General features: G+C 62.8%; 103 protein-coding genes and 2 tRNA genes (2 of these 105 cut by a window edge). 70 read left to right on the top strand and 35 right to left on the bottom strand.

Annotation, left to right across the window (positions count from 1 at the left end):
* The 3 genes from H163_RS0102620 to H163_RS0102610 form a co-directional block, all read left to right on the top strand.
* Positions 1–77: the 3' portion of a peptidoglycan-binding protein gene (locus H163_RS0102620; RefSeq protein WP_019962990.1), read on the top strand. The gene continues 4255 nt to the left of window position 1, outside the view; the window shows 77 of its 4332 coding nt (coding positions 4256–4332); its start codon lies off the left edge, out of view; it ends in the stop codon at positions 75–77.
* Between the two features lie 119 nt (positions 78–196).
* Positions 197–1126, top strand: a complete 930-nt coding sequence (locus tag H163_RS0102615; protein ID WP_019962989.1) for a sulfite exporter TauE/SafE family protein — start codon at positions 197–199, stop codon at positions 1124–1126.
* The gene (locus H163_RS0102610) at positions 1126–1911 is read left to right on the top strand and encodes a TIGR02186 family protein (RefSeq protein WP_019962988.1); all 786 of its coding nucleotides are present in this window, start codon (positions 1126–1128) and stop codon (positions 1909–1911) included. The genes H163_RS0102615 and H163_RS0102610 overlap by 1 nt, the downstream gene beginning before the upstream one ends.
* Before the next feature lie 19 nt (positions 1912–1930).
* Here H163_RS0102610 and pdeM read toward each other — a convergent pair whose 3' ends face one another.
* Positions 1931–2662 (bottom strand): ligase-associated DNA damage response endonuclease PdeM, encoded by a 732-nt coding sequence (pdeM, locus tag H163_RS0102605; protein ID WP_026355374.1) that lies wholly within the window; start codon positions 2660–2662, stop codon positions 1931–1933.
* A complete protein-coding gene (locus tag H163_RS0102600; protein WP_425298533.1) occupies positions 2659–5190 on the bottom strand; it encodes a ligase-associated DNA damage response DEXH box helicase in 2532 nt (843 codons plus the stop codon). The genes pdeM and H163_RS0102600 overlap by 4 nt, the downstream gene beginning before the upstream one ends.
* 161 nt (positions 5191–5351) lie before the next feature.
* Here H163_RS0102600 and H163_RS0102595 point away from each other — a divergent pair, with 161 nt between their 5' ends.
* Positions 5352–6392: a ligase-associated DNA damage response exonuclease gene (locus tag H163_RS0102595; RefSeq protein ID WP_019962985.1), complete on the top strand. Its 1041-nt coding sequence runs from the start codon at positions 5352–5354 to the stop codon at positions 6390–6392.
* A 47-nt stretch (positions 6393–6439) separates the two neighbouring features.
* Entirely contained in the window at positions 6440–6862 is a 423-nt protein-coding gene (locus tag H163_RS0102590) for a DUF4440 domain-containing protein (RefSeq protein ID WP_050470907.1), read from the top strand.
* A gap of 87 nt (positions 6863–6949) precedes the next feature.
* Here H163_RS0102590 and H163_RS0102585 read toward each other — a convergent pair whose 3' ends face one another.
* Positions 6950–8986, bottom strand: a complete 2037-nt coding sequence (locus tag H163_RS0102585; protein ID WP_019962983.1) for a DEAD/DEAH box helicase — start codon at positions 8984–8986, stop codon at positions 6950–6952.
* A 403-nt stretch (positions 8987–9389) separates the two neighbouring features.
* On the opposite strand from H163_RS0102585, the gene H163_RS0102580 reads away from it, so the two are divergent.
* From H163_RS0102580 to H163_RS24255, 5 genes are all read left to right on the top strand, one after another.
* Entirely contained in the window at positions 9390–11363 is a 1974-nt protein-coding gene (locus H163_RS0102580; protein WP_160118248.1) for a methyl-accepting chemotaxis protein, read from the top strand.
* Positions 11364–11658: 295 nt separating this feature from the next.
* The gene (locus H163_RS0102575) at positions 11659–13338 is read left to right on the top strand and encodes a methyl-accepting chemotaxis protein (RefSeq protein ID WP_019962981.1); all 1680 of its coding nucleotides are present in this window, start codon (positions 11659–11661) and stop codon (positions 13336–13338) included.
* Positions 13339–13466: 128 nt separating this feature from the next.
* Positions 13467–15113 (top strand): cisplatin damage response ATP-dependent DNA ligase, encoded by a 1647-nt coding sequence (locus H163_RS0102570; RefSeq protein WP_019962980.1) that lies wholly within the window; start codon positions 13467–13469, stop codon positions 15111–15113.
* A 66-nt stretch (positions 15114–15179) separates the two neighbouring features.
* Complete coding sequence (locus tag H163_RS0102565; RefSeq protein ID WP_019962979.1) at positions 15180–15791, top strand: 2-hydroxychromene-2-carboxylate isomerase; 612 nt, start codon at positions 15180–15182, stop codon at positions 15789–15791.
* Between the two features lie 424 nt (positions 15792–16215).
* Positions 16216–16713, top strand: coding sequence for a hypothetical protein (locus tag H163_RS24255; protein WP_147290394.1), 498 nt, complete (start codon positions 16216–16218; stop codon positions 16711–16713).
* A gap of 65 nt (positions 16714–16778) precedes the next feature.
* On the opposite strand, the gene H163_RS0102555 is transcribed toward H163_RS24255, so the two are convergent.
* Positions 16779–17648, bottom strand: a complete 870-nt coding sequence (locus H163_RS0102555; RefSeq protein WP_019962977.1) for a hypothetical protein — start codon at positions 17646–17648, stop codon at positions 16779–16781.
* A gap of 51 nt (positions 17649–17699) precedes the next feature.
* On the bottom strand, positions 17700–18689 hold the full coding sequence (locus H163_RS22055) for an alpha/beta hydrolase (protein ID WP_019962976.1): 990 nt from the start codon (positions 18687–18689) through the stop codon (positions 17700–17702).
* A gap of 396 nt (positions 18690–19085) precedes the next feature.
* Here H163_RS22055 and H163_RS0102545 point away from each other — a divergent pair, with 396 nt between their 5' ends.
* Together H163_RS0102545 and H163_RS22050 are read left to right on the top strand one after the other, a co-directional pair.
* Positions 19086–19751, top strand: a complete 666-nt coding sequence (locus H163_RS0102545; protein ID WP_019962975.1) for a response regulator — start codon at positions 19086–19088, stop codon at positions 19749–19751.
* Between the two features lie 389 nt (positions 19752–20140).
* Positions 20141–22525, top strand: coding sequence for a putative bifunctional diguanylate cyclase/phosphodiesterase (locus H163_RS22050; RefSeq protein ID WP_160118249.1), 2385 nt, complete (start codon positions 20141–20143; stop codon positions 22523–22525).
* Here the strand turns inward: H163_RS22050 and H163_RS0102535 are convergent.
* Positions 22515–26042 (bottom strand): PAS domain-containing hybrid sensor histidine kinase/response regulator, encoded by a 3528-nt coding sequence (locus H163_RS0102535; protein ID WP_019962973.1) that lies wholly within the window; start codon positions 26040–26042, stop codon positions 22515–22517. The genes H163_RS22050 and H163_RS0102535 overlap by 11 nt on opposite strands.
* 220 nt (positions 26043–26262) lie before the next feature.
* Between H163_RS0102535 and mscL the strand changes: the two genes are divergently transcribed.
* The 6 genes from mscL to H163_RS0102505 all read left to right on the top strand — a co-directional run bounded on the left by mscL (position 26263) and on the right by H163_RS0102505 (position 31526).
* Positions 26263–26715 carry a large conductance mechanosensitive channel protein MscL gene (gene mscL / locus H163_RS0102530; protein WP_244296050.1) on the top strand — a complete coding sequence of 151 codons (453 nt, stop codon included), beginning with the start codon at positions 26263–26265 and terminating at the stop codon, positions 26713–26715.
* A gap of 117 nt (positions 26716–26832) precedes the next feature.
* Positions 26833–28056, top strand: a complete 1224-nt coding sequence (locus H163_RS0102525) for a pyridoxal phosphate-dependent aminotransferase (protein ID WP_019962971.1) — start codon at positions 26833–26835, stop codon at positions 28054–28056.
* Positions 28057–28149: 93 nt separating this feature from the next.
* Positions 28150–29322, top strand: a complete 1173-nt coding sequence (locus H163_RS0102520; protein WP_051105301.1) for a two-component system sensor histidine kinase NtrB — start codon at positions 28150–28152, stop codon at positions 29320–29322.
* A 39-nt stretch (positions 29323–29361) separates the two neighbouring features.
* Positions 29362–29958, top strand: a complete 597-nt coding sequence (locus tag H163_RS0102515) for a response regulator transcription factor (RefSeq protein WP_019962969.1) — start codon at positions 29362–29364, stop codon at positions 29956–29958.
* Between the two features lie 153 nt (positions 29959–30111).
* Positions 30112–30456 (top strand): response regulator, encoded by a 345-nt coding sequence (locus H163_RS0102510; RefSeq protein WP_019962968.1) that lies wholly within the window; start codon positions 30112–30114, stop codon positions 30454–30456.
* 353 nt (positions 30457–30809) lie between these two features.
* On the top strand, positions 30810–31526 hold the full coding sequence (locus H163_RS0102505; protein ID WP_115336407.1) for a helix-turn-helix domain-containing protein: 717 nt from the start codon (positions 30810–30812) through the stop codon (positions 31524–31526).
* 150 nt (positions 31527–31676) lie between these two features.
* On the opposite strand, the gene hemN is transcribed toward H163_RS0102505, so the two are convergent.
* Positions 31677–33041, bottom strand: coding sequence for an oxygen-independent coproporphyrinogen III oxidase (hemN, locus tag H163_RS0102495; protein WP_026355371.1), 1365 nt, complete (start codon positions 33039–33041; stop codon positions 31677–31679).
* Between the two features lie 205 nt (positions 33042–33246).
* On the opposite strand from hemN, the gene H163_RS0102490 reads away from it, so the two are divergent.
* From H163_RS0102490 to ccoS, 9 genes are all read left to right on the top strand, one after another.
* Positions 33247–34329 (top strand): AbrB family transcriptional regulator, encoded by a 1083-nt coding sequence (locus tag H163_RS0102490; protein WP_019962964.1) that lies wholly within the window; start codon positions 33247–33249, stop codon positions 34327–34329.
* Between the two features lie 236 nt (positions 34330–34565).
* Positions 34566–36221, top strand: coding sequence for a cytochrome-c oxidase, cbb3-type subunit I (ccoN, locus tag H163_RS0102485; protein WP_019962963.1), 1656 nt, complete (start codon positions 34566–34568; stop codon positions 36219–36221).
* 15 nt (positions 36222–36236) lie between these two features.
* Entirely contained in the window at positions 36237–36971 is a 735-nt protein-coding gene (gene ccoO / locus H163_RS0102480) for a cytochrome-c oxidase, cbb3-type subunit II (protein WP_019962962.1), read from the top strand.
* 10 nt (positions 36972–36981) lie between these two features.
* Positions 36982–37137, top strand: a complete 156-nt coding sequence (locus tag H163_RS0102475; RefSeq protein ID WP_019962961.1) for a cbb3-type cytochrome c oxidase subunit 3 — start codon at positions 36982–36984, stop codon at positions 37135–37137.
* A gap of 3 nt (positions 37138–37140) precedes the next feature.
* Positions 37141–38019, top strand: a complete 879-nt coding sequence (gene ccoP / locus H163_RS0102470; RefSeq protein ID WP_019962960.1) for a cytochrome-c oxidase, cbb3-type subunit III — start codon at positions 37141–37143, stop codon at positions 38017–38019.
* 233 nt (positions 38020–38252) lie between these two features.
* Positions 38253–39710 carry a cytochrome c oxidase accessory protein CcoG gene (ccoG, locus tag H163_RS0102465; RefSeq protein WP_019962959.1) on the top strand — a complete coding sequence of 486 codons (1458 nt, stop codon included), beginning with the start codon at positions 38253–38255 and terminating at the stop codon, positions 39708–39710.
* 9 nt (positions 39711–39719) lie between these two features.
* Positions 39720–40259, top strand: coding sequence for a FixH family protein (locus tag H163_RS0102460; protein ID WP_208975292.1), 540 nt, complete (start codon positions 39720–39722; stop codon positions 40257–40259).
* 72 nt (positions 40260–40331) lie between these two features.
* Positions 40332–42617: a heavy metal translocating P-type ATPase gene (locus H163_RS0102455; RefSeq protein WP_051105300.1), complete on the top strand. Its 2286-nt coding sequence runs from the start codon at positions 40332–40334 to the stop codon at positions 42615–42617.
* Entirely contained in the window at positions 42614–42781 is a 168-nt protein-coding gene (ccoS, locus tag H163_RS0102450) for a cbb3-type cytochrome oxidase assembly protein CcoS (RefSeq protein WP_019962956.1), read from the top strand. Before H163_RS0102455 ends, ccoS begins: the two co-directional genes overlap by 4 nt.
* Positions 42782–42825: 44 nt before the next feature.
* On the opposite strand, the gene H163_RS24250 is transcribed toward ccoS, so the two are convergent.
* Positions 42826–42999, bottom strand: coding sequence for a hypothetical protein (locus H163_RS24250; RefSeq protein WP_019962955.1), 174 nt, complete (start codon positions 42997–42999; stop codon positions 42826–42828).
* Between the two features lie 479 nt (positions 43000–43478).
* Between H163_RS24250 and H163_RS0102440 the strand changes: the two genes are divergently transcribed.
* Positions 43479–44015 carry a response regulator gene (locus H163_RS0102440; protein ID WP_040677779.1) on the top strand — a complete coding sequence of 179 codons (537 nt, stop codon included), beginning with the start codon at positions 43479–43481 and terminating at the stop codon, positions 44013–44015.
* A 44-nt stretch (positions 44016–44059) separates the two neighbouring features.
* On the opposite strand, the gene H163_RS0102435 is transcribed toward H163_RS0102440, so the two are convergent.
* The 4 genes from H163_RS0102435 to H163_RS0102420 all read right to left on the bottom strand — a co-directional run bounded on the left by H163_RS0102435 (position 44060) and on the right by H163_RS0102420 (position 46048).
* On the bottom strand, positions 44060–44272 hold the full coding sequence (locus H163_RS0102435) for a hypothetical protein (RefSeq protein WP_147290395.1): 213 nt from the start codon (positions 44270–44272) through the stop codon (positions 44060–44062).
* 119 nt (positions 44273–44391) lie between these two features.
* The gene (locus tag H163_RS22045) at positions 44392–44880 is read right to left on the bottom strand and encodes a DUF3429 domain-containing protein (protein WP_019962952.1); all 489 of its coding nucleotides are present in this window, start codon (positions 44878–44880) and stop codon (positions 44392–44394) included.
* Positions 44877–45314 carry a thiol-disulfide oxidoreductase DCC family protein gene (locus tag H163_RS22040; RefSeq protein WP_019962951.1) on the bottom strand — a complete coding sequence of 146 codons (438 nt, stop codon included), beginning with the start codon at positions 45312–45314 and terminating at the stop codon, positions 44877–44879. Before H163_RS22040 ends, H163_RS22045 begins: the two co-directional genes overlap by 4 nt.
* Positions 45308–46048 carry an SDR family NAD(P)-dependent oxidoreductase gene (locus H163_RS0102420; RefSeq protein WP_019962950.1) on the bottom strand — a complete coding sequence of 247 codons (741 nt, stop codon included), beginning with the start codon at positions 46046–46048 and terminating at the stop codon, positions 45308–45310. Before H163_RS0102420 ends, H163_RS22040 begins: the two co-directional genes overlap by 7 nt.
* A gap of 236 nt (positions 46049–46284) precedes the next feature.
* Between H163_RS0102420 and H163_RS0102415 the strand changes: the two genes are divergently transcribed.
* A complete protein-coding gene (locus tag H163_RS0102415) occupies positions 46285–48195 on the top strand; it encodes a PhoX family protein (RefSeq protein ID WP_019962949.1) in 1911 nt (636 codons plus the stop codon).
* Between the two features lie 276 nt (positions 48196–48471).
* On the opposite strand, the gene H163_RS0102410 is transcribed toward H163_RS0102415, so the two are convergent.
* From H163_RS0102410 to H163_RS0102400, 3 genes are all read right to left on the bottom strand, one after another.
* Complete coding sequence (locus H163_RS0102410) at positions 48472–49080, bottom strand: NUDIX hydrolase (protein ID WP_051105315.1); 609 nt, start codon at positions 49078–49080, stop codon at positions 48472–48474.
* Positions 49081–49155: 75 nt separating this feature from the next.
* Positions 49156–50481 carry a GH1 family beta-glucosidase gene (locus H163_RS0102405; RefSeq protein WP_019962947.1) on the bottom strand — a complete coding sequence of 442 codons (1326 nt, stop codon included), beginning with the start codon at positions 50479–50481 and terminating at the stop codon, positions 49156–49158.
* A gap of 5 nt (positions 50482–50486) precedes the next feature.
* Positions 50487–51518, bottom strand: a complete 1032-nt coding sequence (locus tag H163_RS0102400) for a LacI family DNA-binding transcriptional regulator (protein ID WP_019962946.1) — start codon at positions 51516–51518, stop codon at positions 50487–50489.
* A 280-nt stretch (positions 51519–51798) separates the two neighbouring features.
* On the opposite strand from H163_RS0102400, the gene H163_RS0102395 reads away from it, so the two are divergent.
* From H163_RS0102395 to H163_RS0102375, 5 genes are all read left to right on the top strand, one after another.
* Complete coding sequence (locus H163_RS0102395) at positions 51799–53157, top strand: ABC transporter substrate-binding protein (protein ID WP_019962945.1); 1359 nt, start codon at positions 51799–51801, stop codon at positions 53155–53157.
* A gap of 134 nt (positions 53158–53291) precedes the next feature.
* Positions 53292–54287, top strand: a complete 996-nt coding sequence (locus H163_RS0102390) for a carbohydrate ABC transporter permease (protein WP_019962944.1) — start codon at positions 53292–53294, stop codon at positions 54285–54287.
* Positions 54287–55414: a carbohydrate ABC transporter permease gene (locus H163_RS0102385; protein WP_019962943.1), complete on the top strand. Its 1128-nt coding sequence runs from the start codon at positions 54287–54289 to the stop codon at positions 55412–55414. The genes H163_RS0102390 and H163_RS0102385 overlap by 1 nt, the downstream gene beginning before the upstream one ends.
* 47 nt (positions 55415–55461) lie before the next feature.
* A complete protein-coding gene (gene bglA, locus H163_RS0102380) occupies positions 55462–57084 on the top strand; it encodes a beta-galactosidase BglA (protein ID WP_019962942.1) in 1623 nt (540 codons plus the stop codon).
* A gap of 22 nt (positions 57085–57106) precedes the next feature.
* Positions 57107–58192: an ABC transporter ATP-binding protein gene (locus H163_RS0102375; RefSeq protein ID WP_019962941.1), complete on the top strand. Its 1086-nt coding sequence runs from the start codon at positions 57107–57109 to the stop codon at positions 58190–58192.
* 9 nt (positions 58193–58201) lie between these two features.
* Here H163_RS0102375 and H163_RS0102370 read toward each other — a convergent pair whose 3' ends face one another.
* From H163_RS0102370 to H163_RS0102345, 6 genes are all read right to left on the bottom strand, one after another.
* On the bottom strand, positions 58202–58849 hold the full coding sequence (locus H163_RS0102370) for a DsbA family protein (RefSeq protein WP_019962940.1): 648 nt from the start codon (positions 58847–58849) through the stop codon (positions 58202–58204).
* A 114-nt stretch (positions 58850–58963) separates the two neighbouring features.
* Entirely contained in the window at positions 58964–60010 is a 1047-nt protein-coding gene (locus tag H163_RS0102365; protein ID WP_026355367.1) for an L-idonate 5-dehydrogenase, read from the bottom strand.
* Positions 60011–60016: 6 nt separating this feature from the next.
* Complete coding sequence (locus tag H163_RS0102360) at positions 60017–61294, bottom strand: TRAP transporter large permease (RefSeq protein ID WP_019962938.1); 1278 nt, start codon at positions 61292–61294, stop codon at positions 60017–60019.
* Complete coding sequence (locus tag H163_RS0102355) at positions 61291–61800, bottom strand: TRAP transporter small permease (protein WP_019962937.1); 510 nt, start codon at positions 61798–61800, stop codon at positions 61291–61293. Before H163_RS0102355 ends, H163_RS0102360 begins: the two co-directional genes overlap by 4 nt.
* Before the next feature lie 62 nt (positions 61801–61862).
* The gene (locus H163_RS0102350; RefSeq protein ID WP_019962936.1) at positions 61863–62840 is read right to left on the bottom strand and encodes a TRAP transporter substrate-binding protein; all 978 of its coding nucleotides are present in this window, start codon (positions 62838–62840) and stop codon (positions 61863–61865) included.
* A 22-nt stretch (positions 62841–62862) separates the two neighbouring features.
* Positions 62863–63582: a GntR family transcriptional regulator gene (locus H163_RS0102345; RefSeq protein ID WP_051105314.1), complete on the bottom strand. Its 720-nt coding sequence runs from the start codon at positions 63580–63582 to the stop codon at positions 62863–62865.
* A gap of 204 nt (positions 63583–63786) precedes the next feature.
* Between H163_RS0102345 and uxuA the strand changes: the two genes are divergently transcribed.
* Both uxuA and H163_RS0102335 read left to right on the top strand, forming a co-directional pair.
* The gene (uxuA, locus tag H163_RS0102340) at positions 63787–65010 is read left to right on the top strand and encodes a mannonate dehydratase (RefSeq protein ID WP_026355365.1); all 1224 of its coding nucleotides are present in this window, start codon (positions 63787–63789) and stop codon (positions 65008–65010) included.
* Positions 65011–65097: 87 nt separating this feature from the next.
* Positions 65098–65535, top strand: coding sequence for a YqaA family protein (locus tag H163_RS0102335; RefSeq protein WP_019962933.1), 438 nt, complete (start codon positions 65098–65100; stop codon positions 65533–65535).
* Here H163_RS0102335 and H163_RS22035 read toward each other — a convergent pair.
* A complete protein-coding gene (locus H163_RS22035) occupies positions 65496–66533 on the bottom strand; it encodes a glycosyltransferase family 2 protein (protein ID WP_244296052.1) in 1038 nt (345 codons plus the stop codon). The genes H163_RS0102335 and H163_RS22035 overlap by 40 nt on opposite strands.
* Positions 66534–66634: 101 nt before the next feature.
* Between H163_RS22035 and H163_RS0102325 the strand changes: the two genes are divergently transcribed.
* On the top strand, positions 66635–67489 hold the full coding sequence (locus H163_RS0102325) for a ChbG/HpnK family deacetylase (RefSeq protein WP_208975290.1): 855 nt from the start codon (positions 66635–66637) through the stop codon (positions 67487–67489).
* Positions 67490–67506: 17 nt separating this feature from the next.
* On the opposite strand, the gene H163_RS23555 is transcribed toward H163_RS0102325, so the two are convergent.
* Entirely contained in the window at positions 67507–68265 is a 759-nt protein-coding gene (locus H163_RS23555; RefSeq protein WP_019962930.1) for a hypothetical protein, read from the bottom strand.
* 170 nt (positions 68266–68435) lie between these two features.
* On the opposite strand from H163_RS23555, the gene H163_RS0102315 reads away from it, so the two are divergent.
* The 6 genes from H163_RS0102315 (at position 68436) to H163_RS0102290 (ending at position 75513) form a co-directional block, all read left to right on the top strand.
* Entirely contained in the window at positions 68436–69377 is a 942-nt protein-coding gene (locus tag H163_RS0102315; protein ID WP_019962929.1) for a LysR family transcriptional regulator, read from the top strand.
* A gap of 131 nt (positions 69378–69508) precedes the next feature.
* Positions 69509–70501: a tripartite tricarboxylate transporter substrate binding protein gene (locus tag H163_RS0102310; RefSeq protein WP_019962928.1), complete on the top strand. Its 993-nt coding sequence runs from the start codon at positions 69509–69511 to the stop codon at positions 70499–70501.
* A gap of 210 nt (positions 70502–70711) precedes the next feature.
* The gene (locus H163_RS0102305; RefSeq protein ID WP_019962927.1) at positions 70712–71215 is read left to right on the top strand and encodes a tripartite tricarboxylate transporter TctB family protein; all 504 of its coding nucleotides are present in this window, start codon (positions 70712–70714) and stop codon (positions 71213–71215) included.
* 13 nt (positions 71216–71228) lie between these two features.
* Complete coding sequence (locus H163_RS0102300) at positions 71229–72722, top strand: tripartite tricarboxylate transporter permease (protein WP_019962926.1); 1494 nt, start codon at positions 71229–71231, stop codon at positions 72720–72722.
* Positions 72723–72728: 6 nt separating this feature from the next.
* Entirely contained in the window at positions 72729–73595 is an 867-nt protein-coding gene (locus H163_RS0102295; RefSeq protein ID WP_019962925.1) for a shikimate dehydrogenase family protein, read from the top strand.
* A 4-nt stretch (positions 73596–73599) separates the two neighbouring features.
* Positions 73600–75513 carry a bifunctional sugar phosphate isomerase/epimerase/4-hydroxyphenylpyruvate dioxygenase family protein gene (locus tag H163_RS0102290; RefSeq protein ID WP_026355363.1) on the top strand — a complete coding sequence of 638 codons (1914 nt, stop codon included), beginning with the start codon at positions 73600–73602 and terminating at the stop codon, positions 75511–75513.
* Between the two features lie 3 nt (positions 75514–75516).
* On the opposite strand, the gene H163_RS0102285 is transcribed toward H163_RS0102290, so the two are convergent.
* Entirely contained in the window at positions 75517–75882 is a 366-nt protein-coding gene (locus H163_RS0102285; RefSeq protein WP_019962923.1) for a type II toxin-antitoxin system RelE/ParE family toxin, read from the bottom strand.
* Positions 75879–76145 carry a type II toxin-antitoxin system ParD family antitoxin gene (locus H163_RS0102280; protein WP_026355362.1) on the bottom strand — a complete coding sequence of 89 codons (267 nt, stop codon included), beginning with the start codon at positions 76143–76145 and terminating at the stop codon, positions 75879–75881. The genes H163_RS0102285 and H163_RS0102280 overlap by 4 nt, the downstream gene beginning before the upstream one ends.
* Before the next feature lie 1080 nt (positions 76146–77225).
* Here H163_RS0102280 and H163_RS24880 point away from each other — a divergent pair.
* Positions 77226–77360 carry a hypothetical protein gene (locus H163_RS24880; protein WP_019962921.1) on the top strand — a complete coding sequence of 45 codons (135 nt, stop codon included), beginning with the start codon at positions 77226–77228 and terminating at the stop codon, positions 77358–77360.
* 111 nt (positions 77361–77471) lie between these two features.
* Here H163_RS24880 and H163_RS22025 read toward each other — a convergent pair whose 3' ends face one another.
* Both H163_RS22025 and H163_RS0102265 read right to left on the bottom strand, forming a co-directional pair.
* Positions 77472–78989, bottom strand: coding sequence for a DUF6538 domain-containing protein (locus tag H163_RS22025; RefSeq protein WP_160118250.1), 1518 nt, complete (start codon positions 78987–78989; stop codon positions 77472–77474).
* A gap of 91 nt (positions 78990–79080) precedes the next feature.
* Positions 79081–79155, bottom strand: a tRNA-Thr gene (locus tag H163_RS0102265).
* A 238-nt stretch (positions 79156–79393) separates the two neighbouring features.
* On the opposite strand from H163_RS0102265, the gene H163_RS0102260 reads away from it, so the two are divergent.
* The 13 genes from H163_RS0102260 (at position 79394) to H163_RS0102200 (ending at position 92292) form a co-directional block, all read left to right on the top strand.
* Positions 79394–79597, top strand: a complete 204-nt coding sequence (locus tag H163_RS0102260; protein WP_026355361.1) for a hypothetical protein — start codon at positions 79394–79396, stop codon at positions 79595–79597.
* 184 nt (positions 79598–79781) lie between these two features.
* On the top strand, positions 79782–81071 hold the full coding sequence (gene murA / locus H163_RS0102255; protein WP_019962918.1) for a UDP-N-acetylglucosamine 1-carboxyvinyltransferase: 1290 nt from the start codon (positions 79782–79784) through the stop codon (positions 81069–81071).
* Positions 81072–81201: 130 nt separating this feature from the next.
* Entirely contained in the window at positions 81202–81642 is a 441-nt protein-coding gene (locus H163_RS0102250) for a DUF2948 family protein (protein ID WP_019962917.1), read from the top strand.
* A gap of 98 nt (positions 81643–81740) precedes the next feature.
* Positions 81741–83045 carry a histidinol dehydrogenase gene (gene hisD, locus H163_RS0102245; protein ID WP_019962916.1) on the top strand — a complete coding sequence of 435 codons (1305 nt, stop codon included), beginning with the start codon at positions 81741–81743 and terminating at the stop codon, positions 83043–83045.
* 60 nt (positions 83046–83105) lie between these two features.
* Positions 83106–83630, top strand: coding sequence for a UPF0262 family protein (locus H163_RS0102240; protein WP_019962915.1), 525 nt, complete (start codon positions 83106–83108; stop codon positions 83628–83630).
* A 5-nt stretch (positions 83631–83635) separates the two neighbouring features.
* Complete coding sequence (locus H163_RS0102235) at positions 83636–84088, top strand: arsenate-mycothiol transferase ArsC (RefSeq protein WP_019962914.1); 453 nt, start codon at positions 83636–83638, stop codon at positions 84086–84088.
* A gap of 188 nt (positions 84089–84276) precedes the next feature.
* Complete coding sequence (gene infA / locus H163_RS0102230) at positions 84277–84495, top strand: translation initiation factor IF-1 (protein WP_019962913.1); 219 nt, start codon at positions 84277–84279, stop codon at positions 84493–84495.
* A gap of 29 nt (positions 84496–84524) precedes the next feature.
* Positions 84525–85166, top strand: coding sequence for a Maf family nucleotide pyrophosphatase (locus tag H163_RS0102225; protein ID WP_019962912.1), 642 nt, complete (start codon positions 84525–84527; stop codon positions 85164–85166).
* Between the two features lie 10 nt (positions 85167–85176).
* Positions 85177–85389 (top strand): DNA gyrase inhibitor YacG, encoded by a 213-nt coding sequence (gene yacG, locus H163_RS0102220; protein ID WP_019962911.1) that lies wholly within the window; start codon positions 85177–85179, stop codon positions 85387–85389.
* A gap of 247 nt (positions 85390–85636) precedes the next feature.
* Positions 85637–87250, top strand: coding sequence for a bifunctional metallophosphatase/5'-nucleotidase (locus H163_RS0102215; RefSeq protein ID WP_019962910.1), 1614 nt, complete (start codon positions 85637–85639; stop codon positions 87248–87250).
* Positions 87251–87574: 324 nt separating this feature from the next.
* Positions 87575–88984, top strand: a complete 1410-nt coding sequence (locus tag H163_RS23550) for a tetratricopeptide repeat protein (protein WP_147290396.1) — start codon at positions 87575–87577, stop codon at positions 88982–88984.
* Between the two features lie 11 nt (positions 88985–88995).
* Entirely contained in the window at positions 88996–91977 is a 2982-nt protein-coding gene (locus H163_RS22015) for a FecR family protein (RefSeq protein WP_019962908.1), read from the top strand.
* Positions 91978–92216: 239 nt separating this feature from the next.
* Positions 92217–92292 (top strand) — tRNA-Phe (locus tag H163_RS0102200).
* Positions 92293–92612: 320 nt separating this feature from the next.
* Here H163_RS0102200 and H163_RS0102195 read toward each other — a convergent pair.
* The 5 genes from H163_RS0102195 to hmgA form a co-directional block, all read right to left on the bottom strand.
* The gene (locus tag H163_RS0102195) at positions 92613–92810 is read right to left on the bottom strand and encodes a DUF2783 domain-containing protein (protein ID WP_019962907.1); all 198 of its coding nucleotides are present in this window, start codon (positions 92808–92810) and stop codon (positions 92613–92615) included.
* 87 nt (positions 92811–92897) lie between these two features.
* Positions 92898–94562: an FAD-dependent oxidoreductase gene (locus H163_RS0102190; protein ID WP_019962906.1), complete on the bottom strand. Its 1665-nt coding sequence runs from the start codon at positions 94560–94562 to the stop codon at positions 92898–92900.
* 53 nt (positions 94563–94615) lie between these two features.
* Positions 94616–95566 (bottom strand): MBL fold metallo-hydrolase, encoded by a 951-nt coding sequence (locus H163_RS0102185; RefSeq protein WP_019962905.1) that lies wholly within the window; start codon positions 95564–95566, stop codon positions 94616–94618.
* 26 nt (positions 95567–95592) lie between these two features.
* A complete protein-coding gene (locus H163_RS0102180; RefSeq protein WP_019962904.1) occupies positions 95593–96603 on the bottom strand; it encodes a fumarylacetoacetate hydrolase family protein in 1011 nt (336 codons plus the stop codon).
* 90 nt (positions 96604–96693) lie between these two features.
* A complete protein-coding gene (gene hmgA, locus H163_RS0102175; RefSeq protein ID WP_026355358.1) occupies positions 96694–98055 on the bottom strand; it encodes a homogentisate 1,2-dioxygenase in 1362 nt (453 codons plus the stop codon).
* Positions 98056–98226: 171 nt separating this feature from the next.
* On the opposite strand from hmgA, the gene H163_RS0102170 reads away from it, so the two are divergent.
* The 8 genes from H163_RS0102170 (at position 98227) to H163_RS0102135 (ending at position 106052) form a co-directional block, all read left to right on the top strand.
* Positions 98227–98706, top strand: coding sequence for a MarR family winged helix-turn-helix transcriptional regulator (locus H163_RS0102170; RefSeq protein WP_019962902.1), 480 nt, complete (start codon positions 98227–98229; stop codon positions 98704–98706).
* Between the two features lie 308 nt (positions 98707–99014).
* Positions 99015–100025, top strand: coding sequence for an ABC transporter substrate-binding protein (locus tag H163_RS0102165; RefSeq protein ID WP_026355357.1), 1011 nt, complete (start codon positions 99015–99017; stop codon positions 100023–100025).
* A gap of 78 nt (positions 100026–100103) precedes the next feature.
* Complete coding sequence (locus tag H163_RS0102160) at positions 100104–100895, top strand: ABC transporter ATP-binding protein (RefSeq protein ID WP_026355356.1); 792 nt, start codon at positions 100104–100106, stop codon at positions 100893–100895.
* A complete protein-coding gene (locus tag H163_RS0102155; protein ID WP_019962899.1) occupies positions 100892–101659 on the top strand; it encodes an ABC transporter permease in 768 nt (255 codons plus the stop codon). The genes H163_RS0102160 and H163_RS0102155 overlap by 4 nt, the downstream gene beginning before the upstream one ends.
* 498 nt (positions 101660–102157) lie before the next feature.
* Positions 102158–103213 (top strand): ABC transporter substrate-binding protein, encoded by a 1056-nt coding sequence (locus H163_RS0102150; RefSeq protein ID WP_051105312.1) that lies wholly within the window; start codon positions 102158–102160, stop codon positions 103211–103213.
* 126 nt (positions 103214–103339) lie between these two features.
* The gene (locus tag H163_RS0102145; protein WP_026355355.1) at positions 103340–104212 is read left to right on the top strand and encodes an ABC transporter permease; all 873 of its coding nucleotides are present in this window, start codon (positions 103340–103342) and stop codon (positions 104210–104212) included.
* The gene (locus H163_RS0102140) at positions 104209–104991 is read left to right on the top strand and encodes an ABC transporter permease (protein WP_019962896.1); all 783 of its coding nucleotides are present in this window, start codon (positions 104209–104211) and stop codon (positions 104989–104991) included. The genes H163_RS0102145 and H163_RS0102140 overlap by 4 nt, the downstream gene beginning before the upstream one ends.
* A complete protein-coding gene (locus H163_RS0102135; RefSeq protein WP_019962895.1) occupies positions 104991–106052 on the top strand; it encodes an ABC transporter ATP-binding protein in 1062 nt (353 codons plus the stop codon). The genes H163_RS0102140 and H163_RS0102135 overlap by 1 nt, the downstream gene beginning before the upstream one ends.
* A gap of 37 nt (positions 106053–106089) precedes the next feature.
* Here the strand turns inward: H163_RS0102135 and H163_RS0102130 are convergent, their stop codons facing one another.
* Positions 106090–106995, bottom strand: a complete 906-nt coding sequence (locus H163_RS0102130) for an alpha/beta hydrolase family protein (RefSeq protein ID WP_019962894.1) — start codon at positions 106993–106995, stop codon at positions 106090–106092.
* A gap of 410 nt (positions 106996–107405) precedes the next feature.
* Here H163_RS0102130 and H163_RS0102125 point away from each other — a divergent pair, with 410 nt between their 5' ends.
* On the top strand, positions 107406–108110 hold the full coding sequence (locus H163_RS0102125) for a ParA family protein (protein WP_019962893.1): 705 nt from the start codon (positions 107406–107408) through the stop codon (positions 108108–108110).
* Positions 108111–108436: 326 nt separating this feature from the next.
* Here H163_RS0102125 and H163_RS0102115 read toward each other — a convergent pair whose 3' ends face one another.
* A complete protein-coding gene (locus tag H163_RS0102115; protein WP_019962891.1) occupies positions 108437–108994 on the bottom strand; it encodes a DUF2585 domain-containing protein in 558 nt (185 codons plus the stop codon).
* Between the two features lie 263 nt (positions 108995–109257).
* On the opposite strand from H163_RS0102115, the gene H163_RS0102110 reads away from it, so the two are divergent.
* The 4 genes from H163_RS0102110 to H163_RS0102095 all read left to right on the top strand — a co-directional run bounded on the left by H163_RS0102110 (position 109258) and on the right by H163_RS0102095 (position 114571).
* Positions 109258–110847: a peptide chain release factor 3 gene (locus H163_RS0102110; protein ID WP_019962890.1), complete on the top strand. Its 1590-nt coding sequence runs from the start codon at positions 109258–109260 to the stop codon at positions 110845–110847.
* A 328-nt stretch (positions 110848–111175) separates the two neighbouring features.
* Positions 111176–112708 carry a methyl-accepting chemotaxis protein gene (locus H163_RS22010; protein WP_051105299.1) on the top strand — a complete coding sequence of 511 codons (1533 nt, stop codon included), beginning with the start codon at positions 111176–111178 and terminating at the stop codon, positions 112706–112708.
* Between the two features lie 118 nt (positions 112709–112826).
* Positions 112827–113870 (top strand): class I SAM-dependent methyltransferase, encoded by a 1044-nt coding sequence (locus tag H163_RS0102100; RefSeq protein ID WP_026355354.1) that lies wholly within the window; start codon positions 112827–112829, stop codon positions 113868–113870.
* Positions 113867–114571, top strand: a complete 705-nt coding sequence (locus H163_RS0102095; protein ID WP_019962887.1) for a pseudouridine synthase — start codon at positions 113867–113869, stop codon at positions 114569–114571. The genes H163_RS0102100 and H163_RS0102095 overlap by 4 nt, the downstream gene beginning before the upstream one ends.
* Before the next feature lie 54 nt (positions 114572–114625).
* On the opposite strand, the gene H163_RS0102090 is transcribed toward H163_RS0102095, so the two are convergent.
* Positions 114626–115343: the 3' portion of an acyl-CoA thioesterase gene (locus H163_RS0102090; RefSeq protein ID WP_019962886.1), read on the bottom strand. 116 nt of this gene lie beyond the right edge of the window; only the last 718 of its 834 coding nucleotides appear in the window; its start codon lies beyond the right edge, outside the window — the gene reads right to left on this strand; its stop codon occupies positions 114626–114628.

The raw sequence follows: 115343 nt of genomic DNA, 5'->3' as shown, positions 1-115343 counted from the left end.
AGCGCAATGCCAACCTTCCGGTAACCGGAACCGTGGATGCTGGTCTGATCAGGGCTCTGCTCGGACGTTCAATCTGAATGTGAGCAGGCTGCTGAAATTCCAAGGTTGACAGGGCTGCAAAAGCAGCCCTTTTAACACGTGTCTTTCCGTTCAGGCGCCGCGCCCCGCGCGGCTTCCGCAAGCCGGTATTGAGCCCGTGCAACTGTATCTGCCCATCGCCGAGATTTCGGTGAACATGTTCATGATCTTCGGTATGGGTGGCGCCGTGGGCTTTCTGTCCGGGCTCTTCGGCATTGGCGGCGGCTTTCTGCTGACGCCGCTTCTCATTTTCTCGGGCATTCCCCCCGCCGTGGCCGTGGCCACCGTCACCACGCAAACCGTGGCCTCGTCGGCCTCCGGCGTGCTGACCTATTGGCGGCGCGGGGCCATCGACATGAAGATGGCCGGCATCCTGCTCACGGCGGGTATCGCCGGTTCGGCTGTGGGCGCCTGGCTCTTCGGCAAGCTGCAGGCCATCGGCCAGCTCGATGTGGTCATTGCCCTGTCCTACGTGACCTTCCTCAGCACCGTTGGCGGCCTGATGCTGGTGGAATCGCTGCGGGCGATCCGCCAGCGCCGGGCGGGCACGCCCCGCGCGGCCCGCAAGCCCGGCCAGCACAACTGGATCCACGGTCTGCCGCTGAAGGTGCGCTTCCGCAAGTCGAAGCTTTATCTCAGCGTCATCCCGATCATCGTGCTTGGTTCCGGCATCGGCTTCATCGGCACGGTGCTGGGCATCGGCGGCGGCTTCCTCATGGTTCCGGCCATGATCTATCTGCTGCGCATGCCGACCAGCATCGTCATCGGCACCTCGCTGATGCAGATCCTGTTCACCATGGCTTTTGCCACGCTGTTCCTGTCCATCAGCACTCAGACGATCGACATCGTGCTGGCCTTGACGCTGATGATCGGCGGCGTCATCGGGGCGCAGTTCGGCGCCCGCATGGGCCAGAAGCTGCGTGGCGACCAGTTGCGCCTTCTCCTGGCACTGCTGGTGCTGGCGGTCGGCGTGCGCTTCGCCGTGGATCTTGTCGTCGTGCCGGACGAGTTCTACTCGGTCGCCGTGCGCAAGGGGGAGGGCCTGTGATGCATTCGCTGCCCCGTCATCTTGCGGCTGTGTTTCTGCTGGCAGGGGCCTTGCTGCCGTCTGCAGCGCGGGCTGAAGGGCTGGTGACGGCCCTGTCCGCAGACACGGTCAGCATCGCCTCGAATTTCACCGGTGCAAAGATTGTCGTCTTTGGCCAGGTGGAACTGCCGCCCGGCGTTTCTGCGCCGGATGCCGGTTACGACCTCGCGGTGGTGCTGAAAGGTCCGCCCGAAAACGTCACAACGCGCCGCAAGGGCCGCTTCCTCGGTGTGCTCTGGGTCAACCGTGACTCGGAAACGTTCTATGGCGTGCCGTCGTTCTATGTCATGTCCTCGACCGGCCCGGCGAGTGAGCTGGGGCCACGGCCGATGCTGGAGGAAAACAGCATCGGGGCAAGCTACGTCAATCTGCCCTTGAGGGCCGATTCCGAGATGCCGCTGGCCGAGAGAGCCCATTTCCGCCACGCTTTTTTGCGGCTGCGCAAGGAGCATGGCACATATGTGGACCAGCCGGGCAAGGTGGAATTTCTGACCCCGACCATGTTCCGCACGACCATTTCACTGCCCGCGACGACGCCCGTCGGCGTCTATACGGTGGATACGTTTCTACTGAAGGGTGGAGAACTGCTGGCGCAGGACCAGAAGGGGCTGACGGTGGCCAAGACCGGCTTCGAGCAGATGACCTTCGATATGGCACATCAGCAGCCTGCGCTTTACGGGCTTGCGGCAATTGCGCTGGCGGTCTTTACCGGCTGGCTTGCCGGCGTCGTCTTCCGCAGGGATTGAGCGTAAGCCGCTGGCGGGATCAGTCTGCGATCAGCTTGGCGGCGGTGAAGGGGTAGAGCCTGTCTGCGCCAAGCAGGAAGGCCGAGAAACGGCGGGGCGGGAAAACGGCGGCAAAAGCCGGATCCATCACATTCAGACCGCCCGTCAGCGCGCCGAAGGCCGGCAGCACGAGCCGTGTGCCGTCTGTCGCAAAGCAGGGGCGGCGGATCGAGCGGCCATAGCGGCGCACCTTGGCCGCCGGATGCAGATGACCGCAGACCTCACCCTTTGCAGCGCCGTTGCCTTCTGAGGGCTCATGCCGGAAGGTGAGGCCGCCCAGCGTCAGTTCATCGACGCATTCCCCGCACAGCCGGACGGGTGCCACAGGATCATGGTTGCCGGTCACCCAGATCCATTCGCGGTTGAGCTGCAGCGTGGCGAGAAAGGCGCGGTACGATGGCGGGAGCCGGTCAGAACCCTCTGCATCATGGAAACTGTCCCCCAGCGCGATGATGCGGGCCGGGTCGAAAGCCTCGATCACGAGTGCCAGGCGTTCCAGCGTGGCCGCCGTGTCATAGGGCGGCAGCAGCACGCCCCGGCGGGCGAGGGAGGAGGCTTTTTCCAGATGCAGATCAGCGACGATGAGGGTGGCTTCGTCTGCCCACCAGGCGACGCCGCTGTCATGCAGACCGAGCTGGGTTCCGGCAACGGCAATATCGTGACACACGGGCGTGGTGCGCCGCATTAGTCCCGGCTGTCTCAGCGCCGTCATGCCATGGCCTCCCCGATCAAATCATCCGCCGCTTCTGCAAGGATGCTTTCCTGAGCCTCGCCATAAATGGGTTCCCTGCCGATTTCCAGCAAAACGGGAACGGCGAGGGGCGAAACTCTTGCGAGATGAGTATGCGTGATTCGACCCTTGATCCTTAAAAGAAGTTCACCAAGCCGGGAGATATCCAGAAGTCCTTCTGCTGCATCGTTCCATGTTGCACGCAGAAGGATGTGGTCCGGCTCGTGCTGGCGCAGCACGTCGTAAATGAGGTCCGACGAAACCGTCACCTGACGGCCGGATTTCTCCAGTCCCGGATGGCGCCGCTCGATCAACCCGGAAATGACGGCGCAGTAGCGGAAGGTGCGCTTCAGAAGGCTGGAGTCCGCCAGCCAGGCATCCAGATCATCGCCCAGAAGATCCTCCTCGAACAGGGCATCGAGGGATAGACGGCCGGTGCGGATGAGAAGATCCGGATCCCCCAGCCCCCAGATCGCCAGCGCATAGTCATTGGCGACAAAGCCCAGCGGCTTGGCGCCCAGCCGCTCCAGCCGCCGGGTCAGCAGCATGCCGAGTGTCTGATGGGCGAGGCGACCCTCGAAGGGATAGCAGACGAGGTAGTGCTTGCCGGCACGCGGGAAGGTTTCCACCAGCAGGCCGCTGCGGCTGGGCAGGAGGGACTTGGCCCGCTGCAGTTCCAGCCAGTCGCGCACCTGATCCGGCAAGGCCGGCCAGTGGTCCGGTTCGGACAAAAGCCGCCGCACGCCATCGGCCAGATAGGTGGAGAGCGGAAACTTGCCGCCCTGATAGGAAGGCACCATCGGCTTTTCGGCCTTGGCCCGCGAGACATAGGCCTCGCTTTCGATGATGCTTTCAAACCGCAGGATCTCGCCTGCAAAGAGAAAGGTATCGCCGGGGGCAAGCTGCTCCAGAAACCATTCCTCGATCTCGCCCAGCACCCTGCCGCCGCGCCCCAGCGGCGTGCGGCGGCCCTGCTCCTTGCCGCGCACCAGCCGCACCTTCAGCATCGGCGCTTCGACAATGGTGCCCACATTCAGCCGGTACTGCTGGGCAATGCGAGGGTGGGTGATGCGCCACAGCCCGTCCGGGCCCTGTTTCAGTTTGGCGTAACGGTCATAGCTTTTCAGCGCATAGCCGCCGGTGGCCACGAAATCGAGCACGCGGGCGAAGGTTTCCCGGTCAAGATGGCGGTAGGTCTGCGTCTCGCGGATTTCGGCGTAGAGCTCATCGGCATCAAAAGGTCCGGCGCAGCCCATGCCGAGAATATGCTGGGCCAGCACATCCAGCGCGCCGCGCCGCAGGGGCGGGGTGTCCTGCCCGCCGCTGGTGGAGGCCTCAAGCGCTGCCCGGCATTCCAGCACCTCGAAACGGTTGGCGGGGACGAGAACGGCACGCGAGGGCTCGTCCATGCGATGATTGGCGCGGCCGATGCGTTGGGCAAGGCGGCTCGCCCCCTTCGGCGCGCCCACGTTGATGACGAGATCGATGTCGCCCCAGTCGATGCCCATGTCGAGGGAGGACGTGGCAACCACGGCGCGGAGCTGACCCGAGGCCATTGCCGCTTCCACCTTGCGCCGCTGGCCCACATCCAGCGAGCCATGGTGCAGGGCGATGGGCAGGGTGTCCTCGTTGATCTTCCAGAGGCCCTGAAACAGGCTTTCGGCCTGCGAGCGGGTGTTGACGAACAGCAGCGTCACCCGGTGCGCCTTGAGAAGCCGGTAGATGTCATCCAGCGCATAGCGCGCCGAATGCCCGGCCCAGGGCACGCGCTCGGACGTATCGAGAATGGTGATATCCGGCGCTGCCCCGCCGGTGACGGTGACAAGCTCGCTCAGGCGGCGGCCATCCGGATCCGTCTGGGCCACAAGATAGGCGCGCAGGTCATCCGGCTCAGCCACCGTTGCCGACAGGCCGACGAGCCGCACATCCGGGGCAATACGGCGCAGGCGGGCAAGCCCAAGCGCCAGCAGGTCGCCGCGCTTGGAGGTGACCAGCGCATGGAGTTCATCCAGAACGATGGTCTTCAGGCCCTTGAACATGCCGGATGCTGCAGGGTCGGACAGCAGCAGGGCGATCTGTTCCGGCGTTGTCAGCAGGATATCGGGCGGCGCCTGCTTCTGCCGCTGGCGCTTGTGGGTGGGGGTGTCGCCGGTGCGCGTCTCGATCCGCACCGGCAGGTCCATCTCCGCCACCGGCGTTTCCAGATTGCGGGCGATATCGACGGCCAGCGCCTTGAGTGGGGAAATGTAGAGCGTATGCACGCCCCGCCGCATCGCCTGAACCGTGCCCGGCTTCGGCCGGCCCCTTTCCGTCAGCTCGACGAGGCTCGGCAGGAAGCCGGCCAGCGTCTTGCCTGCGCCAGTCGGGGCAATGAGCAGCGCGGACTGCCTGCGGCCCAGCACATCCAGCAAGGCAAGCTGATGCTCGCGCGGGCTCCAGCCGCGCGCGGCAAACCAGGCGCGGAACCGTTCGGGCAGAAGCTGATCCTGAGGGGAGGCGGTCATTTGCAAGGGCTGCGCCGGGGCCTGAGGCTGTGAGAGAGGAAAGGCCTGGGGCCATGGCTTCTGATTATAGGTCAGACGGTTGCTGCTCCAAGCTCTTTCGAGACAGGAATAATCCGCATGTTCACCGCCTCTGGCAAATGGCCGCGAAGGCCCTATGCTTCTGCCCCATGTCCATTGCCGCATCCAGCCTTCTGCATCTGACGCCGGAAGGGCTCTTCTGCCCGCTGGCGGACGCCCATGTCGATCCGGTGCGCCCGGTGGCGCGGGCCATCATCACCCATGCTCATGCCGACCATGCCCGGGCCGGACACGGGGCAGTGCTGGCGACACAGGAAACGCTCGACATCATGGCCCTGCGTTATGGCGAGGGCTTTTGCGGCCAGCGGCAGACATTGGCCTATGGTCAGAGGCTTGATCTGGGCGGCGTGACTTTGACGCTGAAGCCTGCCGGGCACGTTCTCGGATCGGCGCAGGTGGTGCTGGAGGCGGGGGGAGCGCGGGCCGTCATTTCCGGCGACTACAAGCGGCAGGCTGATCCCACCTGCGCACCTTTCGAGCTGGTGCCCTGCGATGTCTTCGTGACGGAGGCAACCTTCGGCCTGCCGGTCTTCCGTCATCCCGATGCCGGCGTGGAAATGGCCAAGCTGCTGGCCTCGCTGGCGTTGTTTCCGGAGCGCACGCATCTTGTTGGGGCCTACGCACTGGGCAAGGCGCAGCACGTCATCGCGGAACTGCGCCGCGCCGGATATGACCGGACCATCTATCTCCACGGCGCGCTGGAAAAGATCACGGCCTATTATCAAAGCCGGGGCATTGCGCTGGGGCCGGTTGAGCCGGTCGGGCGGCTTGGCAAGGAGCTTACCGGGGAAATCGTGCTGTGCCCGCCCGGCGAGCTTGCCGGGCGCTGGGCGCGGCGCTTCGGCGATCCGGTGACGGCGGTGGCCTCCGGCTGGATGCGCGTGCGTGCCAGAGCCCGCCAGCGCGGGGCCGAACTGCCGCTGGTCATTTCCGATCACGTGGATTGGCCCGATCTCACCCGCACGGTGCTGGAAACCGGGGCGGCGGAAACCTGGGTCACGCATGGCGCCGAAGAGGCTCTGGTGCACTGGTGTGAAACCGTTGGACGCAAGGCCCGGCCTCTTCATATGATCGGCTACGGGGAAGATGAAACCGAAACCGATTCTGCCCCGGCTGACACTGACACTTAAGCTTGAGGCGCGCCGCAGATCTGCCGCGCCCTTCCGGGAAGACGGCCATGGCGGACAAGAACGAGATCGAAGACACCGCAGAACCTGCCGAGCAGGAGCTGGAAGCAGCCATTGCGGAACTTTTCGAGGATTATCTCGCCGGTTTCAACGATGCCGATGCAGAGGCGCTCATCGACTGCTTCTCCCTGCCGGCGACCATCTGGCAGATGGAAAAGGGCTATGTCTTTGATGACGAGGAGGAGCTGGCGGAGAATATCGACGCCCTGCTGGATGCGCTCGACAAGGAGAATATCTCCTATTCCGAGTTCGACGTGGTTTCTGCCCACATCTCCGGCCCCACGGCGCTGGTCACCCTCGACTGGCGTCAGGAAAGCGCTGATGGCGAGAGCGTCTTCGAATTCACCTGCCACTATCACCTCGTCTCCGATGGCGAGGTCTGGCGCATTGCGATGATCGTCAACGAGCAATAAGCCTGCGGCGGGTTTTGCCTGAAGCAGATAGAAAAAAGGCCCGCGTCCGGGAAAGACGCGGGCCTTTTGATTAACGGATGGCCTGCCTCAGCCGTCCTGCTTCTTCGACTTCTTCTTCACGCCGTCGCCCTTGCGGTGGGCAGCCTTTTTCGGGCCGCCATCCTTGAAGGCCGGCTTGCCCTTGCGCGGGGCGAAGCCTTCACCGGCTGGTGCGCCGCCGAAGCCGCCGCCGTCAGGGCCGCGCTTGCCGCGCTTCGGGCCACGGTCGAGCGGGGCCTCGTCCATCGGGGCAAAGGCCGGATGCGTCGGGCGCGGTTCATCGTCCTCGAAACGCTTGCGGCGCGGAGCCGGGCCGCCACGGCCAGCGGGGGCACCGCCACCGAAGCCACGGCCGGTGTTGCGTTCACGGGCGCGCTCGTAACGGCTCGGGCCGTCCTCGTCATTGCCACGGGAGGACGGGGCAAAGCCGCCGCGCACGTCGGCGGGTTCGATCACCACACCGCGCTCGCCGGAGCCATCGCGGCGGATCACATCGGCATATTTCTCCGCATGGCCGCCCATGATCTCGAAGAGGGTTTCGGTGTTGCCGATCTTGATGGCACCCACTTCCTTCTTCGTCACATGGCCGGCGCGGCAGATCATCGGCAGCAGCCAGCGCGGGTCGGCGCGGTGCTTGTGGCCGAGGGACAGGCGGAACCAGACGCCATCTTCAAACTTGTTGCGGACTTCGAAGCTCTTGCCGCCACCGAAGTCATCACGCGGGCCACGGTCGCCCCTGTCACCACGCTCGCGCGGGCCGCGGGCTTCAAAGCTGTCTTCCGTCAGCTCTTCCGGCGGCGGCAGGCGCAGCTGGTACAGGCGCACGAAGGCCGCCGCGATGCGCTCGGCATCATGCACGGCCAGAAGCTCGCGGGCCGTCTCCAGATCTTCTTCTTCAGCCGGCTCGTTCAGAACCGGATCGGCAAGAAGACGGGCCTTGTCCTGGGCACGGATGGCATTGGCAGAGGGGGCTTCACGCCATTCGGCCTTCACACCGGCCAGCTGCAGCAGGCGCTCTGCTGCGCGGCGGCGCGGGAAGGGCACGACCACAACGCTCGATCCCTTGCGGCCGGCGCGGCCCGTACGGCCAGAGCGGTGCAGCAGGGCGGCCTTGCCGGTCGGCAGGTCGGCGTGAATGACGAGATCAAGGTTGGGCAGGTCGATGCCGCGTGCGGCCACGTCGGTGGCGACGCAGACGCGGGCGCGGCCATCGCGCATGGCCTGCAGCGCGTGGCTGCGCTCGGCCTGGCTTAGCTCGCCCGACAGCGCTACAACCGAGAAGCCCCGGTTGGCAAGGCGCGACGTCAGCCGGTTCACCGCCTCGCGGGTGGCGCAGAACACGATGGCCTTCTGGGCCTCGTGGAAGCGCAGGATGTTGATGATGGCGTTCTCGCGCTCGTTCGGCACGACCGGCATGGCGATATAGTCGATGTCGACATGCTGCTCGCGGCCGCTGATCGTGGTCAGGCGCACGGCATTGCGCTGGAAGCGCTGGGCGAGATCGGCAATCGGTTTCGGCACGGTGGCCGAGAACATCAGCGTGCGGCGGTCTTCCGGAGCGGCGTCCAGAATGAACTCCAGATCCTCGCGGAAGCCGAGGTCCAGCATTTCGTCCGCTTCGTCCAGAACCACGGCGCGGATGCCGGAAAGGTCGAGGGCGCCGCGCTCGATGTGGTCGCGCAGGCGTCCAGGCGTGCCGACGACGATATGGGCGCCGCGTTCGAGAGCCCGGCGCTCGGCGCGCGGGTCCATGCCGCCAACGCAGGACGCGGTCTGGGCGCCGGCCTGTTCATAAAGCCAGGTCAGTTCAGCCTTGACCTGCAGTGCCAGCTCGCGGGTCGGGGCGATGGCAAGGGCCACCGGCGCACCGGCGGGGCCGAGGTGTTCATCGTCTCCAAGCAGCGTCGGAGCAAGGGCGAGGCCGAAGGCAACAGTCTTGCCGGAGCCTGTCTGGGCGGAAACCAGAAGGTCTGCGTCGGCGGGAGCATCGGTCAGGATGGTTTCCTGAACCGGGGTGAGGCTGGAATAGCCCCGTTTTGCCAAAGCGGCGGCCAGCGCCGGTGCAACGGCGTGCGTCTCGATCATGTGTGTCTTTCGTGAAAAGGGGGCGGAGCAGCCTTCATGTGTCCGGCGTGCCCGTCATGTTGGAACCCCCTATACGGCAAAAGTGGCCTGCCGTCCACTGGCTGCGGAAAACCTCTCGCACACGGGCTGCGCGGCAACGCTCGCAGTGCCGGCTGCAGAGTAAGCCAAAACACCTAGATAGCGCTAAATCAGTGTTAGAATACGTGAGGTTAGTGCGCCGTTAACCCCCCCTGTCTACCCACATTTTCTATGTCTCGTAGTTCGAAATTAAGGACGGGGAATTTCGATGCGTAATATACGCCTGCAAATCGCCATGATGGCTGTTGTGCCGTTGCTGGCCGTTGTCCTCTATGCAGGAAATTATCTTTGGGGTGAATTTATCTACCTGCGAAAGATGCAGCAGATGAAACCTCTCGTTGAGGTGTCCGGTCTCATCGAAGCCGTGGTGGACGAGTTGCAGAAGGAGCGTGGCCAGACGGCGGTGATGATTGCCTCCGGCTATGACCAGGCAGCGGCAGCGGCTGTCAGCAAGCAGAGAAGCGCGACGGACACGGACCTGCAGGCGCTGCAAGCTTTCCTGACCGGCTCTGCCGGTTCCGGCGTGGATGCCTCTGCCGGGCTCGGCGCATTGGCAGATCTGCCGCGCAGCGTTGCCAGCCACCGGTCTGCAGTTGATGCCCGTTCGGTCAATGGTGCCGACAACCTCAAGGCCTATACGGGCCTGATCTCCGGGCTGATGGGCACGATTTCTGCCATTGCGCTCGATACGGGCGAGCCGCGTCTTGCAGCGGAGCTTCTGCCGTTCACGTCGCTTATTCAGGCAAAGGAAGCTGGCGGGCTGGAGCGCGCGATCGGTGCGCGCCTGTTCACGGCAGCCGGCAAGGGCGAGGTGACGGACTATGCCGTGTTCCTGTCCTTTGTCGACCGGGTGGCTGCCGGCGAGGCCTATCTTCAGAGCTTTCACATGCTGGCAACGCCAGCACAAGCCGCAGCACTCGACCGGATGATGGCTGGCAGCTCCATCCAGCAGGTCAAGGACTGGCGCAAGGTGCTTTTCACCCTGCCGCAGACCGACAATGGCCAGGGCGTGACGGGACAGCAGTGGTTTGATGCGGCGACGGCCCGGCTGGACATCATCCGCACCGAGACGCTGGACCTGCTGAAGGCGGCTGGCGAGACTGTGGCGGTGATGGAAAGCGAAGCCTATTCCCGTGCGCTGGTTGCCGGGGTCATGTCCGCTGCGGCCATCGCGGTGACGGTGATCATCAGCCTGTTCAATCTGCGTGCGATCCTTGCCAACCTGCGCCAGATCCGTGCGGCTCTGGGCCGGGTGGCGAAGGACGAGACCGACTTCACCATGCCGCTGCTGGAGCGGGGCGACGAAATCGGCGATCTTGCCCGTGCAGGCACCGTGTTCCAGGACAATGCCCGCCGCCGTCAGGCGCTGGAAAAGGAAATGGAGCAGGAGCGTTCGCTCGAAGGCGGCCGCCAGTCGCAGGTCGAGGCCATCATCGACCGTTTCCGCAGCATGATCGATGCCAGCATGCAGGCCGTGGCCGAAAAGACGGAAGCGATGGCCGGCAGTGCCCAGAGGGTGACGGAAGTGTCCGGTCAGGCCTTTGCTGCCGCCGATCAGGCGCGGGCTGCCTCTGCCACGTCCTCACGCAGTGTCCAGACCGTGGCCGCTGCGGCTGAAGAACTCTCAAGCGCCATCTCGGAGATCCTCAACCAGTCCGACCGGTCGTCTGTAGCCATTACCGCAGCCACCGAGGTGGCCCGCGAGACCGATGTGCATGTGTCGAGCCTTGCGGAAGCAACCGACAAGATCGGCGTTGTCGTCGAGATGATCCGTGCCATCGCCGAGCAGACGAACCTTCTCGCCCTCAATGCCACCATCGAGGCGGCGCGTGCCGGAGAAGCGGGCAAGGGCTTTGCCGTTGTGGCTGCCGAGGTAAAGGAACTGTCCAACCAGACGGCCCGGGCGACGGAGGAAATCGCCGCCCAGATCACCTCGGTGCAAGGCATGACCGGCAAGGCGGTGACTTCGATCCAGCGCATCACGGGTTCCATCGCATCCGTGATGGAAATGACGATGGCCATCAAGAACGCGGTTGGTGAACAGAGCGCTGCGACGCGCGAGATCACCCAGAGCATCACCATTGCCGCTGACGGATCGGATCAGGTTGCGGCCAGCGTCGCCAATGTGACCCAGACCGCACATGACACCCGCATCGAGGCGGAGATGGTCGACAGCCTGTCCCGTGATGTGAAGTCCGTCTCCGAGAACCTGTCCAGGGCGGTCGATGCCTTCCTTGCGGATATGGTTCAGGATGTGGAGGCCCGACGCGCCGCATTGCGCCGCCAGATGGCCGGATAACTCTCACCGCAGGATCTTGAACATGAAGGACGCCGGAGGAAACCCGCCGGCGTCCTTTCTACATGTGCCTCCGGCTTTGGCATGCCAGCACCGGCGTTCGAGCCAGAGGCGCGGGATGATTGCCGGGGTGATTTCTTGGAATTGTTATTTGTGACAGGGCGGGCTTGGAGGGGGATGAGTTTCACAAGGCAAATATCGCGGTTTCTCTCATGGCAATTCATTTGGCTGGTTTATTTTACCTGTATTTAACAATGGCAAGGATAACAGGGGAAAATTTTGCATCGTTGAGGATGTCATGCTGAATCGCTTGAAGATTGGTCTGAAAATCTGGCTTCCAATCGGTTGTTTCGCTATCTTTGTTGTGTTTCTGGGTATCTACAATCAGCTGCAGCTTGCAGATACGCTCGAGCGCGAGCGTATTGCCAAAGTGCGGGCTCTGGTTGAGGTTGGCCGGTCTATCGCAGAGGAGAACCACGCCCGTGAAAAGGCCGGTGAGCTGACGCGGGACGAGGCGCAGGCACTGACGCGTGATGCGATCCGCTCGATGATCTTCGAAGGTGGCGCACGTGTCTTTGCGTTCGACAACACCGGCGTTCGCGTCGTGAGCAATTCGAAGGACAAGGAGGGCGGAGAGCCTTCGACCTCCGAGATCACCCGGACGTTCATTGCCAACGCGCAGAAGGGCGGCGGTGTTCAGTACTATTCCGGTGACCGGACCCTGAAGGGCGTTACCACCAAGTTTGTGCCGAAGGCCGGATGGTCCGAAGCCTTCGTGCCTTGGGGCTGGGTGATTGCGTCCGCCGTCTATCTGGATGATGTCCAGGCCGAGTTCTGGTCCAGCACGTTCGAGCTGATCGGCGTTCTGATTGCTGGTGGTCTGGCCGTGACAGGCATCGCCGTGATTTCCATCCGCAACGTCGTGCGGCCCTTGCGCGCTCTGACCGAGGGCATGAAGCAGCTTGCCGCGGGCAACACACAGGTGACCATCGAGGGTGCCGGCCGGGGAGACGAACTGGGAGACATGGCGGCTGCCATGGAAACTTTCGTCCGCAACGAGCGTGAGCGCCGCGAACTTGAACTCGATGTCGTGAGACGCCAGCAGCAGGATGCGGAGCGGGCAGGCAACATTCAGCTGCTGTGCACCGGCTTCAGCAGCAAGATGAGCGCTCTTCTGGACGTGATCGGCCGCTCCGTCGACAGCCTGAAGCAGACATCTGGCGCACTCAGCGGCTCCGCGCTCAAGACATCGGAGCAAAGTGAGACAGTGGCTGTTGCCTCGCGTCAGGCATCGGCGAACACGGAGACCGTGGCTGCGGCTTCGGAGGAACTGGCCGCTTCCGTTGCCGAAATTGCCCGTCAGGTGGCCTCGGCCAATGAGATTGCCGCACATGCTGCCGATCAGGCGGAGCAGACCAATGAGCGCATTCAGGGCTTGTCTGCGGCCGCTGGAAAGATTGGGGAAGTGGTTTCGCTGATCCAGGCCATTGCCGAGCAGACCAACCTTCTGGCGCTCAATGCAACCATCGAGGCTGCCCGCGCCGGAGAGGCGGGCCGGGGCTTTGCCGTGGTTGCGGCAGAGGTCAAGGACCTTGCCACCCAGACCTCACGCGCGACCGAGGAAATCTCGGCCCAGATCGCCAGCATCCAGGGCGAGACAACGCAGGCCGTTGGCGCAATTGCCGCCATTACCACCACTGTTGGCCGCATCAACGAGATCAGCTCGAGCATTGCCGCTTCGGTGGAGCAGCAGGGGGCCGCGACCAACGACATCGCCTCCAACATCCAGCAGGCGGCCAGCGGCACCCAGCAGGTTTCGTCGACCATCTCCGAGGTCTCTGTTGCTGCCACCCAGACCAGCCACATGGCCGGGTCGGTGAGTGATGCTGCCAGCCAGCTGGAACAGGAAGCGCAGAACCTGCGCGATGAAGTCTCGGGCTTCCTTGCGGGGATCAACCGGAACTCTGCCGCCGCCTGAGCGTCAGCCTGCCGGGCCTGAAAATCTCAAGACCGTTTCCTCCCCGCCACTGGTCAGGGGAGGGAACGGTCTTTGTGTTTCCGCCTCCCGTCCATGGACTTGGGGCCCCGGCGCGTTATCATCCGGGTATGCGTGCCTTTTCCCGCCTTCTGGACCGTCTTGCCTTTGAAAGCTCCCGCAATGCCAAGGAGGCGCTGCTGGTGGATTACTTCCGCCGCACGCCGGACCCGGACCGTGGCTATGCCCTCGCGGCGCTGACGGGCACGCTGGAGTTCCGCCACGCCAAGCCTGCAATGCTGCGGGCGCTGGCGGGGGAGCGGACGGACCCGGTGCTTTTCGCGCTGTCCTATGACTTCGTCGGCGATCTGTCCGAGACGGTGGCGCTGATGTGGCCTGCGCCCGACCGGGCCGGCGAGGCTGATGGTGACGGGCCGGGGCTTTCCGCCGTGGTGCAACGGCTTGCTGGCGCTGGCCGCAGCGAGGTGCCGCAGCTGATTGCCGGGTGGCTTGACCTTCTGGATGAGACGAGCCGCTGGGCGCTTTTGAAGCTTGTCACCGGCGGCTTGCGGGTGGGTGTGTCCGCCCGGCTAGCCAAGACTGCACTGGCGCGGCTTGGAACAGTCAGCGTGGACGAGATCGAGGAGGTCTGGAACGCGCAGAAGCCGCCTTATACGGCGCTGCTGTCTTGGGTGGAGGGGCAGGGCGGCAAGCCGGAAGCCTCGGACCCGGCACCTTTCCGGCCGCCAATGCTGGCACACCCGCTGGACGAGGCGCGGGACATGGAGGCGCTGGACCCGGCGGAGTTTCTGGCCGAATGGAAATGGGACGGTATCCGCGTTCAGGCCGCAGCCGGGCGCGATGCGGCGGGCAAGCATGTTGCACGGCTGTACTCCCGCTCCGGCGATGATATTTCCGCAGCCTTTCCAGATGTGCTGGAGAGCCTGACCTTCGAGGGCTGTATCGACGGGGAACTGCTGATCCTGCGCGATGGTGCGGTGCAGCCCTTTTCCGAGCTGCAGAAGCGGCTGAACCGCAAGACGGCCGCGCCAAAGCTGATGCAGCAGCTTCCTGCTGCCATCCGGGCCTATGATCTTCTGATGGACAACGGAGAAGACCTGCGCGCCCTGCCGTTTGAGCAAAGGCGGGCGCGGCTGGTGGCTTTCCTGATCGCGCAAGCCCCGCCGCGCATTGACCTGTCGCCGCTGGTGCCCTTTGCGAATTGGGAGGAACTGGCCCGCTGGCGGGAGGAGCCTTCCGCGCATTTGCCGGAGGCTGATGCAGGCGCCGTGGAAGGGCTGATGCTGAAGCGGCGGCAGTCGCCCTATCTGGCAGGGCGTCTGCGCGGGGAATGGTTCAAGTGGAAGCGCGATCCCTTCAAGGTGGATGCGGTGCTGATGTACGCGCAGCGCGGCCACGGCAAGCGCTCGTCCTATTATTCGGATTACACCTTCGGTGTCTGGCGGGGCGAGGAGCTTGTGCCGGTGGGCAAGGCCTATTCCGGCTTTACCGATGAGGAGCTGCTGGAAATCGACCGCTTCGTCCGCAACAACACCATCAACCGCTTCGGCCCGGTGCGGGAGGTGGCGCATACGCGGGACCTTGGGCTGGTGCTGGAGGTGGCATTCGAGGGGCTGAACCGCTCCGTACGGCACAAATCCGGCCTTGCCATGCGCTTTCCCCGCATCGCCCGCCTGCGCTGGGACAAGCCGCCGCATGAGGCCGACCGGATTGAGACTCTGGAGGCCCTGTTGCCAGCGCCTGTCAGTGTGGCTTGAGTCTCCGGCGCGAAACCGGCAAGGTTCGCCCTGACCGGAAAAGCCGGTTCGACGGGAGACCTGCCAGTGATCGACTATTTTTACACCCACGTTTCGCCCTGGGCCTATCTCGGCCATCAGGCCTTTGTGGATCTTGCGGCAGCACATGGGCAGGAGGTGCGGTTCCGGCCGGTCAATCTGGCAGGGGTCTTCGAGGTATCGGGCGGTCTGCCGCTGGCCAAGCGCCATCCGGTGCGTCAGGCCTACCGTCTTGTCGAGTTGCAGCGCTGGCGGGAAAAGCGCGGCGTGCCGCTGACACTGAAGCCTGCCTTCTTTCCCGCCAATCCCACCCTGGCCGATTGCTGCGCCATTGCCGTTGCCGAAGCGGGTGGCCCGGTGGCGGCCTGTTCGGCGCGGCTGTTCCGCGCCATCTGGGTGGAAGACCTGAACATCGCCGACGAAGCGGTTCTGGCGGGGCTGTTGAGGGAGATGGGCCTTGATGCCGGCGCCTTGCTTGAAGCGGCAGGCAGCGTGGCCATTCAGGAGGCCTATCAGGAGAACCAGCGCCGTGCCATCGAACTGGGCGTTATCGGCTCGCCCTGCTACGTGCTGAAAGGCGAGCCCTTCTGGGGGCAGGACAGGCTGGACCTGCTGGAGGATGCGCTTGTGTCGGGCCGGGATGCCTTCCGGCCGGTCTGAGGCGGGGCAAGGTTCCTGGGCAGAACTGCCGCAGCGGCGTGCTTTTGACATAGTCCCCCGCTAGACTGAAACGTGGATATGGGCTTGCTGCTGGGCAGGGCGAATGGAGAGATGAGCGATGGCTGATCCGGAACTGGCATCATCTGCGCGCCGGCGTGGAGCAACGCTCGCCGTGGCTCTTCTGGCTCTGTCTGGCTTGCTGCATGGACAAGTGGCAGAGGCGAAAAGCGCGGCGCCGCAGGGCGGCCTTGCGGCGGGCCAAGTGGCAGGTCAAGGGGCTCCCGCAAAGACAGTGCCCTCGGGCAAGCCTGCCGCCAAGGCAAAAGCCCAAAGCCAGAGCCAGGTTAAAACCAAGCCCAAGCCTGCTCCCGCCGTTCCCGCAAGCAAGATTGCAGGCAGATCCCAAGCGGACTCACCAGCGAAAGTGCCGGTCAGCCGGCCTGCAACGGCACCTGTCCCGGTGGCGGACCAGCAGGCGGATCAGCAGGCAAATCCGGCGCAGGAGAGCGCACCTTCGGAGGCTCCGGTCGCTGATCCGCAGCGTTATGCGCTCGTGAAAGTGGACGGCAACTACCTGCGGCTGGACAGGGTGGCCGGAACGATCGCCTTCTGCAAACCGGTCAATGGGGTGTGGCGCTGCATGCCCTCTCCGGATGCGGAAGCAGCTTATCTGGGTGAAATAGACCAGCTGCGGCAGGAAAACGCAGCCCTGCGGCAAGAAATTGCGGTTCTCAAGGGTGAGACTGACAGCACCACCCTGGGCCGTCCATCCGCAGAAGCCCCTCGCGGCAACACCCGCCCGGCACCCGAACTGTCGCAAAAGGATGAAGAACAGCTCGACGAAATGCTCTCCTTCACGGAGCAGGCCATGCGCCGGTTCTTCGGTCTGATGCGGGATCTGCAAAAGGAAACGGGGCAGTAGACTGCCTTTCCCTCGCATCTCACGGACGCGCCCCGGGCTCCGGCGGGACAAGCCGTATCCTCTGGTCAGTCTGCCCGCAGACGTGACAGGGCTTCCTGAGTGCCCGCAGGAAGCCCTGCTGGCTCACCGCTCTCCCGGCAGACAGGGCCGAACGCAGTGTCGGTGATGGCGCAAAGACGGCTGGCGCGGCTTTCAAACACGAAGAATCGCGCGCCCAGCATGTTTGCCTGGGTGCCGGTCAAACTCACGGCGATCACGAAGCTTTCGCCTGCCTTGAGCGGACTGACCCAGGACAGTTTCATTTCGAAAAGACGGCGTTCGCTGCCTGTTTCCTGTTGCCAGTCGAGGTTCAGGGGCGTCTGCTGCCAGACATGAGGCAAAGCTTCTCCGATGCACTGGGCGACAAAACCGTCATCTGCCTTGTTGTCCGCCCCAAGATGCCTTGGCAGCACGGTTCCCCGGTAAATGACCGATCCACCGCTCTCAAAAATGCTATCCAGCACTGCCTTGTTGGCCAATGGAGAGGGGGGCAAGGCGCGGGGTGCTGCCGCTTCCGGCATGGCCTGCACCACGTCCTTGAACTTGCTCCGGAACGTGCGGGCGGTACCGGCAGGCGGGGTGTAGCCGTCGATAGCCGTGGCCAGAACCTCTCCTGTCACAGCATTCTTCATCTGGTGAACGATGGTCAGAATATGCGGTCCGTCGAAACAGACGAGAGAGGAAACCACGAGCAGCGTGCCGCAGGGGGCTGGAATGTGGAAGCGGATGTGCCGCACGCGGCGGGCGCCGACCAGAGATTCACTCAGCGCACAGATGAGACGGAACTGCCTGTCCGCCTCTTCGAGCCGTTGGACGCAACCATGTTCGCTCAAAACACCCCGCTCCGTGCAGTCGCTCTGGTTCACATAGGAGAACAGGGTTTCTTCTGTCAGCATCGTTTGGTTGACCTGATGATTTCTGGAGCCGGGAAAATATGTAACTTACTTTCAGGTAATAGTATATCTATTCATAATTACGCTAAGGAAATTATCAATAAGAGATTTGCTCTGGTTCGCTATTTCGAGGGGAAAGCTCTGGAAAACATGGCATCCGCCGGGGAAGACGTCCAGCGTGGCGGAGTTCCCCGACGATATCCATCGGGATGCCTGGAACAACGTATCATCCAGAAGAGGATCGCGGGTTCCCACCACGAAATAGGCGGGCGGCATGCCGCTCAGGTCTGCCATGAGGGGGGAAATGTCCGAAGACTTCGGGTCTTCGCCGTTCTGCAGATACAAACGGACAAACATTTCGATATCGCGCGTGTTCAGGACCAGCTTTTCCGTGCCCCAGGATCGGGCGCTTGGCGTCAGGCCCAGATCGAAACAGCCGGCGATGAAGACGGCGGCGCTGAAAGGTGTCAGGCCGTGCCTGTCCCGCAGGCGCAGCAGGGTGACGGCAGCCAGATTGGCGCCTGCGCTGTCCCCGCCGATGGAAAACCGTTTCAGCCCGAATTCCTGCGCGGCTGGCCCGAGGAGCCAGAGGGCCGCAGCTTCGCAGTCATCCGGCGCGGCAGGATAGGGATGTTCCGGAGCAAGCCGGTAGTCCACGGAAGCAACCAGAAGCCCCGTCCGGTCCGCCATTTCGGCCAGCCGCAGATCCTGCAGGTCCGCCCCGCCGAACGTCCAGCCGCCGCCATGGATATGCAGGAACGCCCCCTCCGGCTGGCCGGTCTGTGGCCGGAAAAGCCGCAGGCGGAGCTTGCCCGCCACCCCGCCACGGGCAGGGCCCCCGATCCAGATATCCTCAGCGCGCGGGCTGCGGACCGGGGCTGGGAAGGGGCCTATGCCTTGCTCCCGCCGGTCGCGGACCACCTGCGGGGGGAAGCTCCACTGGTCCGGCTCGGCAGCCAGCCGTGCGGCCAGAGCTTCATTGAAGGTACGGGTCTCTTCGCTCACGGCTTCGGTCAGAAAAAGGGAATGGTGAAGGCTCAACATCAAGGGCTCTCCGGTTTCAGCGGCTGCGGCAAGGCTAAAGTGTCAGACAGTGCCTGCCAATCGGCTTCAGTCACAGGAGACCCCGGAGACGCTGATCGCAGAGTTTGCCCGCAGAAGCTGCGGCGTGGTGCCGTTTCTCCCGTGTCACTTGCGCGAGATTTCGGGCAAGGCTTGATCTGGTGCAAGGTGACGTGCACTGTGAGGGTGGAGGCTATCGGCCGGGTTGGCCAGCACTGCCCTGCCGCATGGACGGGTCAAGCTGGTGTTTGCGCGTGGTGCACGTCAATGGTGCAAGCACCGCAATGCGCGCGGCCGGACAATGAAACGCGGCGGGGGAGACGTGCAGCGGCTCTGCCTCCGGCAGAAAACGCCGGGTTGGAACATCGGGGGAAAACATTGGCAGACAGCAACGGTTACCATTTCATCATTGCGGATGATCATCCTTTGTTTCGCGGCGCACTGCGCCAGGCGCTTGATCTGCTCTATCCCGGATCGGTCATCGATGAAGCCGGTACGCTCGAGGATGTGACCGCCCGGCTGGAGGATGCCGGCGGCGTGGATCTGGTGCTGCTGGACCTGTCCATGCCCGGCATGCGCGGCTTCTCGGGCCTTATGTTCCTGCGCGCCCAGCACCCTTCGGTCCCGGTGGTGATTGTCTCGGCCAATGAAGAGCCTCAGGCCATTCGCCGGGCCATCGGCTTTGGGGCGTCGGGGTTCATTCCCAAGTCCCACGGCATCGAAGTCATCCGCAATGCGATCGAGCAGGTGATGGCGGGCTCGCTCTGGACGCCGCCGGAGATCGATCTCACCATCGCCGACAAGGATTCTGATGCAGCGCGCCGGCTGGCCAGTCTGACGCCGCAGCAGGTGCGCGTGCTCATGATGCTGTCGGAAGGTCTTCTGAACAAGCAGATTGCCTATGAGCTTTCCGTCTCCGAGGCGACGGTGAAGGCGCATGTGTCCGCCATCTTGCAGAAGCTGGGCGTCGAGAGCCGGACACAGGCGGTGATAGCAGCCTCCAAGATCGAGGCCGGAAGCTGGCAGGCTTCCGAAGCAGGCTAGGGGCAGCGGCCACACAACACGGCATTTCAGCCATACCGCTTCGAAGAACTGCCGGCCGCAGGTCTTGCTGGCGAATTATTCCTTTTCTGTCTCGCAGGGAAATGCAACTCCGGCAGAAGAGGGGAATGTATTTTATCAAGTTGATTAAATTGATCCGCCCGTTTCCTGATGGGCCTGATCGCAAATGCTCTCATTCCTTAATTAAAATCGTGATTTTTACCCACTCTTTACGGAGCTATGGGAGATTACATTCCCCAGTGGCACGTGTGCCCTGTGCGCAAATATTGACCGGATAGTGGATGAGCCAGGCGAAGGCCGAGAAGCAGGTCGCATTCGGAGCAGCAAAATCCGGTGATTCCGGAAGGGCCGCTGCAGGGGAAGACGTGTGCATGAACGGGGAACTCAGCAGCACTGATTTTCTGAGACGCCCGCTTCATCATCTGGCCGAAGCCGCGCGCTTCATCTTCCGCGGATTGCTGGGCCGGGATGAACTGAGTGGCCGGATACGCGCACAGCAGATCACGTCGATTGTCCGTTTCATGCCGTATATCACGGCGTGGAACGTGTTCAGCGCCCTCATCATCGTCAATCTAAACTTCGGCGTGGCGCCTCTTTATCTTCTGCTCGCCTGGTCCGCTGCCATGATGTTTGTCATCGGCCGCGGCGTGGCCGTCTGGCAGAAGAGCCGGAAGCGGGCATTCACGACAGCGTCCTCCAGGGGCATCGTTTCCGCGACCGTGCAGGCTGGCGTGCTTGGCATCCTGTGGTGCCTTGCGCTGTTCATGACCTTTTACTACGGCTCTAACGACTCGCTCATCCTCGTCGCCTGCCTGATCACAGGATTGATCTGTGCGGGTGGCTTTGTGCTGGCGACGGTGCCTTTGGCCGGACTTGCCTGGGTCATGACGATCTGGTGCGGATCGACATTGCTGATCATGCAGATCGGCAATGGACCGATGTTCGAGCTTTCCAGCCTGCTCTCGGCCTATTCCTTCATGGTCGTGATTTGCGTTCTTGCCGTTTCCAGGGTGTTCGTAGCCCGTGTGATGACGGAGCAGGAGCTGGAACACCGGGGACAGGTGATCGGCCTGCTGCTCAATGAGTTTGAGGAAAGTGCCAGCGACTGGCTGTGGGAAACCGACAGCGCCGGCAATCTGAAACGCACATCTGCCCGGTTTTGTGAGGTCTGCGGGCGCGCGCCCGAAGACCTTCAGGGCCGTCCCCTGATCGATGCCTTGCAGACGATGGTGGAGCAGGGCGATGGCTGGGACGCAGTGCGGGAGATGATGGCCGCCTGTCAGCCCTTCCGCGACATGCCCGTGCTGACCATCGTCAACGGCGAGCGCCGCTGGTGGTCTCTCGCCGGCCGTCCCTATTTCGATCCTGCCTGCAAGTTCACCGGCTATCGCGGCGTCGGGTCTGACATCACCGATGCCCGCCGCGCGCATGACCTGGTCAAATATCTCGCCGAGCATGATGCGCTGACGGGGGTGGGCAACCGCAACTGGCTGCTGGCGCGTGCGGGTGAGTGCCTGGAAAACGCACTGGCCGATGGCAGCAATATCAGCCTGCTGATGGTGGATCTCGACAACTTCAAGGCCATCAACGACATGCGCGGTCATCCTGTGGGCGACGAAATCCTCAACATGGTTGCGCAGCGGTTCAGCGAAGTCTGCGCCGGAAGGGCGGACCTTGCCCGCATTGGCGGTGACGAGTTCGCCATTCTGCATGTTGGGCAAAGCCGCCAGAACACCGAGGCGCTGGCGAACGAACTGATCACCAGTCTGAATGCGCCGCTGCTGACCGATAGCGGCAGCTACACTGTGGGTGCAACGATCGGCATCGCCTGCGCACCGCGTCAGGCGGACACCATCGATGATCTGATGCGCTGTGCGGATATTGCCCTCTACAAGGCCAAGCGCAGCGGACGGGGGCAGGCGCTGTATTTCGAAGCCGAGATGGACCGGGAACAGCGTGAGCGGCGCGAGATGGAAGCCGCACTTCGCAGGGCCATCGAGAAAGGCGGCCTCACGCTGGCTTTCCAGCCGATTGTCTCGGCCCAGACCGGACACATCCAGTCCTGCGAGGCACTGCTGCGCTGGAACGATCCGTTCATCGGCCCCGTTTCCCCGGCTGACTTTGTGCCCATTGCCGAGGAGGCAGGGCTTATTGTTCCGATCGGGGAATGGGTGCTGCGTGAGGCCTGCAAACGGGCAGCCGGCAGCCAGCATGAAATATCCGTCGCGGTCAATCTGTCGCCACTGCAGTTCGCGGCAGCGGGCCTTGTTGATGCAGTAAAGTGGGCTCTGGAAGAAACGGGGCTGCCGGCTCAGCGGCTGATCCTGGAAATCACCGAATCCGTGCTGATCCAGGATGCGGGTTCAACTGCGGAGATCCTCGGGCAACTGAAGGCGCTGGGTGTGCGTATCGCTCTGGACGACTTTGGAACCGGATATTCGTCACTGAGCTACCTGCGCCACTATCACTTCGACAAGATCAAGATCGACAAGTCCTTCGTCAGCGAACTGGGCGATGGCGGGGAAAGCATGGCCATCATCTCTGCGGTCATTATCCTGGCGCGCAGCCTGAAGATGGAAGTGACGGCAGAAGGCGTCGAGACCGAAGAGCAGGCCAATCAACTGCGTCTCATGGGCTGCAGCAGCCTGCAGGGCTATTACTTCGGCCGGCCAATGGAGCATTATCCGGAAGCACTCGTGCCCCGCGCTGACTATGGCACGAACCGCTCCGGTTCGAGACGGGTCGTCACTCAGTAACCAGCATTTCTGCCCTGACCCGCGCCAGCTGTGCCCGGAGCGCCGCCGGACGGACGGGCTTGTTCAGCATCCCGATGTCCCGCTCCGCCGCTTCCGCCCGCACGGCGCGGCTGCGGTCGGCGGTGATGAGCAGCGCAGGAATGCTGCGGCCGAATTTCCAGCGCAGCCGCACGGCACATTCGATGCCGTTGCCCTGATCCAGATGATAGTCGACCAGCATGATGTCGGGCGTGCGGCCCAGCTGCGTCACGTGCTGGGCAGCCTCCATGTCGTTGCTGGCGGTCAGAACCTCGCACCCCCAGCTTTCCAGGAGGCGCCTCATGCCGTCCAGAATGTTCGGCTCATTGTCGATGGTCAGCACCAGCATGCCGTCCAGCTGGCTTGTGGTCACGGCAACCGGTTCGCCAGCGCTGGGCAGCACGGGAACAGGGGCTGCTGAGGGAACCTCTACGGCAAAGCATGAACCTTTGCCCATTTTCGAGCGCAGGGTGACCGGGTGATCCAGCACCCGGCTGATCCGCTCCACGATACAGAGCCCGAGCCCAAGCCCCTTGGCCGTGCGGATGCCATCGTCCAGCCGGTGGAACTCCATGAAGATGGCTTTCTGCTTGGAGGCGGGAATGCCGATGCCAGTGTCATGAACTTCGATGACAATGCGTGAGCCATGGCGGCGGCACCCAACAAGGACGCGGCCCGTCAGGGTGTATTTCAGGGCATTCGACACGAGGTTCTGCAGCAAGCGGCGCAGCAGGCGGCGGTCCGAGCGGACGGTGAGTGACGTGGGCATGAAACTCAGCCGGAGGTCTCTTTCGCGCGCCACCGGCTCGAATTCCAGCTGCAAGGCGCGGAAAATCTCATCGAGGCGGAAGGTGCTGTACTCCGGTTTGAGGGCCCCCGTGTCGAGGCGGGAAATATCCAGAATGGCGCCGATGATGTCCTCTACGGATTCGAGCGAGGCTTCGACGTTTCGCACCAGATCCCCTGCCTCCCCTTCGCGGAACCTGTCGACCAGCACGGAGGCGTAAAGGCGGGCGGCGTTCAGCGGCTGCAGGATGTCATGACCGGCGGCGGCCAGAAACCGGGTCTTGCCGATATTGGCCTCTTCGGCGGCATGGGTTGCCTGCACGAGCTGCTGGTTGACGCGGGTCAGTTCCTCGGTGCGCTCCCGCACCCGCCGCTCCAGCGTTTCGTGGGATCTGGACAGGGCCTCCTCGGCCAGCACGCGCTCGGTGATGTCGGTGAAGGTGGTGACGATGCCGCCATCCGGCATGGGGCTGACGCGCACCTCCAGAATGGTGCCGGTGATCGTCAGGCGCTCCTGGAAGGTCTCCTGGCGGATGACCAGCTTGTCGATCCTGTCGGCCACAATGGCATCTGCCGAACTGCCTCTCAATTCGCCCCGCTCGGCATTGAAGCGGATGATGGTGTCGAGCGGGGTGCCCACCTGGCCATATTCGGGGGGAAGGCCAAGCAGGTCGCGGAACTGCCGGTTCCAGCAGATCAGCCGCAGATCCCGGTCGAACACGGCAATACCCTGACGCACCTGATCGAGCGCCGTTTGCAAAAGGTCGCGGTTGTACTGGATGGCCTCGGAAGCATCATCCAGCAGCTTCATGGCGCCCTTGATGGTGGCATCGCGCCGTTTCAGCAACAGCGACAGGACCAGCCTTGCGGAGGCAGCGCCGATGGCCGAGGCCAGAAGCTGCTCCGAATAGCGCAGCACCTGCGCGTCCGCCGGAGCGTTGAGATCCAGCGTCAGGCCGCGTTCACGGGCGTAACGGTGGAAGGAGCGCTCGGAGCGCTCGACCCCCAGATAGCGGGCGACGGTGGCCTTCAGATCACCAATCGTCACATGGGTCCGCCAGAGCCGGAAGGACGGTGTCGAGGCCAGTTCCTGCGGCACGAAGAGATTGGCCTGAAGCCGTTCGGATGGCTCGGGCGCGCGGGTCAGCGAGAAGAGAATGAAACAGGTGAGATTGGCCAGAAGGCTGAAGGCAACCCCGTGCAGGAACGGGTCGGCAGGGCTGTAGAACAGGGATTGCGGCCGCAGCCACTCTATGCCGAAGGGCCCGTCGAAGAGGATCGCTTCGGCAATGAGCCCGGACTGGACAAAGGTCGGCAGCAGCAAGGTGTAGAGCCACAGGCCAAAGCCCGCCACCATGCCGGCAATCGCACCGCGCGCCGTTGCCTTGCGCCAGAAAAGCCCGCCAAAGAAGGCTGGAGCAAACTGGGCAATCGCGGCAAAGGAGAGGAGGCCGATCGAGGAGAGGGCAGCCGTGTCACCTGCGGCTCTGTAATAGGCATAGGCGAGCAGCAGGATAACGAAGATGGAGGCACGGCGCACGCGCAGCAGCATGCGGCTGAGGTCCTTGCCCCGTGCGGAGGCGATATCGTCGCTGCCGCGCTGGCGCAGAATGAGCGGAACCACGATGTCGTTGGAAATCATGATCGCCAGCGCCACCGTGGCGACGATGATCATGGCTGTTGCCGCCGACAGGCCGCCGATGAAGGCAAAGAGGGCGAGAAAACCCTGGTTCGAGGCCATCGGCAGGGCGAGGACGTAGGAATCGGGATTGATGCCGGGATCCAGCGTCAGCATGCCTGCCGCAGCAATCGGCACGACGAAGAGGTTGATGGCGATGAGGTAGAGCGGGAACATCCATGTGGCGAGGCGCAGCTCCGCCTCGGAATTGTTCTCGGTGACCACCACATGGAACTGGCGCGGCAGCAGCAGGGAGGCGATGAGCGACAGGCATGTGATGGCAATCCATTCCGCCGGCTGGAAGGGCTGGGAAAAGACGCTGGCGACCTTGGGGCTTGTGGCGATTGCCGCCACCAGATCCAGCGGCCCGTCATAAAGGGCATAGGTGACCCAGAAGCCAACCGCCAGGAATGCGAAGAGCTTGACCACCGCTTCCAGCGCAATCGCCAGCATCAGCCCTTCCTGATGCTCGGTCGCATCAATGTGCCGGGTGCCGAACAGCCAGGCGAAGACGGCCATGCCGATGGCAATCAGCAGGGTGATGTCGCCGAAGGACGTGAGCAGCGACACCCCGTCCGGCGGGCCGAAGGGGCCGATCATGGTGGTGACCGAAAGGGACAGGGCCTTCAGCTGCAGGGCGATGTAGGGAATGATGCCGATGACGGCGATGACCGTTGCCGTTGCCCCAACCGTCTGGCTCTTGCCGTAACGGGCGGCCATGAAGTCGGCGATCGAGGTGATCCGCTCCGTCTTGGCGACCCGGATGATCCGCCGCAGCAGCGGAAAGCCGAAGGCAAAGAGCAGGATCGGGCCTGTGTAGATCGCAAGAAACTCCAGCCCGTCCCGCGTCGCACCGCCAACCGAGCCATAGAAGGTCCAGGATGTGCAATAGACCGAGAGGGACAGCGCATAGATGAAGGGCCGGCTCTTCACCGCCAGCGGCAGGCGCGAGCGCCGGTCTCCGAAACTGGCGATGGCAAAGAGCAGCAGGATATAGCCCAGTGCGCTTAAGGTGACGATCCAGCCGTCCAGCATCGCAATCCTGTCCGCCCATGCCCGGTTGAACCGGAGCGCTTGTTGCCTCTGGCCGGATGCGCCGGATTTTTGCCGTGCGTCCCCGTCCTCCCGTGCTGATCGGACCATAGGTGCGCCGCCTTGTCCATTCGTCTTGCGGCGGGGGCGTGCCGGTCCGAACCTTCCCTTGCGGACGGAATGTGTTAACACTGTCAGGCAGGCCGGGCGGACGGCCCGCACTATGGGCACCAGATCAAAGGGGGCGGAAATGCTCAAGGAATTCAAGGAATTTGCCGTCAAGGGCAACATGCTCGACATGGCCGTCGGCATTGTCATCGGCGCGGCCTTCAGCGCCATCGTCTCCTCCATGGTGGACGATATCATCATGCCGCCGATCGGCCTGATCCTCGGCAATGTCGACTTTTCCGAGCTGTTTCTCGTCCTGAAGCAGGGTGTGCCCGAGGGCCCCTATCCGACAGTGGATGCCGCGAAGGCGGCGGGGGCTGTGACCTGGAACCTAGGGCTCTTCGTCAATGCCGTGGTCAAGTTCACCATCGTTGCCTTTGCTCTCTTCATTGTGGTGAAGGGCATCAACCGGCTGCGGCGGGAAGAAAAGACCAAGCCTGCAGAACCGGCCAAGCCGCCGCGCCAGGAGCTGCTGCTGGAAGAGATCCGCGACCTTCTGAAGAAGTGAAGTCCTTCACGATGGGGTGGCACCGCCGGGGCTTGCACCCGGCGGCAATCATCGCTTTGAGTGAAGTCAGCTTCACGCAGATTCATGTGCTTTTGCCGGAGAGGATTTGTAAGGTCGATGACCAGACACATCCTTCCGGCGGAGCCTGACGTGACCTTGCACACCCCCAATGATCGTATCCTTGATGCACTCCGGGCGCCTGCCCGCAATGCGCCGGAAAGCGGCATCGTCGAAGTCGTCAATGCAGCGCGCGAGCTGCCGGATGTGATCCCGCTCTGGGTGGGCGAGGGCGACCTGCCGACGCCGGCCTTCATCTGCGAGGCGGCGGAAGCGGCGATGAAGGCGGGCGAGACCTTCTACACCTATCAGCGCGGATTGCCTGAGCTGCGCAAGGCGCTGGCGGATTATCATGGCCGCGTCTTCGGCCGCCCGTTTGATCCGGAGCGCTTCTTCGTCACCGGGTCCGGGATGCAGGCCATCCAGATCGCAGTGCAGATGATCGCCGGGCAGGGGGACGAGGTGCTGGTTCCGGTGCCTGCATGGCCGAACATTGCCGCTTCCGTCGGGCTGATGGGCGGGGTGCCGGTCTCCGTGCCGCTCGATTTCACGCAAGGTGGCTGGTCGCTGGATGTGGCGCGTCTCGAAGCGGCAATCACCCCGCGCACGCGCGCCATCTTCATCAACACGCCGGCAAACCCGACCGGCTGGGTGGCGAGCCGCGAGGATCTGAAGCAGATTCTCGATATTTCCCGCCGCCACGGTATCTGGATTATTGCCGACGAAGTCTATGGCCGTTTCTACTATGGGGCCGGCAATCATGCGCCCTCCTTCCACGAAATTGTGGAAGAGGACGACCGGGTGATCCAGGTGAATACCTTCTCCAAGAACTGGGCCATGACCGGCTGGCGCATCGGCTGGATGTCGGCGCCCAAGGCACTGGGCCAGGTCATTGAAAACATGGTGCAATATTCCACCTCCGGCGTAGCTGCTTTCATGCAGCGCGGGGCGATTGCGGCGCTGTCTCCGCAAGGGGATGCCTTCCTTGAGGAGCAGAAAGCGCGGGCGCTGGCGGGCCGCAAGATCGTCTGCGATGCGCTGGCGGCCATGGATGGCGTGCGCTTCACCGTGCCGGATGGCTCGTTCTACATGTTCTTCGGCATCGAGGGGCACACGGATGCGCGCCAGCTGGCCATGGATCTGGCCCTTCAGGCGCGGGTGGGGCTGGCGCCTGCTTCGGCCTTTGGTGTCACCGGGCAGGGCTTCCTGCGGCTGTGCTTTGCCCGCCGGGCAGACCATGTGGAAGAGGGGATGAGGCGCCTTGCCGCTTGGCTAAAGCGTTGACGCAGCTTCGCAGAATGCGTTACGGATTTCCACGTAAGGACTTGTTACCCAGCGTTGTGCTTGGCCGCGCTCGGGAATTTTGGGCGGCGGGGCATGAACGAGGGACAGGGACATTGTGGTCAGGGCGCGGCTTGGACCGTATCTGACGCACGTCTGGCCAGTGTTCTGGAAACGGCCGTCGACGGCATCATTGTCATCAATGACCGCATGCGGATCCTTGCCTTCAACAAGGCTTGCGAGCGTCTTTTCGGGTATACGGCGGCTGAAGCACTGGGGCAGAACGTTACGTTGATCATGCCGGGCTCTTACGCCCGCGAGCATGACGAGTATGTCGAGCGCTATCTGGAAACCGGCGAGCGGAAGATCATCGGCATCGGCCGTGAAGTGGCTGCGCGCCACAAGGATGGCACCGAGTTTCCGGTGGAGCTGTCGGTCGGAGAGGCGAAGACCCCCGATGGCCGCCAGTTCATCGGCATCCTGCGGGACCTGCGGCACCGCAAGTCCGTGGAGCAGAGCCTTGCGAGGGCGCAGGCACAGCTCGTTCACATGACGCGGATCAGCGCCATTGACGAGATGGGCGCGGCGATTGCCCATGAACTGAACCAGCCGCTGACAGCAATCCTCTTGTATCTTCAGGCCGTTGTCCGCAAGGCGCGCAATGCCGATACGGTCGATGCCCAGTCCCTCGGCGTGATCGAGAAGGCCATGCGCGAGGCTGAGCGTGCAGGCGAAATCATCCAGCGCATGCGCCAGCTGGTGGAAAAGCGCGATCCGGAGCGGGTGCCGACGGATCTGGTCAGTTTCAGCCGGTCCTGTGTGGAGTTGGTTGAGCTGGGATCCGGCGACAGCGGCGTGCGCTTCGAGATGAAGATCCAGCCGCGCCTGCCGAAACTTCCGATCGATCCGGTGCAGATCCGGCAGGTGCTGGTGAACCTGCTGCGCAATGCCCGCGAGGCCGTGCAAGGCTCGCCGGAAAAGACCGTGCGCCTGGAAGTCGAACGGAGTGGAGAGTATATCGAGTTCCGTGTCCGCGACAGCGGACCCGGCGTTCCGTCCGAGGTGGTGCCGGAACTGTTCCGTGCCTTCTCGGGCCACAAACGCAAAGGGCTGGGGCTTGGCCTCGCCATTTCCCGTACAATCGCCCAGAATCATGCGGGTGATCTGAGCCTTGAAAAAGCGGCCGGCGGAGAAGGAGCAACGTTCGTTCTCCGCCTCCCGATTAATTGTAATATTGATCCAGATCGTCACGCTGACGGCAAGTCGTGATATGCCCGTGGGCTGTAGGCAAGAAAGAGGACTTTAGGGATGACCGAAGCCATCTACATCGTTGATGATGATCCCGCCGTGCGCGATGCATTGTCTGTCGTGTTCGAGATGGAGGGCTTTTCGGTTGAAACCTTCGAGGACGGGGACAGCTTCGTCATCGCTGCCAAGGAGCGTATTCCGGCTTGCGTCATTCTCGACGTGCACATGCCGGGGCGCTCCGGCATTGACGTGCTGAAGGCCCTGAGCGCGGAGAGCTATGAAGCGCCGATCTTCATCATCTCCGGTCAGGGCGACATCCCGATGGCTGTCGAGGCCATCCGCAACGGGGCTTTTGACTTCATCGAGAAGCCGTTTGACGCCGACACGGTGGTTGCCCGTGTGCGCGAGGGCATCGAGGCGCAGCAGAACAAGGGCGGGGCTGCCAATGCCGAGACCGGCAGCTTCCCCGGAGCTGAGCTGTTGACCCGGCGCGAGCGCGAGGTCCTGGGGCGGATTACCGCCGGGGCTTCCAACAAGGAAGCTGGCCGGGAACTGGGCATCAGCCCGCGCACGGTCGAAGTGCACCGCGCCCGCATCATGGAAAAACTCGGGGCCAAGAACGCGGCCGATCTCGTCCGCATCGTGCTTGCTCATTGAATCGAATGCGCGTCAGCCGGCACTCCGTGAGCGGGCTGACGCCGCCGATGGCGAAAATTTGATTCAGATCCCCCGTACTAGTGCGTAGATCATATTGGGCAAAAGGGCCGTATAAAGAGGGGAGTGCCAAGTGCACACGCTCTATCGCGGACCATGTACGTGACAGTTCACATTGTCGAAGATGATTTCGGGGTATCGGACGCGCTGTCCATTCTTGTTGAGGGAATGGGCCACGATGCGGTCGTATACCCCGACGCAGAATCCTTCTTTGAAGGAGAGCCACCGGTCTCCGGCGACTTGGTGATTGTCGACCTGGGCCTGCCCGGGGTCAGTGGCGCACAGGTCGTGCGCTGGCTTGGTGAATTCCGTGATCCTCCCAAGGTTATTGTGATTTCCGGACAGCCGGGAAACCGCCTGCGGGAAATGCTGAGCGGCATCAATCCCTTTGCCTTCCTGCGCAAGCCTCTGTCCGAAGAAGAGCTGGCGCCTTATCTTTGAAGGCGGACTTGCCGCCGCAAAAAAAATCCTGCACTTCTTTTGTCTTGTAAAGTGGAACTTTATCATTTTCGCAGTTGTGGTCTGATTGCAGAATTGTTTGCTGTGCCGTGTTGCCGCTCTGAGAGACGGAATACAACTCCCATGCACTACTGAATTCTACGGATGCGTCATACTGCCCTGAGTATAAGGCCTTACGCACTCGACCGGATTCCGCCCTGCAAATCTTCACGATAGCTTCTCACCATCAGCAGCAATACAGGCAGCCCGCCGGACGGGGCAGGTTGCCGGAAACGTGCCGCATGGGGAAATCCGTGCCGTGTTTCTTTGCGGGTTGAAAGCCACAGGAGGGAAACATGGCTTATCTGGAACGCAATCTCACAAGATCACCTATGGCTGGCACTATCGCATCCCGCGTTCCTGCGCCCGAGGTCACCTCTCACTTCGCCAGCTTTGGCGCCAAGAGCGTGAGCTATAAGCCGCATGATGTGATCTATTACCAGGGTGATCCTGCCGACCGCATTTTTGAGGTTGGCCGCGGCACGGTGATGCTGTTCAAGCTGCTGCCCGATGGCCGCCGTCAGGTGGTTGAGGTGCTGCGCGCCGGAGATATCTTCGGCATGCCCGCCGGTGAAGAGCAGGATTGCACCGCTGAAACCCTGACCGATGCCTGCGTCCACACGCTGGACCTGCACCAGATCGAAGTCTCTTCCGACATTCAGCGCCAGCTGACCAAATGCCTGATCACGCAGATGCAGCATCTGCATGAGCACGCGGTTCTGCTTGGCCGCAAGTCGGCAACCGAGCGTGTTGCCAGCTTCCTGATGCATCTGGTGCCGGACCGCGGCGGTAACAACTGCATGGGGCCGGTCGAAGACGGCCTGCCGGACAGCCGTCAGGTCAAGCTGCACATGACCCGCCAGGAAATTGCCGACTACCTTGGTCTGACCATCGAGACGGTCAGCCGTGTAATCTCGGACATGAAGCGCCGCGGCCTCATCACGCTGGAGCGCAACGACGAGATCCGCCTCAACCGCGTTTGCGCTGTCTGCCAGCTCACCGGCAAGCACTGATCAGACAAGCACAAGACCCCATCGATCATTGTAGGCCCTCCAGCCAGTCCGCAAGGACTGGCTGTTGGCGTTTCTGCAGGCCAAAGCGGATGCCATCCTTGCTCCTGCTTTGGCCCAGCCTGCCATCTGGCCGGGCGCCATTTCCAATCCTCACACCGCCATCGAGTGACGCGGCACCACCGCGCTGGGGGCAGCCTTGCCGAAATAGGCATCGAAGGCAGCCGCCGCGATGCGCACATAAGGCCGGCCTTCCGGCGTGATCTTCACCCAGGCGTCCTGGCAGGTCAGCAGGCTGTCGGCGCTGAGCTCCTCCAGCTTTGCGAGGCTTTCGCTGAAGTGGCTGAGGGGCAGGCCATGCCGTTCGGCAATCCGGGCCACGTCCGCGGTGTAGGAGGTCATCAGCTGCTCGATGATATCGGCCCGCGCCCGGTCATCATCGGACAGGGCAAAGCCCTTGTTGACCGGGAGTTGACCGTTTTCCACCATGCGCTGCCATGTGCCCGTGTCGCTGACATTCTGCGCAAAACCGGCAGGCAGGCGGCCGATGGAGGAGACGCCGAGGCCGATCAGCGCTTCACCCTGATCGGTGGTGTAGCCCTGGAAATTACGCTTCAGACGGCCTTCAGCCAGTGCAATGGCCATGCTGTCGTCCGGCCGGGAGAAATGATCGAGGCCGATGGCCACATAGCCCGCATCCATCAGGGCATCGCGCGCCGCATCGGCCATGGCAAGGCGCTCGGCCGGCGCGGGCAGGGTGGTCTCGTCAATGAGCCGCTGGTGCTTCTTCATCCAGGGCACATGGGCATAGCCGAAGAGGGCAATGCGCGACGGCTGCAGCGCGACGGAGCGGGCGACAGTGTCGAGAATCGTGTCGCGCGTCTGCAGCGGCAACCCGTACATCAGGTCGAAATTGAGTGCCTCAAGCCCCGCATCGCGCAGGTGATCGACGGCTGCCCGCAGCACCTCGTAGGACTGCACCCGGCCGATGGCCTTCTGCACATCCGGGTTCAGGTCCTGCACGCCGAGGCTGGCGCGGTTGATGCCCATCACGGCCAGCGTCAGCGCAAGGCGGCGGGTGACATAGCGCGGGTCCAGTTCGATGGCGTGTTCCAGATCCGGTGTCAGATCGAACAGCACCCGGATCAGGCCGGAGAGTTCCAGCAGGCTTGCTTCCGGCAAAAGGCTCGGCGTGCCGCCGCCCCAGTGGATGTGGCGCACACGCCGCTGCGCGCCCAGATGTCCCGCAACCAGCTCGATCTCGGCTTCCAGCGATTTGGCATATTGCTCCAGAGGCGCATCCTTGCGTGTTGCCTTGGTGTGGCAGCCGCAATAGTGGCACAGCTCCCGGCAATAGGGCACATGCAGATAGAGGGACAGGTCCGTCTCTTCAGGCAGGGCCGCCAGCCAGCTGCCGTAAAGGCCGGATGTCACCTCCGCACTGAAGTGCGGTGCGGTCGGGTAGCTTGTGTAGCGCGGCACGTTACGGGCCGCATATCGGGCAAGATGGTCACTCATGGGGACAATCTGGCAGATGTCCGGGAGGGGAACCTTGATCTTCCTCAACGTTCCTGAAGGTGTGTTGCAGCTTCAAGCCATGCGTCATGCGCGCAGGTGCAAGGGTTCAGCCCGGCTGCAAATGCACTGGTTGGCCTGCCGCAGACCGCTATAGTGACGTTGTATCCCCGCTTTCCCTCTGATTTCCTGATCCGCGAACCGCCACATGACATCCAGCCAGATTGATGCCGAACCGACCGATTCCCGCCGGACAGCCTTGGCGCGATTCTGTCTGACGGTTGCCATCGGCGCGGCAGGCGCGGCCGGGTTCAACTGGCTCGGCCTGCCTGCGGCCTGGCTTTCGGGCGCGATGATTGTTGTTGCCGCAGCCACCTTTGCCGGGCTGCGGGCGAAGTTTCCAAACGGCATTCAACCTCCGCTCTACACGCTGCTGGGCATGACCATGGGCAGCGGCGTGACGCCGGAAGTGGTGCACCGCATCGGCGACTGGCCGGTCTCGCTCGCAGGACTTGCCGTGGTCGTGGCGCTTGTCATGGCTGCAACGTTCTTCTTCTTGCGCAATGTCTGTGGCTGGACCCGTGAGGAGGCCTATTTTGCCGCCATCCCCGGTGCCCTGACTTTCGTGATGGCGGTTGCCTCTGACCGCAGGACAGATGTGACGCGTTTCTCGACGGCCCATATCATCCGGCTGTTCTTCCTGGTGGCAGCACTGCCGCTTTTCATTGGACAGGCTGGCGGAGCAGGTATGGGGGGCGGTGCTGCGGCAGTTCCCGTGCCGCTTCAGGACACGGCGTTAGGCCTTGTCATCTGTGCCGCGGCCAGTTTCGCGGCGGTGCGGCTGCGCATTCCGGGCGGCTGGCTGACGGGTGCGTTCTTTGCCAGCGCACTGGCGAGCGGTACGGGCCTTCTCGACACGCACGTGCCGGACTGGGCGCTGATTCCCTGCTTCGTCATTCTGGGCGCTTCCATCGGCATCCGTTTCTGCGAGATTTCCCCGGCCATGCTGCTGCGCCTTCTGGCGGCCTCTGTCGGGGCCTTTGCTGTGGGGCTCACGGTGTCAGTGGTGGGGGCGCTGGCCGTTGCGCTGACGCTGGGCATTCCGGCCGGTCAGGTCCTGCTGGCCTATGCGCCGGGCGGGCTGGAGGTGATGATGCTGCTGGCCTATCTGCTCGACATGGACCCGGCCTTCGTCGCCGCCCATCAGCTGGCCCGCTATATCGCGCTGATCCTGATTCTCCCGCCCGTGACCCTGGCGGTGCTTGGCCGCAGCCCGCGCGGTGGTACCTGAAGCAGGCTTGTGCCTCTTTGGCCGGCATTTGCTGCGTACGGCCGGTGTCTCTACCTGGTCCTAAAGGCCTTTCAGCACTCTCACGGCTTTCCTGCCTGATACCTTTTTGCCAACAAACCGAAGCCTTTCTGCCACGTTGATCTGAATCAACGCGTCTGGACCCATCCCATGCGCAAGGTCGGCCTTGGACTGCTGGCCCTTCCCTCGCCAGCGGCATTCAAGACTGGGGCGGAAGAATGGCACAATCAAAGGCCAAACTCATATCGCTCGAAGAAGGGGGCTTTGCCCTGTTCCTCGTGCTGCTCGCCTTCGCCTGCCTGATCGTGGCAGGGAAGACTTACGACCAGGTGATGGCATTCCATACGGCAATCGGCGCTCTGTTCGCTGCTGCCGGTGCCTTCATCATCTTCAAGAACTACTTCGATGACGGCGGGATCGAGATTCCGCAGGAAATCGGCGGCAAGCCGAACTACAACATGGGGCCGGTCAAGTTCGGCACCGTGGCTGCCATGTTCTGGGGCATCGCCGGTTTCACCGTCGGTCTCATCATCGCGCTTCAGCTGGCCTTTCCGGCGCTGAACTTCGATCTGCCCTGGACCAACTGGGGCCGTCTGCGTCCGCTGCACACCTCTGCGGTGATCTTCGCCTTTGGCGGCAACGTGCTGCTGGCGACATCCATGTATGTGGTGCAGCGCACCTCCCGTGCCCGTATGCCCGGCAAGATTCTGCCCTGGTTCGTCATGTTGGGCTACAACGCCTTCATCGTGATTGCCGGTACGGGCTACCTGCTGGGTGCTACGCAGGGCAAGGAATATGCCGAGCCGGAATGGTACGCCGATCTGTGGCTGACCATCGTCTGGGTGGCCTACCTGTTCCTGTTCCTCGGCACTTTGTGGAAGCGCAAGGAGCCGCATATCTATGTGGCGAACTGGTTCTACCTGGCCTTCATCGTCACTATTGCGATGCTGCATCTCGTCAACAACGCCACCATTCCGGTGTCGGTGTTCGGGACCAAGTCCTACATCGTCTGGTCTGGTGTGCAGGATGCGATGGTGCAGTGGTGGTACGGCCATAACGCGGTGGGCTTCTTCCTGACCGCCGGCTTCCTCGCCATCATGTACTACTTCGTGCCCAAGCGTGCCGAACGGCCGGTCTATAGCTACCGTCTGTCGATCGTGCACTTTTGGGCGCTGATCTTCATCTACATCTGGGCCGGCCCCCACCACCTGCACTACACGGCTCTGCCGCAGTGGGCTTCGACGCTGGGCGCCACCTTCTCCGTGATCCTGTGGATGCCCTCCTGGGGCGGCATGATCAACGGCCTGATGACCCTGTCGGGTGCCTGGGACAAGCTGCGGACCGATCCGGTGCTGCGCATGATGGTCGTGTCGGTTGCCTTCTACGGCATGTCGACCTTTGAAGGCCCGCTCATGAGCATCCGTGCCGTGAACTCGCTGTCGCACTACACTGACTGGACCATTGGCCACGTGCATTCCGGTGCGCTCGGCTGGGTGGGCTACATCTCCTTCGGTGCGCTCTACTGCCTGGTTCCCTGGCTGTGGAAGAAGAAGGGCCTCTACTCGCTCAAGCTGGTGGACTGGCATTTCTGGCTCTCCACCATGGGCATCGTCCTGTACATCTGCGCCATGTGGGTGTCGGGCATCATGCAGGGCCTGATGTGGCGCGCCTATGACAAGATGGGCTTCCTTGAATACTCGTTCATCGAAACCGTCGACGCCATGTTCCCCTATTACGTAATCCGTGCTCTCGGTGGTGCGCTCTTCGTGATCGGCGCCGTGATCATGGCCTTCAACCTCTGGATGACCGTCCGTCACGGCGAGGCCGAAGTGGCCGAAACCGGTACGGCTGGCAATCTGGCTCCGGCCGAATAAGGGGGAGAGCAATCAATGTCTGCCTGGGCAAAACACCAAATCTTCGAGAAGAACTCCATTCTTCTTCTTGTGGGCATCCTCCTGATGGTCTCCATCGGCGGTCTCGTTGAGATTGTCCCGCTCTTCTATCTGAAGAGCACAATCGAGAAGGTGGAAGGGATGCGTCCCTACTCCCCGCTCGAGTTGGCTGGCCGCAACATCTACATCCGTGAAGGGTGCTATCTCTGCCATTCGCAGATGATCCGCCCGATGCGTGATGAGCTGGAGCGTTACGGCAAGTACTCGCTGGCGGCGGAGTCCATGTACGACCATCCGTTCCAGTGGGGCTCCAAGCGCACCGGCCCGGACCTGGCCCGCGTCGGCGGCAAGTACTCCGACGATTGGCACAGGGATCACCTGATCAACCCGCGCTCTGTCGTGCCGGAATCGATCATGCCGGGCTATCCGTTCCTCATGACGGCCAAGCTCGACACCCGAGGGATTGCCGACCACCTGAAGGTGAATGCAATCGTCGGCGTGCCTTACACGGACGAAATGATCGAAAAGGCCGCTGCGGACCTGACCATTCAGGCGAACCCGGATGCTGACGGCGTGGATGAATTCCTGGCCCGTTATCCCAAGGCTGTTGTCCGCGACTTCGACGGCAACCCGAAGGACCTGACGGAAATGGACGCTCTCATCGCCTATCTGCAGATGCTTGGCACGCTCGTGGATTTCACGATCTACGACGACAAGGCGAACTTGCGCTGAGGAGGCTCACATGAACGAGACCTACATGACCCTGGCCAGCTTCGCCCAGACGGGTGGCACGATCTACTTCGTGCTGATGTTTGCAGGTGTGCTCGCCTATGCCCTCTGGCCCCGCAATGCAGAACGCTTTGACGAGGCCTCCAAGATCCCGTTCCGGGAGGACTGACAGATGAGCGACATTCACAAGAAGGAGATCGATGCTGTCTCCGGCGTTGAAACGACAGGCCACGAGTGGGACGGGCTCAAGGAGCTCAACAATCCCCTGCCCAAGTGGTGGCTCTATGTCTTCTACGCCTGCATTGTCTGGGCCATCGGCTACTGGGTGGTCTATCCGTCCTGGCCGCTGCTCAGCAGCTATACGGCAGGTGTTCTCGGCAACAGCCAGCGCGCTGATGCGCTGGCAGCTGTCGAGGCCGGTCAGGCAGCGCGTGCCCAGCTGGGTGCAGGGCTGAATGACGCAAGCCTCGAAGAGATCGCCAGCACGCCGGCCCTGCTCGACTTCGCCATGGCGAATGGCCGGGCGGCTTTTGGCGACAATTGCGCAGCCTGCCACGGCTCTGGCGGTACGGGTGCCATTGGCTACCCGAACCTTCAGGACGATGGCTGGATCTGGGGCGGCACGCTGGACGACATCCACACGACCCTGAAGTACGGCATCCGGTCGGGCCATGACGAGGCCAGATTCGCCGAGATGCCTGCCTTCGGCCGGGATGAGCTGCTCGACAAGACCCAGATCGATCAGGTTGCCAGCTTCGTCGCCTCGCGCGCCGGGCTGGAGCCGGAAGCCGGTGTGGATCTGGCCGCTGGCGAGACCGTCTACCAGGAGAACTGTGCCTCCTGCCATGGCGAGGATCTTGCCGGTATGCGGGAAATGGGCGCTCCAAGCCTGATGTCCGCGAACTATGTGTTCGGCAAGTCGGTCAAGGCGATCAAGGCGCAGGTCAATGCCCCGCGTCATGGCGTGATGCCTGCCTGGGAAGGCCGCCTCGACCCGGCGACCATCAAGTCGCTGGCCGTCTATGTGCACTCCTTCGGGGGTGGTGAGTAGTCTCACCACCCGGCCCGCGCGGCAAGAACCAGAACTGCAGAAAACCGGAGGCCGGACGCGCAAGCGTCCGGCCTTTGACATATTGCCGCATTTGATCAGGCTCAAGGCCCGAAGCGTCTGCGCCGTCTACTGTGCCTTGAAGGTCAGCATGAACCTGGGTCTGCGTTCTCGCGCTGCACCCGGAATCTCCCGGGTGCCGTTGGGGCCGGAAACCGGGGCGAAAGGACGGAAATATGCGTGTCGAGCCAAATGCCGCCGGTGCCGGCGGTGAGCCAGAAGAGTGGTTTGCGTCTGCCCGGAAGATCTATCCGATGGCGGTCAAGGGAACCTTCCGCAAGATCAAGTGGGCGCTGCTTTTCATCACGCTGGGCATCTACTATTTCCTTCCCTTCATCCGCTGGGACCGGGGGCCGAATGCGCCCAGTCAGGCTGTTTTGGTCGATCTTGAAGGCCGGCGGGCCTATTTCTTCTTCATCGAGATCTGGCCGCAGGAGGTCTATTACCTCACCGGTCTGCTGATCATTGCGGCTCTGGCACTGTTTCTGATGAACGCGGTCGCCGGGCGCCTGTGGTGCGGCTATCTTTGCCCGCAGACGGTGTGGACCGACCTTTTCCTCTGGGTCGAGCGCAAGATCGAAGGGGACCGGCGCGAGCGTATTGCACTCGACAAAGCGCCGATGAGCCTGTCGAAATTCGGCAAGCGTGCGGCCAAGCATGTGTCCTGGCTGATGATCGCCTGGTGGACCGGCGGTGCCTGGGTTCTCTATTTCTCCGACGCACCGACGCTGGTCTATGAACTCGCCACCTTCCAGGCACCGCTAAGTGCCTATGTGTGGATCGGCATTCTGACCGCGACCACCTATCTGCTGGCCGGCTTCATGCGCGAGCAGGTCTGCATCTACATGTGCCCCTGGCCACGCATTCAGGCGGCGCTGACGGACGAAAAGGCTCTGAACGTCACCTACCGCTGGGACCGGGGCGAGCCGCGCGGCCCGCTGAAGCGCAACAAGGAACTGGCGGCGCTTGGCCAGCCGGCTGGTGACTGCGTTGACTGTGCCCAGTGCTTCCATGTCTGCCCGACAGGCGTCGACATCCGCAACGGCCTTCAGCTCGACTGCATCCAGTGCGGGTTGTGCATTGATGCCTGCGACGCGGTGATGACCCGCGTCGGCAAGCCCACGGGCCTGATCGGCTATGACACGGACGAGAACATCCAGCGGCGGCTGGAGGGTAAGGACCCGACCTATGATATCGTGCGTCCGCGCACCATCGTCTATGCAGCGGTCATCGCCATCACCGGAGCCATCATGCTCTATGCGTTGCTCGCCCGCGACTTTGCCGGGATCAGCGTGCTGCATGACCGCAACCCGATCTTCGTCCAGCAGAATGACGGCTCGGTGCGCAACGGCTTTACCGTCCGCCTGCTGAACAAGCAGAACCACGAACGCACCTTCATGCTCAACGTTGAAGGCATGCCCGGCGGCACGAGGGTCGAGGCGATCGGCATTGATCACTATGTGGATGGCCGTCCCTTCATCGTTGTCGGCCCGGACCAGAGCCGCGAGATCCGCGTGCTGGTCTATTCCCCGGCCGATGCAAAACTTGCGTCCTCGACACCCGTCATCTTCCGCCTGACGGATACGGTGATGGGCGAGGTTGTCTACACCAGCGATTATTTCAAGGCCCCATAGGAGGATCAGATGACACAGACACTTGCGAGGATGGGCAAGGGTGATGGAACGGCAGGGGCGGCGCGCCGCCCCATGACCGGATGGACGGTTCTGATCTGGCTGACGGGCTTTTTCGGGGTCATCTTTGCGGTCAACGGCATCTTCCTCTGGGTTGCTCTCGGCAGCTTCCCCGGAACGGTCGTCGACAGTTCCTACAAGGCGGGACAGGCCTTCAACAATGAGGTGGCAGCGGCGCGTGAACAGGCGTCGCGCGGCTGGCAGGTCGGCGTGCATCTTGAGCGCAGTATCGAAGGCCGTGCCCAGATCGCCATCAATGCCGAAAAGGCCGACGGCTCGCCGGTTTCCGGTGTGACCTTCGAGGCGAAGCTGATGCACCCGGTGGCGAAGGGGCAGGATCAGACCGTGGACCTGATCGAAGGGGAAAGCGGGCACTACGCGGCCTTGACGCCGGAGCCGCTGGCCGCGGGCAACTGGCACCTGATCATCGAGGCCCACGGGGCCGAGGGCCGGGTGTTCCGGTCCGAGAACAAGCTGTTCCTCAAGGACTGAGTTCGACAAGCGCCATGCGCGGTTCGGGGGGCGAACCGGGCATGGCATTTTCTCCCGCGAGAAGGACGGATCATGACTGTGCATATGCGTGACTGGGACGCATTCGTCACACCCGGAGAAGAGGGCAGGGCCCATATGGACCTGGCCGTCGAGGGCATTACCTGTGCAGCCTGCATGGGCGACATCGAGCGGGGGCTGATGCGCCTGCCGGGCGTCGCCAGGGCGCGCGTCAACCTCACCTCTCACCGGCTCGCCGTGGACTGGGATGCCGCAGCCACCGGGGCGGACAAGATTGTCGCCACGCTGGCGCGCATGGGCTACAAGGCCCACCCGTTCGATCCGGCTTCGGCGCGCAACCTTCAGGACCAGACGGGGCGGGAGCTGATGCGCGCCATTGCCGTCTCCGGCTTTGCAGCGATGAACATCATGCTGCTCTCCGTCTCGGTCTGGTCGGGCAATGTCACGGATATCACCGACGAAACCCGCGACCTGTTTCACTGGATTTCGGCGCTGATCGCCCTTCCGGCGGTTGCCTATGCGGGCCGCCCGTTCTTCAGAAGTGCCTTCAATGCCATCCGCGGCCGCCGCCTCAACATGGATGTGCCGATTTCCATCGGCGTGTGCCTTGCGGTCGGGCTGTCGCTGGTCCAGACCGCGCAAAGCCAGCATCACGCCTATTTCGAATCCGCCACCATGCTTTTGTTCTTCCTGCTGGTCGGCCGCTATCTCGACCACAACATGCGCGGCCGCACCCAGTCGCTGGCGGAGAATATCGCGGCCTTGAAGGGGGAGGTCGCGGCGCGGATCAATCCGGACGGCAGCGTGCGCGAGGTGCCGCTCTCCCGCATTCAACCCGGCGACCTCGTGCTGGTCACCGCTGGTGACCGCATTCCGGTTGACGGGATCATTGAAGAGGGCGTGTCCGAGGTCGATCAGAGCCTTGTGACCGGCGAAACTGCGCTGGAGCCGGTAAGACCCGGGGACCGGGTCTATGCCGGCACCAGCAATGCCGATGGCGTGCTGCATGTGCGCGTGGCGGTTGCCTCCGGTTCCACGGTGCTGGATGAGGTGAACCGTCTGCTGGAAGCGGCCGGACAGGCCAAGTCCTCCTATGTCGTGCTCGCAGACCGGGCCGCCTCCATGTATTCGCCGGTGGTGCATGCGGCGGCAGCGCTGACCTTTGCCGGATGGGCGCTTTATGGCATTGGCTGGCAGCCGGCTCTTGTCATCGCCATTTCGGTTCTCATCATCACCTGCCCCTGCGCGCTTGGCCTTGCCATTCCGGCGGTGCAGGTCGTCGCTTCCGGGCAGTTGTTCAAGGCCGGTGTGCTGATCCGCTCGGGCGACGCCATCGAGCGGCTGGCGGCGGCTGATACCATCGTTTTCGACAAGACTGGCACGCTGACCCTGTCCGAGCCGGAACTGGTGGAAGAGCCGGATCTGTCGGACCGGGATCTTCTGCTCGCCGGGCGTCTGGCGCTGTCCAGCCGTCATCCTTTGGCCCGTGGCCTTGCTCAGGCAACGGCGGCCAGCGAGCCGCTGGCCGGTGTGGCAGAAACAAGCGGGGCAGGTGTCTCCTGCGATCTTGGGGCACGCGAAATCCGGCTTGGCAGCCCCGTCTTCTGCGGTGCGGCAGAGGCAGAAGTGGCGGCGCTGATGCAACGCCATCCCGATGCCTCGCTGCTGGCCTATCGGGTCGGCGAGGGGCCGGTGCGGCTGATCGCCCTGCGGCAGAAGCTCCGGCCTGATGCTCCGGCCGTTGCCGCAAGCCTGAGGGCCATGGGCTATCATCTGGAGATCCTGTCCGGTGACCGTGCGGGCGCCGTGGAGCAGGCCGCGAATGCCCTTGGAATCCGCGAATGGCGGGCCGGGATGACGCCTGCGGGCAAGATTGCCCGGCTGGAGGACCTGAAGCAGGCTGGCCGCACCGTTCTGATGGTCGGTGACGGGCTGAATGACGCTCCCGCTCTGGCCGCAGCGCATGTGTCGCTGTCGCCGGTGACGGCGGTCCACATCAGCCAGGCCGCTGCCGATGCCGTGTTCCTAGGTGATCCGCTGCGCCCCGTGGCCGAAGCGCTGGCCATCTCCCGCAAGGCCAAGGCGGCCATGATCGAGAACCTGTGGATCTCGGTGATCTACAATCTGATCGCTGTTCCGATTGCGGTGGCGGGCTTTGTCACGCCGCTGATTGCGGCAGCCGCCATGTCGGGCTCGTCCCTCATCGTCACGGCCAATGCCCTGCGCCTGCGCCTCGTCAATGCGCGCATGGCACAGGATGCAGTGTCCGGCCCGGCTGGAACCAGCACAGCCGCTGGCCGTAAGCCGGCGATCTCTCTCAAGCCTCGGGGGGCAGAATGACCATCCTGCTGTTTCTCATTCCGGTCGCCCTGTTCCTCGGTGGATTGGGGCTTGTGGGATTCCTGTGGTCGCTGAAAAGCGGCCAGTATGATGATCTCGAAGGCGCCGGCTGGCGTATTCTGGATGATGATGATCTGGAAGATGGCGACGGAAAGAAAGCCTGACCGGCTGCGCGATGCCTAGCCAAAGCGATGCCGGGGCACATGCCTCAGCCGACGAGCGCGGTGATCACCATGCTGGCGGAGACGATCAGCAGAGCCAGACCTGAGAAGAGGAGAATATTCTCGTGAGCAGGGCCTGAGCTGGCACTGAAGGACGGGATCTGCGCAACAGGTTCGTCCCTGCGTGCCTCCCTCTTCTTCTCGATGCGTTCGCTCTGCATGGCTGGCTCCGGAGTGTCAGGATGAAAGGCTATCGTGAAAACCCGCCTTGTCTGACTGTGACGTTTTTATAGCACGGCTCCCTGAAAGGCGCGTTAAGCCATAGCTCCGGATTGAGTTAATGCTTCGCAACTTTACCAAGGTTTAAACCCGGTGATTTGAATCTTATGTCAAATCTGCGGCATCTCCGGTTAAATGCCCTTGGGTAAAAGAAATTTTGCGGCCGCATGACCGGTTGTGCAACGGGCTGAAATTATTGAATTAATGGCTGAAGAGGCTGAAAATCGGCTGATCCTGCCTTGGAAAGGCCCGCTTGCGCAGCCAAACCCTCTCTGTCTGTTAACAGTCGGGCTTGGCAGCCGCGCTCAGAGGTGAAGGGCACGGCTGCGGCCTGAAAACGGACCGGCGGATACTGGCAGAGCTGACTAACTCTCTTTTCATCCTTTGCCCGTAGTCTGATCTGGACGAACGGAGGTTGCCGGTGAGCCTTGACCTTGCCTCGCTGACATTTCTTCTGGTGGAAGACAGCGCCTACATGCGAACGATCCTGCGGACCATGCTGCAGGGCTTTGGTGCACGGCGCATTGTCGAGGCCGAAGATGGTGCGTCGGGCCTTGAGGCCATGGACCGCGCCAATCCCGATATTCTGATTCTCGACTGGGTGATGCCGATCCTCGACGGCGCCGATATGGTGCGTATGATCCGCACCCAGAACAATCCCTTTGCCTATATTCCCATCATCATGGTGACGGGGCACACGGAGCGCAGCCGCATCATCGAAGCGCGGCGTCTGGGCGTGCATGAGCTGTTGTCCAAGCCGATTTCGGCAAAGGCGCTTTATCAGCGGGTGTCCAGCGTGATCATGCAGCCCCGCGATTTTGTGAAAACCCCGAGCTATTTCGGCCCCGCACCGCGCGAGATCCGCAACCGCCAGAAGATCTGGCAGGGCGGACTGCCACAGCCGGGAAATGCCAGCGCCCCCGCGCAGCAATCCGAGGAAACTCAGGCCATCGGCTGAGATCCGCCTGACATCTTAAATCGAGTGAAGGCAAAGAAGCTGTATCAGGCTGCGATCGAGGCGGCGCCGGGATTGGCGGCGTTCTGGTTGACCTGCTGCAGTTTCATTGCGTTGGCAAACTCGGAAAGCTGGTCCAAATCAACGAGATAGTTGTCGAGCAGGAAGCGGACCAGCAGTTCGGTGGGCAAATGTGTATAGCCTTCGACCGCTGCAAAGAAGTCGTCCAAACTCTCAAGGCGTTTGCGCAAGCGAACCATGCCGGTCTCCCCGATATCCACGATTACAGCTTCGGCATTTATGGTTAATGCACAATGAATGACTGAGTCTGGATCATCTGAAAAGAGATCTTTGCAAGGCTTTGGGGTGCGCTACCTGCTTACATGACGGAAGGCGCGGCGGCTCCCAGCAGCATCGAGGCCGCTGCTCCGGCGCTGAGCGGCAGGCGCAGCGCTGGATACCAGAGCGGAAACTTGCCCTCCCTCGATGCGGTCAGATCAAGGGCGAACATGGCGGCAAAGCACGCAGCCAGCAGCAGAAGCCCTGAAGTCTGCGGCAACAGCAAGCCCGCCCAGCCTGCAAGAGAAGGGGCGACAGCGATGGCAAGCCGGGTGAGAAGCTCCCTGTCTTCAAAAGGCCCGTCCTGTCCGGTGGATGCGGCCATGGCCACACCCCAGTGAATGCCCCCCAGTAAGGACAGGATGACCGCGCCATAAGCTGCAAGTGCGAAGGCGGCTTGCGGGCGCAACTCGGGCTGCCCGGCAAAGGTCATCAAGCTGGCGGCCACAAACGGGATCAGCCCGGCAACTCCGAGGGCAAGCGCCGGGCGCGGCACAGTGAGCGGATTGAAGGTGAGGTGCCGTGTCATCTGTCTTGCTCCTGCGGATGAGGGCGGAACACGCGCCTTGCCAGGGCTTGCAGGGCAGGGCGGATGATGAGCGTCAGACGGTAGCCGGACTCCAGGATGGCGCGCGGAACTAGCCGGTCGAGCAGGCGGGCAGCGCAGGCGAAGCGCGGCAGACTGTGCCACAGGCTGAGGAAGGCTGCCGCGCCTGAGCGCAGCTTTCCATCGGCGCCGCGCACATGGAACCGTGCAAGCGCGGCACTGCGCGTGAGCCCGTCCGGCAGGGCTTCCACGGCCTCAGAGGACACATCCACCCAGCATACGCCTTCCGCGCCGGCCTGCCGCCTGTAGACGGCGATCTCGCGCGAGCAGAGCGGGCAGGCGCCGTCATAATAGACTGTGACGGGCGGCATTTCCGGCTGTGGTGCTGCCGGGGGCGTGACGGCGGTGCTCACCATACGATCTCCTTGCCTTCCGCATCATGGAAACTGCCGGTCTGCGCAGCGCTGAGATCATCGATGGTCCGCAGCAGCAGGCGGGCGGCCTCCTGTGGCGGGCGCACAGTGAGGCCGGATCTGGCGAAGGGCTCTGACAGAGGGCTCTCCACGGTGCCCGGATGCAGGGCGATGCAGAGGCTTTCAGGGCGTTTACGGGCCAGTTCGATACTGGCGGAGCGGACAAGCTGGTTGAGTGCGGCCTTTGCAGCACGGTAGCTGTACCAGCCGCCCAGATTGTTGTCGCCGATGCTTCCGACACGGGCAGAGAGCGTAGCAAACACTGCCTTTCCCTCACCAGCCAGCAGTGGCAGGAAGTGCTTCATGAGCAGAGCCGGGCCGATGGTGTTGATGGCAAACACCCGTGCCATGGCGGCCGGATCCATCTGCCGCCAGCTCTTTTCGGGCTGGATATTGCCCTCATGGAGCATGCCGGTCGCATCGAAGACAAGCCGCACGGGAGCGGTTTTCGACGCCTCGCCAATGGCGAGCGCAGCGGCTGCAATGCTTGCCTCATCCGTGAGATCAAAGGGCACGCCGCCGCTGCCAGACCGGGAAAGCCCGATCACCCTGGCGAAACGGCCGCTTGCCTCGATCTGGCGGGCAATCTCTGCCCCTATCGCTCCCGTGCTGCCTGCAACAACTGCGAGGCCACCGGGCGGGAACGAGTTCAGGTCTTGCGCGGCAGGCTCGGTCAACTCGGGTGCTCCAGTCAATTCAACCGCGATTAATACGTTGCAGACGCGCTGCCGGTTCAGATGCACCCGATGATGCCAGTACCTTGTTTCTCCACGGAGATAATCCGCATTTTTACCAAGCCGGATAAGCTGCAACCCTGAGCGCCTGCTACCTTGTCATCTGCCTGTGACAGTGAGCCATTAACCGGTCGGGCGAGGCGATAGACCTCGTAAACAGTTTCGAGAGAGAGCTAGCCATGTCCGACATCAAGAAGAGCGATCTGTCCTGGGACGAATGGGATGAACTGCAGAACCCGCCCCCGGCCGTGACGGATTTTGACCGCGTGGTCGAAAGCGCCCTGTCCCGCCGCGGCTTCCTTGGCGGTGTCCTGGCTTTCGGCTCCGCCGCTGCTGCCATGGGCACCGTTGGCAATCTGATGTCCTCCACCGCTGCACTGGCGCAGGACGCGTCCTCGCGCTTCCAGTTCAAGCCGGTGCCGATCGCCACCGGCCACACCGTTCATGTTCCGGAAGGCTACATCTGGAAGCCGCTGGCCAAGTGGGGCGAGCCGCTGTTCTCGGGCGTGCCGGATCTGGACCCGGAAAAGGCTGTCAGCGTCGAGCATTCGGACAAGGTGTTCGGTGAAAACACCGACGGCATGGAACTCTTCGTCATCGGCGGCCATCAGGTCATTGCCGTGAACCACGAGTATGTGAACCCGGAAATCAACCTGCCGCATGCTCCGGAAGGTGTGCCGCAGAGCGCCGATGACGTGAAGATCCTGCAGCACATGCAGGGCGTCACCGTCATGGAAGTGGCGGAAGGCGAAAACGGCTGGCACATCGTGGTGGACAGCCCGTTCAACCGCCGCATCCATCACAACACCCCGATGAAGCTCTCCGGCCCGGCTGCCGGTTCCGACCTGGTGAAGACCGCTGCCGATCCGTCCGGCACGGAAAGCCTCGGCACCTTCAACAACTGCGGTGCAGGCAAGACCCCTTGGGGCACCTATCTGACCTGCGAAGAAAACTTCAACGGCTACTTCGGCTCCACCAACGCCGAGTTCAAGATGCCCGACGACTACAAGCGTTACGGCATCGCGGCTGAAACCCGCTACGCCTACGAGAAGTTCGACGAGCGCTTTGACGTTTCCAAGCACCCGAACGAGCCGCGCCGCGCTGGCTACGTGGTCGAGATCGATCCGTCGGACGCTTCCTCCACCCCGGTCAAGCGCACCGCTCTTGGCCGTATCAAGCACGAGAACGCAGCCTGCGTGATCGCGCGTGATGGCCGTGTGGTCGTGTACATGGGCGACGATGAGCGTGGCGAGTTCCTTTACAAGTACGTCTCCAACGGCATCTATGTCCCCGGCGGCGACACCTCGAAGCTGCTGGACGAAGGCACGCTTTACGTTGCCAAGTTTGCGGAAGACGGCACCGGAGAGTGGTTGGCTCTGACGCCGGAAACCACCGGCATGAAGATGGACGAGATCTGCGTCTTCACCCGTCAGGCTGCTTCCAAGGTTGGTGCCACCACCATGGACCGCCCGGAGTGGGTTGCCACCAACCCGGTGGCCATCGAAGCCTACTGCGCGCTGACCAACAACAGCCGCCGTGGTGAAGTGAAGGACGGCAAGCTGCGCACCAACGCTGGCGGCGACCCGCTGGAAGTGAACGCTGTCAACCCGCGCGAGAAGAACAACTACGGCCAGATCGTCCGCTGGTTCCCGGCGAACGAAGACCATGCCGACGCGTCCTTCAAGTGGGACCTGTTCTGCATGGCCGGTAACCCGGCTGTCCACAAGGATGCCTATGCCGGCTCCTCGAACATCAACGAAGGCAACATGTTCAACTCGCCGGATGGCATGATGTTCGACACCACGGGCCTGCTCTGGATCCAGACGGACGGTGAAGACAGCAACGAAGGTGACTATGCCGGTCAGGGCAACAACCAGATGCTGGCAGGCGACCCGGTGACGGGCCGCATCGAGCGCTTCCTCACGGCCCCGAAGGGTTCGGAAGTGACCGGCATGACCTGGTCTTCCGACAAGCGCACCCACTTCGTCGGCATCCAGCACCCGGATGCTCCGTTCCCGGACGGCGAAGGCAAGCTGCCGCGCTCGGCCATCGTCGCTATCAAGCACGAAGACAACCGCATCATCGGCTGATCTGCCGTGATCCTCTGAAACACGAAGGGCGCGCCCACCCGGCGCGCCCTTTGGTTTTTGTACCTTCCTCTGGAGCCCGCCGCGATATGGTTCCTCTCCTTCGTCATGCCATGGCTTGACCATGGCATCCACTCCGTGCCCGTGCTGCACGGTCAGCCTCTCTGAAGGCTTGCATGCTTTCGCCGCTTTTGCGTGGGGAGAGACAGGGGCATGGATGCCATGATCAAGTCATGGCATGATGGAGGTGATTTTTAAGGCATTGAAAAATATTGACTTTTAATCCCGAAACACGGTCAGCGCCAGGTGGTAGAGCAGCAGGATTGTCTTGCCGTCGCAGATGCGGCCGTCGCGGACCATGGCAAACGCCTCGTCAAAGGCAAGGTCCAGCACCTCGATGTCCTCGCCTTCCTCTTCAAGGCCGCCGCCGTCGCTCACCCGGTCATCGGGTGAATAGGGAGCGATGAAGAAGGTGAGGTGCTCGGTGACGGAGCCGGGGCTCATGAAGGGCGCAAACAGGCGCTCCACCTTGCCCAGCCGGTAGCCGGTTTCTTCTTCCACCTCGGCGCGGATGCGGGTTTCGGGGTCGAGCTTGTCGAGCAGTCCGGCGGGTGCCTCGATCATCTCCTCCTGCTGCCCGGAAACAAAAGCCGGCAGGCGGAACTGGCGGGTGAGCAGCACGTGGCGGCGCTCCAGGTCATAGGCCAGCAGCACGGCGCCGTGCCCCCGGTCATAGACTTCCCGCGTCTGCTCCTGCCATTGACCATCCGACCGTTGCAGATCAAAGCGGTAGCGGGTCAGCTTGCCCCAGTTGTCGGAAAGCAGCTCGGCTGCGCGGATGCGGACCCGGTCCTGCAGGGTGCGGGCGTGCGTATCGGTCTCTGACATGGGAAAGGCCTTCTTGTTGCAATGCAGCAGGAAGGACTTTCCCATGTCTGTCTGTCAAGGCCAACCCGAGGCCAATCAGCGCGCGATGGCCTTGGCCAGGGCCTTGAAGGAGGCCTTTGGCGTGCGCGTCAGTGTTTCGAAGTCGGTATGGACGATGCCGAAGCGCTTTTCGAAGCCCACAGCCCATTCGTAATTGTCCATGAGTGACCAGAGGAAATAGCCCTTCACAGGCACGCCTGCGTCTGCTGCCCGGCGGACGGCGGCAAGGTGCTGATCAAGGAAGCTGATGCGCCCGTCATCCTGCACTTCGCCGTTGATCAGGTGATCATCATTGGCAAGGCCGTTCTCGGTAACGTAGAGCGGCAGGCCTTTCGTGTATTCCGCGTGGGTGCGCTTGAGGAAGAATTCGAGGCCTTCGGGAAAGATCTCCCAGCCCATCTGCGTCTTAGGCAGAGGGCCTTCCACCTCCTTGTGGGAGGGCCAGGCGCTGTCCGGATCCGGGGCGATGAGCTTGCGGGTGTAGTAATTGAGCCCGCACCAGTCCACCGGCGTGCCGATCACGTCAAAGTCGTTCTCCCAGCCCTTCGGCATATGGGGGCCAAGGCCCTCCAGCACATTGGCCGGATATTCCTTTTGGAAGATGCCGCCAAGGAACCAGCGATTGTAATAGCCGTCGTAGAGCTCTGCCGCCTTGCGGGCTTCCTCGCTGTCATCGGCAGGCGCTGCATATTCGAAATTGCAGACGGCACCGAGGTTTTTCACCCCCAGCGCACGCATGGCCTGAATGGAGCGGCCATGGGCCAGCAGCACATGGTGCATGGCGCGGGCAGTGGCGCGGATATCCCGCACGCCCGGTGCGTGAATGCCGAGGAAATGGGACAGCCAGGTGACGCACCAGGGCTCGTTGACGGGTGCCACCGACCAGACACGGTCGCCGAGACGCTTCATCATGATGGTGGTGTAATCGGCGAACCAGTCCGCAATGTCCCGGTTGCGCCAGCCGCCCAGATCGAGAAGCGCCGAGGGCAGTTCCCAGTGATAGAGGGTGAGGGCAGGCTTGATGCCGCGCTCCAGCAGGCCGTCCACCAGCCGGTCGTAGAAATCGAGCCCTTCCGCATTCACCGCCCCGCGCCCTTCCGGCATGACGCGGGCCCAGGAGGTGGAGAAGCGGTAGACGTCGAAATTGCCTTGTTTCAGCAGGTCCAGGTCCTCGTCCATGCGCAGGATGTGCTCGCAGGCGCGGGCGCCGTTTTCGGCGCGGATGACATTGCCCGGCGTCGCGGCAAAGTCGTCCCACTGGCTGCGGCCCGCCCCGCCAAGGGCGCTGCCCTCGATCTGGTAGCTCGAGGTGGAGGCGCCGAAGAGGAAGTCTCCGGGGAAATCGGCACGGGTGAAGTTCATGGAAATCAGGTCCTGGCTGGCGCCGGTCCGGTGGACTGGCCAATGATGAGATCGCATTCAAGAAGGCGGGTCTGCGGCTCGCTGGCAGGCTCGGCAATCTGCGCCAGCAACATGTCCGCCGCCAGACGTCCGGCCTCACGCACGGAGGAGCGGGTGGCGGTGAAGAGGGGCACTTCCGCGCCGTTCTTAAGGTATCCAAGCTCGTCATCATGGATGATGACGGACACATCTTTGCCCAGCTTCAGGCCGCGTTCCTCGACAGCGCGGCGCACGCCGATGCCGGAGATCATGGAAGACGCAAGGAAGGCGGCCGGTGGTTCGGGCAAGGCGAGCATCGCGGAAGCGGCGGCATAGCCCTGACCTTCGGTCATCTCGGCGCTGAACATCAACTCCGGCGCAGGCTTAAGCCCGCGTGCTTCCAGCGCCTCCAGATAGCCGGAGCGCCGGCGGGCGGCGAAGTCCATGAACTCCAGGCCGTTGACCAGCCCGATGCGGCGGTGGCCGAGATCCAGCAGGAAGTCCGTGGCGCGGCGGAAGGCGCGGCGGTTGTTGATGTCGAGCCAGGCATAGGGAACCGCCGTGCCGCTGGAGCGGCCATGCACCACGAAGGGCAGGCCGATGTCCTGCAGCAGCGGAATGCGCGGATCGGCCATCTTGGGGCCATGGACGATGATGCCGTCCACCGTGCCGCGCGATTTCAGCTCCCGATAGACGCTGGCTTCCTGGTCATCCGGCACGATGGACAGAACCATCTCGTAGCCGGCGCGCGAGTAGCTCTCGCCTGCACCTGCGATGAAGTCCGCGAAGACGGGGTTCACCATCTCGTGCCGGGTGGCGATGGGGATGACGTGGCCGATGGCCATGGCGCGGCCCGTGGCAAGGCGCTGGGCGCGGGCATTGGGCTGATAGTTATGCTGCTTTGCGGCCGCCAGCACCCGCTCACGCGTGGCCTCATTGACCTCCGGATATCCGTTGAGGGCGCGGCTGACCGTTGTGGGCGAAAGCCCCAGCTTCTGGGAAAACTGCTTCAGATTCATCGGGGCACATCGCGGAAAGTCTCGGTCTGATCACTCAAACCGCTTTGAATTTTGCGTGACTTTAGCTGCCTGCGGTGCGTGCGTCAAAGATCTTTGGCCGGGTGTTTTGTTGCAATGCGGTGAGAAAGCTCAGGTTGCATGCGGTGTTGTGGCATGTCTGAAAAACATCCCCGTTGACTCGCATGCGCCGATCAGCGAGTGTGGTCATTCAAAGCGGTTTGAATGACGCTCGGTCCTGTATGTGAAGCGCAGGAACCTGGCGCGGTACTGGGAGGTAGCGATGAAGACAGTTTTGCTCGCCGGCGCGGCCGGGCTGGCACTGATGTGCGGTGCAGCCAATGCGCAGAGCCTGAAGTTCGAGCCGGGCGCCGACAGCCGTTTCAACTGGGCAAGTTATGAGGGCGTGAAGTCCGATGCCCTGAAGGGGCAGTCGATCACGGTGCTTGGCCCCTGGCTTGGGCCGGACAAGGTGCTGGTTGAAAGCGTCTTTGCCTATTTCGAAGCGGCCACGGGGGTGAAGGTCAACTATTCCGGCTCCGACAGCTTCGAGCAGCAGATCGTCATCGATACGGAAGCCGGTTCCCCGCCGGACGTCGCCATCTTCCCGCAGCCGGGTCTTGCACGCGATCTGGCAGCCAAGGGCTTCCTGACGCCGCTGGGCGAAGAGGCCTCCAACTGGCTGCGCGACAACTATGCCGCAGGCCAGTCCTGGGTGGATCTGGCGACTTTCAAGGGCAAGGATGGTCAGGATGCGCTCTACGGCCTGTTCTACAAGGTCGATGTGAAGTCGCTGGTCTGGTACGTGCCGGAGAATTTCGAGGATGCGGGCTATGAAGTGCCCACGACTATGGAAGAGCTGAAGGCGCTGACGGACCAGATCGTCGCGGATGGCGGCACGCCCTGGTGCATCGGTCTTGGCTCGGGGGCAGCCACCGGCTGGCCGGCCACCGACTGGGTGGAAGACATGATGCTGCGCACCCAGTCGCCGGAGGATTACGACGCCTGGACGCGCAACAACCTGAAGTTCGATGATCCCAAGGTCGTGGGTGCCATCGAGGAGTTCGGTCACTTTGCCCGCAATGACAAGTATGTGGCGGGTGGTGCTGCCGGTGTGGCCACCATCGATTTCCGCGACAGCCCGAAGGGCCTCTTTGCCTCGCCGCCGCAGTGCTACATGCACCGTCAGGCATCGTTCATCCCGTCATTCTTCCCGGAAGGCACGGTGATCGGTGAGGATGTGGATTTCTTCTACTTCCCGGCCTATGCGGAGAAGGATCTCGGCCAGCCGGTGCTTGGTGCAGGCACCATGTTCTCCATCACCAAGGACAGCCCGGCCGCCCAGGCGCTGATCGACTTCCTGCAGACGCCGATCGCTCATGAAGTGTGGATGGCGCAGACAGGCTTCCTGACCCCGCACAAGGGCGTCAACACGGAGGTCTATGGCGATCCGACCCTGAAGAAGATGGGTGATATCCTTCTGAACGCCACGACCTTCCGCTTTGACGGATCCGACCTGATGCCGGGGGCCATTGGTGCCGGTGCCTTCTGGACCGGCATGGTGGACTATGTGGCCGGCGGCAAGGACGCGGCCGTGGTCGGTGCGGATATCCAGAAGGCCTGGGACGCGATCAAGAAGTAAGAGAGTGGTTCGCCGCCAGCCGGTTATGCGGCTGGCGGCGGCCTCCATGACAAGAAGCCGGGAAAACCGGTGGCCGTGATCCGGCGGCGGGCGCCTTGAGCGCCGTCAAGGATCAATGCGCACGGGGAGGGGCAATGCTCCAGCAGATCATGATGGCGGGTGCGACGATTGTTGCCGGCGTGTTCGGCTGCGTCGCTTATTTCTACGGCTCCAACCTCATCCTCGACGCGGTGTTTCCGCCGCGCGGGGCCAATGCGGGGCGCAACATCAACCGGGCCGCCCTGATCCGGCCCTGGCTGTTCCTGGCGCCTGCCGTGCTGCTGCTGGGCGTCTATCTGCTTTACCCGGTGTTCGTGTCGGTGTGGCTGTCGCTGCATGACAGCTCGGGCACGCGCTTTGTCGGCCTTGGCAACTACATCTGGCTGATCGAGGATGCGAAGTTCCGCGAGTCCATCCGCAACAACATGCTGTGGCTGCTGTTCGTGCCTGCCGCCTCCACCGCATTCGGCCTGCTGGCGGCGGCTCTGACGGACCGGATCCGCTGGGGCAATCTCGCCAAGTCGCTGATTTTCATGCCCATGGCGATCTCCTTCATCGGCGCCTCGGTGATCTGGAAGTTCATCTATGACTACCGCCCTGCCGGGCAGGAGCAGATCGGCCTTCTCAATGCGGTGGTGGTGTTCTTCGGCGGCGAGCCGCAGACTTGGCTGACCATTGACCTCTGGAACAACCTTTTCCTGATGATCGTGCTGGTCTGGATCCAGACCGGCTTTGCCATGGTCATTCTCTCTGCTGCCCTGCGCGGCATTCCGGAGGAGACCATTGAGGCGGCGATCCTTGATGGTGCCTCGCCGCTGCAGGTGTTCTTCCGCATCAAGGTGCCGCAGATCTGGGGCACCATTGCCGTGGTCTGGACGACGATCACCATCGTGGTGCTGAAGGTCTTCGATATCGTGCTGGCCATGACCAATGGTCAGTCGGGCACGCAGGTGCTTGCAAACCTCATGTTCGACTGGATGTTCCGTGGCAATGACACCGGCCGTGCCTCCACGGTGGCGCTGGTGATCATGCTGCTGGTGACGCCGATCATGATCTGGAATATCCGCAACGCCCGCAAGGAGATGCAGTGATGGATCATATTGCGGGCAAGCGCTCGGGGCTCACCTGGGCCGTCAATCTCTCGGTCATCGCGCTGGTGCTGCTGTGGACGGTTCCGACGATCGGGCTTCTCGTTTCCTCCTTCCGGCAGGCGGACCAGATTGCCGCCACCGGCTGGTGGAGGGCGCTGTTTCCATCGGTTCAGAATTCCATCGTCCGGGCCGGTGATGCCGCCTCCCAGCGGGAGGAGGCGGGGCAGTTCGTCATCGATGGCAATGTCTTTGACACAGGCAGTGGCATCGTGACCGCCTTCGGCACCTCCTCGCGCGAACATGCGGCCCATGAGGCGGGAACCACGGCAAGCCTTGCCGATGGGCAGAGGCTGACGGTGGAAGCCGATGGCGCCTACCGGCTGGAAAGTCCGGCGAAGTTTGAGGGCCGCAGCCCGCGCATCTTCGTGACGGCGGAAACACCGCCGAGCTTCACCATGACCAATTATGAGACGGTGCTGTTTGCCGAAGGTTTGGGCAGGGCGTTTCTCAACACGCTGACGGTGACCATTCCGGCGACCATCATCCCGATCCTGATTGCCGCCTTTGCCGCCTATGCGCTGGCGTGGATGGAGTTTCCGGGCCGGGCACTGCTGATTGCTGCCATCGTCGGCCTTCTGGTGGTGCCGTTGCAGCTGGCGCTGATCCCCCTGCTGCGGCTGCATAATTCGCTGGGTATCGGCAAGGAGTATCTGGGCATCTGGCTGGCGCACACGGGCTTCGGCCTGCCCATGGCGATCTATCTCTTGCGCAACTACATGGTGGGCCTGCCGCGCGAGATCATCGAGAGCGCACGGGTGGATGGGGCGAGTGACTTCCAGATCTTCCTCAAGCTGATCCTGCCGCTCAGCTTCCCGGCGCTGGCTTCCTTCGCCATCTTCCAGTTCCTCTGGACATGGAACGATCTGCTGGTGGCCACCGTGTTCCTGGGCAACAACCAGCAGCAGCTCGTCATGACGGGCGTGCTGCGCGAGCTTCTGGGCTCCAAGGGTGGGGAGTGGGAAATCCTTGCGGCTTCCGCCTTCGTGTCCATTTTCGTGCCGCTGCTGGTGTTCTTTGCGCTGCAGAGATTTCTTGTGCGCGGGCTGCTGGCCGGCTCCGTCAAATAACCTTCCTCCCTCCAAGTCTCAGACGTATCAACGACAGGATTTCGTGAATGACCACCCTCATCAAGGACAAGGACTGGTGGCGCGGCGCGGTGATCTATCAGATCTACCCGCGTAGCTATCAGGACTCCAATGGCGACGGCATCGGTGATCTGGCGGGTATCGTCAGCCGCATTCCGCATATCGCCAGCCTTGGCGCGGATGCCATCTGGATCAGCCCCTTCTTCACGTCGCCGATGAAGGACTTCGGCTATGACGTGTCCGATTACTGCGACGTGGACCCCATGTTCGGCTCGCTGGCCGATTTTGACCGGGTGATCGAAACCGCCCATGCCCATGGCATCAAGGTGCTGATCGACCTCGTGCTGTCCCACACCTCCGACAAGCACCCCTGGTTCGAGGAGAGCCGGCAGAGCCGCAATAATCCGCGTTCGGACTGGTATGTCTGGGCGGACCCCAAGCCGGATGGCACGCCGCCCAACAACTGGCTGTCCATCTTCGGCGGCCCGGCCTGGCACTGGGATGCAAGGCGTGAGCAGTATTACCTGCATAATTTCCTTGTCTCTCAGCCGGACCTGAACTTCCACAATACGGATGTGCAGGATGCCCTGCTGGACGTGGCGCGTTTCTGGCTGAAGCGCGGGGTGGATGGCTTCCGCCTCGACACGATCAACTTCTATTTCTGCGACAGGGAACTGCGTGACAACCCGGCCCTGCCGGTGGAGGAGCGCAACGATCTGACGGCGCCGAAGGTGAACCCCTACAACCACCAGCGCCATGTCTATGACAAGAACCAGCCTGAGAACCTGGAGTTTCTGCGCCGCTTCCGCATGGTGCTGGACGAGTATAACGCGGCCACTGTCGGCGAGATTGGCGACAGCCAGCGCGGGCTGGAGCTTCTGGGGGAATATACCCGGGGCGATGACCTGATGCAGATGTCCTATGCCTTCGAGTTTCTGGCAAACCGCCCGATGACCGCGCCCTATGTGGCAAGCGTCTTTGAGGAGTTTGACCGGGTGGCTTCGGAAGGTTGGGCCTGCTGGGCCTTCTCCAACCACGATGTGGTGCGCCACATCACCCGCTGGCATCTGACGCCCGCTGCCGCGCGCACCTATGCAACGCTGCTCATGTGCCTGCGTGGATCGGTCTGCATCTATCAGGGCGAGGAACTTGGCCTGCCGGAAGCCGAACTTGCCTTCGAGGATCTGCAGGACCCCTATGGCATCGAGTTCTGGCCGAAGTTCAAGGGCCGCGACGGCTGCCGCACGCCGATGGTCTGGAACATCCAGCAGCAGAGCGGCGGCTTTTCGGAAGCCCGGCCCTGGCTGCCGGTGCCCAGCGAGCATTATGGGCTCGCCGTGGATGCGCAGGAGACTGATCCGGCGGCTTTGCTCCACCACTACCGCCGCGCCATTGCCTTCCGTCATGCCCATCCGGCGGTGATGAAGGGCAGTCAGTCGCCGATGACGGTGACGGGGGATGTACTCAGTTTCTCCCGGCAGCTGAATGGCGAGACCATATTCTGCGCCTTCAATCTCTCGGATACGCCAGCCGATATCCGCATCCCTTCACATGAGTGGGAAACGATCGGGCATGAGATCGGCAGTGTTTCGGAGCATGACGGCATCATCGCGCTTGGGCCGTGGGGCGTCAGCCTCATGCGCAGGCGCTGAAGGCAAGGGGAAGGGCCGGCAGATGGCAGATCTGAAGCTTACGGACGTGGCCAAATCCTATGGCGGCGTCAACGTTCTCGGCAACATCAACCTGGACATCAGGAAGGGTGAACTGATCGTCTTCGTCGGCCCCTCCGGCTGCGGCAAGTCAACCCTGCTGCGCATGATTGCCGGGCTTGAGAAGATCTCCGGCGGCACTCTGGAGATTGGCGGCGAGGTGATGAATGACGTCCCACCCGCCCAGCGCGGCATTGCCATGGTGTTCCAGAGCTATGCGCTCTACCCGCACATGACCGTGCGCGACAACATGGCCTTTGCCCTGAAGATTGCCGGGAAGAGCAAGGCAGAGATTGACGCTGCCGTTGACCGTGCTGCCGGTATCCTGCAGCTGACGCCCTATCTCGACCGGTTGCCCAAGGCGCTTTCCGGCGGCCAGCGCCAGCGCGTGGCAATCGGACGGGCGATCGTGCGCGATCCCAAGGTCTATCTCTTCGACGAGCCGCTTTCCAACCTCGATGCGGCGCTGCGGGTGGCTACCCGCATCGAGATTGCCCAGCTCAAGGAGCAGATGCCGGACAGCACCATGATCTATGTGACCCATGATCAGGTGGAAGCCATGACACTCGCCAGCCGCATCGTCGTGCTGGCTGGCGGCGGCATCAGCCAGGTTGGCACACCGATGGAGCTTTATCAGAAGCCGCAGAACGAGTTTGTCGCTCAGTTCATCGGCAGCCCGGCGATGAACCTGCTGCCGGGCGAGATCATCGCCACCGGCGAGATGACCCGGGTGCGGCTGGACAGCGGTCTGGAGGCAGTGGCCGCCATCCCGACCCGTGACGGCGATATGGGCCTCAAGGTCAATCTCGGCGTCCGGCCCGAGGATCTGCGCGAGACGGAGGGAGATCCGCTGTTCACCGGTACGGTGGATATCATTGAGGCGCTGGGCGAGGTGACGCTGCTTTATTTCCAGAAGGATGATGAAGGGCGGCAGGTGGTCGCAAAGCTGCCGGGCATCCGCTCTGGCCTGAGGCATTCCGCCGTACGACTGAGCGCAGCGCCCGAGGCGCTGCATCTCTTCCATGACGGCGTGTCGCTGCTCTACCGCTGACAGAGGCTTTCAGGCAGCCTTGCCGATGGCCTCGATCAGCGCCTCGACCTGCGGCCCGAACAGGGCTTGGGTATCAATGGTGTAGCGCCCGCCCGAGGCTGTGCGCAGCTGCAGGGCAGGCACGCCCTGCGCCCTCATGGCCTGCATCAGGTCCATGCCGTCGTTGATCCACTCCTGCATGGCAGCTTCCAGCGCCGCGTCTGCGGCTGCCAGCCTCTCAGACGCGGCCTGCAATCCCGCGTCATTCAGGATCTCTGCAAGGGCGGCCGGACTGGTGATGTCCTTGCCATCGACATATCGCGCTGCCTGCAGCGCCTTCAGGGCCTTGTGCAACTCATCCGGTTCAGTCAGGCGCACGGCGGTGAGCGCGAGATTTGCAGGGCCGCTGTCGATCCTCTGCGTGCCGCCGAACAGCACGTTCTGCCGGTATACATCGCTGAAGGGCTGGCCGGTCATCGCCGTGATCCGCTCGTCGGCCTTGACGATGTAGGAGGCAAAAGCCGGGTCCATGGGCCGCGCACCTGCTCCGGCAAACAGGCCCACCGGCTGCAGGGTGACCGTGATGCCGGGCTCTGCCGCGAGCCGTGCAAGCCCCGGACCGGCGCCGTAGCACCAGCCGCAGAGCGGATCGAAAAGATAGATGATCTCAGGGTTCACGGCATCGCCTCTGCTGATGAGGCAGGTCTTATGGCATGTTCCCTGGCGAGGAAAAAGAACGCCTGCGTGGATGACGTGTCCACGCAGGCGAGACAATCGGTGCCGGATTGAGCGTCATGCGCCAGCAAACGTAAGGCTGACCTTGATGGCTTGCGAACGGTCTCCGGCAATGCGGAAGGCTTCTTCCGCGTCTTCCAGCGCAAAGCGGTGGCTGATGATGGGCTTCACATTGATCTCGCCGCTGTCGATCAGACGCGCAGCAAGCGCATACTCCTCATGGAAGCGGTGCGTGCCCACGAACTCGATCTCCTTGCCGACGATCAGATTGACCGGGATGGGCAGATCGCCGGTTACGCCCACCTGCACGATACGGCCGCGCGGGCGGACGCATTCTATGGCCGTGCGCAGGGCAGGGGCCGCGGCGGAACATTCGAACACCACGTTGAAGTGACCCTTGTCCGCCTTGAAGGGCTCCAGCGCTGCGGGCTGGGTCATGACGTTGATGGTCTGTGAGGCGCCCAATTGTGCTGCCACAGCCAGCGTTGCGTCCTGCAGATCGGTGACGGTGATGCTGGCAGCACCCGCCCGTTTGGCTGCGGCCAGACAGAGCAGCCCGATAGGGCCTGCGCCGGTGATGAGCACGTGGCGGCCCTCAAGCGGCCCGGCCTGATTGGCAGCATGCAGGCAGACAGCCAGCGGCTCGGCGCAGGCGGCTTCCGCATGGTCTACATGCGCACCGACAGGCTCACACTGGATGGCATCGGTGACCACAAGGTCGCGGAAGCCGCCCTGTTCATGGGGGAAGCGCAAGGCGGAGCCCATGAAGCGCATGGCCAGGCAGTGGGCGAAAAGCCCTTCCGCGCAATATTTGCAGGTGCGGCACGGCCGGCTGGGATTGACGGCAACCTTCTGGCCCAGGTTGAGCGAGGTAACGCCCCCGCCAAGGGCTGCGATGGTTCCGGCAATCTCGTGGCCGAGGACGATCGGTTCGCGGACGCGGATGGGGCCGAAGCCGCCATCCTGAAAGTAGTGCAGATCCGAGCCGCAGATCCCGCCCGCGCCGATGGCGACAAGCACCTCACCGGGGCCGGGCTGCGGCACTTCAGCTGTTTCAATGCGCAGGTCATGCTGGCCGTAAAGGCGGCACACGCGAGTTTCCATGACGGTTCAATCCAGAAGATAGGCGGGCAGCCATGTCGCAAGTCCGGGGATGTAGGACACGAGCAGCAGCACGATGATGTTGGTGATGAGGAAGGGCGTGATGGCCCGGATGACCGGCGAAAGCGGCAGCTTGGCGATGTTGGCGCAGATGAACAGGCACACACCCACGGGAGGCGTGGTGAGGCCGATCATCAGGTTCAGCACCGCAAAGGTGGCGAAATGCAGCGGATCGATGCCGACGCCCTGGGCGAGGGCGAGGAGCGGCACAAAGAGGATGATCAGCGCCGCGATCGTTTCCATGAACATGCCGACAATCAGCAGCACGATGTTGATCAGCAGGATCACGACGAACTTGTTGTCGGTGATGGACAGAACACTCTCGGCAATCATCTGCGGGATGCGCTCGGAAACGAGGATCCAGCCGAAGACATTGGCAAAGCCGACGAGCGCGAGGATGGCCGCCGAGGAAACGGCGCTGTCGATGACAATCTTCGGCACTTCGCGGATGGGCAGTTCCCGGTAGAAGAACGCGCCGACGACGAATGCGTAGATGCTGGCGACAACGGCGGTTTCCGTAGGCGTGGCAAGGCCGGTCAGCAGGCCGCCGACGATGAGGCCCGTCATGGCCAGAGCCCAGAAGGCGCCGAGGAACGCGAGGCAAAGCTCGCGCACGCCCTGCCAGGGCTGGCGCGGAAAGCCTTTGCGCACGGCGATGATATAGGTCGTCACCATCATGGCGAGGCCCATCATGATGCCGGGAATGGCGCCGGCCATGAACATCTTGCCAACGGAAATTCCGGAGAGGGCGCCGACAATGATCATCGGCACGCTGGGCGGAATGATCGGCCCGACGGTGGAAGAGGCTGCCGTGATTGCGGCGGAAAAGTCCGCTGGATAGCCGGCCTTCTTCATGCCGGGGATCATCATGCCGCCGATAGAGGCCGCATCGGCCACGGCCGTTCCGGAAATGCCGCCGAAGAGCATGGACCCAGCGACATTGGCCTGTCCCAGGCCGCCGCGCATCCAGCCCACCAGCGCATTGGCAAAGCGCACGATGCGCCCGGTGATGCCGCCCCGGTTCATCAGGTTGCCGGCCAGGATGAAGCCGGGGATGCACAGGAGAACGAAGACATCGATACCGGCAAACATCTTTTGCGGCATGACGACGAGAGGAATGCCCTTGAACCAGAGGTAGGTCATGGAGGCGAGGCCCAGCGTCACCGCAACGGGGGCGCCGATGATCAGGCCGAGGGCGAAGACGCCGAAGAGAATGGCAAGGCTCACGGGGTTTCTTCTCCGGCTGCCTGCGGCAGGCCGTCACTTTCGCCGGTGGCGATGGACAGGAAGCGCGCAAGGGAAAAAATGCAGAGCGAGACGAGGGCAACCAGCATGCTGGCGTGAATGAAGTCCATCCGCCAGGTCAGGGCGGGGGATGTCTGCAGGGCGCCGATGGAGGTGAAGCGCCAGGCCGGGCCGATCAGGATCAGGCACAGCATCGCCGTCAGCAGGGCCGACAGCGCCCGCAGCAGCTTCGGCCAGGGGGCGGGCAGGCTCTCGCAGACCAGATCCACGTTGACCAGATCACCACTGCGGTAGGCAAGGCCGAGGCCGATGGCGGCAACATAGAGCAGGGCGAAGCGGGTGAGCTCCTCCGTCCAGACGGGTGACGAATGAAAGAGCGTGCGCCCGAGCACCTGAACGAGCACGGCGCCCATCAGGATGAAAAAGGCGGCTCCGGTGGCAAAACGGCTGACCGCTGCCACAAGCGCGAGGGCCTGTCTGAAAATCATGATTGTCTCCCGAAGGAGGCATGCTGCGGCCCGGGCGAGGTGCCGGGGCCGCAGCTGCCTTTTCACTTCATGAGGTCTTCAACGATCGGGCGGATTTCCGGCTTCACATTGGCCAGAACGGCCGGACGTGCCTTTTCGGCAAAGGCGGCAGCATCCACCTCGACAAAGGTCATGCCTGCGGCCTGAAGCTCCTTCACGAGGTTTTCCTCGTCGGCAAGGAACAGCTCACGCTCATAGGCTTGCGCCCGCTTGGCCGCTTCCATGACTGCCGCCTGATCTTCGGCGCTGAGCTGCGACCAGGTCATTTCGGAGATCGTGAGATAGATCCAGGAGCGCACATGCTCGGTCTTGTTCACGAACTTCTGCACTTCGGCAAAGTTGGCCGACTTGATCAGCGCCAGCGGGTTCTCCTGCGCATCGATCACGCCGGACTGCAGCGAGGTGAAGACCTCCGAGAAGGCCATCGGCGTGGGCTGGGCGCCCAGCGTCTTCCAGGTATCGACGAACAGCGGCACGTTCGGCACGCGCATGCGCAGGCCTTTGAGATCATCAGGGGTCTTGATCTCGCGGTTGGCGGTCAGGTTGCGCGGGCCGCGGGCAAAATAGGCGATGGGGCGGATCTGGGCGCGTGCCACGATCTCTGTCTTGATGTCCTCGCCGGTCTTGCCGGAGGCAACCTCGTCCATATGCTCCAGCGACTTGTAGGCGTAAGGCACGGCCAGAAGGGCTGCCATGGGCGCCCAGTTCTGCAGGCTTTCGCCGGTAATCGTCATGTCGGCCGTGCCAAGCTGCATGCCGTTGATCAGGTCGACTTCCTTGCCGAGGGACTCGTTCGGATAGACCTCGACCTCGATACGGCCGTTGGTGAGTGCCTTCAGTTCCTCACCGAACTTCACGGAGGCCTTGTGCCAGGTGTTCTGCTCATTGGCGAGGTGGCCAAGCTTGAGCACGCGCTCTGCGGCAAGGGAAGGGTTGCCAAGGGCAGTCAGGCTGGCAAGCCCGATGGCAGCGGCAAGGGCCTGCCTTGTGAAACGACGCATGTTTTTCCTCCACTTCATGTGATTATGGGGTGACTTGCACCTCTTCCATGTCGAACAGTTCCGGCCGGGCGGCCGCGATGTTCGGCAGGTCCTTCAGGATCTCCCGCAGGTGGGTCCGCATGGCCTCTCCGGCGCCTTGCGGGTTGCGGGTTTCGATCGCATCGACGATGGCCTCATGCTGGGCGATGAGGCGCGAGATCGGAAAATCGGCAAAGCTGAGATAGCGCACCCGGTCCATCTGGGCCTTGACGCTTTCCACCACGTCCCAGGCATAGGTCTTGCCGATCGCCCGGGCCATGGTGTGGTGAAAGGTTTCATCCAGCGCCATGAACACATCCTGCGCATCGGGAGCGACCTCGCGCTGGCGGGCGACCTGGGCGCGCAGGTCCGCGATGATGGCCGGTTCGGGTTCGCTGGCCAGCAGGTGAACCACATTCGCTTCGATGGCTTCCCGCACGAAGCGGATGTCCATCACGCGCTTGATGGAGATCTTGCGCACCAGGGTGCCGCGCTGCGGGCGGACCTCGACAAGGCCTTCCTCTGCGAGCTTGATAAAGGCTTCCCGCACGGGCTGGCGGCTGGAGCCGAAGCTGCGGGCCATCTCCGCCTCGGACAGAAGAGTGCCCGGCGCCAGCTCGCCGCGAATGATGCGCTGGCGCAGGTCACGATGCACCAGCTGGCCGACAGGAACGCCCGGTTCGGATGCGGCAAGTGGTCTGAGCGGCAGAATCTGACCCGTCATGTTCCCGTCCATTTTCCACACTCTCCTCTTGCCAGCATCATTTTCCATACTACCATACAAGTCAATATCAAACTACCATACTAGCCGGCAGGGGCGAGGGCATGCTATGCCTTCCCCCTGAAAGAGGCGGCAAACCGGGGCAACCGGAAGGCCCGAAGGACCGGCCGGGCCAGAAGCGGCGGGCCGGAAACAGGAGTGGAACGCGTGCGGCAGACCTGGCGCTGGTTTGGTCCCAAGGACCTTGTGAGCATTGACGACATGTTGCAGGCAGGGGTGGAGGGCGTGGTCTCCGCGCTTCATCACGTGCCGAGCGGCGCGGTGTGGACGCCTGAGGAAATTGCCCGGCGTCAGCGGGAGATCGCCACGCGCAGCGATGGCAGCCTGTCGGGGATCGCCTGGGAGGTGGTGGAAAGCCTCCCGGTCTCCGAGGACATCAAGAAGCAGAAGGGCAACTGGCGCGAGCACATCGAGAATTACAAGGTCAGCCTGCGCAATCTGGGCGCGGCCGGCATCGAGGTGCTTTGCTACAATTTCATGCCGGTGCTGGACTGGACGCGCACGGATCTGGCCTGGCGGGTGGACCATGGCGGCACCTGCATGCGCTTTGACCATGCGGATTTTGCCGCTTTCGACATCCACATCCTGCAGCGCAAGGGGGCGGCAGAGGACTTCCCGGCAGAGATTGCCGAAGAAGCGGCCCGCCGCCACGCGGGCATGAGCGAGGAGCAGAAGAAGGCGCTGGCCATCAACGTGGCCTTTGGTCTGCCCGGCGCTGCCGAACACATGACGCTGGACGATGTGCGGGCGCATCTGGCCGAATATGGCGCGATCGATGCCGACCAGCTGCGCCGCCATTTCATCGCCTTCCTCGAGGAGGTGATCCCGGTGGCGGAGCAGGAAGGCATCCGCATGTGCTGCCATCCGGATGATCCGCCCTATCCGCTGCTCGGCCTGCCGCGCATCATGTCGACGGAAGCCGACTACGAGGCGATTCTCTCGGCGGTGGACAATCCGTCGAACGGCATCACCCTGTGTTCCGGGTCGCTGGGCGCCCGTTCCGACAATGACCTGCCGGGCATGATGCGCCGCCATGGCGCCAAGGTGCATTTCCTGCATCTGCGCAACGTGAAGCGCGAGACGGATGCGCTCTTCGGCTCCTTCCACGAGGCTGAGCACCTGAAGGGCAATACCGACATGGTGGCGCTGCTGGCCGAGGTGGTGAAGGAAGAGGCGCGCCGCAAGGCAGAAGGCCGCAGCGATGTGTCGATCCCCTTCCGCCCGGATCACGGGCAGGACATTCTCGACGACCTCAAGCGCAAGGCACAGCCCGGCTATCCGGCCATCGGGCGGCTGAAGGGGCTGGCGGAACTGCGCGGCATCGTCACCGCACTGGAGCACGCCGAGCACGGGCTTCTCGCCCGCGCCTGAAACGGATTGTGTGTTTATCCTTGAACATGCGCTGCCGCAGGGCTACCTGCGGCAGCGCATTTGTGTCTGAGGGAGGAACATCAGCGGATGAATGGACTTGGCAGCCTGGCGGGGTTGTTTCTGGCTGCCTTTCTGGCGGCGACGCTGCTGCCTGCCCAGTCCGAAGGGGTGCTGGCCGCGCTGGTGATTGCCGGTGGCTGGCCGCTCTGGCTGCTGGTGGGCGTTGCCACGGCGGGCAATGTGCTGGGCTCGGTGGTCAACTGGCTGCTGGGGCGCGGCATTGCCAGTTTCCGGCACAAGCGCTGGTTCCCGGTCTCTGACAAGGCGCTGGCGCGGGCTGAGGGCTGGTATCACCGCTATGGCCGCTGGAGCCTGCTGTTCGCCTGGCTGCCCGTCATCGGTGATCCGCTGACCGTGATTGCTGGCACATTGCGCGAGCCGCTGGGCATCTTCCTGCTGCTGGTCACCATCGGCAAGGCCGGGCGTTATGTCCTCGTGGCGCTGGCAGCTTCCGGGCTGGCCTGAGTGGCGGAGGACAGGGAACCTGCATCCGCATGGGCCTGCCCCGGCCGGTAGCTGCCGACGAAATACAGCGGGCGCTGTTTCGTTTCGTTGAAGATCCGGCCTACATATTCGCCCAGAATGCCGAGCGAAATCAGCTGCACGCCGCTGAGGAACAAGAGGCCGACCATGAGCGACGCATAGCCCGGCACGTCGATGCCATGAAGCAGCACGTCGGTCACAAGGAACAGGCCGTAAATGATCGCAATGAAAGACACCAGAACACCGGCGATGGAGGCAAGCCGCAGGGGGACGGTGCTGAAGGCTGTCAGTCCGTTCAGAGCAAGCCCAAACAGACGCCGCATGTTCCAGCCGCTTGCCCCGGCGGTGCGCTCGGCCGGCTCGTAAGGGATCTGCTTCTGGCGGAAACCGACCCAGAAATACAGGCCCTTCATGAAGCGTGCACGCTCCGGCATGGATTTCAGCGCATCCAGCGCCGCCCGGTCCAGCAGGCAGAAATCGCCTGCGCCGCGCGGCAGCTTGATGTCGGAAAGCTGGGCGAGAAGCTTGTAGAAGAGCTTGACCCCGGCGCGCTTGGCCAGCCCTTCGGTCGGGCGGACAGCCTGTGTGGCATGGATGATCTGGAAGCCCTCGTCCCAGGCCGCGACAAGCTCGATGATCTTTTCCGGCGGATGCTGAAGATCCGCGTCGATCAGGACGGCTGCATCTCCGCGCGCGTGGTCGATGCCGGCGGTGATGGCAATTTCCTTGCCGAAGTTGCGGGACAGGGCGAGGATGCCGATGCGCGGGTCGGCAGCGGCAAGGCCTGCTGCCACCTCCAGCGTGCGGTCGCGGCTGCCGTCATCCACCAGCAGGATTTCAAAGCTGCGGCCAAGCCCCTCGAGCACCGGGATCAGCCGTGCCATCAGCGGCGCCAGATTGGCAGCTTCATTGTAGCAGGGGATCACCACAGACAGGTTCGGTGTGGGGATGCCCGGATTGGCCATTCTCGGATCTGTCATGAGGCGCGCTTTTGCCTTAAATGTCCCGCAGGATCGATTGAGCAGTAACTAGCCTTAGAGAGCGGGTTTTTCAAACAGTGATGTCCGGGAAAAAACAGGCTGTGCTGAGTGCTGATGACTATGGGCTGACGCCCGGCATCAGCGAGGGCATCCGCCAGCTGCTGCGCCAGCGGCGTTTGACGGCGACGGCAGCCATGACGGTGAGCCCCTTCTGGGCAGAAGAGGGGCGCCAGCTTCTGGCCGGGGCAGAGCAGATCGATGCGGATACCGGTCTGCATCTGACGCTCACCGATCACATCCCTCTGACCCAGATGCCGAAGCTGGCAGAAAGCGGGCATCTGCCGTCGAACGGGCGGCTGATCATCATGGCCCTGCGCGGCCAGCTGAAGGAAGAGGCCGTCCGGCGGGAACTTGCCGGGGAGATCGCCGCCCAGATCGATGCCTTCGTGGCTGTCATGGGCCGGGTGCCGGATTTCATCGATGGCCATCATCATTGCCACCAGCTGCCGGTGATCCGCGATCTTGTGCTGGAGGCTTTCGCAGCCCGCATCGCGCCCCAGGGCGGCTATCTGCGCCTGTGTCAGGAGCCGCTGCCGGCCATCCTGAAACGGGGCAGGGCCGTTCCAAGAGCGGCTGTCATCAGCGCGCTGGGCCAGGGCTTTGCCCGCAAGGTGAAGGCGGCGGGGTTCAAGGCCAATGACAGTTTCCGCGGCGTGCGGGATTTCACGGCGCGGGAGAAGACCGGCGATCTGTTCGGCCGGTTCCTGAGCGGCGAGGGGGAGCGGCCGCTGATCATGTGCCATCCCGGCCTCGTCGACGGGCATCTCATCGGGCTCGATCCGCTGACGGATCTGCGGGAGGTGGAGCTGGAGTATCTCGCCAGCGATGCCTTCGCCGCGCTTCTGGAAGAAAAGAACGTCCAGCTCGTCCGGTTCAGCGGCTTTTCCGTCCGCTGAACCGGAGAGCATCAGGATCAGCCGGTGATGGTCAGGCTGATCTCCAGCCGGTCATCCCAGCGGGCTGTCCAAAGACCGGGAGCAGGGGCGTTCTGCACGCCGCTCATGGAACCGGTGATGATCCAGTCACCCGCCTTGAAGCCGCCGAACCGGTCACCGCCTGCATTGACATAGGCCGTCAGCGAGCCTGCCGGGTCGATGTCGTTGGGGGTGAAGGGCTCGGCCTTGCCTTCGTGCATCAGTTCGAGGCGGGTGACCGGCGAAAGGATGTCGCCGGTAAAGGGCACGGGCGTGCCGAGGACAAGGCCGTCATTGGACAGGCAGTCGGCGATCTTCTCTTCCACTTCCACATCCTTCGCCAGCCACCGCGAGGCGCACAGCTCGAAGGCCAGAGCGTAGTGAGAGACAGCCGCAAGGACTTCGTCACGGGTATAGGGTTCGCCGTCGCGGAAGGGCAGATCCTGGCCAAGCTGCAGGGCGATCTCCGTCTCCAGAGCGTTGACGCGGGCAACGCTGGCGGGGCTCGTGAAGATGCGGCTGCCGTGGATCGGGGCCGTCATTGCGCCCTTCGGGCCGGTTTCGGAGGTTTTCCAGTGGCGGACCGGAGCGTCGCCCAGCAGCGCATGGACGCGGCGCTGGATCTCGTAGCCTTCCAGCATGGATTGCGGGCGGGCTTCTTCCGGCAGTCGCTCCAGCGCGCCGCCCTGGCGGCGGCATTCGGCAAGCATGGCACTGGCCTGGGTCAGGCGGGCTTCAAGGGCGGCATCAAGTTTCATTGTTCCAGGTATCTCCGGTTCGGGGCCGTGAGGTTAATCAGGTTCATGCGGGCTTGAGAAGGTCAATTCTGCCAGGGATCATCGCCCGATACCTTCGCCGCTGTTCCTGAAAGGAGACCTTTCGCCTTTCCCGAAGCTGTGACAGCATCGCGCCCGGGAGATTCTTCAAGATGAAAGAACTGACACTCCGGCAGGTCGAGGTCATCCGCGCCGTGATGATGGCCGGGACGATTGCGGGCGCCGCCAAGCTGCTGAACGTGTCGGCGCCCGGCGTCAGCCGCCTGATCAAATACACCGAGGATTCTCTCGGCGTGCGCCTGTTCGAGCGCAAGGCGGGCCTGTTCGTGCCGGTGCCCGAGGCGCAGAAGGTCTTCGACATGGTGCATCAGGTCTACCGGCAGATGGAGAACCTGAACCAGGCGGTGTCCTCCCTGCACAAGGGTGAGGAATTCACCCTGTCGATTGCCTGCGCCCCCTCGATTGCGCAGTTCATTGCGGCGCGCGCCATCCGCAATGTGCGCCAGCGCTTTCCCGATCTCTTCATCGACCTCAACATCCTCAAGATCGAGGAAACACTTGATTATCTGCTGCTGGAGCGCGGCGAGTTCGTGATCATGAGCTCGGCCATGGACAATCCGGCGGTGGATTGTCAGAAGCTGGTGGAGGGGCGCCTTGTTGCCGTGGTGCCGGAGGGGCACCGGCTGGCGGAAAAGCCTGTTATTTCCGTGCATGACCTGATGGAAGAACCAATCATCGGCATCGATGAAAGTGATCCATACGGGCGCATCCTGTCTCACCCTTACCGGGATGCCGGGCTGGAGCCGCGCTTTTCCATGCGCGGGCGCTTTGCCCAGACCATCGTCAGCCTCGTCCGGCATGGGCTGGGTGTTTCGGTGATCGACGAATTCTCGGTGGCGGAGGTCTACATGCCTGGCCTCGTGCGGCGCCCGCTGAAGGAGCCCGCGTCAATCAACGCCTGGGTGCTGACCAAACATGGACGGCAGCTCTCCAGCTTCGCCGAATTCACCGTCGAGCGTTTCCGCCACGAACTCCAACGCGCCCGCGCCCGCGAGGCTTGGGACCCCGCACCTTCAGCAACGGGAACGGGCTGAGATGCTGGATTAACATCATGTTACTATGACGGCAAAATCGGTATTTGCTGTTATCTCTGACTTCTGGCAATCAAGAGTTCGGGCGGCTCAAAAGGAGAATGGGCCGGGACCGTTCAAATGGGAGGATCTTCATGAAGAAGACGCTTATCGGCGCAGCTCTTGCGCTTGGGCTTGCTGTTGTTCCGGCTCTTGCCGAATATCCGGACAAGGAAATTCAGGGCATCATCCAGTGGGGCGCAGGCGGCTCCACCGACACGGTGATGCGCGCCGTCACCCCGCATGCCGAACAGGCGCTGGGCGGCAAGATCATCATGCAGAACGTCACCGGCGGCGTTGGCGCCCTGGCGCTCAACATGGTCGAGGCCGGTGATGCCGATGGCTACACCATCCTGTTCGGCGCGGAAAACCCGCTGCTCTACAAGGTGATGAAGCTGGGTGAGAAGGACTATTCCGACTTCACCCCGATCAATGTTCTGGCGCGCGGTATCCCGATCCTGGTGGCCCGTCCGGATGCTCCGTTCAACACCTTTCAGGAGATGATCGCCTACATCAACGCCAATCCGAAGGCGGTGAAGTTTGGCTCCACCGGTCCGGGCGGCCTGCCGTCTGTCGTGACCGCGATGATCAACCAGAAGACGCCGATCGACGTGACCTTCGTTCCCTACGACGGTGACGGCCCGGCCCTGACCGCCCTGCAGGGCGGCGCCATCGACGTGATGCCGGCGGTGCTGGGCGCTGCGGTCGAGAACATCAAGGCCGGCACGATGAAGCCGATTGCCCTGTTCGACGTCGAGCCCACCCCGGCCCTGCCGGACGTGCCGACCATCGTGTCCACCAACCCGGAATTTGCCGAACTGCTGCCTTGGGGCCCGTTCTTCGGCATTTTCGTGAAGAAGGGCACCCCGGATGACGTGGTTGCCAAGCTGGTGGCCGCTTATCAGGAGGGCGCCAAGAACGAGGACTTCCTCAAGCTGATGGACAGCCGCGGCTTCAAGATGATGTCCTATTCCGGCGCCGAGGCGGAAGACTTCCTGTCGAAGTGGCAGTCCACCACCAGCTGGCTTGTCTGGGAAGCGGGCCTTGCCAAGGCCTCGCCCGAGGAATTCGGCATTCCCAAGCCCTGATCCTCGCCATAAACCAGAGAACGCCGCCTGATCTTCCGGGGCCTGGCCGCCGACGGTAAAGGGAAAGCACCCTGCCGGGCCCCGGAAAACGCTTCTGAAGCAGCCTGCATCATGCATGATTTCATGTGACGCAGGCTGCCGAAGAGGGGCGGCGTTTTGCATGGGCAGGTGGTAAAACCCTGCCTGCCTGATCCGGCTGCTGGAGGTCACATGGAAAACCCGCAACCCCGCCGCTCCTTTGAACTGGTTTTCAGCTTCTTCATGTTCGGCGCCAGTCTGTTCCTGTTCTACACCGCTTACGGGATTTCCGGCTTTGAGGCCTTGTCCGCACCGGGCGGCGTGCCGATGATGACGACCGGTCTGATGACCGTGACCTCCGGCATGGTGCTGATCCAGACCCTGCGCAAGCCCGCGGAAGGTAACCAGTGGGCCCTGCGGGAGATCCTGCCGCTGCCGGTGGTGCTGATGACCGTGCTGATCACGGCCTATGCCTTCCTGCTGAAGCCGCTTGGCTTCATCCCCACGTCCTTCCTGTTTCTGGTCATCGGCATCCGCATCCTGACCCGCCGCAACTGGGGCTGGACGGTGATGGTCTCGGCCTTCAGCATTCTTCTGATCTGGGTGATCTTCCGGCTGATCTTCTCGGTGCTGATGCCCGCCGGCATCGTGCCGGAGGCGGAAATCCTCGCCTTCTTCCGCAAGCTCATGGCGTAAGGCAGAGACCCTGATGGATATTCTCAACGCTCTTCTCGTGCCGCTGCTGGACATCAAGCTGCTCGCCCTCATCGCGGCAGGCACCATGGCCGGCATCTATATCGGCGCCATTCCCGGCCTGTCGGTGACGATGGCCGTCTCCATTCTCATCTCTTTCACCTTCTCCTGGGATGTGCTGCCCGCCCTGTCGCTGATGATCGGCATCTTCATGGGCGGGGTGTATGGCGGCTCGCGCACGGCGATCCTGCTCAACATCCCCGGCGCGCCTTCGGCCATCGCCACGGCGCTGGACGGCTATCCCATGGCCCAGCGGGGCGAAGCGGGTGAGGCCATTGGCGTCACCACCGTCATGTCCTTCTTCGGCGGCCTGATCGGCATTCTGGTGCTCGCCCTGGCAGCGCCTGCCGTATCCGATTTCGCCATCCGCTTTCAGCCGCGCGACTTCATGCTGCTGGCCATTCTCGGCCTGCTGCTGGTTGGCTCGCTGTCGGGGGAAAGCCTGGTGAAGGGCGTCTTCGCAGGCTCTCTGGGCCTGATGATCGGCTCTGTCGGCCTCGACCCGCTGACCATGGACCAGCGCTTCACGTTTGGCTCCCCGTCGCTGATGGGGGGCATCTCCTTCATTGCCGTGATGATCGGCATGTTCGGCGTGTCCGAAGCCCTGATGCAATTGCACACGATCAAGTCCGAAGCGGTGAAGCAGAAGATCAGCCGCATCGTTCCGCGCTTCAGCACCATCCGCAAGCATCTGCCGCTGTCGCTGCAGACCTCGGCCATCGGTGTCGTTGTCGGTGCGCTGCCCGGCACGGGCGGGGATATTGCCGCGCTGATGGCCTATGACCATGCCAAGCGCGTGACGAAGGATCCGGAAGTACCCTTCGGCAAGGGCGCCATCGAGGGGCTTGTCGCCCCCGAGACGGCGAACAACGCCGCTGTCGGCGGGGCCTTCATCCCGATGATGACGCTCGGCATCCCCGGGGATGCGGTGACGGCCATCATGATCGGCGCGCTGTTCATCCACGGCCTCAACCCCGGGCCGCTGCTGATGGTGCAGCAGCCGCACATGTTCTGGTTCATCGTCAGCGCGCTGATGATCGCCAACTGCTTCATGCTGCTCTTCGGCCTCACCGGCATCCGCCTCTTCGTCAAGGTGGTGGAACTGCCGCGCGGGCTGCTGATCCCGCTGATCCTGCTGCTGTCCATCGTCGGCGCCTATGCGGTGAACAACCGGCTGGGGGATGTCTACTGGATGCTGGGCTTCGGCGTGCTCGGCTATTTCATGCGCCTTTACGGCTATTCCCTTGGGCCCGTCATTCTCGGCGTGATCCTGTCGCGCCTTCTGGATGACAACTGGCGCCGGGCCATCATCTCGGAGCAGGAAAGCCTGCCCATGCTGTTCAAGGGCATTCTCACCAGCCCGCTTTCGGCCACGCTGATGGCCGGTGTGGTGCTGATCCTTCTGTCCAAGACGCCGCTCTGGCGCCGCATTTTCCGCAAGCGAGCCTGACACGCCATGTCCGCATCCTCTCCCGCTGCCGTGCCGCAGACCGGCACCATCCGCCTCGGCCTCATCGGCGACAACATCGCCGCCTCATCCTCTCCCCGCCTGCATGTGCTGGCGGGGCTGCAGAACGGGCGCACGGTGACCTATGACCGGCTGGTGCCACGGGAGATGGGCATGGAATTCGACCCTCTCTTTGCCCATGTGGCGGCAGATGGCTACCGGGGCGTCAACGTCACCTATCCCTACAAGGAGCGGGCGGCGGCCAAGGTTCAGGTCGATGATCCGCTGGTGCGGGCCATCGGGGCGGTCAATACGGTGATCTTCGAGGACGGCAAGGCGCGCGGCTTCAACACCGACTATTCCGGCTTCATCGCCGCCTACCGGGCCTTGCGCGGCGATGCGGCGCCCGGTCCCGTTCTGATGATCGGGGCAGGGGGTGTCGGCAAGGCGGTGGCCTTCGGCCTCATCGCCCTTGGCCTTTCGGAGATCCGCATTGCGGACCGGGATGTGGCCAAGGCCGATGCGCTGGCCGAAGCGCTGAAAGCCGTGCGGCCGGACCTCGTCACCCGCACCGGACCGGAGGCAGCAGAGCTTGCCGCGGGCGCCAGCGGCCTCATCAACTGCACGCCCGTCGGCATGGTCGGCTACGGCGGCACGCCGCTGGAGCGGGCATTCATGACGGGCGCTGCCTGGGTGTTCGATGCGGTCTACACGCCGGTCGATACGCCTTTCCTCAAAGATGCGGAAGCCGAAGGCCTGACCATCATCTCGGGCTATGAGCTATTCTTCGGGCAGGGCGTCGATGCCTGGGCCATCTTCACAGGACTGCCGCTCGATCATGGCCGCCTGCGCCAGGATCTTCTCAAGCCGGAGTGAACCGATGCTGAATTCGATCGCCACCGTTTCCATCTCGGGCAATCTGCCGGTCAAGCTGGAGGCCATCGCCAAGGCAGGCTTCCAGGGGATCGAGATCTTCGAGCAGGATTTCATCGCCTCGGACCTGAGCCCCGCCGATGTGGGCCGCATGGTGCGCGATCACGGGCTGACCATCACCCTGTTTCAGCCCTTCCGCGACTTCGAGGGCCTGCCGGAACCCTACCGCGCCCGCGCCTTTGCCCGTGCGGCGCGCAAGTTCGACCTGATGAACCAGCTGGGCACCGACCTGATGCTGGTCTGTTCCTCCGTGCATCCGGCGGCCATGGGCGGTATCGACCGGATGGCGCAGGACTTCCACGAACTGGGCGAGCTTGCAGCCCGTTTCGGCGTGCGCGCCGGATTCGAGGCGCTGGCCTGGGGGCGGCACGTCAACGACCACCGCGATGCCTGGGAAGTGGTGCGCCGTGCGGACCATCCGCGCATCGGTCTGATCCTCGACAGTTTCCACACGCTCGGGCGTGGCATTTCGCCGGATTCGATCCGCGCCATTCCCGGCGACCGCATCTTCTTCGTGCAGCTGGCCGATGCTCCGGCCATTCCCATGGACCTGCTCTACTGGTCGCGCCACTTCCGCAACATGCCGGGCGAGGGGGATCTGGATGTGACCGGCTTCATGCGGGCGGTGCTCTCCACCGGTTATTCCGGGCCGCTGTCGCTTGAGATCTTCAACGACCAGTTCCGCGCCGGCCTGCCGCGCCTTGTGGCGCTGGACGGCCACCGCAGCCTCATCGACCTGCAGGACCGGGTGCGCCGGGCCGAACCGGCGCTGACCGTCGACCTGCCGCATTTCCCCGCGCCTGCCCCCGTGGAAGGTGTCGAGTTCCTCGAAATTGCCACCTCGGAAGCGGAAGAACCGGCCATCGCCGCCTTCCTGACGGCGGCAGGCTTTGCGCCCGTGGCGCGACACGTCTCCAAGCCGGTGACGCGCTGGAGCCAGGGGGCGGTGAACATCCTCGTCAACACGGCCGTCACCGGCTTTGCCCACACCGCCTATGTCACCCACGGCACCACCGTGTCCGAAATCGCGCTGAAGGTGCCCGATGCCGCCGCTGCCGCCGGGCGGGCGCAGGCGCTGCTGATCCCGGCCCATCAGAGCCATATCTCCGAAGGGGAGCTTGCCATTCCTGCGGTGCGCGGTCATGGCGGAAGCCTGCTGCGCTTTGTCGATGGCGGGGAGATGCTGGGCCGCCTGTGGGATGTGGACTTCCGCCCGCTGCCCGATTCCGGCAAGGCTGGTGCCGGCAAGGCGGATGCCTCCGCAGGCGCCGGGCTGACGCGCATCGACCACATCGCCCAGACCATGGCGCATGACGAGATGCTCAGCTGGTCGCTGTTCTACCACGCCCTGTTCGATGCCCGCCGCGCGCCCATGGTGGATGTGGCCGATCCGGACGGGCTGGTGAAGTCGCAGGCGGTGGAAACCGGCGCGCTGCGCGTCACGCTCAACGGTTCGGAAGCCCGCCACACGCTGGCCGGGCGCTTCGTGAAGGAAAGCTTCGGCTCCTCCGTCCAGCATATCGCCTTTGCCACGGATGACATCTTTGCCACCGCAGCCGCGCTCAGTGCCCGTGGCTTCCCCATCCTGCAGATCGGCGCCAACTACTATGCTGACGTCGAAGCCCGCTTCGGCCTCAATCCGGCATTGGTGGCGCGCATGAAGGCGGCTAACGTGCTCTACGACGAGGATGCAGGCGGCAGCTTCTTCCAGCTTTATTCTCAGACCCGTCCGGAAGGGCTGTTCTTCGAATTCGTCCAGCGCGGCGGCAACTACGCCGGCTACGGCGCCCCCAACGCCCCCTTCCGCATCTCCGCCCAGAAACGGGCGTTGAGGCCAGCGGGTATGCCGCAGGCGGAGTGAGGGTTATGGCTGCTGATCTTGGCGCAGGGCCCTTATGATTTTGTGCCTTGGCTCCATGCTCTCATGCAGCACGCGCAGGATGATGACGCCGCTGCCTCCGTCCGGCAGGAGGCCCTTGATGTAGTAAAGGCAGTGTGCGGCGCCGCCGCGCCTGCCTGCTGCAAGCTCCAAATGAAAAAGCCGGACACCCGCCGCGATCTGTGATCTGTCAAGAGATCCGCCGCGCTCAGGATTTTTTGTGACCAATTCTATGCCACGATCTATAATCCCTGCGTAGACAGAGAGCTGCCTGACGCCGAATGCTTTGATCGTTTCCCTCAGTATGTTGCGAATGTCGCGCTCGGCTGCTGCAGTGAGGGAATGCGTCATTCGCCTTCGAGTTCCTGCCGGATCTCCTGCGCAATCTCCGCCGCAGTCTTCGACGTGGTGCGGCCTGCGCGCATGTCGTCGAGGCCAACGGAAATTTCCCGGCTGAGAAGGGCGAGGCGCTCCTGTTCGGCGGCCTTTTCATGCTGGAGCAAGCGCAGGGCATCGCGGATGACTTCGCTGGAGGTGGCATACTCACCTTGTGCGACTTCATCTTCCACGAAATCCAGCATATCGGCTGGCAAGCTTACGTTCATCGTTGCCATACGGCTTTTCTCCGGTTTCGCGGCTACTATAGCGCGACCAGCAAGTTTTGCCAAAGCTCTGCGATTTAACGGTGAAAAATGGTGCTGCCAGAGAGGATTGAAGACCCGTCCTGTGGTTCTGGTGCATTGAAATGTAATGGGTTTCCGGGGTCGTGTCGATTGCCTTGTGCATGAGTGCCGTGCCGAAGGGGCTGGGGGTCCGGCCTAAAAAATGGGGCGGATATTCGCGCGCCCATATCTCATGATGAATGCGCACCAGTTTCCCCCACGCGCCCGCCATGCAAAGGCACCCACGATCAGGCCGTGGGGGATCAGCTTTGTTTCCCCTGCAAAGCCATGCTGCCGCTGGGGCTGGGCCACCGTTCGGGGCACAAGTCCGGCCAAAAGCCTAGGCTTTCCGCTACCTGATACAGAACATGCAATTCAGGGCAGGGCACGGACAGGCGCCAAGCCGGGCGATAGGTCAGCCGTGCCTTGCTGCCCTTGAAATGGGTCAGCATTACTTACGCATATGCGCACATGCACGCAGTCTGTTTTGTGCCGAATGCCCGTAGATTGATTTTAAGGCCCGTGGAGAGGGTTTTCTGTTTTTCGCTATGCTGGGTCAAATTGTGCGACGAAGCGCTTCTGAGGGCTGTTTCTGTGGATTTTCGCGGGCGGACAGTCTAACGACACCCCTATCCATACGGTAAGCCCAAACACACAGTTATATGGTAGGTAGAGCTATAGGGCTCTGGTTAGGATGGAGCATAGGGTCATAGAGAGCCTATGCCATGGCCTAACGTTCTCCTATGGTCCAGCCTATCGCTGTATGTATGCATGGCCTAATGCAGATACAAGAGCGGGACAGGCTCAATCCATCGGAAGGCTCTTGGCGGGCGAAGGCGGGGGCTCGTCCACCCGGAACGTCTCACATGCCGATATGAGAGCGAGAAATCGCTGAAACCGTAGCTATATCAGATGCTTGTGGAGAATGTTTGCATTTAGGAATGTATTGCCGCTGTCCGGCTATTCCGGTACATTTTGGCTGCTGTAGGTCCTGCATTGTGCGGGCCCCAAGTCATCGAAAGGACCGCCTTCATGCTCATTCGTACCGCCGCTTTTGAACTGGAAATCACGCGCAGTAGCATCTATGCCGAGACGCGCGCCTTCGCCTTCTGGTGGGAATTTGCCGCCCGTCCCATCCTGAGCCGCAAGACCGCGCAGGAGGGCTGACGCTACGCCCAGCGCAAGGCAGGGCTTGAGGAAGACCCCGGCCCTGTTGGCACAAGGCAGAGCGTCCGGACATGGGGTCTTCCCCCAGCGCCCAGCGCGGAAAGCTGGCGGCTAGTCCACGGTGAGCCGGGGAACCTTCAGCAACTCCCGGTGAAGCGTTTCAAGGCTCACATGGCCGTATGCCTCCCCTGCCGTTCGGGGTCTGTGGCCTTGAAGCGCATCAAGATAGCCCGCCTCAATTCCTGCCGTCCGCCCTACAGTCTTGAACCGGTGCCGCCACGCATGGTTCGGCGCAACGTCCGGCATCTGGTCACCAAGCTCCTGAACCAGCCAGCGCCGCAGAGCGTTGCCAGCCCATTGGGCCGGTGGGGTGCCGCTGTCCGCCCGCTTGGGGTCATAGAACAGGGGGCCTTCAGGACAGGCCGCAACGAATGACAGGAACCCCAGTTCAACAAGGTGCGGATGAATGGGCACGTCCCGGTATTCGCCTGTCTTCACGCTCCCGGCTTCAGGTGTGATCCGCAGGAAGGGGATGCCCTCCTGTTCCAGAATGTCTTGCTTGCGTAGCTGGGTGATTTCAGCCACCCGCGCGCCCGTGTAGCACAGGACCCAAGGCACCCAACGCCGTGCCCGCAAGCTGTAGACAGAGCGCCGTTCTCTTGTCCCGCTGCCTGTGGGCTGGTCCGCAGCGTTCGCCAGCTTCAGAATGAGCCGGGCCTCCGCATCGGTATAGCCCTTTGGGCGTGTCTGGGGTCTGGGCGCAACGGGCATCCGCGCATCTGCGGCGGGGTTGTCTGGAATGCGCTCCCGCTCATAGCCCGCCCTGAAGACGGCCTTGATGCACGTCAGATGCTTGCCGTTCACGGTTTTCGTTGTGAGGCCGACCCCGTGAACCAGATGGTCCAGGTACTCCCGAATGATGCCGCGCGAAACCTGCCGGGGGTCATTATGCCCAAGCCACCGCTTGAACTTGTCGATCACTGCCCGATAGTCGCGGGCTGTCTTTGCGTTCCTGCCGTTCGCCAGATGGTCGCGCTTCCATAGGTCAAACAGATCATCCAGCGTTGTGCCGGGCGTTGCGGGCTGCTGTGAGAGCGATACGGCAGGGAAGCGGGACAGATTGCGGTCTGTTGTAAAATCGCCCCGCTGCATTTGATCAACGCGGCGGGCCAGCATGGGGAATGTCCTCTGCTGCAATTCGTCAACGATTGCCTTCTGATTGCCCGTGCTTGCTGCTAGGCCGTGCTCCCGCAGGGTGGCGGCTGCAAGACTGTCCAGCCATTGCCGGTCATTGGCACGGGCGCAAACCCCTTCAAAGAACATCTCCAGTTCGTGCGGGCTCGCTGCTTGCTCTGCTTCGGCGGCAAGGCCCCTGTAGATTTCTCCCGCCAGGGCGGCAATCTGGGCGTAGGGCAGTGCCTCAGGTCCGGCCTGTAGGCTGGCGCGCAGGGTCGTATATTCCCGCTCCACTTCATTGAGCTTTGCAAGGAACCGCTCCCGTGCGGCCTTGGGGTCTTTCGTGCCAAGGGAACAGGATTGCACCTTCTTGCCGACAAGGTGAACTAGGTCCGCAGGAACCCGCACGCGGAACATATAGACCCCGTACTTGTTCTTGCTTGGGTTGGCCATTCGTAGCACCATGTGTGCGACCCTTGTGCATGGGTCGGGTCACTTCAACGGCTTGCTAACACTCAACTATTTGGAAGACAATAGGAAATGATGGTGCTGCCAGAGAGGATTGAACTCTCGACCTCTCCCTTACCAAGGGAGTGCTCTACCACTGAGCTACGGCAGCATCTCCGGGCGGACCCGATGGCCTTTTGTCCGGTGAGCCGGAAGGCCGTTCGTGACCGGCGCGCTGTGGCGCCGCGAACGGGTCGGCTTGTGCCATAGAAGGCTGGACATGGCAAGCGCTTATCGTGCTGATTTTTCTGCGTGCCTGTGGACAGTTTGCCGGGAAGGGAAGGGGGATGCCTTCCGGTGGCGGAAAGCATAAGCTATTCCTTGGAAAATTCGAAACAGCAGGGATGGCGATGACCAGGCAGAACAAGCCGGACGGGCCTAAGCCCGGCTCCCGCGAGGCGCGCCTTGCCGAGGCGCTGCGGCAGAATCTGAAGCGGCGCAAGGCGGCCGACCGTCAGCGCCGCGAGACGGCGGCAGGGCCGCTTGAGGCAGACGACGGTGCTGCTGCGCCCGCCGGGCCGGGCGGGGATGCGGATGCGGTGCCGCAGGCGTGACGGCATAAGATGAGGGTGTGCGGGAGTGGCGGGAAGCTGCGGGCCCCGCATGCTGCAGCAAGGCAGAGGTAATGCAGGCAGGGCAGCGTACTGCGCTGCCTTGCCTCAGCCTTTATCCCGGTGTAGAGCCGGGCCAGTTTTCTATTTGCCGGCAGGCCTGAAACCTGCCCAATCAGGTGATTCCATGGACAGCATCAAGATCATCGGCGGCGCGCAGCTCAATGGCGTCATCCCGATTTCCGGCGCCAAGAATGCGGCCCTGCCGCTGATGATCGCCTCGCTCCTGACAGACGAGACGCTGACGCTGGAAAATGTGCCGCGCCTGCGCGATGTGGCGCAGCTGACGCATATCCTGTCGAACCATGGCGTCGACTATTCGGTCGATGGCAAGCGCACCGGCGTGGACGAGTTGCGCGGCCAGACGCTGCATCTGACGGCGCGCGCCATTGTGGATACGACCGCGCCCTACGAGCTGGTGTCGAAGATGCGCGCCAGCTTCTGGGTCATCGGCCCGCTGGTGGCGCGCATGGGCGTGGCCCGCGTGTCGCTGCCGGGCGGCTGTGCCATCGGCACCCGGCCGGTTGACTTCTTCATCGATGGCCTGAAGCAGCTGGGCGCGGAGATCGAGATCGAAGCGGGCTATGTGGTGGTCAATGCACGCAAGGGGCTGGCCGGCGCGCATATCACCTTCCCGCGCGTATCCGTGGGTGCCACCCACACGCTGATGATGGCGGCGACGCTGGCCAAGGGCGAGACCATTCTGGAAAACGCCGCCCGCGAGCCGGAAGTCGAAGACCTTGCCAATTGCCTGAAGGGCATGGGCGCGAAGATTGAAGGCGCGGGCACTTCCACCATCCGCATCGAGGGCGTGCCGCGCCTCAAGGGCCACCGCCATGCGGTGATCGCCGACCGCATCGAGACCGGCACCTATGCCATGGCCGTGGCGATGACCGGCGGCGATGTCGTGCTGCAGGGTGCAAGGGCCGATCTTCTGGACGAGGCGCTGAACGTGCTGCGCCAGACCGGGGCTGACATTACGCAGGTGGAAGACGGCCTGCGCATCTACCGCAATGGCAACGGCATTGCGCCGGTCGACATCACCACCGAGCCGTTCCCCGGCTTCCCGACCGATCTTCAGGCCCAGTTCATGGCGCTGATGACACGGGCTGGCGGCCAGAGCCGCATCACTGAGACCATCTTCGAGAACCGCTTCATGCATGTGCAGGAGTTGGCCCGCCTTGGTGCCCGCATCCGTATCGACGGCAAGACGGCCATCGTGGACGGCGTGGACAGCCTGCGCGGCGCCCCGGTGATGGCAACGGACCTGCGCGCTTCCGTGTCGCTGGTGATTGCCGGTCTGGTGGCCGAAGGCGAGACGAACGTGAGCCGCGTCTATCACCTTGACCGTGGCTTCGAGCGGCTGGAAGAAAAGCTTGGCCGCTGCGGCGCCATGATCGAGCGTATCTCGGCGTAATTGCTGCGTGCGGCAGGCGTGGTGCACGGCCTGCCGCATTGTCAAACGGTCACGGACGCGCTAGGCAACGGATTGGAATGGCGGGAGTTCTCCCGCCCTGTGCCACAAGCTTCCGGAGACAGAGCCGCCCATGGACCTGCTGAAACTTGCCGCCCTCGATGAGGAAGATCTGGCCGTGGTTTCCGCCCATGTGCAGGACGCGGTGCTGAGCGTTGGCGACATCCGCTACCTGCCGAAGGAGCGCAAGGTGGTTGTGGCCATGAACCGCTTCGTCTGGGACAAGGCGGAAGACCAGCGCTCGCGCACCCATGAAAGGCGCCGTTCGGCGCTGGCTTTTGCCCGGGTGACGGCAATGCGCGCCGCCCATATCCGGCAGGAGGCAAAGGGCGCCATCCTGTCGCTGCTGGCCATCCGCTTCGAGCAGGGCGCGGAAGCCCCTTCCGGCACGGTGCGGCTGGAATTTGCCGGCGGCGGCACGCTGGCACTGGATGTGGAATGCATCGAGGCGCAGCTGACCGATCTTGGCGCTGCCTGGGCCACGCCCAATAAACCGCACCATCAACTCGACTGAGATTTTCCGGCTGGCAGTCACAGATTTGCCAGCGATAAGCGGCGCGGAACCTTGCAAGGTGAGCCGGCGCCGCGAAAAGGCCTTGCAAGGAGACAGACGTGGCAATCCGGCTTTCCACCGCAGATGCAGATTTCGAGACCCGCTTCAAGGACCTGCTGTCCGGCAAGCGCGAGGTGTCCGAGGATGTCGATCAGGTCGTCCGCACCATTCTGGACGATGTGCGCACACGCGGCGATGCAGCCGTGGTGGACTATACCAACCGCTTCGACCGCGTGAGTGTTGGTTCCATCGCCGAACTTCGGGTCACCGCCGAAGAGATCGAGGCTGCGGCCGCTTTCGCTGATCCGGCGACGCTTGATGCGCTGAAACTGGCGCGGGACCGCATCCACTCGCACCACGCCCGCCAGATGCCGAAGGATGACCGCTATACGGATGCGCTCGGCGTCGAGCTTGGCTCGCGCTGGACGGCGGTGGAGGCTGTTGGCCTTTATGTGCCCGGTGGCCTTGCCAGCTATCCCAGCTCCGTTCTCATGAATGCCGTGCCCGCGCTCGTCGCCGGGGTGGAGCGCATTGCCATGGTGGTGCCCGCGCCGGACGGGGTGCTGAACCCGCTGGTGCTGGCGGCAGCCAAGGTAGCCGGGATCACGGAAATCTACCGTATTGGCGGTGCGCAGGCTGTGGCGGCGCTTGCCTATGGCACGGAAAGCATTGCGCCGGTGAGCAAGATCGTCGGACCCGGCAACGCCTTTGTGGCCGCTGCCAAGCGCCGGGTCTTCGGCACGGTGGGCATCGACATGATCGCCGGGCCTTCCGAAGTGCTGGTGGTGGCCGATGCGGACAACAATCCGGACTGGCTGGCAGCAGACCTGCTGGCGCAGGCCGAGCATGATCCGGTGGCCCAGTCGATCCTGATCACCGATGATGCGGCACTGGCCGCAGCCGTGGAAGCGGCGGTGGAGCGCCAGCTGAAGACGCTGCCGCGTGCGGAGGTGGCCTCGGCCAGCTGGCGCGATTTCGGTGCCGTCATCATGGTGAAGGATCTGGAGGAAGCCATTCCGCTGATCAACCGGCTGGCGCCGGAGCATCTGGAGCTGGCGGTGGAAGATCCCGAAGCGCTGCTGGCGCGTGTGCGCAATGCGGGCGCCGTGTTCCTGGGCCGCCACACGCCGGAAGCCATCGGCGATTATGTCGGCGGTTCCAACCATGTTCTGCCGACCGCCCGTTCGGCGCGTTTCTCGTCCGGCCTGTCTGTGCTTGACTTTGTGAAGCGGACGTCGATCCTTAAGTGTGATGCGCAGAGCCTTCGGGCTCTCGGGCCTGCGGCAATTGCCCTGGGCGAGGCGGAAGGCCTCAGCGCACATGCAAGGTCCGTTTCCATCCGCCTCAATCTCGGCGCGGAATAAGGGAGCGGCCGGGGGGGAGGAACGCATATTGAGGGCTCTGACGGGGAAGGTGCGAGCCGTATGACCTTGGTGGAAAGCAGTGCGTCCTCCGGCGCCGGAGAAGGGTCCGGCGAAGATGCTTCAGGACGTCTCATCGATGTCATTCTCGATGAGACGTCCATTGCCCGTGCGGGGCCCGACATCGAGCATGACCGGGCTGTCGCCATCTATGATCTGATCGAGGAAAACAGCTTCTGTCCATCCGGGGTGGCGGGCGGACGTTTCGTGCTGCGCCTGTCTGTCGTGGAAAAGAAGCTGGTGTTCCAGATCACCCGCGAAGGCGGCGAGGATGTGGCCACCCATGTGCTGTCGCTGACGCCGCTGCGCCGCGTGGTGAAGGATTATGACCTGATCTGCGAAAGCTACTATCAGGCGATCCGCCATGCGACGCCCAGCCAGATCGAGGCGATCGACATGGGCCGGCGCGGCGTGCACAACGAGGGGGCAATGGTCCTGAAGGAGCGGCTGGAAGGCAAGGTGGAGATCGATCACCCGACGGCACGCCGCCTCTTCACCCTTGTCTACGCCTTGCACTGGAAAGGCTGAGCACCATGACCGGGCCGGGCTCCCGTCCGACTGCGGTCCTGTTTGCCTGCAGCATGAACGCTGTGCGCTCTCCCATGGCCGCAACGATTGCGCGCAGCCTGTTTCCGGGGCAGATCTATGTGCGCTCGGCCGGTGCGCGCAAGGGCGAGCGTGACCCGTTCGTGGACGCGGTGATGGCCGAAATCGGCATGGACGCCAGCACCCATCAGCCCAAGACGCTGGAGGATCTGGACGAGTCCGGCTTCGACCTTGTCATCACCCTTTCGCCGGAAGCCCATCACAAGGTTCTGGACCTGACCCGCGCCGATGCGGTGGACGTGGAATACTGGCCAACCATGGATCCGACCATCGTTTCTGGCAGCCGCGACCAGATTCTGGACGCCTACCGGGGGGTGCGTGATCAGCTGATGATGAAAATCAAGAAGCGGCTGGGCTGGACGCCGCCACCCAGCGGGTGATAGAGAGAAGCGAAAGAGCTGGGAAACTGCTGCGAAGCGGCCCTTTTCCGCCCTCACGCCTGAACCGGCAAGTCCGCATGACGGCCCGCCCGATGGAAAATCACCGGCGCGGAGATTGCCCTGTTCACTTTTTTGCTTTGATCCTATAGGTTCCGCGCACCTCAGGATCGGTTTAACCGGGATACCATATGGCTAAGGAAGAAGTTCTGGAGTTTCCGGGCGTCGTCACGGAACTGCTGCCCAACGCGACGTTCCGCGTGCGTCTTGAAAATGACCATGAAATCATTGCTCACACTGCAGGGCGTATGCGCAAGAACCGCATCCGTGTTCTGGCAGGCGACCGGGTTCTCGTCGAGATGACCCCGTATGACCTGACCAAGGGCCGCATCACCTACCGCTTCAAGTAAGCCGCAGTCCGGCCGGGAGCGAGACATCCATGAGCGATACTGCAACCGTTCCTCTCGTTCTGGCCTCCGCTTCGCCGCGCCGTCTGGCTCTGCTGCAGCAGGCCGGTATCGAGCCGCAGCATCTCATTCCGGCCGATCTGGACGAGACCCCGCTGCGCGGTGAGACGCCGCGTGCCCTGGCGGTGCGTCTGGCGAAGTCCAAGGCCCGCCACGTGCGTGAGCTGCTGGCGGAAGATGCTGCGCTGTCGAAAGCCGTCATTCTGGCGGCTGATACGGTTGTCTGTGCAGGCCGCCGCATCCTGCCCAAAGCCGAGACTGTGGAGCAGGCAGAGGCCTGTCTTGCCCTGCTTTCCGGCCGTGGCCACCGGGTGCTGACCGGCCTTGCCGTGATCTCCCCGTCCGGTTCCGTGCGGACGAAGATCGTGGAGACCCGTGTGCGCTTCAAGAAGCTGTCGCGCCGGGAAGGCGATGACTATCTGGCTTCCGGTGAATGGCGCGGCAAGGCGGGCGGCTATGCCATCCAGGGCCTTGCGGGCACCTTTGTGGTCAAACTGACCGGCTCCTATCCCAATGTGGTTGGCCTGCCGCTCTACGAGACGGTCAACATGCTGGCTTCCGCCGGTCTGGATGTCCGCGCCCTGTGGCGCGATCCGCTGAAGCTGCCCGCGTGAGGGGGCCGCAATGACTGCAGCATCCGGCAATGCAGGGGACCAGGGCCGCCGCATGCGGCCATGCCCCATCTGCTCCAAACTCTCCACCCAGGCCGACTACCCCTTCTGCAGCGACCGCTGCGCCAAGATCGACCTGCACCGCTGGATGGTTGAGGGCTACAGTATTCCCGCCGTCGAGACGGATGATGCTGATGACGAGGCAGAGGGCGGCGAAGACCGCTGATTCCTGCCGTGCTAGCCTGTGCCGTGAAATTCCGGGCAGGCATGCTGAAAAAATCATCTTGCCCTGAAAAATTTTCCGCCGTCATAATCAGGCCTGCCTGTCACAATCGCTGTCACATTTCAGCGGGAGGCGGGAGGGCTGGCCTGCCATCTTGTGCGCTGCTGCGAATAAAACTGTCGCAGAGCTGTGCTAGGGCGGCTGTGTAGAAAAGCGGAGGCCGAGGCGGCTTCCATCAGGCGAGGCGAACATGAAAAAGATGCTTCTTGGCGCAACCGCCCTTTTTGCCATTGCGGCAATGGGCGGTGTGGCGCTGGCCGATTATTCGGTGACCATCCTTCACACCAACGACCTGCATAGCCGCATCGAGCAGATCAACAAGTCCGATTCCGGCTGCAGCGCCGAGGACGATGCCAAGGGCGCGTGCTTTGGCGGCGTGGCGCGCATCAAGACCAAGGTCGAGGAGCGCCGCAAGGCTCTGACGGATGCCGGCAAGAACGTGATTCTGCTGGACGCAGGCGATCAGTTCCAGGGCTCCCTGTTCTACACCACCTACAAGGGCAAGGCGGCTGCCGAGTTCATGAACATGATCGGCTATGACGTTATGGCCGTCGGCAACCATGAGTTCGATGATGGCCCGCAGGGCCTCGCTGACTTCCTCACGGAGGTCAAGTTCCCGGTCATTTCCGGCAACACCGATGTTTCCAACGAACCGCTGCTGAAGGACAAGGTCCCGGGTTCCGTGGTCATGGAAGTGGGTGGACAGAAGATCGGCATCGTCTCTGTTCTCGCCGAAGACACGGTTGAAACCTCTTCGCCGGGCAAGGGTGTGATCTTCGCCAAGGCCGAAGATTACCTCAAGGGCGCCGTCGAAGAGCTTGAAGCACAGGGCGTCAACAAGATCATCGCGCTTACCCATGTCGGCTATGTGCGTGACAAGGAAATCGCCGGTTCCGTTTCAGGCATTGATGCCATCGTTGGCGGCCACTCGCACACGCTGCTGTCCAACAGCGACGACAAGGCAGCAGGCCCATATCCCACGATCGTTGCCAACCCGGATGGCAAGGACGTTCCGGTCGTCACCGCTTACGCTTACAGCAAGTATCTGGGCGAGATCGAGCTGACCTTCAACGACAACGGTGATCTGGTGTCGGCAAAGGGGGACCCCATCCTGCTGGACGCTTCCGTCAAGCCCGACGAGACCGTCGTCGCCCGTGTGGCCGAGCTTGCCAAGCCGCTGGAAGAGCTGAAGGCCAAGGTGATCGGTTCCTCCACTGCTGCCATCGACGGATCGCGCGAGACCTGCCGTGTCTCCGAATGCCAGATGGGCAATCTGGTGGCCGAAGCCATGCTTGACCGCGTGAAGGAGCAGGGCGTCGAAATCGTCATCCAGAACGGCGGCGGCCTGCGTGCCTCCATCGATTCGGGCGAGATCACCATGGGCGAAGTTCTGACGGTGCTGCCGTTCCAGAACACCCTTGCCACGTTCCAGCTGAAGGGCTCCGATGTTGTGGCAGCGCTTGAGAATGGCGTGTCCAAGGTCGAGGAAGGCGGTGGCCGCTTCCCTCAGGTCGCCGGTCTTCGCTACGAGTGGACCAAGTCCAAGCCGGCAGGCGAGCGTATCCTCAAGGTTGAGGTGAAGAACGGTGACGGCTGGGTTCCGATCGATCCCGACAAGGTCTATGGCCTTGCCACCAACAACTACATGCGTGGCGGCGGTGATGGTTACGCCGTCTTCGCCAAGGGCGGCATGAATGCCTATGACTTTGGTCCGGGGCTTGAAGAAGTTCTGGCCGGTTATATTGCCAAGAACGGCGGTGCCTACACCCCGTTCACGGATGGCCGCATCACGGAAGTGCAGTAAAGGCCGGAGCTTCCGGTCAGGGCCGTCAGGTCCTGGCCGCTGTTCCTGACCTGCATGACCGCAAGGCTGGCACAGGACCGGCATCTGGCGATGCACCCTGAAAAAGCCACAGGCTCCGGAATGGCGCGGGAACCCGGTTTCCGCGCCATTTCTCTTTTTGCGTCAGGGGCTTGTCTTTTGCGAAGCCAGGTGTAGCCATAGATCAACGCACGGCGAGATAAGTTCTCTGTGCAGGAATGCAGGTTTGCTCCGGCGGGACTCTCATGTATCTGTTCAGGCATGGGGCAATCTTAAAATCTGGTAAAGCGTGGGATGCCGGGGAACGTGACAAGTACAGGGGCAATTTCACAGATGATGCGGGCAGGCCGCACGGCTGCATGCAAGGGCAGGGCGCGCCGGTTTGCCGGCCTTCTTGCGCTCGGCCTTGTGTCCAGCGCGGCCTGTTTCGATGGCGCAGCGCAGGCGCAGCAGGTTCCGCCGGCCAATCTCGCCGCGCGGCAGCAGCAGCTTCTGCAGGCAACGCTGGCAGAGCCGCAGAATCTGGACATCGCCTTTGAATACGCCATGGTCTCGGCGCAGGCCGGCGACCACGAAGCAGCCATCGGCACGCTGGAGCGCATGCTTGTCTATGCGCCGGGCCTGCCGCGCGTGCAGCTGGAGCTGGGCGTGCTCTACATGCGCCTCGGCGCGAAGGATATGGCGCGCAACTATTTCGAAAGCGCGATCTCCGGCCCCAATGTGCCGCCTGAAGTGACGCAGCGGGTGAATTACTTCCTCGCCGCCATTGAGGAGCAGGAAGCACCGGCCAAGGTCAGCGGTCTGCTTACGGCCGGCGTGCGCGCGCAGAGCAATGCAAATGCGGCCCCTGAGAACCGCATCATCAACCTGAACGGAACCGCCTTCACACTCGATGACGCGGGAACGGGCAAGGAGGATATCAATGCGTTCCTCTCCGCAAACGTGCGGTTCTCCTACGATCTTGCCAATCAGGGGGACCGGCTTGAGGCTGACCTGATTTTCTACGGGGCGCGGTACGGCGATATCAGCCGTCTTGATACGGAGATGGCGGAGATCACCTTCGGGCCGTCGTTTAACCTTGCCCGCTTCGGCATCGATGATGCAAGGCTCGGGATCTATGGCATCGCCAATGGCATCCGTCTGGATGGGGCGAATTACAGCGGCGGCTTCGGGGCTGGCACCCGGCTTGCCGTCAACCTGAGTGAGCGGGCCGGCCTCCAGTCCCGGATCGAGGTGCGCCAGAACTGGTTCAACGACACGGTGAAGCAGCCCAACCTCTCCGACCGGGCGGGCTATGCGGTGCGGATTGCCTCCGGATATCAATACCGCCTGACGGAAACCTTCACCGCCCGGGTGACGCTGCTTGGCGATGTGGTGACCGCGAACAAGGCTTACAAATCCAATACGGCCGGCGGCGTTTCCGTTGGCGGCACCTACCGCTTTGCGTCGCCTTTCAGCCTCTCGGCCGTGCCCTGGTCCATCGATGTGGAGGGCGGCTATCTGCACCGTGGCTACAGCGAGCCGGACGTGCTGATCAATCGTAACAAGGCTCAGCGGGACAACGAGGGCTGGTTGCGCACGTCGCTGTTGATGCCCCTTGGCGAAGGCAAGATGGCGCTCGGGCTGACGGGCGAGTTGCGCCGCCAGCAATCCAATTATGACCTGAATGATTACACCAATGCATCGGGCATGCTGTCTGTCATGCGCCGGTTTTGAGGTTTGAAGCCATGATGAGCCACCTCCGCGTCGCACGCTCTCTTGCGGTTGCTGCCAGTTTTCTGCCTGCTCTGCTCGCCACCACCGCGATGGCATCGACCGAGGTGGGCGTTGCGACGGCAGTCAATCCGCAGGCGCAAGGAACGGCGCCCGGTGCTGGCATGCGCACCATCATGCTTGGCAACAACATCTACCACAAGGAGCGCATCAAGACGGGCGGTTCCGGACTGGTGCAGGTGCTGTTTGTCGATGGATCGACCTTTACCGTCGGTGCCAATTCGGATCTGGTGATCGACGAGTTCGTCTTTGATCCGGAAGCTGGCACTGGCAAACTGGTGGCCAGCATGGGCAAGGGCGTGGCCAGATTTGTTGGCGGGAAACTCTCGAAAAACAAGGGCGGGGTGAATGTCCGCACGCCGGTCGGCACCATCGGCATCCGCGGTGGTATTGCCAATCTGGAAGTGCGTGAGGATGGCGGCACATTCTCTCTCGTTTTTGGCAAGGAACTGACGTTCACCGGCCCGAACGGCACCGAACAGCGGATCTATGAACCCGGTTACACCATGGTTGTGGGGGGAGGCGGGAGCAGCCAGCCTGACATACGCCCGACCAGCCAGGCAGATCTCGGGTCCCTGCAACAGTCCCTGACCAGCCGGCCCGGCCAGAACGGCGGCGCACCGCGCCCGCCCACCAATGAGATCGTGGCCCAAAGCGGCATTACTTCGGTCAACTCGAACCTCGCTGTCATCAACACCTTGCCGCCACCGAAGCCGGAGGTTGTCGTGGCGACGGCTCTGGCGGAAGTTGAAAAGACCATCGAGAAGACGCCTGATCCGCGTCCGGAGCAGACCGCTCAACCTCAGCCGCAGCCGCAGCCACAGCCGCAGCCTCAACCAGAGCCGCAGCCTCAACCGGAGCCTGAGCCTGAGCCTGAGCCTGAGCCTGAGCCCCAGACGGTCACATTGCGTGCCCTGAGCGGGGGCAGTGGTCTCGAGTTGCCTGGGCTTGCAGGCATTCTGTTCAATCCTGGCCGTCAGGGCATTCTTGGACGGACCATGGATTCCATCGACGAAGAGTTTACGGTCACGCTGCCTGGCTCGGGGGGCTCCTCTGGCGCCTATTCCTCGGCTGATGGCGATGCTTTCCTGACCAGTGAAATCGATGGGCAAACGATTACGGTCGGCATCCCCTCAGCTTCGGGCCTGTCCTATTTCCAGTCTGTGCTGACGGAAAAGGGCATCCATATGGGGCAGTTCAGCCAGTCCGGTGTTCCGTCCTGGCTGACGGTTGATGCTTCGGAAGATGGTGACATTGAAGCGAACGGGCGCGGTATCTTCTACCGGGGGAGCAACGGCTTCATCGCACTGCTCTACCAGAATGCTCTGCTTGCAGGGGATATGCCGGTCTTTGAGAGCGACTTCTCCGATGCAATCCTTGCATTTGGCGGAGAGCCGGGATCCTTCGAAGTGATGAACCAGTCCCGCCTGCGGACCTACACGCTGACGGCGGACCTGCAGCAGCTCCTCTCGCTGGGCACAGAGAACTCCGATGGCAGTCTCATCCCTGTCAATACGGGCGCTCTCTTCCTCAATCCGCTCGTAGCAGCGGATCTGGGCACCTCGTTCCTCGATGGCGTTGCCAACTCGGGCCTTCTGGTTCTGGAGGGTGGCGCAGATCTGGACGATAAGCCGCCGCTTGCGCTGGCCGCATCCTTCTCCATTCAGGGGCTGTCCTCGACGCAGCAGTCAGCCATTTCCCTTTTCCTTGGTGCCATCAAGGATGACGGCTCGGGTGAGTTTGCCCTGTCGGGTGCGCGGCGTGGCGGATACAAGTCCGTCACTCATGATGCCACCGGCAGTTTCTCCGGCAAGATCGGGTCTCTGGAAGGGGCGGATGGCACCTATGCCTTCGGCAGCAATGCGGAGAACTTCGTCCTCAGCAGCAATGTCAGCCCGGCACAGAATGCTGACAGCTATGTGGTGCAGCCGCCGTCCAGCCATTTGAGGGACCATTACAGCGCCACGACGCATATTGCCGGGCTATCCTCCACAGTGCCGGGTTCCACCTTGTTGGGAAGCACGCGCAACATGTCCGGCTTTGCCGCAGGCATGGTGCAGACGAACAGTGGCGGAAATCTTGTGGTTACGCCTTATGCCACGGTTGGCAGCTTCGGCAGTTCGGTCAAGTTCGATGTGGACAGCCGGTCCGTCTCGGCATCTTTCGAGCTTGAGAATGCAAACTACACGGGCGGTGGCAACGTGCCCTGGATGAAGGTGTCCTTTGGCAATAGCGCTTCAGCCCCCGAAAGCGAGCGCGCCTCGGTATTCATCGACAATGACCGCTATGCGGCGGCTGAGACCAATGACAGTTTTGGCAATAGCCTGCGCGGTGAAAGCGGCCCCAGCAAAGATGCCGACGCCACCAGCTACTTCATTCCCAACACGCTGGTGGATGGCGCGGACAGTGCCATTTTTGCCGGTGTGACAACCAAGTGCACCTGCGCCTTCCTGGAATGGGGATACTGGGGCACGCACTTTGTGATCGATAACCCTTCGCCTGCTCCAGACGAGCAGGCACAGGTCCATCTTGGAACCTGGGCTGCCGGACGTATTTTCGGGCCGAATGACCTGCCCAGCAGCGGCAGTGCGAGCTATGTCGGCCATGCGGTTGGCAGTGTGGTCAACGGAGGCGGGCAATATCTTGCCGCCGGTGATTTCAACATGAGCGTAGACTTTGACACACGTACCGGCACCGCGACCATAAGCAACTTTGATGGCCGGACCTTCGGGGCCAACATCTCCGAGCCCAACCCTTTCGCCGATCAGAACCTCTTCAGCGGAGCGATTTTTGATAGCGGTACGATGGGCGGCACTTTCAATGCCTCTTTGGTGCAGGGGCCGAACAGCAATTTTGACGGCGTCGCTGGAAGCTTTTCCGCCATTGATGGCGCATGGATGGCGACCGGTGTGGCCGTTGGCGTGCGGCAGCCCTGAAGCATTTCTGAAGGCTGTTCCGGTTAGCCGCCGGGACAGCCTGCAAGGGGCGGCCTGACGCTTGTCCACAGGCGGAACTTGGCTCTGAAGTGGTTGAAACAATGAAGGAAAGCTCACTTATGGAAATGCCTGAAAAATAATAGCCCCAACCGTTGAAAAGTTTTGCCGGGGCGCTGGACAAGGCCCGGGCGATCTCCTATAAGACCCCCACTTCCGGCGGACACGCCACATGAAGTCAGGCCCAGATAGCTCAGTTGGTAGAGCAGCGGATTGAAAATCCGCGTGTCGCTGGTTCGATTCCGGCTCTGGGCACCACTTCTCTCTCCCCTGAGAAAATCAGAAATAGCCGCTGTCTGTTCGCACATTTCCTATGCTGTGCCCGCGACTGATTGCTGCGATCACAGTAGGCCGTGAGCGTTGATATCTGTCTCAGGCTTCCCACCCGCGCCGTCCCGGCCCCCGTGCCGGGACCTGTCAGGGACGTGATGCGGGTGAGATGGGGCGGCCTTTCGACGGCAGGGGCCGGTGCTATGGCTGTGTTTCAGCTGCCCGTGCATCCATAACAGGTCCCGGCACAAAGGCCGGGACGGCGCGGAGAGGGGCGCTTGAGTCCGATGCCAAGGCATCGGGATGCATCATCCCTTCTGCCCCGTCTCCTTCGCCAGAGCCAGCGCTTCAGCCAGTATTGCCGGGTTGCCGATGTGGTTCATCAGGATGAGGATCAGCCGGGCGTTGAAGGCGTGGCTTTCGTCTTCCGTCAGGCCCTCATGGGCGGCGAGGAGGCTGGCGTAGGCGTCGTCCGGGTTGGGCAGGTTCGGGGCAGTGATCAGCATGGTTCATGTATCCCGGCTGCCGCCAGGGGCGGGCAGCCTGTCAGGGGTGATTGTTCACGTAACGCAAGGCATCTCCTGCAAGGCATACTAAGCCAGGCAGAGGGCGCGGGCGAGGGCGGTGGACACTTCGCTTGCGTCAAAGCTCTCCCAGCGGGCAGCGGTGTGCTGGTCTGGCCGCACCAGGTAAACGGCGGAGGCTGCCTGCCCGAGATAGCGCTCGCGCAGCGGCTCATTGCCTTCCGGCGAGAGCTGCAGGCAGGGCAGGGTGAGGCCGTGGGCGGTGAAGCTTTCGGGGGTATCCGTGCCGATGGCCAGCAGATGGAAGCCGCCGCCAAGCCGTGCCAGAAGCCAGTCTTCCGCGCCCGGCTCGCCTCCCAGAGGCGCATCCAGCAGCGGGGCGCCGGGTCTCGTGCGGGGTGGCATCAGCGGGTGATCCGGCCCGTTGAGCGGCAGCCCGTCATAGACGCAAGGCACGGACAGGCGCCCCGAATTGACGATGCTGCGGGCAAAGGGGGCTTGGGCGGCCAGATCCAGCACCGCATTGCGGAACATGCGCGACATACCGCTTTTCGGGGTGATGAAGTCCGTAGCGCGGGTGGAGTTGAGAATGTTCTCGTCCGCGCCGTGGATGCGCTCTGCGCAATAGCTGTCGATCAGGGCTTCGGGCGCGATGTCCTTCACCACCAGCGCCAGCTTCCAGGCGAGATTGTCTGCATCCTGAATGCCGGAATTGGCCCCGCGTGCGCCGAAGGGGGACACCTGATGGGCGGAATCGCCGGCAAAGAGCACCCGGCCCTTGCGGAAAGTCTCCATGCGGCGGCACTGGAAGGTGTAGATCGAGGTCCAGACCAGTTCGTAATCCGCGCCGTCGCCCAGCATGGCATCCACGCGGGCGCGCACGCGCTCGGGCTCCAACTCGCGCTTGCGGTCGATGTTCCAGCCCAGCTGGAAGTCGATGCGCCACACGCCGTCCGGCTGCTTGTGCAGCAGGGCACTGTCGCCGGACTTGAAATGCGGCTCGAACCAGAACCAGCGCTCGGTCGGGAAATCCGCCGTCATGCGCACATCGGCGATGAGGAAATTGTCCTCGAACACGCGGCCCTCGAAGCCCAGCCCCAGCATGGAGCGCAGCGGCGAGCGGGCGCCGTCGCAGGCGATCACCCAATCGGCATGGAGCTGATAGGGGCCGTCCGGGGTTGAGATGTCGAGGCGGGCGCCGTTGCCGGTCTGCGCCAGCGCCTCCACCTTGTTGCGGCCCCGGATTTCGATGGGCGCACCTTCCGCGATGGCCGCAAGAATGCGGTCATGCAGGAATTTCTCGAAGTAGGGCTGCTGCAGGTTGATGAAGGCGGGGAACTCATGCCCGCCTTCCGGCAGCAGATTGAACTCGTAGAGCAGGCGGTCATCGCGGAAGACCTTGCCCTTGTTCCACTGCACGCCCTTGTCCAGCATGGGCCTCGCCGCGCCAAGCCGGGCGCAGATCTCCAGCGTGCGCTTGGCAAAGCAGATGGCGCGGCTGCCTTCGCCAACGCCTTCCTGATCATCCAGCACCAGAACCGGCACGCCCTTGAGCCCAAGGTCGAGCGCGGTGGCGAGCCCCACCGGCCCGCCGCCAACGACGATCACCGTATGGCGGATGGGGGCCGGCTGGTCCTGATCGGCCGAGCGGGCATAGGGGTAAAGCGCGAAGGCAAGGGCGCGTTCGCCGGCCTTGCTGGCGGGCGCAGGGGCAATTGCGGCTGGTCTGTCCACGAGGTCTCCTCCCTCTTGTCCCGTTTTCCGTGCGAGGCGTCGCAGGGCTGGTGTCAGCCCTGCAGCGCGGCCCACATCTCGAGGTCGCGGGCGGCGGTCCAGATGCGCGGGTGGCTGATGCCGCGCGCTTCGTCATAGGCACGGGCAACGTTGAAGGGCAGGCAGTGCTCGTAAATGGCGTAGTCCTTGAACTTCGGATCGCATTCGGCGCGCACCGCGTCCCAGGCTTCCTTCAGGGTGCCGTTGCGGGCGGCGACCCGTGCCACCGGGCGGAAGGTGCTCTCCACGAAGTCGCGGGTGCGGTCGAGGGCTGCGTTGACCGCATCACGGCCCAGAACGGCATCGCCGCGCCCCGGTGCGATGGCATCAAGGTCAAAGGCGCGGATGGCCTCCAGCGTCGGGCCCCATTCGCGGAAATGGCCGTCGCCGCAATAGCAGGCGGCATGAGCCTCAACGATATCGCCGGTGAACATGACGTTCTGATCCGGCACGTGGATGACGATGTCGCCTGCGGTGTGGGCGCGGCCAAGGTGCATCAGGTCCACCCGGCGCTTGCCAAGGAAGACGGTCATCCGGTCACTGAAGGTGGTGGTGGGCCATGTGAGGCCGGGGATGCTCTCATGGCCCTGGAACAGGCGCGGGAAGCGCTGGAATTCGCTGTCCCAATCCTCCTGGCCGCGCTCGGCCACCATGGCGCGGGCGGTCTCGCCCATGATCACCTGCTGCGCCTGAAAGGCGGAGGCCCCCAGCACGCGCACGGCGTGGTAGTGGGTCAGTGCCACATGGGTGATCGGCTTGTCGGTGACGCTGCGCACGCAGTCGATCACCTTCTGGGCAAGGCGCGGGGTGGCCTGCGCCTCGACGATCATCACGCTGTCATCACCGATGATGACGCCGGAGTTGGGATCGCCTTCGGCGGTGAAGGCGTAAAGGCCTTCGCCGACCTGAGTGAAGCTGATTGTCTTTTCGGTGAGGTCGCCCTGCGAGGCAAATTTCTTGCTCATGGATATTGTCCGTCCGTAAATCTGTTTCAGGCGTTCCGCTCTACCGTCTGCTCGATGGCGCCGAAGATGGAATGGCCCGTGGCATCCAGCATCTCGATGCGCACCGTGTCGCCAAAGCGCAGGAAGGGGGTCTTGGCGGCGCCGCTGTTGATGGTTTCGATCATGCGGATCTCGGCAATGCAGGAATAGCCTGCGCCGCCCTCGCTCACCGGCTTGCCGGGGGCGCCGTCCAGCTTGTTGGAAACCGTGCCGGAGCCGATGATGGAACCGGTGGCCAGCGGCCGGGTCTTGGCCGCATGGGCAATGAGCTGCGGGAAATCGAAGGTCATGTCGATGCCGGCATTGGCGCGGCCAAAGGGCTTGCCGTTGAGGTCCACCTTCAGCGGCAGATGCAGCCGCCCGCCATCCCAGGCATCGCCCAGTTCGTCCGGCGTCACGGCAACGGGCGAGAAGGCAGAGGAGGGCTTGGACTGGAAGAAGCCGAAGCCCTTGGCCAGTTCCGCCGGAATGAGCCCGCGCAGTGACACGTCATTGACCAGCATGATGAGGCGGATGGCCGCGCGCGCTTCGTCAACGCTTGCCCCCATCGGCACGTCATCGACGATGACGGCCACTTCGCCCTCCATGTCGATGCCATAGGCTTCGTCCGCCATGCGGATCGGATCGCGCGGCGAGAGGAAGCTGTCGGAGCCGCCCTGATACATCAGCGGGTCGGTCCAGAAGGTTTCCGGCATCTCGGCGCCGCGTGCCTTGCGCACCAGTTCCACGTGGTTGACGTAGGCCGAGCCGTCCGCCCACTGATAGGCGCGCGGCAGGGGCGAGTGGGCGTCATGCTCGTGAAAGCGCATGGAGGGCACGGCATCGTGCTCCAGGCTTTCGGCCAGCACGGCCAGCTTGGGTGCGAGCGCTGCCCAATTGTCCAGCGCGGCCTGCAGGGTGGGGGCAAGGTGGGTGGCTTCGGTGCAGCGGGTCAGGCTCTTGTTGACCAGCACGAGCCGTCCGTCACGGCTGCCGTCCTTCAGCGTGGCAAGTTTCATGGTGTTTTCCCGAAAACTGGAGTGAGAGGGGGGCAGGCTCCCCCGGCCCGCCGCTGCCCCGTGTCATACCTGATTGTGAGCGGGTGCCGCTCACTTCACGCCGGGCGTGCCGTCGAACTTCTTTTCGAGGCTGTCCCAGCAGTCGATGTAATCATCCTGCAAGGGCGCGGAGGTCGCTGCCCATTCGGTCAGGTGCTGGGGAAAGCGGGTTTCGAACATGAAGCTCATGGTCTCGTCCAGCTTTTCCGGTTTCAGCTCCGCGTTGGAGGCGCCCTCGAAGGCGTTGCGGTCCGGCCCATGCGGCAGCATGCAATTGTGCAGGCTCATGCCGCCGGGCACGAAACCCTTCGGCTTGGCATCATAGATGCCGTAAATGTTGCCCATCAGCTCGGACATGATGTTCTTGTGGTACCAGGGCGGGCGGAACGAGTGCTCGGCCACCATCCAGCGCTCGCGGAACAGCACGAAGTCGATATTGGCGGTGCCTTCCACGCCGGAAGGGGCGGTCAGCACGGTGAAGATCGACGGGTCCGGATGGTCGAAGAGAATGGCTCCGACCGGCGAATAGGTGCGAAGGTCATATTTGCAGGGCGCGTAATTGCCGTGCCAGGCGACCACATCCAGCGGTGAATGGCCGATCTTCGTCTCGTGGAACTGGCCGCACCACTTGATGATGACGGTGGACGGCACCTCCCTGTCCTCGAAGGCGGCAACCGGTGTCTTGAAGTCCCGCGGGTTGGCAAGGCAGTTTGCGCCGATGGGCCCACGGTTCGGCAGGTCGAACTTCTGGCCGTAGTTCTCACAGACAAAGCCCCGGCACGGGCCTTCCAGCACTTCCACCCGGTAGACCAGGCCGCGCGGCAGAATGGCGATTTCCTTCGGCTCCAGATCGATGACGCCCAGCTCCGTGCAGAAGCGCAGGCGGCCTTCCTGCGGCACCACCAGAAGCTCGCTGTCGGCGGAGAAGAAGTACTCGTCCACCATGGAACGGGTGACCAGATAGATGTGGCTGGCCATGCCGGTCTGGGTGTTGACGTCGCCCGCTGTTGTCGCCGTGCGCATGCCGGTGACCCAGGTCAGCGGCTCATCCGCATGGGGCACCGGGTCCCAGCGGTACTGGCCAAGGCTGATCACGTCATCAACGATATTGGGCGCGCTCTTCCAGAAGGGCACGTCAATCTTGGTGAAGCGGGTGGTGTGCTTGACCGAAGGACGGATGCGGTAGCACCAGGTGCGCTCGTTCTGGCCACGGGGAGCGGTGAAGGCGGTGCCGGAAAGCTGCTCTGCATAAAGGCCGTAATTGCACTTCTGCGGCGAATTCTGCCCCTGTGGCAGGGCGCCGGGCAGGGCCTCCGTCTCGAAGTCATTGCCGAAGCCGGGCATGTAACCCTCAACCGTGCCGTTGACCGTGGCGGCGCGAACCATGCCTGTGGGCAGGGCGTGCGTTGTCATGATGTCCTCCTCTTGCCGGCTCCCCCGGCCGTTGCTCGTGATAATAGTTGCAAGTGCAACCAAGTCAAGAGAGGATGACAGGCAAGGGCGCTCGTGGCAGTTTGCGCGCCCGAAGCAGCCCCGAGAAGCTGGCATTGAAGCAGCAATGCAGGGGCGGGAGACGGGGTGAAGATGACAGGTCCGGCAGATGGTTTCGATCTGGAGGCGTTTCTGCCTTATCTGCTCAATCAGGCGGCAGAGGCGACCAGCCGGTCCTTTCAGGCGGTCTACCGGGACGACTTCGGCCTGACACGGACCCAGTGGCGGGTGATGGCCAATCTCGGCAAGTTCGGCTCCATGACAGCGCGGGATATCTGCGCCATTTCCCACATCGAGAAAACCAAGGTCAGCCGCGCCGTCGCGGGGCTGGAGGCGGGCGGCCACCTGCAGCGGCAGACGGCGCCGCAGGACCGGCGGGCGGAAATCCTGTCGTTGACGCCCAAGGGCCGGGACGTGTTTCTCCGGCTGGGGGAGCGGGCGATGGCCTATGACCGGGAGCTCAGGGCAGGGCTGGGGTCTGATGTCTCTGCCGCACTGGAAGAGTTCCTGCGCCGGCTTATCCGCGAGGGGCGCGATATGCCGCCGGATGAAGATGCGGATTCGGGTGCCTGAAGGCAGCTAATTGATAGATTTGACAGGCTAAGTGGCCCCCGTGACCGCCCGGATTTCATCTGGTCAGACCACGGGTGGCGAAATTTTAAGCGGCAACAGATGCGATTGTGTCTGAAAAGCCGCGATGCCTCTGGTCGCATTGCCAATCGTGGGGCAACTAAGTGTCTGACTAAAAAAGAAAAGTATGCCCTGCCTGCTTCTGTTGCGCTTCCGTGCTGAAACGGCAAGCAGCGTAAAAACCTGCTTGCCTGCTGTGCATCCCCGCGTCACTCTGCTTTCACAAACTGGGAAAACCAGAGGGGAACAGCATGCGTCGTCTGATGGGTTTTGCGATGGGTCTGGCGCTGTCGGCGTCTTCGGCTCTCGCTGCAACGGATGTGAAATTCACGCTCGACTGGAAGTTCGAGGGCCCGGCGGCTCCGTTCTTCATTGCCCTGGACAAGGGCTATTTCGCCGAGGAAGGGCTCAATGTCACCATCGACACGGGCGCAGGCTCGCGCGAGTCGATCCCGCGTGTGGCAACGGGCGCCTATGAATTCGGCTTCGGCGATATCAACGCCCTGATCAAGCTGCTGGACGAGCAGCCGGACCTGAAGGCCAAGGCCGTGCTGATGGCCTATGAGCGTCCGCCCTTTGCCATCATCGGCCGCAAGAGCCTCGGTGTTACGGAAGACCCGAAGTCGCTGGAAGGCAAGAAGCTGGGTGCGCCGCCGCCGGACGCAGCCTTCGGTCAGTGGCCGGCTTTTGCGGAAGTGGCTGGTCTCGACACCTCCAAGATCACCATCGAGAATGTCGGCTTCCCGGTGCGCGAGCCCATGCTGGCGCAGGGGCAGGTGGATGCGATCTTCGGCTTCTCCTTCTCTTCCGTGCTGAACCTGAAGGCACAAGGCATCGCGGATGACGAGATCGTCACCATCCTGATGGCCGAGAAGGGGCTCGACCTCTATGGCAACGTGGTGATGGTGAACACGGATTTTGCTGCTGCAAACCCTGAAGCCGTGAAGGGCTTCGTCAAGGCGCTTACCAAAGGATATCTCGACGCCATTGCAGATCCGGAAGCCGCCATTCCCTACGTGATGAAGCGCAACGAGGTGCTGGATGCAGCCGTGGAGACCGAGCGTCTCAAGATGGCTGTGGAGCAGGCCATTGCCACCCCGGCGGTCAAGGCCAACGGCTTTGGCGGCGTGGATATGGCCAAGCTGACCAAGAGCATGGAGTATCTCAAGACCTCCATGGGCGTCAGCGCCAATCCGCCGGCTGCCGAAAAGGTCTTTGATCCGTCCTATCTGCCGCCGGTTGAAGAGCGGATGGTCAAGTAAGCCTGAGAAATACCCCTCCCGGATGGCTGCTGGCTACCGGGAGGTTTTTGTCTGAAAGAACATATCCTGGGGGCGCGGGTGGCCGGTTTTGTAGAATTGCGGGATATCCGCCTCACCTATGGCGGCGGGGAAACCGGTACGCTGGCGCTGGACGGGCTGACCATGTCCGTGAAGAAGGGCGAGTTTGCTGCTGTTGTCGGGCCTTCCGGCTGCGGCAAGTCTACGCTGATGAAGCTCGCCACCGGTCTGATGCGCCCCAATGCAGGCACCGTGGAAGTGGCGGGCAGGGAAGTCAGCGGTCCGGTGAATGTGGCCGGTATGGCCTTCCAGAATCCGTCCATGCTGCCCTGGCGCACCACCCTCGACAATGTGATGCTTCCGCTGGAGATCGTGCAGCCGCACCGCGCCCGCCTGCGCAAGGAAAAGGCCGCCTATGTGGCCAAGGCCGAGGCGCTGCTGTCGCTCGTCGGCCTCAAGGGGTTCGGTGCCAAGTTTCCCTGGCAGCTCTCCGGGGGCATGCAGCAGCGTGCCAACCTGTGCCGAGCGCTGGTGCATGATCCGGCCCTGCTGATGCTGGACGAGCCCTTCGGTGCGCTGGATGCCTTCACCCGTGAAGAGCTGTGGCAGGTGATGCGCGACCTGCATGCGGAAAAGGGCTTCACCACCATTCTCGTCACCCATGACCTGCGCGAAGCCGTCTATCTGGCGGACCGGATCTTCGTCATGAGCGCAAGGCCGGGCCGGGTGATCGTGGAACGCGAGGTCACCTTCCCGCGCCCGCGGCCCATTGATCTGACCTATGAGGCCGGATTCAACGACATCGTGCACGAGTTGCGCGGCTATATTGCAGAGGCGAGGGCGGCAGCATGAGTGAGCGCTGGATCAAGGCGGCCCCGTGGCTGTGGAGCATCGGGCTCTTTCTCATCTGGCAGGCGGCCTGCAGCGTCCTGAAGCTGCCGGTCTATATCCTGCCGTCGCCAATGGACATTTACGCTGCCACGGTGAAGTTCTGGCCGGCCATCTGGAAGAACTCGCTGCAGACGCTTTTCACCACCGTGCTCGGCTTCGCGCTCGCCGTCGGCGGCGGGCTGCTGCTCGGGCTTGCCATCGGCTGGAGCCGGGCGATCTATGCCGGACTCTATCCGCTGATGATCGGCTTCAACTCGGTGCCCAAGGTGGCTGTCGTCCCGATCCTGGTGATCTGGTTCGGCATCGGCACGGTTCCGGCGGTGCTGACAGCCTTCCTCATCGCCTTCTTCCCCATCGTGGTGAATGTGGCCACCGGCCTTGCCACCATCGAGCCGGAGATGGAAGACGTGCTGAGGGCGCTGGGCGCGCGCAAGATGGACATCATGCTCAAGGTCGGCATTCCGCGCTCGATGCCCTACTTCTTCGGCTCGCTGAAGGTGGCCATCACGCTGGCTTTCGTCGGCTCGGTTATCTCCGAAACGGTGGCTGCCAACTCCGGCCTTGGCCACATGATGCTGGCGGCGCAGTCGCAGTTCAACGTGCCGCTGGTGTGGGCAGGGCTGATGGCGCTCGCCGTGCTGGGCATCGTCATGTATGCCATCATGGCCTGGCTGGAAATGCGCATGACGGGCTGGGCGCACCGGTCCGGTTCGGCGCGCGCCTGAGACGGTTTTGCGATCTGAAAATGCTGTTTCTCACGTGATGCAGCGGCACGCGTGCGGCCGGTTCATTCCGGCTGTTCTGCGTTGCGGGCAGCTGCCGCCAAACATGATCTGGCTGTGCATTAACGCTTGACGCCTCAAGGCTTTACTGTGACGTTTCGGTGCTGTCATATTGGGCGTGGCCGGAGTTTCATGAAACTGTCACAAAAGAGAATCCGAACTGACATGCTGATGCTCTAAGGCGCATGTCTGAAGCCTTCGCCGCAATGAGCGAAGGGCGGCGGCAGGGCCGGGTGGCGCAGCGGGGCTGTCTCTCCATGGTTCTTCGGTGGTGCGGGCACTGTGCCTGCGAACCGCTGCCGCAGTGAACGGGTTCCCTGGCCAAAGGCCAAGAGGGCGACTGGTTGACACCGGTGGGGCAATGGTCTCTGCCGGAACAGTGAGGAGAAGCGAATGAGCATGAAAAAGACACTCGCTGCAGCGGTGAGCCTGGCGGCTCTCATGCAGGCCACTGCCGTGAACGCGCAGTCGATGGAAGAGATCATCGAAGGTGCCAAGAAGGAAGGCATGCTGACCACGATCGCTCTTCCGCATGACTGGTGCGGCTATGGCGACATCATCGCTTCCTTCAAGGCCAAGTACCCCTTCCTGACCGTCAATGAACTGAACCCGGATGCAGGTTCAGCCGACGAACTGGAAGCTGTCCGCGCCAACAAGGACAACAAGGGCCCGCAGGCTCCGGACGTTCTGGACGTTGGTCTCTCCTTCGGCCCGCAGGCCAAGGCCGAAGGCCTGATCCAGCCCTACAAGGTTTCCGTCTGGGACCAGATCCCGGCTGACGTCAAGGATGCCGACGGCTACTACTACGGTGCCTATTATGGGGTGATGTCCTTCATCGTGAACAAGGATCTCGTCGCCAACACCCCGGCCGAATGGGAAGACCTGCTGAAGCCGGAATATGCCGGTCAGGTGGCTCTCGCCGGTGACCCGCGCGCGTCCAACCAGGCGATCCTCGGCGTTCTCTCGGCCGGCATGGCCCAGGGTGCTGCCGCCGGCACGGCTTCCGGTGAAGCTGGCCTCGAATTCTTCAAGAAGCTGAATGATGCTGGCAACTTCGTTCCGGTCATCGGCAAGGCCGGCACGCTCGCCCAGGGCACCACGCCGATCATGGTGATGTGGGACTACAACGCCCTGACCGCCCGTGACACCCTGAAGGGCAACCCGCCGGTGGAAGTCGTCGTGCCGGCCAAGGGCACGCTGGCTGGCGTCTATGTTCAGGCCATCAGCGCCTATGCGCCCCATCCGAACGCTGCCAAGCTGTGGATGGAACACATCTTCTCCGACGAAGGCCAGAACGGTTACGTGAAGGGCTATTGCCACACCGCCCGTTTCAACCAGATGGTTGCCGAGAAGAAGATCCCGCAGGACCTGCTGGACGCCCTGCCGCCGGCCGGCCCGTATGAAAAGGCCTACTTCCCGACCATCGAAGAGCAGAACGCCAACAAGGAAGCTGTTGTTGGCGGCTGGGACAAGGTCGTTGGCGCCAACGTTCAGTAAGAACGTCTGACGCATGAGACTGTCCGGTCCCGGCCCTGCGGCCGGGACCGGTGCTCTACATTCCGAGTCAGCTGCCTGCGCGTGGCTGGCATGCGTTTCACAAGGCGACCTTGGGGGCTCAGCCTTATGACGAAACCGGCAAGGGCAAGCGCGTTCCGATTGAACCTCAATTGGCTCGGCCTTGCTCCCTTCACGCTTTTTGCGTTTCTTTTCCTGATCCTGCCTGCCCTTCAGATTGTGGTCGGGGCTTTTCAGACGCCCGATGGCAGCTTCACCCTTGAGAACATCCGCGGCCTGAACACGGACTCGATCAAGTCCTCCTACTGGGTGTCGATCCAGCTCAGTCTGGTGACGTCGCTTCTGGGATGCCTGATCGGTTTTGGCATGGCATCTGCGGTCATCCTCGGCGGGCTGCCGGCGCGGGTGCGTTCGGCGCTGATGACCTTTTCCGGCGTTGCCTCGAATTTCGCCGGCGTGCCGCTGGCCTTTGCCTTTCTCGCCACGCTTGGTCCGGTTGGCCTTGTCACCATCTGGCTGCGCAACGAATTCGGCATCAATCTGCGGGCAATGGGTTTCAACCTCCTGTCCTTCTGGGGGCTGGTGGTCGTCTATCTGTTCTTCCAGATCCCGCTGATGATCCTGATGATCGCCCCGGCGCTGGACGGCCTGAAGCGCGAGTGGAAGGAAGCGGCGTCGATCCTGGGCGCGACCTCCGTTCAATACTGGCGCATGGTGGCCATTCCGATCCTGTTCCCTTCCTTCCTCGGCACATTTGCGCTGCTTTTCGCCAATTCCTTCGGCGCCATTGCCACCGCCTTCGCGCTGGCCGGGCCGCAGTTCAACATCGTGCCGATCAAGCTGTTTGCGCAGATCCGCGGCGATGTTCTCGGCAATCCGCATCTGGGCTATGCGCTGGCCTTCGGCATGATCGTCATCACCGGCGTTGCCAACGGGCTCTACATCTGGCTGCGTGTGCGCAGTGAAAGGTGGCTCAAGTGAACCGTCTTCTTGCCTGGGGCACGCTCATTCTCGGCTGCATCTTCTTCGCCCTGCCGCTGATCGGCATGACGGAATTCAGCCTGCGTATGCGGCGCGATGCCTATTCCTTCGATGCCTATGTGGCTGTTCTGGCCGACAGCCGCTTTCAGGAGACCTTCGTCTACTCTGTCTCCATGGCGCTGGCGACGATCATTGCCGGGGTGCTGCTGGTGGTGCCGACAGCCTTCTGGGTGCGGCTGAAACTGCCCGCCGCCCGGCCGTGGGTGGAATTCATCACCCTGCTGCCGCTGGTGATCCCGGCCATCATCGTGGTCTTCGGCTATATCCGGCTCTACAACACCTCGTCCTTCCTGCCGCTGACGGGCAGCATCTGGGGCACCAACATCCTGCTCATGTGCGGCTATGTGATGCTGGCGCTGCCCTATATGTACCGCGCGGTGGACACGGGGCTCAGAACCATAGACGTGGCGACGCTGACGGAAGCGGCCATGAGCCTTGGCGCCGGTTGGACGACGATCCTGTTCCGGGTGATCCTGCCCAACGTGCTGATCTCGGTGCTTTCCGGTGCTTTCCTGACCTTTGCCATCGTCATCGGCGAATTCACCATGGCAGCGCTTCTGAACCGTCCGGCCTTCGGACCGTTCATGGCAAGTCTTGGCATCAACCGTGCCTATGAGCCGGCGGCGCTGGCGGTAATCGCCTTTGCCATCACATGGGGCTGCATGGCGCTGATCCAGCTGGCCGCCCGCTTCTCCAAACATCTACAGGCTCGACGCTGATGGCTTTTCTCGAACTCAAGAACCTGCAGAAGTCCTTCGGGCTCAACACCGTCGTGAAGGATTTCTCCCTGTCCGTCGGCGCCGGTGAATTCATCTCGCTGCTGGGGCCGTCCGGCTGTGGCAAGACGACGGTGCTGCGCATGGTCGCCGGCTTTGAAACGCCGACCACCGGCGTCATCGAGATCGGCGGGCAGAACGTCACCTACGCCAAGCCGAACGCCCGCAACATCGGCATGGTGTTTCAGGCCTATGCCCTGTTCCCCAACATGACGGTGGCGCAGAACGTTGCCTTCGGCCTGAAGATCAAGGGTGTGTCCCGGGCCGAAACCGATGCCCGTGTGGCGGAGATGCTGAAGTTGATCGGCCTGCCGGATCTGGGCGGGCGGTACCCGTTCCAGCTGTCGGGCGGCCAGCAGCAGCGCGTGGCACTGGCCCGTGCGCTGGCGCCGCGTCCCAATGTGCTTCTGCTGGATGAGCCGCTGTCGGCGCTGGACGCCAAGATCCGCGTCAGCCTGCGCAACGAGATCCGCGAGATCCAGAAGGAACTGGGCATCACGACAATCTTCGTCACCCACGACCAGGAAGAGGCGCTGTCCATGTCGGACCGCATCGTCGTCATGTATGGCGGCGTGGCCGAGCAGGTGGGTAATCCCTTCGAGATCTACAGCCATCCCCGAACGCAGTTCGTCGCCAATTTCGTCGGCACGCTCAACACCTTCGAGGCAAAGGCCGTGGATGGGGAGAAGGGCATCGTCAGCCTTGCCGGGCGTCAGATCACGCTGACGGAGGGCGGCCTTGCTGCGCGCAAGGATGAGGCGCTTTCCGTGGCGCTGCGGCCCGAGGCACTGCATCTGGGCCGTGGCAGCGGCGATGACATTCTTCTGCCTGCCACGGTGGAGGATGTGCATTTCATGGGGGCGATCATCCGCCTGAAGCTGGATGTGGCGGGCACGAAAGTGTCGCTCGACACCTTCAACCGCAGCGATGCACCGCCCCCGTCCGCAGGCTCCACAGTCGAAATCGGTTTCGCCCCGCGCGACCTGATCGTGCTGCAGGGCTGAGGAACAGAAAAAGGGCGGCCGGGTGCCGCCCTTTTGATTATCCCTTTGAAATCATCCAGTTGAGGATGAGGCGCCAGTCGGTCATGCGGATCGGGGTGCCGTGGGTGCCGGTCTCGAACAGGGTGAAGCGGACCGGGTATCCGGGGGCCTTCGCGCGGAACTGCTCGAAGAACTGCACCTGTTCCTCCCAGTTGTAGACCTTGTCCCAGCTGCCGTGGCCCATGTAGATGGGCACGCGCAGGGCCGGGTCCTTCAGGGTGCGGCTGGCGAAAATGCTCTCGTCTTTGGGCGAGCCGAAGAACAGCAGGCCCGAGAGCTTGCGCGCGGTGGCCGGGGATTTTGCAAAGTTCCAGCACAGGATGCCGCCCATGGAGCCGCAGGCCACGAAGATCTTTGCGCCCGGCGAGTTTGCGGCATAGGCATCGATGATGGCTTCCACATCCTTCGTGCCTTCAGCGCCGAAGTCCGTGAAGTCGGGCGTGATGTAGACACCGCCGTTGCGCGACATCAGGTTCTTGATGCGGTTGAAGTTGCCGCCGAAGGTGACGTCATTCATGCCCTGAAAGCGGTTGCCGCCCTGACCGTGAACATAGATCACCACATAGGCTGCGCCGCCCTTTGTCTTGCCGGCCGCCATGTACTTCACCGTCCGGCCATTGGCTTTCAGTTCCATGTCTTCCTGGCTGCTGCGCGGCTGGTAGGAGACATAGTTGCCCCAGACCTCGCGCTCCGGCTCCTTGTCGCGCTGGTGAATGTCGCGGGCCTTGTCATAGGCCACCACTTCAAAATCACCATCATGGTAGCTGTTGAGCAGGCCCGGATAAGCGAAAAGGTCATCCTTGTAGGGGGTAAGGGACCGGGCGGCCGCAGGGGCAAGGGAAAGGCTTGTGGCCACAAGAAGGGCACTCAGTCCGGCAAGGAAGCGGGAAGGTCTTGCGGTCATTGCGGCATCCGGTTGAAATCGGCGCTGTATCCGTCACCCGCCTCACGACGTTGCGCAGAGGGACCGGACATGCAGCTCATGGTGCCAAGAGATAGCGGCGGGGGCGGAGCCTGACAAACGATTAATGGCAGTTTTGAACACGCAGTCCCCTCGCAAAGGAATACTCGCGAATTTGTTTTGTGTGTTCCAGGTTGGGTGATTGATTCTCGTCTTTGGTTGCAGTTCCTGTTTCATATGCTAATGGTGTTTGTGCCCGACATCTGTCGATTCTGTTGCGTTAAGTAGGTATTAATAACAGTAAATTGCATTTTGCGGGCCGGTTATGAATTTGTTAACCATGGAGTATTGTAATCACTCCCGGGAGAGGCAGCCGGCAGCGCGCCACCTGCCGCAGATCCAGGAGAGACCAGATGCCCGTTATTTCCTTCGCAAATGCCAAAGGCGGGGCCGGCAAGACGACAGCGGCATTGCTGCTGGCAACGGAAATTGCCGAAAGGGGGATGACCGTCACCATTTTTGACGCGGACCCGCAGCGCTGGATCTCCACCTGGTCGGACCTGCCGGGCCGTCCGGCGAATATTTCAGTCCAGAGCCAGCTGACGCCGGCCACCATCACGGAACAGATCATCGAGGCGTCTGCCGTCAGCGACTACGTGATCGTTGATCTGGAGGGGACGGAGAATCTGCTCGTCGCCAACGCCCTTTCCGTGTCCGATCTGGTGGTCGTGCCGATCCAGGGCTCGTCCATGGACGCAAGGGGCGGGGCCAAGATCCTGCGTCTCATTGCCAAGCTGGAAGAAATCGTCCGGCACGAGATCCGCCATTGCGTCGTGCTGACCCGCACCAATGCCGCCGTGACAACGCGCGCGCTCAAGGCGGTGCAGGATCATCTCGCTGTCAGCGGCATTGAAGTGCTGATGACCGCAATTGTCGAGCGTGCCGCCTATCGCGACATGTTCGAATTCGGCGGCAGTCTCGCAACGCTCGACCCCAAGCTGGTGACCAATCTCGACAAGGCCCGCGACAACGCGGCTCTGTTTGCGGCCGAAGTGCTGGAGCGCATCGAAGTGCGCCAGCAGCGCCGCTGGTACGACTGGTTCAAGAAGGCTTCGTGAGGGGCTTTTCAGCTTTCCGGAGGCGGCGCTGATCATGAGGCGCCGCCGCTTGATGTGGAGTTCTCCTTTGGAGGAGAAGCCGCTCCGCTGTCATCCCGGTTTGCTGCACAGCAGCAAGACCGGGAACCAGTACGCCAGGCGGTTACGATGGCGGAAGCTGGGGTTACTGGATCCCCACCTGCGTGGGGATGACAGCTTGATGACTGATTTTGCGCCTGGGCAGTCTCACCAAGAGCCGCTGATGGTCTTCAGCAGGCTTTAGGACGCCCGCATCGGATGGAAGAAACGTCCTCTTGTACCTAGGCGCTATTACGCCTTGAAAATCCTCAAGCCCCTCCCTGCCAGACCTTGATGGCCTCCAGCGGATAAAGCAGCATGATCACGTTGAGGGTCAGGTTGTCGCGGATGACCCAGAGGGCGATCAGTTCGAAAGCGATGGCGGCAGCAACTGTGACCCAGACCGGCATGCGGGCGGCGAACCAGAAGCCGGCGAGCATCCAGAGGATATCGGCGATCGAATTCAGCACGCTGTCGCCGGTGTAGCCCACAGCAATGGTGGCCTCGCGGTAGCGGTCGATGACCCAGGGGCTGTTCTCGACGATTTCCCAGGCCGCTTCGATGACGATGGCAAGCAGTGCCTTTTCGCCCAGCGGACGGGCGCGCATCACGAGCCAGGCCAGTCCAAAGAACAGGAAGCCGTGGATGATGTGTGAAGGGGTGTACCAGTCGGCAATGTGCTGGGAGGAGCCGGAGACATCGCTCGCCGGGGTCCAGAACTTGACGTAGCCGCATTCGCAGATGGGAATGCGGCCCATGGCGAGCAGGATTGCGGCGGTGGCGGCCAGAAGAACGAGGCCGGTAATGAAGGAAGCACGTGCGGACAAATGGATCTCCTGTTGAAACTGCCCATATCATCCTTAGCCGCAGGCGCTTGCGCTGGCCAGAGGCGCTGCGTGACGGCTCGGGGCAGGGGGGGGGCGGGAAGCGGCGGGAAAGCCTTATTCTGTGCTGGCATTCTGGCGCTGCTGGCTCTATGACCTTGCGCCAATGACAGTCCCAGCCAGCTGAAGCCTGCGGCCTGGCGCGTCCGCGCTGCCTTGTTCGCCCACGCTTCGCCTGTGCCCCGCCTCTCGCCAAGGAGCCGACCATGACCGCCCCCTATCTGACCCGCCGTACCTTTGCGATCATCTCGCATCCGGACGCCGGCAAGACGACGCTGACGGAAAAGCTTCTGCTTTCGGGCGGTGCCATCCGGGCGGCCGGTCAGGTGCGCGCGCGCGGCGAGCGCCGCCGCGCCCGGTCGGACTGGATGAAGATCGAGCAGGAGCGCGGCATCTCGGTGTCCTCGTCCGTGATGACCTTCGAGCGCGGCGGCATCATCTACAATCTGCTCGACACGCCGGGCCACGAAGACTTCTCCGAAGACACCTACCGCACACTGACGGCCGTGGATGCCGCCATCATGGTGATCGACGCGGCCAAGGGCATCGAAACCCAGACGCGCAAGCTGTTCGAGGTCTGCCGCTTGCGCGACATTCCGATTATCACTTTCGTCAACAAGATCGACCGTGAAGGCCGGCACGCGCTGGAGATCCTCGACGAGGTGCAGGAGGCGCTGGCGCTGGACGTGTCTCCGATGACCTGGCCGGTGGGCATGGGCTCGGACTTTTTCGGCATCTATGACTGGCAGCGCAAGACGTTCCAGACCTCGTCCGGCGAACGCGGCGGGCCTTACGCCCGCACGCTGGAGGTTGCCGGCCTTGAGGACCCGGTGCTGACGGACTGGGTGTTCGACCGCATCATGGGCGAGCTGGCGGAGAATGTTGAACTGGGTACGGAAGGCTACACTCCGTTTGACCGGGAAAGCTTCCTCGAAGGGCATCTGACGCCGGTGTTCTTCGGCTCGGCCCTGCGCGATTACGGCATCAATGACCTGCTGGATTTCATTGCCGAATATGCGCCAGCACCCCACTCTCAGGCGGCAACGGGCGGGCGGACGATCAGCCCGGATGAGCCGGATGTGACGGGTTTCGTCTTCAAGGTGCAGGCCAACATGGACCCCAAGCACCGCGACCGCATCGCCTTCGTGCGCCTGTGCTCGGGCACTTTCAAGCGCGGCATGCGGCTGAAGCATGTGCGCGCGGGCAAGAGCATTGCCGTTTCGGCGCCGATCCTGTTCTTCGCAGAGGAGCGCGAAATTGCGGATGAGGCCTATCCCGGCGACGTGATCGGAGTGCCGAACCACGGCCAGCTGCGCGTGGGCGATACGCTGACAGAGGGCGAGGAAATCCACGTCACCGGCCTGCCGGCTTTTGCTCCGGAAGTGCTGCGCCGCGTGCGTCTGTCGGACACCATGCGCGTCAAGCAGATGCGTCAGGGCCTTTCGGATCTCGCGGAAGAGGGGCTGGTGCAGATCTTCAAGCCGGATCTTGGCTCTAACTGGATCGTCGGCGTCGTCGGCATGCTGCAGCTCGATGTGGTGGTGGACCGCCTGAAGAACGAATACAGCACCGAAATCGGCTTCGAGACAGTGCCCTATACGACGGCGCGCTGGATCGAGTGCAATGATCCGGTCAAGCTGCAGAAGTTCATCGAGGCCAACCGCATGAGCGTGGCTCTCGACCGCGACGACAAGCCGGTTTTCCTGTTCAAAAGCGGCTGGGAAGTCAATTACGTAGGGGAAAAGAATCCCGATATCGGTTTCCGTGAGACCCGCGAGATTGTGCATAGTGCCTGATTGTTGATCCTGCCACCGGAAAGACTGAGCCTCTTTGCAGGTAGTCACTCGAATTGTATTTCATTGTTATAAGTGCCGATCAAAGCCTTTCGAGAGACTAAGATTGTCGTAACATCTATCCCGCATCATTCCGTCTGGTTTGGCATGTTCACCACATGCCCCAAAGAGGGATTGCAGGATGCGTGTTTCCGGGAAGCTGCTGAGTATTTTCTCCGCGATGGCTGCAGTCGTTGTTGTGACGGGCGTACTGACTTTCATACAAAGTGCCAGACTGGCAGACCAGGGGCTTCACGTCGGAGAAAGGCTCGCGCCTCTGGCTGATGCTGCGATGGAAATCAAGCTGACGGCGACACGTGCCCATCTGATCTTCGAGGAGATCATGACCGGGGACGAGGGCGAGGACGTCAATGAGGTCTGGGACCTTATGCAGGAAGCGCGCTTCTTCGCCGGTGCCATTCTGAATGGCGGCACCAATGATGAGGGCAGGTTTTTTCCCACGGAGTCGGGGGAAGTGCGCCGCGTGATGCAGGCTGTCCAGAAAGAAGTCGATACGTTTGAGAAGGTCGCCCGCGAGCGTTACATGAATGTCGGCAAGGACATTGCCGGCAGCAACGCTGACGAAGTGTTTGACCAGGCGTTCGACATGCTGATCGCAGAGGCGGACAAGGCGGAAGAACTGATCAAGGCAGAGATGGCTGAGGGGATCGCCGGTCTGCAGGCCACCGCCAGTGCCGTTGCGCTGGTGCAGATGATCTCGATTGGTGCGACCCTTTTTGCCGCCATTGGCGGCTGGCTGTTCCTGCGCTCGCGCATTGCCGTGCGGGCGGATGAACTGGCGGCAACGGCCGGTGCCCTGTCGCGCGGAGATCTGTCCCACCGGCTGCCGGAATGGTCCAGCGCGGATGAACTGGGCGATCTGCGCGATGCTCTTGCCGGGTTCCGCCAGTCACTGATCGAGCAGAATGAGCTTGCCGAGACCGTGCGCAGGCGAGAGGACGAGACGCAGGCCGAGAAGGCCGAACTCATGCGCCGCCTTGCCGAGGACTTCCGTGCCACGACCGGCAGCTATTTCGATGCCCTGCAGAATGCGGCGGTGGAACTGAGCCGCGATGTTTCGGCGATGGACGCGACGGCCCGTCAGAGCAGCGGCATGGTGAGTGCCGCCGCCGATGCCGCGCTGCAGGCGTCCTCCAACGTTGAAACGGTCGCCGCTGCCTCCGAGGAACTGTCTGCCTCGATTGGAGAAATCACCCGGCAGGTGACGACGACAGCCCAGGTGGTGGATGATGCCTCCCGCCAGGCGGAAGCCACGAACCAGAAGGTGACCAGCCTTGCGGTCGCGGCCGACAAGATCGGCCAGGTGGTGACGCTCATCCAGGAGATTGCCGCCCAGACCAACCTTCTGGCGCTCAACGCCACCATCGAGGCGGCGCGGGCCGGCGAGATGGGCAAGGGCTTTGCGGTTGTGGCATCCGAGGTGAAGCAGCTGGCCTCGCAGACCGCCAAGGCCACGGACGAGATCTCCAGCCAGATTTCAGCCATTCAGGCATCGACGGATGATGCGGTTCTGGCGATCGAGAAGATCACCGAAATCATGCGCACCATTGATGAACATGCCGAATCCGTCAGCCGCTCCGTCGAGCAGCAGGGGCAGGCGACCGCGGAAATTGCTTCCAATGCGCAGGTCACCTCCGCCCGCACCTCCGAAGTTACCGGCAACATGGAACAAATGCGCAGCGCGGTGGCGCAGACGAATGAGACTGCGGCCCGGCTCATGACCTCCTCGCATGCGGTGGGCAGCCAGACGGATGCCCTGCGCCGTGCGGTGGATGACTTCGTGCGCAGGCTTGCCGCTGCGTGATCTGCCTGCAGGCGGCGCAAGGCGGCTTTGACCTTGCCCGCTGCGGCTTGTATGAGTGCGGATGAACCGGCCGGGCGGCAGTGCAGAACTGCCGCCCGCCTGCATTGAAAGCGCCGCCATGTCCGATCCTGTCCTTGAAACGCTCCTCCTTCCCTTTCTGAACGGCACGCTGGACTTGCCCAAGGCGCGGGGCAGCATCCTGTTTCTGCGTGCCCGCGCGGGCGCGGATATGAAGGAACTGCCCGAAGGCGCGCTGGTGCCGGTGCAGAGCTTTGCGCCCGACCGGGATGCGCTGGCCGCAATGGGCCACACGGTGCTGCATCAGGCCGAGGGCGAGGGCTATCCGCTGGTGCTGGTGCTGCCGCCGCGCCAGAAGCAGGAAGCCCGTGCCCTGCTGGCCGATGCCGTGCGCCGTACAGCGCCGGGCGGGCTGATCGTGGTCTGTGCCACCAATGCGGAGGGCGGCAAGGCGCTGGAGGGTGATCTTGAAAGCCTTGCCGGTCTCGACGGCAAACTCTCCAAGGCCAAGTGCCGCGTTGCCTGGACCATCAAGGATGAGGCCCGCGTCAACGGCGCGCTGGTGGCCGAATGGGTGGAACTGGACGCGGTGCGCCCGATCCTTGACGGGCAGTTCCTCAGCCGTCCGGGCGTTTTCGCCTGGGATCATATCGATGCCGCTTCCGCGCTGCTGGCGGCCAATCTGCCGTCGAGCCTTTCCGGCGAAGGCGCGGATCTGGGGGCGGGCTTCGGCTATCTCTCGACTGAAGTTCTCAAGCGCTGTGCCAAGGTGACGGGGCTCGATCTTTACGAGGCCGAACAGCGGGCGCTGGATCTGGCGCGGGAGAATGTGACGCCGCTGGCTACCGGCCGCCGCCTCGGCTTCCACTGGGTGGACGTGTCCAAGGGGCTGAACAAGACCTATGACTTCATCGTCACCAATCCGCCGTTCCACCAGACCGGCAAGGCCGGACGGACGGATATCGGCCAGGGCTTCGTGCGGGCAGCGGCGCGGTCCCTGAAGCCGGGCGGGCATCTGTGGCTCGTCGCCAACCGGCATCTTCCCTACGAGGGCGTCATCAATGAAGTCTTTGCCGAGGCCATCATGGTGGCGGACGAGGGCGGCTACAAGGTGATCCACGCACGCAAGGCACGCGGCCGATGAGACTGGTCAAGCTTCTCGCCAATCTCGGCTACGGCACCCGCAAGGAAGTGCAGATCGCCATTCGCAACGGCTGGGTGACCGACCGGGCCGGTCAGCGGCTCAAGGCCGATTCCAAGACCGCCCATGAGGACATCCTGTTTGACGATGAGCCTCTGGATCCGCCGCAGGGCATGATCCTGCTGCTCAACAAGCCGGTGGGCTACACCTGCTCGACCAAGGATCAGGGGCGCCTCGTCTATGACCTGCTGCCGGACCGGTTCCGCTACCGCAAGCCGGTGCTGTCCACCGTTGGCCGCCTCGACCGCGAGACAACCGGCGCACTGCTCTTCACCGATGACGGCACCTTGCTGCACAAGATCATCTCGCCCAAAGCCGAGGTGCCCAAGGTCTATGAGGCCGAGCTGGACAGGCCCTTGCAGGGCACCGAGGCCGAATTGTTCGCCTCCGGCAACATGATGCTGGAGAGCGAGGACAAGCCGCTGAAGCCTGCCGAACTGGAAGTTCTGACCCCGCAAAAGGTGCGGCTGACGCTGCACGAGGGCCGTTACCATCAGGTCCGCCGCATGTTCGCCGCCACCGGCAACCACGTGAACACCCTCTCCCGCATCCGCATCGGCCATCTGGGACTGGACGGCGTCGAAGAAGGCAAGTGGCGCCTCCTGGATGCCACGGACGTGGACAAGGTGTTCGGAACGGTTTGAGGAACGTGCGGCAGAACAGATCGGCCTGCCGCACCCTCAACGGCGCCTGTTCCGTCAGGGGCAAGCCGTACCTTGCGCCTGGCGTACGGGCACCGGCCGGTGCGAGGCATCCACTGCGACCATGACGAACTGCCCTTTCGCGGCCAGTTGCCTTTCTCCCGTCAGCAGGCCTTCGAACCACAGATCCACCTCGACATGAATCGAGGACCGTCCGACGGAAGCTGTCCGCGCCACTGCCTCCACGATTGCCCCAAGGGCGACGGGGTGGTGGAAGTCGATCTGCCTTGTTGCTGCCAGCACTGTGAGCCTGCCGCTGAGGCGCGAGGCGGTGATGAAGGCTGCCTTGGTCATGAAGGCAAGGGCGTGGCCGCCGAACAGGGCACCATTGCCATTGACCTGATCTGCAAAGACAATATCCGCCATGCGAAGTTCGTCAGGCTTGGCAGGGGCTGCCTCTTCCGTCAGGGGCGGAAGGCTCCAGCCGGCAGCTTTTCCTTCACCGGGCAAGGCAACCATGTGGAACACACCCGCCGTGCAGAGATGACGCTCGCCGCCCAGAATCGTCTGGGCAGCCATCTTCACTTCCACAGTCAGGGACCGGCGCCGCACCTCACGGATGGAAGCGTCAAAGGAGACGATCTCGCCCACATGCGCGGGCTTGTGAAAACCCACATTTTCGCAGGAGGCCGTAACGAAAGGCACACGGCCGTGACGGCTGGCAGCGATGAAGGCGATCCGGTCCATATAGGCCAGCCCGGCACCGCCGAAGAGT

This window comes from Pannonibacter phragmitetus DSM 14782, assembly GCF_000382365.1.
Taxonomy (GTDB): Bacteria; Pseudomonadota; Alphaproteobacteria; order Rhizobiales; family Stappiaceae; genus Pannonibacter; species Pannonibacter phragmitetus.
This window is presented reverse-complemented; position numbering and strand designations above follow the sequence as displayed.

What these genes read in the sequence shown, in the direction of transcription:
- H163_RS0102580 (WP_160118248.1), top strand. Translation starts at nt 9,390, where the DNA reads ATGAAACCTCTCGTTGAGGTGTCCGGTCTCATCGAAGCCGTGGTGGAC.
- H163_RS0102250 (WP_019962917.1), top strand. Translation starts at nt 81,202, where the DNA reads ATGGACCTGCTGAAACTTGCCGCCCTCGATGAGGAAGATCTGGCCGTG.
- H163_RS22010 (WP_051105299.1), top strand. Translation starts at nt 111,176, where the DNA reads ATGGAAATCAAGCTGACGGCGACACGTGCCCATCTGATCTTCGAGGAG.
- H163_RS0102570 (WP_019962980.1), top strand. Translation starts at nt 13,467, where the DNA reads ATGCGTGCCTTTTCCCGCCTTCTGGACCGTCTTGCCTTTGAAAGCTCC.
- H163_RS22045 (WP_019962952.1), bottom strand. Translation starts at nt 44,880, where the DNA reads ATGACACGGCACCTCACCTTCAATCCGCTCACTGTGCCGCGCCCGGCG.
- H163_RS0102195 (WP_019962907.1), bottom strand. Translation starts at nt 92,810, where the DNA reads ATGCTGATCACTGCCCCGAACCTGCCCAACCCGGACGACGCCTACGCC.
- H163_RS0102395 (WP_019962945.1), top strand. Translation starts at nt 51,799, where the DNA reads ATGAAGACAGTTTTGCTCGCCGGCGCGGCCGGGCTGGCACTGATGTGC.
- H163_RS0102235 (WP_019962914.1), top strand. Translation starts at nt 83,636, where the DNA reads ATGACCGGGCCGGGCTCCCGTCCGACTGCGGTCCTGTTTGCCTGCAGC.
- H163_RS0102375 (WP_019962941.1), top strand. Translation starts at nt 57,107, where the DNA reads ATGGCAGATCTGAAGCTTACGGACGTGGCCAAATCCTATGGCGGCGTC.
- H163_RS0102515 (WP_019962969.1), top strand. Translation starts at nt 29,362, where the DNA reads ATGACCGAAGCCATCTACATCGTTGATGATGATCCCGCCGTGCGCGAT.
- H163_RS0102285 (WP_019962923.1), bottom strand. Translation starts at nt 75,882, where the DNA reads ATGACGCATTCCCTCACTGCAGCAGCCGAGCGCGACATTCGCAACATA.
- H163_RS0102260 (WP_026355361.1), top strand. Translation starts at nt 79,394, where the DNA reads ATGACCAGGCAGAACAAGCCGGACGGGCCTAAGCCCGGCTCCCGCGAG.
- H163_RS0102315 (WP_019962929.1), top strand. Translation starts at nt 68,436, where the DNA reads ATGAAAGAACTGACACTCCGGCAGGTCGAGGTCATCCGCGCCGTGATG.
- H163_RS0102355 (WP_019962937.1), bottom strand. Translation starts at nt 61,800, where the DNA reads ATGATTTTCAGACAGGCCCTCGCGCTTGTGGCAGCGGTCAGCCGTTTT.
- H163_RS0102300 (WP_019962926.1), top strand. Translation starts at nt 71,229, where the DNA reads ATGGATATTCTCAACGCTCTTCTCGTGCCGCTGCTGGACATCAAGCTG.
- H163_RS22050 (WP_160118249.1), top strand. Translation starts at nt 20,141, where the DNA reads ATGAACGGGGAACTCAGCAGCACTGATTTTCTGAGACGCCCGCTTCAT.
- H163_RS0102290 (WP_026355363.1), top strand. Translation starts at nt 73,600, where the DNA reads ATGCTGAATTCGATCGCCACCGTTTCCATCTCGGGCAATCTGCCGGTC.
- H163_RS0102490 (WP_019962964.1), top strand. Translation starts at nt 33,247, where the DNA reads ATGACATCCAGCCAGATTGATGCCGAACCGACCGATTCCCGCCGGACA.
- H163_RS0102155 (WP_019962899.1), top strand. Translation starts at nt 100,892, where the DNA reads ATGAGTGAGCGCTGGATCAAGGCGGCCCCGTGGCTGTGGAGCATCGGG.
- murA (WP_019962918.1), top strand. Translation starts at nt 79,782, where the DNA reads ATGGACAGCATCAAGATCATCGGCGGCGCGCAGCTCAATGGCGTCATC.
- H163_RS0102100 (WP_026355354.1), top strand. Translation starts at nt 112,827, where the DNA reads ATGTCCGATCCTGTCCTTGAAACGCTCCTCCTTCCCTTTCTGAACGGC.
- H163_RS0102280 (WP_026355362.1), bottom strand. Translation starts at nt 76,145, where the DNA reads ATGGCAACGATGAACGTAAGCTTGCCAGCCGATATGCTGGATTTCGTG.
- ccoS (WP_019962956.1), top strand. Translation starts at nt 42,614, where the DNA reads ATGACCATCCTGCTGTTTCTCATTCCGGTCGCCCTGTTCCTCGGTGGA.
- H163_RS0102305 (WP_019962927.1), top strand. Translation starts at nt 70,712, where the DNA reads ATGGAAAACCCGCAACCCCGCCGCTCCTTTGAACTGGTTTTCAGCTTC.
- H163_RS0102150 (WP_051105312.1), top strand. Translation starts at nt 102,158, where the DNA reads ATGCAGGCCACTGCCGTGAACGCGCAGTCGATGGAAGAGATCATCGAA.
- H163_RS0102390 (WP_019962944.1), top strand. Translation starts at nt 53,292, where the DNA reads ATGCTCCAGCAGATCATGATGGCGGGTGCGACGATTGTTGCCGGCGTG.
- H163_RS0102460 (WP_208975292.1), top strand. Translation starts at nt 39,720, where the DNA reads ATGACACAGACACTTGCGAGGATGGGCAAGGGTGATGGAACGGCAGGG.
- H163_RS0102520 (WP_051105301.1), top strand. Translation starts at nt 28,150, where the DNA reads ATGAACGAGGGACAGGGACATTGTGGTCAGGGCGCGGCTTGGACCGTA.
- H163_RS0102095 (WP_019962887.1), top strand. Translation starts at nt 113,867, where the DNA reads ATGAGACTGGTCAAGCTTCTCGCCAATCTCGGCTACGGCACCCGCAAG.
- H163_RS0102135 (WP_019962895.1), top strand. Translation starts at nt 104,991, where the DNA reads ATGGCTTTTCTCGAACTCAAGAACCTGCAGAAGTCCTTCGGGCTCAAC.
- H163_RS0102535 (WP_019962973.1), bottom strand. Translation starts at nt 26,042, where the DNA reads ATGCTGGACGGCTGGATCGTCACCTTAAGCGCACTGGGCTATATCCTG.
- bglA (WP_019962942.1), top strand. Translation starts at nt 55,462, where the DNA reads ATGACCACCCTCATCAAGGACAAGGACTGGTGGCGCGGCGCGGTGATC.
- H163_RS0102145 (WP_026355355.1), top strand. Translation starts at nt 103,340, where the DNA reads ATGACGAAACCGGCAAGGGCAAGCGCGTTCCGATTGAACCTCAATTGG.
- H163_RS0102415 (WP_019962949.1), top strand. Translation starts at nt 46,285, where the DNA reads ATGTCCGACATCAAGAAGAGCGATCTGTCCTGGGACGAATGGGATGAA.
- H163_RS0102295 (WP_019962925.1), top strand. Translation starts at nt 72,729, where the DNA reads ATGTCCGCATCCTCTCCCGCTGCCGTGCCGCAGACCGGCACCATCCGC.
- ccoN (WP_019962963.1), top strand. Translation starts at nt 34,566, where the DNA reads ATGGCACAATCAAAGGCCAAACTCATATCGCTCGAAGAAGGGGGCTTT.
- H163_RS0102170 (WP_019962902.1), top strand. Translation starts at nt 98,227, where the DNA reads ATGACAGGTCCGGCAGATGGTTTCGATCTGGAGGCGTTTCTGCCTTAT.
- H163_RS0102335 (WP_019962933.1), top strand. Translation starts at nt 65,098, where the DNA reads ATGAATGGACTTGGCAGCCTGGCGGGGTTGTTTCTGGCTGCCTTTCTG.
- hmgA (WP_026355358.1), bottom strand. Translation starts at nt 98,055, where the DNA reads ATGACAACGCACGCCCTGCCCACAGGCATGGTTCGCGCCGCCACGGTC.
- H163_RS0102165 (WP_026355357.1), top strand. Translation starts at nt 99,015, where the DNA reads ATGCGTCGTCTGATGGGTTTTGCGATGGGTCTGGCGCTGTCGGCGTCT.
- infA (WP_019962913.1), top strand. Translation starts at nt 84,277, where the DNA reads ATGGCTAAGGAAGAAGTTCTGGAGTTTCCGGGCGTCGTCACGGAACTG.
- H163_RS22015 (WP_019962908.1), top strand. Translation starts at nt 88,996, where the DNA reads ATGATGAGCCACCTCCGCGTCGCACGCTCTCTTGCGGTTGCTGCCAGT.
- H163_RS0102125 (WP_019962893.1), top strand. Translation starts at nt 107,406, where the DNA reads ATGCCCGTTATTTCCTTCGCAAATGCCAAAGGCGGGGCCGGCAAGACG.
- hemN (WP_026355371.1), bottom strand. Translation starts at nt 33,041, where the DNA reads ATGAGTGACCATCTTGCCCGATATGCGGCCCGTAACGTGCCGCGCTAC.
- H163_RS0102435 (WP_147290395.1), bottom strand. Translation starts at nt 44,272, where the DNA reads ATGGTTCGCTTGCGCAAACGCCTTGAGAGTTTGGACGACTTCTTTGCA.
- H163_RS0102110 (WP_019962890.1), top strand. Translation starts at nt 109,258, where the DNA reads ATGACCGCCCCCTATCTGACCCGCCGTACCTTTGCGATCATCTCGCAT.
- H163_RS22035 (WP_244296052.1), bottom strand. Translation starts at nt 66,533, where the DNA reads ATGACAGATCCGAGAATGGCCAATCCGGGCATCCCCACACCGAACCTG.
- H163_RS0102405 (WP_019962947.1), bottom strand. Translation starts at nt 50,481, where the DNA reads ATGAACTTCACCCGTGCCGATTTCCCCGGAGACTTCCTCTTCGGCGCC.
- H163_RS0102385 (WP_019962943.1), top strand. Translation starts at nt 54,287, where the DNA reads ATGGATCATATTGCGGGCAAGCGCTCGGGGCTCACCTGGGCCGTCAAT.
- yacG (WP_019962911.1), top strand. Translation starts at nt 85,177, where the DNA reads ATGACTGCAGCATCCGGCAATGCAGGGGACCAGGGCCGCCGCATGCGG.
- H163_RS24250 (WP_019962955.1), bottom strand. Translation starts at nt 42,999, where the DNA reads ATGCAGAGCGAACGCATCGAGAAGAAGAGGGAGGCACGCAGGGACGAA.
- H163_RS0102215 (WP_019962910.1), top strand. Translation starts at nt 85,637, where the DNA reads ATGAAAAAGATGCTTCTTGGCGCAACCGCCCTTTTTGCCATTGCGGCA.
- H163_RS0102410 (WP_051105315.1), bottom strand. Translation starts at nt 49,080, where the DNA reads ATGTCAGAGACCGATACGCACGCCCGCACCCTGCAGGACCGGGTCCGC.
- H163_RS0102240 (WP_019962915.1), top strand. Translation starts at nt 83,106, where the DNA reads ATGACCTTGGTGGAAAGCAGTGCGTCCTCCGGCGCCGGAGAAGGGTCC.
- H163_RS22055 (WP_019962976.1), bottom strand. Translation starts at nt 18,689, where the DNA reads ATGTTGAGCCTTCACCATTCCCTTTTTCTGACCGAAGCCGTGAGCGAA.
- H163_RS0102505 (WP_115336407.1), top strand. Translation starts at nt 30,810, where the DNA reads ATGGCTTATCTGGAACGCAATCTCACAAGATCACCTATGGCTGGCACT.
- H163_RS0102130 (WP_019962894.1), bottom strand. Translation starts at nt 106,995, where the DNA reads ATGACCGCAAGACCTTCCCGCTTCCTTGCCGGACTGAGTGCCCTTCTT.
- ccoP (WP_019962960.1), top strand. Translation starts at nt 37,141, where the DNA reads ATGAGCGACATTCACAAGAAGGAGATCGATGCTGTCTCCGGCGTTGAA.
- mscL (WP_244296050.1), top strand. Translation starts at nt 26,263, where the DNA reads ATGGGCACCAGATCAAAGGGGGCGGAAATGCTCAAGGAATTCAAGGAA.
- H163_RS0102185 (WP_019962905.1), bottom strand. Translation starts at nt 95,566, where the DNA reads ATGAGCAAGAAATTTGCCTCGCAGGGCGACCTCACCGAAAAGACAATC.
- H163_RS24880 (WP_019962921.1), top strand. Translation starts at nt 77,226, where the DNA reads ATGCTCATTCGTACCGCCGCTTTTGAACTGGAAATCACGCGCAGTAGC.
- H163_RS0102595 (WP_019962985.1), top strand. Translation starts at nt 5,352, where the DNA reads ATGTCCATTGCCGCATCCAGCCTTCTGCATCTGACGCCGGAAGGGCTC.
- H163_RS0102455 (WP_051105300.1), top strand. Translation starts at nt 40,332, where the DNA reads ATGACTGTGCATATGCGTGACTGGGACGCATTCGTCACACCCGGAGAA.
- pdeM (WP_026355374.1), bottom strand. Translation starts at nt 2,662, where the DNA reads ATGACGGCGCTGAGACAGCCGGGACTAATGCGGCGCACCACGCCCGTG.
- H163_RS0102525 (WP_019962971.1), top strand. Translation starts at nt 26,833, where the DNA reads ATGACCAGACACATCCTTCCGGCGGAGCCTGACGTGACCTTGCACACC.
- H163_RS22040 (WP_019962951.1), bottom strand. Translation starts at nt 45,314, where the DNA reads ATGGTGAGCACCGCCGTCACGCCCCCGGCAGCACCACAGCCGGAAATG.
- H163_RS0102610 (WP_019962988.1), top strand. Translation starts at nt 1,126, where the DNA reads ATGCATTCGCTGCCCCGTCATCTTGCGGCTGTGTTTCTGCTGGCAGGG.
- H163_RS23555 (WP_019962930.1), bottom strand. Translation starts at nt 68,265, where the DNA reads ATGAAACTTGATGCCGCCCTTGAAGCCCGCCTGACCCAGGCCAGTGCC.
- H163_RS0102575 (WP_019962981.1), top strand. Translation starts at nt 11,659, where the DNA reads ATGCTGAATCGCTTGAAGATTGGTCTGAAAATCTGGCTTCCAATCGGT.
- H163_RS0102365 (WP_026355367.1), bottom strand. Translation starts at nt 60,010, where the DNA reads ATGGAAACTCGCGTGTGCCGCCTTTACGGCCAGCATGACCTGCGCATT.
- H163_RS0102475 (WP_019962961.1), top strand. Translation starts at nt 36,982, where the DNA reads ATGAACGAGACCTACATGACCCTGGCCAGCTTCGCCCAGACGGGTGGC.
- H163_RS0102510 (WP_019962968.1), top strand. Translation starts at nt 30,112, where the DNA reads ATGTACGTGACAGTTCACATTGTCGAAGATGATTTCGGGGTATCGGAC.
- H163_RS0102555 (WP_019962977.1), bottom strand. Translation starts at nt 17,648, where the DNA reads ATGCTGACAGAAGAAACCCTGTTCTCCTATGTGAACCAGAGCGACTGC.
- H163_RS0102400 (WP_019962946.1), bottom strand. Translation starts at nt 51,518, where the DNA reads ATGAATCTGAAGCAGTTTTCCCAGAAGCTGGGGCTTTCGCCCACAACG.
- H163_RS22025 (WP_160118250.1), bottom strand. Translation starts at nt 78,989, where the DNA reads ATGGCCAACCCAAGCAAGAACAAGTACGGGGTCTATATGTTCCGCGTG.
- H163_RS0102350 (WP_019962936.1), bottom strand. Translation starts at nt 62,840, where the DNA reads ATGCGTCGTTTCACAAGGCAGGCCCTTGCCGCTGCCATCGGGCTTGCC.
- ccoO (WP_019962962.1), top strand. Translation starts at nt 36,237, where the DNA reads ATGTCTGCCTGGGCAAAACACCAAATCTTCGAGAAGAACTCCATTCTT.
- H163_RS0102310 (WP_019962928.1), top strand. Translation starts at nt 69,509, where the DNA reads ATGAAGAAGACGCTTATCGGCGCAGCTCTTGCGCTTGGGCTTGCTGTT.
- H163_RS0102225 (WP_019962912.1), top strand. Translation starts at nt 84,525, where the DNA reads ATGAGCGATACTGCAACCGTTCCTCTCGTTCTGGCCTCCGCTTCGCCG.
- H163_RS0102590 (WP_050470907.1), top strand. Translation starts at nt 6,440, where the DNA reads ATGGCGGACAAGAACGAGATCGAAGACACCGCAGAACCTGCCGAGCAG.
- H163_RS0102180 (WP_019962904.1), bottom strand. Translation starts at nt 96,603, where the DNA reads ATGAAACTTGCCACGCTGAAGGACGGCAGCCGTGACGGACGGCTCGTG.
- ccoG (WP_019962959.1), top strand. Translation starts at nt 38,253, where the DNA reads ATGCGTGTCGAGCCAAATGCCGCCGGTGCCGGCGGTGAGCCAGAAGAG.
- H163_RS0102585 (WP_019962983.1), bottom strand. Translation starts at nt 8,986, where the DNA reads ATGATCGAGACGCACGCCGTTGCACCGGCGCTGGCCGCCGCTTTGGCA.
- H163_RS0102345 (WP_051105314.1), bottom strand. Translation starts at nt 63,582, where the DNA reads ATGACGGGTCAGATTCTGCCGCTCAGACCACTTGCCGCATCCGAACCG.